General features: G+C 72.2%; 103 protein-coding genes (1 of these 103 running past the window's edge). 53 read left to right on the top strand and 50 right to left on the bottom strand.

Annotation, left to right across the window (positions count from 1 at the left end):
- Both ACZYRU_RS22235 and ACZYRU_RS22240 read right to left on the bottom strand, forming a co-directional pair.
- A protein-coding gene (locus ACZYRU_RS22235; RefSeq protein ID WP_488959274.1) for a lysophospholipid acyltransferase family protein crosses the window boundary here: on the bottom strand, positions 1 to 141 show its 5' end (the start). 627 nt of this gene lie to the left of the window's left edge; 141 of the gene's 768 nt are visible here — the first part of the coding sequence; it begins with the start codon at positions 139 to 141; the stop codon falls past the left edge of the window.
- A 44-nt stretch (positions 142 to 185) separates the two neighbouring features.
- On the bottom strand, positions 186 to 1,409 hold the full coding sequence (locus ACZYRU_RS22240) for a pyridoxal phosphate-dependent aminotransferase (protein WP_488959275.1): 1,224 nt from the start codon (positions 1,407 to 1,409) through the stop codon (positions 186 to 188).
- Positions 1,410 to 1,465: 56 nt separating this feature from the next.
- On the opposite strand from ACZYRU_RS22240, the gene ACZYRU_RS22245 reads away from it, so the two are divergent.
- On the top strand, positions 1,466 to 2,119 hold the full coding sequence (locus tag ACZYRU_RS22245) for a GNAT family N-acetyltransferase (protein WP_488959276.1): 654 nt from the start codon (positions 1,466 to 1,468) through the stop codon (positions 2,117 to 2,119).
- Here ACZYRU_RS22245 and ACZYRU_RS22250 read toward each other — a convergent pair.
- The 8 genes from ACZYRU_RS22250 to ACZYRU_RS22285 all read right to left on the bottom strand — a co-directional run bounded on the left by ACZYRU_RS22250 (position 2,106) and on the right by ACZYRU_RS22285 (position 11,944).
- Entirely contained in the window at positions 2,106 to 2,855 is a 750-nt protein-coding gene (locus ACZYRU_RS22250; RefSeq protein ID WP_488959277.1) for a hypothetical protein, read from the bottom strand. The two genes, ACZYRU_RS22245 and ACZYRU_RS22250, sit on opposite strands and share 14 nt — an antisense overlap.
- Positions 2,856 to 2,968: 113 nt before the next feature.
- Positions 2,969 to 3,298, bottom strand: coding sequence for a thioredoxin (trxA, locus tag ACZYRU_RS22255; RefSeq protein WP_141796533.1), 330 nt, complete (start codon positions 3,296 to 3,298; stop codon positions 2,969 to 2,971).
- 48 nt (positions 3,299 to 3,346) lie between these two features.
- Positions 3,347 to 4,330, bottom strand: a complete 984-nt coding sequence (gene trxB, locus ACZYRU_RS22260) for a thioredoxin-disulfide reductase (RefSeq protein ID WP_488959278.1) — start codon at positions 4,328 to 4,330, stop codon at positions 3,347 to 3,349.
- A 210-nt stretch (positions 4,331 to 4,540) separates the two neighbouring features.
- Entirely contained in the window at positions 4,541 to 5,323 is a 783-nt protein-coding gene (locus ACZYRU_RS22265; protein WP_488959279.1) for a hypothetical protein, read from the bottom strand.
- A 50-nt stretch (positions 5,324 to 5,373) separates the two neighbouring features.
- Positions 5,374 to 6,072: an RNA polymerase sigma factor SigM gene (gene sigM, locus ACZYRU_RS22270; protein WP_488959280.1), complete on the bottom strand. Its 699-nt coding sequence runs from the start codon at positions 6,070 to 6,072 to the stop codon at positions 5,374 to 5,376.
- Positions 6,062 to 7,954, bottom strand: a complete 1,893-nt coding sequence (locus ACZYRU_RS22275) for a protein kinase domain-containing protein (protein ID WP_488959281.1) — start codon at positions 7,952 to 7,954, stop codon at positions 6,062 to 6,064. Before ACZYRU_RS22275 ends, sigM begins: the two co-directional genes overlap by 11 nt.
- 64 nt (positions 7,955 to 8,018) lie before the next feature.
- A complete protein-coding gene (gene murJ, locus ACZYRU_RS22280; protein WP_488959282.1) occupies positions 8,019 to 9,716 on the bottom strand; it encodes a murein biosynthesis integral membrane protein MurJ in 1,698 nt (565 codons plus the stop codon).
- Positions 9,713 to 11,944: a DUF6049 family protein gene (locus tag ACZYRU_RS22285; RefSeq protein ID WP_488959283.1), complete on the bottom strand. Its 2,232-nt coding sequence runs from the start codon at positions 11,942 to 11,944 to the stop codon at positions 9,713 to 9,715. Before ACZYRU_RS22285 ends, murJ begins: the two co-directional genes overlap by 4 nt.
- A 91-nt stretch (positions 11,945 to 12,035) precedes the next feature.
- On the opposite strand from ACZYRU_RS22285, the gene ACZYRU_RS22290 reads away from it, so the two are divergent.
- Positions 12,036 to 13,475, top strand: coding sequence for a CCA tRNA nucleotidyltransferase (locus ACZYRU_RS22290; protein ID WP_488959375.1), 1,440 nt, complete (start codon positions 12,036 to 12,038; stop codon positions 13,473 to 13,475).
- A 7-nt stretch (positions 13,476 to 13,482) separates the two neighbouring features.
- Here ACZYRU_RS22290 and ACZYRU_RS22295 read toward each other — a convergent pair whose 3' ends face one another.
- Positions 13,483 to 14,238, bottom strand: coding sequence for an SDR family NAD(P)-dependent oxidoreductase (locus ACZYRU_RS22295; RefSeq protein WP_488959284.1), 756 nt, complete (start codon positions 14,236 to 14,238; stop codon positions 13,483 to 13,485).
- A gap of 140 nt (positions 14,239 to 14,378) precedes the next feature.
- Here ACZYRU_RS22295 and ACZYRU_RS22300 point away from each other — a divergent pair, with 140 nt between their 5' ends.
- Both ACZYRU_RS22300 and ACZYRU_RS22305 read left to right on the top strand, forming a co-directional pair.
- The gene (locus ACZYRU_RS22300) at positions 14,379 to 14,861 is read left to right on the top strand and encodes an SRPBCC family protein (RefSeq protein ID WP_488959285.1); all 483 of its coding nucleotides are present in this window, start codon (positions 14,379 to 14,381) and stop codon (positions 14,859 to 14,861) included.
- Between the two features lie 31 nt (positions 14,862 to 14,892).
- Complete coding sequence (locus tag ACZYRU_RS22305; protein WP_488959286.1) at positions 14,893 to 15,858, top strand: endonuclease/exonuclease/phosphatase family protein; 966 nt, start codon at positions 14,893 to 14,895, stop codon at positions 15,856 to 15,858.
- Positions 15,859 to 16,006: 148 nt separating this feature from the next.
- Here ACZYRU_RS22305 and ACZYRU_RS22310 read toward each other — a convergent pair whose 3' ends face one another.
- Both ACZYRU_RS22310 and ACZYRU_RS22315 read right to left on the bottom strand, forming a co-directional pair.
- Positions 16,007 to 17,092 carry an inositol-3-phosphate synthase gene (locus ACZYRU_RS22310; protein ID WP_488959287.1) on the bottom strand — a complete coding sequence of 362 codons (1,086 nt, stop codon included), beginning with the start codon at positions 17,090 to 17,092 and terminating at the stop codon, positions 16,007 to 16,009.
- Between the two features lie 74 nt (positions 17,093 to 17,166).
- The gene (locus ACZYRU_RS22315; protein ID WP_488959288.1) at positions 17,167 to 17,760 is read right to left on the bottom strand and encodes a PadR family transcriptional regulator; all 594 of its coding nucleotides are present in this window, start codon (positions 17,758 to 17,760) and stop codon (positions 17,167 to 17,169) included.
- 105 nt (positions 17,761 to 17,865) lie between these two features.
- Between ACZYRU_RS22315 and ACZYRU_RS22320 the strand changes: the two genes are divergently transcribed.
- The 4 genes from ACZYRU_RS22320 to ACZYRU_RS22335 are packed head-to-tail and all read left to right on the top strand — an operon-like array spanning position 17,866 to position 22,943.
- Positions 17,866 to 18,732, top strand: coding sequence for a hypothetical protein (locus ACZYRU_RS22320; RefSeq protein ID WP_488959289.1), 867 nt, complete (start codon positions 17,866 to 17,868; stop codon positions 18,730 to 18,732).
- Entirely contained in the window at positions 18,729 to 19,232 is a 504-nt protein-coding gene (locus ACZYRU_RS22325; protein ID WP_488959290.1) for a SigE family RNA polymerase sigma factor, read from the top strand. Before ACZYRU_RS22320 ends, ACZYRU_RS22325 begins: the two co-directional genes overlap by 4 nt.
- Positions 19,233 to 19,256: 24 nt before the next feature.
- Positions 19,257 to 21,494 (top strand): transglycosylase domain-containing protein, encoded by a 2,238-nt coding sequence (locus ACZYRU_RS22330; protein WP_488959291.1) that lies wholly within the window; start codon positions 19,257 to 19,259, stop codon positions 21,492 to 21,494.
- 3 nt (positions 21,495 to 21,497) lie between these two features.
- A complete protein-coding gene (locus tag ACZYRU_RS22335) occupies positions 21,498 to 22,943 on the top strand; it encodes a glycosyltransferase family 87 protein (RefSeq protein ID WP_488959292.1) in 1,446 nt (481 codons plus the stop codon).
- Here the strand turns inward: ACZYRU_RS22335 and ACZYRU_RS22340 are convergent.
- The 5 genes from ACZYRU_RS22340 to ACZYRU_RS22360 are packed head-to-tail and all read right to left on the bottom strand — an operon-like array spanning position 22,901 to position 27,008.
- The gene (locus ACZYRU_RS22340) at positions 22,901 to 23,998 is read right to left on the bottom strand and encodes an alanine racemase (protein WP_488959293.1); all 1,098 of its coding nucleotides are present in this window, start codon (positions 23,996 to 23,998) and stop codon (positions 22,901 to 22,903) included. The genes ACZYRU_RS22335 and ACZYRU_RS22340 overlap by 43 nt on opposite strands.
- The gene (locus ACZYRU_RS22345; protein WP_488959294.1) at positions 23,998 to 25,128 is read right to left on the bottom strand and encodes a lipid II:glycine glycyltransferase FemX; all 1,131 of its coding nucleotides are present in this window, start codon (positions 25,126 to 25,128) and stop codon (positions 23,998 to 24,000) included. The genes ACZYRU_RS22340 and ACZYRU_RS22345 overlap by 1 nt, the downstream gene beginning before the upstream one ends.
- Positions 25,129 to 25,157: 29 nt before the next feature.
- Complete coding sequence (locus tag ACZYRU_RS22350) at positions 25,158 to 25,646, bottom strand: group II truncated hemoglobin (protein ID WP_488959295.1); 489 nt, start codon at positions 25,644 to 25,646, stop codon at positions 25,158 to 25,160.
- On the bottom strand, positions 25,643 to 26,167 hold the full coding sequence (locus ACZYRU_RS22355) for a hypothetical protein (protein WP_488959296.1): 525 nt from the start codon (positions 26,165 to 26,167) through the stop codon (positions 25,643 to 25,645). Before ACZYRU_RS22355 ends, ACZYRU_RS22350 begins: the two co-directional genes overlap by 4 nt.
- 43 nt (positions 26,168 to 26,210) lie before the next feature.
- A complete protein-coding gene (locus ACZYRU_RS22360; protein ID WP_488959297.1) occupies positions 26,211 to 27,008 on the bottom strand; it encodes a deoxyribonuclease IV in 798 nt (265 codons plus the stop codon).
- Between the two features lie 124 nt (positions 27,009 to 27,132).
- Here ACZYRU_RS22360 and ACZYRU_RS22365 point away from each other — a divergent pair, with 124 nt between their 5' ends.
- The gene (locus tag ACZYRU_RS22365; protein ID WP_488959298.1) at positions 27,133 to 29,124 is read left to right on the top strand and encodes an FHA domain-containing protein; all 1,992 of its coding nucleotides are present in this window, start codon (positions 27,133 to 27,135) and stop codon (positions 29,122 to 29,124) included.
- Positions 29,125 to 29,137: 13 nt separating this feature from the next.
- Here ACZYRU_RS22365 and ACZYRU_RS22370 read toward each other — a convergent pair whose 3' ends face one another.
- A complete protein-coding gene (locus ACZYRU_RS22370) occupies positions 29,138 to 29,764 on the bottom strand; it encodes a TetR/AcrR family transcriptional regulator (protein WP_488959299.1) in 627 nt (208 codons plus the stop codon).
- An 82-nt stretch (positions 29,765 to 29,846) separates the two neighbouring features.
- Here ACZYRU_RS22370 and ACZYRU_RS22375 point away from each other — a divergent pair, with 82 nt between their 5' ends.
- From ACZYRU_RS22375 to ACZYRU_RS22400, 6 genes are all read left to right on the top strand, one after another.
- Complete coding sequence (locus ACZYRU_RS22375) at positions 29,847 to 30,248, top strand: hypothetical protein (protein ID WP_488959300.1); 402 nt, start codon at positions 29,847 to 29,849, stop codon at positions 30,246 to 30,248.
- A 121-nt stretch (positions 30,249 to 30,369) separates the two neighbouring features.
- Positions 30,370 to 30,657 (top strand): 30S ribosomal protein S6, encoded by a 288-nt coding sequence (gene rpsF / locus ACZYRU_RS22380; protein WP_056897082.1) that lies wholly within the window; start codon positions 30,370 to 30,372, stop codon positions 30,655 to 30,657.
- 123 nt (positions 30,658 to 30,780) lie between these two features.
- On the top strand, positions 30,781 to 31,353 hold the full coding sequence (locus ACZYRU_RS22385) for a single-stranded DNA-binding protein (protein WP_488959301.1): 573 nt from the start codon (positions 30,781 to 30,783) through the stop codon (positions 31,351 to 31,353).
- Positions 31,354 to 31,424: 71 nt separating this feature from the next.
- Positions 31,425 to 31,661 carry a 30S ribosomal protein S18 gene (rpsR, locus tag ACZYRU_RS22390; protein WP_141796553.1) on the top strand — a complete coding sequence of 79 codons (237 nt, stop codon included), beginning with the start codon at positions 31,425 to 31,427 and terminating at the stop codon, positions 31,659 to 31,661.
- Positions 31,662 to 31,689: 28 nt separating this feature from the next.
- The gene (gene rplI, locus ACZYRU_RS22395) at positions 31,690 to 32,136 is read left to right on the top strand and encodes a 50S ribosomal protein L9 (RefSeq protein ID WP_488959302.1); all 447 of its coding nucleotides are present in this window, start codon (positions 31,690 to 31,692) and stop codon (positions 32,134 to 32,136) included.
- Between the two features lie 143 nt (positions 32,137 to 32,279).
- Positions 32,280 to 32,921, top strand: a complete 642-nt coding sequence (locus ACZYRU_RS22400) for a DUF3558 domain-containing protein (RefSeq protein ID WP_488959303.1) — start codon at positions 32,280 to 32,282, stop codon at positions 32,919 to 32,921.
- Here the strand turns inward: ACZYRU_RS22400 and ACZYRU_RS22405 are convergent.
- From ACZYRU_RS22405 to ACZYRU_RS22430, 6 genes are all read right to left on the bottom strand, one after another.
- Positions 32,911 to 33,474, bottom strand: coding sequence for a hypothetical protein (locus ACZYRU_RS22405; protein WP_488959304.1), 564 nt, complete (start codon positions 33,472 to 33,474; stop codon positions 32,911 to 32,913). The two genes, ACZYRU_RS22400 and ACZYRU_RS22405, sit on opposite strands and share 11 nt — an antisense overlap.
- A gap of 64 nt (positions 33,475 to 33,538) precedes the next feature.
- Positions 33,539 to 34,453: an alpha/beta fold hydrolase gene (locus tag ACZYRU_RS22410; RefSeq protein ID WP_488959305.1), complete on the bottom strand. Its 915-nt coding sequence runs from the start codon at positions 34,451 to 34,453 to the stop codon at positions 33,539 to 33,541.
- 10 nt (positions 34,454 to 34,463) lie between these two features.
- Positions 34,464 to 35,648, bottom strand: a complete 1,185-nt coding sequence (locus ACZYRU_RS22415; protein WP_488959306.1) for an aromatic ring-hydroxylating oxygenase subunit alpha — start codon at positions 35,646 to 35,648, stop codon at positions 34,464 to 34,466.
- 19 nt (positions 35,649 to 35,667) lie between these two features.
- Positions 35,668 to 37,521 (bottom strand): dipeptide ABC transporter ATP-binding protein, encoded by a 1,854-nt coding sequence (locus ACZYRU_RS22420; protein ID WP_488959307.1) that lies wholly within the window; start codon positions 37,519 to 37,521, stop codon positions 35,668 to 35,670.
- The gene (locus tag ACZYRU_RS22425) at positions 37,521 to 38,387 is read right to left on the bottom strand and encodes an ABC transporter permease (protein ID WP_488959308.1); all 867 of its coding nucleotides are present in this window, start codon (positions 38,385 to 38,387) and stop codon (positions 37,521 to 37,523) included. Before ACZYRU_RS22425 ends, ACZYRU_RS22420 begins: the two co-directional genes overlap by 1 nt.
- Positions 38,388 to 38,396: 9 nt before the next feature.
- Positions 38,397 to 39,353 carry an ABC transporter permease gene (locus tag ACZYRU_RS22430; protein WP_488959309.1) on the bottom strand — a complete coding sequence of 319 codons (957 nt, stop codon included), beginning with the start codon at positions 39,351 to 39,353 and terminating at the stop codon, positions 38,397 to 38,399.
- 267 nt (positions 39,354 to 39,620) lie between these two features.
- On the opposite strand from ACZYRU_RS22430, the gene ACZYRU_RS22435 reads away from it, so the two are divergent.
- Positions 39,621 to 40,931, top strand: coding sequence for an NAD(P)/FAD-dependent oxidoreductase (locus tag ACZYRU_RS22435; RefSeq protein WP_488959310.1), 1,311 nt, complete (start codon positions 39,621 to 39,623; stop codon positions 40,929 to 40,931).
- Positions 40,932 to 40,940: 9 nt separating this feature from the next.
- Here the strand turns inward: ACZYRU_RS22435 and ACZYRU_RS22440 are convergent, their stop codons facing one another.
- From ACZYRU_RS22440 to ACZYRU_RS22460, 5 genes are read right to left on the bottom strand one after another with little or no spacing between them, the layout of a single operon-like run.
- Complete coding sequence (locus ACZYRU_RS22440; protein WP_488959311.1) at positions 40,941 to 42,206, bottom strand: PucR family transcriptional regulator; 1,266 nt, start codon at positions 42,204 to 42,206, stop codon at positions 40,941 to 40,943.
- Between the two features lie 48 nt (positions 42,207 to 42,254).
- A complete protein-coding gene (locus ACZYRU_RS22445) occupies positions 42,255 to 43,538 on the bottom strand; it encodes an NAD(P)/FAD-dependent oxidoreductase (protein ID WP_488959312.1) in 1,284 nt (427 codons plus the stop codon).
- 37 nt (positions 43,539 to 43,575) lie between these two features.
- Positions 43,576 to 45,519, bottom strand: coding sequence for a S9 family peptidase (locus ACZYRU_RS22450; RefSeq protein ID WP_488959313.1), 1,944 nt, complete (start codon positions 45,517 to 45,519; stop codon positions 43,576 to 43,578).
- Positions 45,512 to 46,411, bottom strand: a complete 900-nt coding sequence (locus ACZYRU_RS22455; protein ID WP_488959314.1) for an alpha/beta fold hydrolase — start codon at positions 46,409 to 46,411, stop codon at positions 45,512 to 45,514. Before ACZYRU_RS22455 ends, ACZYRU_RS22450 begins: the two co-directional genes overlap by 8 nt.
- Position 46,412: 1 nt before the next feature.
- Positions 46,413 to 47,666, bottom strand: a complete 1,254-nt coding sequence (locus tag ACZYRU_RS22460) for a M24 family metallopeptidase (RefSeq protein WP_488959315.1) — start codon at positions 47,664 to 47,666, stop codon at positions 46,413 to 46,415.
- Between the two features lie 241 nt (positions 47,667 to 47,907).
- On the opposite strand from ACZYRU_RS22460, the gene ACZYRU_RS22465 reads away from it, so the two are divergent.
- Positions 47,908 to 49,494, top strand: coding sequence for an ABC transporter substrate-binding protein (locus ACZYRU_RS22465; protein WP_488959316.1), 1,587 nt, complete (start codon positions 47,908 to 47,910; stop codon positions 49,492 to 49,494).
- Between the two features lie 24 nt (positions 49,495 to 49,518).
- Here the strand turns inward: ACZYRU_RS22465 and ACZYRU_RS22470 are convergent, their stop codons facing one another.
- On the bottom strand, positions 49,519 to 50,874 hold the full coding sequence (locus ACZYRU_RS22470; RefSeq protein WP_488959317.1) for an MATE family efflux transporter: 1,356 nt from the start codon (positions 50,872 to 50,874) through the stop codon (positions 49,519 to 49,521).
- Between the two features lie 591 nt (positions 50,875 to 51,465).
- Here ACZYRU_RS22470 and dnaB point away from each other — a divergent pair.
- From dnaB to ACZYRU_RS22500, 6 genes are all read left to right on the top strand, one after another.
- Positions 51,466 to 52,755 carry a replicative DNA helicase gene (dnaB, locus tag ACZYRU_RS22475; RefSeq protein WP_488959376.1) on the top strand — a complete coding sequence of 430 codons (1,290 nt, stop codon included), beginning with the start codon at positions 51,466 to 51,468 and terminating at the stop codon, positions 52,753 to 52,755.
- Positions 52,756 to 53,111: 356 nt separating this feature from the next.
- Positions 53,112 to 53,402 (top strand): DUF2188 domain-containing protein, encoded by a 291-nt coding sequence (locus ACZYRU_RS22480; protein ID WP_488959377.1) that lies wholly within the window; start codon positions 53,112 to 53,114, stop codon positions 53,400 to 53,402.
- Between the two features lie 8 nt (positions 53,403 to 53,410).
- On the top strand, positions 53,411 to 54,217 hold the full coding sequence (locus tag ACZYRU_RS22485; RefSeq protein WP_488959318.1) for an adenylate/guanylate cyclase domain-containing protein: 807 nt from the start codon (positions 53,411 to 53,413) through the stop codon (positions 54,215 to 54,217).
- Positions 54,218 to 54,227: 10 nt separating this feature from the next.
- Positions 54,228 to 54,836, top strand: coding sequence for a type II CBASS E2 protein (locus ACZYRU_RS22490; protein ID WP_488959319.1), 609 nt, complete (start codon positions 54,228 to 54,230; stop codon positions 54,834 to 54,836).
- Positions 54,837 to 54,864: 28 nt separating this feature from the next.
- The gene (locus tag ACZYRU_RS22495; RefSeq protein WP_488959320.1) at positions 54,865 to 55,341 is read left to right on the top strand and encodes a Pycsar system effector family protein; all 477 of its coding nucleotides are present in this window, start codon (positions 54,865 to 54,867) and stop codon (positions 55,339 to 55,341) included.
- Between the two features lie 292 nt (positions 55,342 to 55,633).
- Positions 55,634 to 55,798 carry a hypothetical protein gene (locus ACZYRU_RS22500; protein ID WP_488959321.1) on the top strand — a complete coding sequence of 55 codons (165 nt, stop codon included), beginning with the start codon at positions 55,634 to 55,636 and terminating at the stop codon, positions 55,796 to 55,798.
- Here the strand turns inward: ACZYRU_RS22500 and ACZYRU_RS22505 are convergent, their stop codons facing one another.
- Positions 55,799 to 56,245: a winged helix-turn-helix transcriptional regulator gene (locus ACZYRU_RS22505; protein ID WP_488959322.1), complete on the bottom strand. Its 447-nt coding sequence runs from the start codon at positions 56,243 to 56,245 to the stop codon at positions 55,799 to 55,801.
- Between the two features lie 131 nt (positions 56,246 to 56,376).
- Between ACZYRU_RS22505 and ACZYRU_RS22510 the strand changes: the two genes are divergently transcribed.
- The 3 genes from ACZYRU_RS22510 to ACZYRU_RS22520 all read left to right on the top strand — a co-directional run bounded on the left by ACZYRU_RS22510 (position 56,377) and on the right by ACZYRU_RS22520 (position 58,710).
- On the top strand, positions 56,377 to 57,300 hold the full coding sequence (locus ACZYRU_RS22510; RefSeq protein ID WP_488959323.1) for an NADP-dependent oxidoreductase: 924 nt from the start codon (positions 56,377 to 56,379) through the stop codon (positions 57,298 to 57,300).
- A 5-nt stretch (positions 57,301 to 57,305) separates the two neighbouring features.
- Positions 57,306 to 57,683: a DUF4267 domain-containing protein gene (locus ACZYRU_RS22515; RefSeq protein WP_488959324.1), complete on the top strand. Its 378-nt coding sequence runs from the start codon at positions 57,306 to 57,308 to the stop codon at positions 57,681 to 57,683.
- A gap of 313 nt (positions 57,684 to 57,996) precedes the next feature.
- Positions 57,997 to 58,710 (top strand): LuxR C-terminal-related transcriptional regulator, encoded by a 714-nt coding sequence (locus ACZYRU_RS22520; RefSeq protein ID WP_488959325.1) that lies wholly within the window; start codon positions 57,997 to 57,999, stop codon positions 58,708 to 58,710.
- Here the strand turns inward: ACZYRU_RS22520 and ACZYRU_RS22525 are convergent.
- A complete protein-coding gene (locus ACZYRU_RS22525; protein ID WP_488959326.1) occupies positions 58,704 to 60,164 on the bottom strand; it encodes an MFS transporter in 1,461 nt (486 codons plus the stop codon). The genes ACZYRU_RS22520 and ACZYRU_RS22525 overlap by 7 nt on opposite strands.
- Positions 60,165 to 60,261: 97 nt before the next feature.
- Between ACZYRU_RS22525 and ACZYRU_RS22530 the strand changes: the two genes are divergently transcribed.
- Positions 60,262 to 60,891, top strand: a complete 630-nt coding sequence (locus ACZYRU_RS22530) for a TetR/AcrR family transcriptional regulator (RefSeq protein WP_488959327.1) — start codon at positions 60,262 to 60,264, stop codon at positions 60,889 to 60,891.
- On the opposite strand, the gene ACZYRU_RS22535 is transcribed toward ACZYRU_RS22530, so the two are convergent.
- Positions 60,873 to 61,277, bottom strand: coding sequence for a VOC family protein (locus ACZYRU_RS22535; RefSeq protein ID WP_488959328.1), 405 nt, complete (start codon positions 61,275 to 61,277; stop codon positions 60,873 to 60,875). The two genes, ACZYRU_RS22530 and ACZYRU_RS22535, sit on opposite strands and share 19 nt — an antisense overlap.
- 69 nt (positions 61,278 to 61,346) lie before the next feature.
- On the opposite strand from ACZYRU_RS22535, the gene ACZYRU_RS22540 reads away from it, so the two are divergent.
- Positions 61,347 to 62,132: a TetR/AcrR family transcriptional regulator gene (locus tag ACZYRU_RS22540; RefSeq protein ID WP_488959329.1), complete on the top strand. Its 786-nt coding sequence runs from the start codon at positions 61,347 to 61,349 to the stop codon at positions 62,130 to 62,132.
- Here the strand turns inward: ACZYRU_RS22540 and ACZYRU_RS22545 are convergent.
- Positions 62,098 to 62,466, bottom strand: coding sequence for an MmcQ/YjbR family DNA-binding protein (locus tag ACZYRU_RS22545; RefSeq protein ID WP_488959330.1), 369 nt, complete (start codon positions 62,464 to 62,466; stop codon positions 62,098 to 62,100). The genes ACZYRU_RS22540 and ACZYRU_RS22545 overlap by 35 nt on opposite strands.
- Positions 62,467 to 62,589: 123 nt before the next feature.
- Here ACZYRU_RS22545 and ACZYRU_RS22550 point away from each other — a divergent pair, with 123 nt between their 5' ends.
- Both ACZYRU_RS22550 and ACZYRU_RS22555 read left to right on the top strand, forming a co-directional pair.
- Positions 62,590 to 62,886, top strand: coding sequence for a DUF4287 domain-containing protein (locus tag ACZYRU_RS22550; protein WP_488959331.1), 297 nt, complete (start codon positions 62,590 to 62,592; stop codon positions 62,884 to 62,886).
- Between the two features lie 34 nt (positions 62,887 to 62,920).
- Positions 62,921 to 63,436: a VOC family protein gene (locus ACZYRU_RS22555; protein ID WP_488959332.1), complete on the top strand. Its 516-nt coding sequence runs from the start codon at positions 62,921 to 62,923 to the stop codon at positions 63,434 to 63,436.
- On the opposite strand, the gene ACZYRU_RS22560 is transcribed toward ACZYRU_RS22555, so the two are convergent.
- From ACZYRU_RS22560 to ACZYRU_RS22575, 4 genes are read right to left on the bottom strand one after another with little or no spacing between them, the layout of a single operon-like run.
- Positions 63,405 to 63,923: a hypothetical protein gene (locus ACZYRU_RS22560; RefSeq protein ID WP_488959333.1), complete on the bottom strand. Its 519-nt coding sequence runs from the start codon at positions 63,921 to 63,923 to the stop codon at positions 63,405 to 63,407. The two genes, ACZYRU_RS22555 and ACZYRU_RS22560, sit on opposite strands and share 32 nt — an antisense overlap.
- Positions 63,924 to 63,948: 25 nt before the next feature.
- A complete protein-coding gene (locus ACZYRU_RS22565) occupies positions 63,949 to 64,716 on the bottom strand; it encodes a MerR family transcriptional regulator (RefSeq protein ID WP_488959334.1) in 768 nt (255 codons plus the stop codon).
- 22 nt (positions 64,717 to 64,738) lie between these two features.
- A complete protein-coding gene (locus tag ACZYRU_RS22570; protein ID WP_488959335.1) occupies positions 64,739 to 65,500 on the bottom strand; it encodes an ABC transporter permease in 762 nt (253 codons plus the stop codon).
- Between the two features lie 7 nt (positions 65,501 to 65,507).
- Positions 65,508 to 66,317 (bottom strand): ABC transporter ATP-binding protein, encoded by an 810-nt coding sequence (locus tag ACZYRU_RS22575; RefSeq protein WP_488959336.1) that lies wholly within the window; start codon positions 66,315 to 66,317, stop codon positions 65,508 to 65,510.
- A 120-nt stretch (positions 66,318 to 66,437) separates the two neighbouring features.
- On the opposite strand from ACZYRU_RS22575, the gene ACZYRU_RS22580 reads away from it, so the two are divergent.
- The 4 genes from ACZYRU_RS22580 to ACZYRU_RS22595 all read left to right on the top strand — a co-directional run bounded on the left by ACZYRU_RS22580 (position 66,438) and on the right by ACZYRU_RS22595 (position 68,092).
- A complete protein-coding gene (locus ACZYRU_RS22580; protein WP_488959337.1) occupies positions 66,438 to 66,662 on the top strand; it encodes a hypothetical protein in 225 nt (74 codons plus the stop codon).
- A gap of 24 nt (positions 66,663 to 66,686) precedes the next feature.
- Entirely contained in the window at positions 66,687 to 67,022 is a 336-nt protein-coding gene (locus ACZYRU_RS22585; RefSeq protein WP_488959338.1) for a YnfA family protein, read from the top strand.
- An 88-nt stretch (positions 67,023 to 67,110) separates the two neighbouring features.
- Positions 67,111 to 67,590 carry an RrF2 family transcriptional regulator gene (locus ACZYRU_RS22590; RefSeq protein ID WP_488959378.1) on the top strand — a complete coding sequence of 160 codons (480 nt, stop codon included), beginning with the start codon at positions 67,111 to 67,113 and terminating at the stop codon, positions 67,588 to 67,590.
- Positions 67,591 to 67,645: 55 nt separating this feature from the next.
- On the top strand, positions 67,646 to 68,092 hold the full coding sequence (locus ACZYRU_RS22595; protein WP_488959339.1) for a carboxymuconolactone decarboxylase family protein: 447 nt from the start codon (positions 67,646 to 67,648) through the stop codon (positions 68,090 to 68,092).
- A gap of 1 nt (position 68,093) precedes the next feature.
- On the opposite strand, the gene ACZYRU_RS22600 is transcribed toward ACZYRU_RS22595, so the two are convergent.
- Positions 68,094 to 68,714, bottom strand: a complete 621-nt coding sequence (locus ACZYRU_RS22600; RefSeq protein ID WP_488959340.1) for a hypothetical protein — start codon at positions 68,712 to 68,714, stop codon at positions 68,094 to 68,096.
- 33 nt (positions 68,715 to 68,747) lie between these two features.
- Between ACZYRU_RS22600 and ACZYRU_RS22605 the strand changes: the two genes are divergently transcribed.
- Positions 68,748 to 69,755 (top strand): enoyl-CoA hydratase/isomerase family protein, encoded by a 1,008-nt coding sequence (locus ACZYRU_RS22605; RefSeq protein WP_488959341.1) that lies wholly within the window; start codon positions 68,748 to 68,750, stop codon positions 69,753 to 69,755.
- On the opposite strand, the gene ACZYRU_RS22610 is transcribed toward ACZYRU_RS22605, so the two are convergent.
- Positions 69,752 to 70,150, bottom strand: coding sequence for an arsenate reductase ArsC (locus ACZYRU_RS22610; RefSeq protein WP_488959342.1), 399 nt, complete (start codon positions 70,148 to 70,150; stop codon positions 69,752 to 69,754). The genes ACZYRU_RS22605 and ACZYRU_RS22610 overlap by 4 nt on opposite strands.
- A complete protein-coding gene (locus tag ACZYRU_RS22615) occupies positions 70,147 to 70,830 on the bottom strand; it encodes an aquaporin (RefSeq protein ID WP_488959343.1) in 684 nt (227 codons plus the stop codon). Before ACZYRU_RS22615 ends, ACZYRU_RS22610 begins: the two co-directional genes overlap by 4 nt.
- Before the next feature lie 37 nt (positions 70,831 to 70,867).
- On the opposite strand from ACZYRU_RS22615, the gene ACZYRU_RS22620 reads away from it, so the two are divergent.
- Entirely contained in the window at positions 70,868 to 71,545 is a 678-nt protein-coding gene (locus ACZYRU_RS22620) for an arsenate reductase/protein-tyrosine-phosphatase family protein (RefSeq protein ID WP_488959344.1), read from the top strand.
- Between the two features lie 15 nt (positions 71,546 to 71,560).
- Here ACZYRU_RS22620 and ACZYRU_RS22625 read toward each other — a convergent pair whose 3' ends face one another.
- Together ACZYRU_RS22625 and ACZYRU_RS22630 are read right to left on the bottom strand one after the other, a co-directional pair.
- Positions 71,561 to 71,986, bottom strand: coding sequence for an OsmC family protein (locus ACZYRU_RS22625; RefSeq protein WP_488959345.1), 426 nt, complete (start codon positions 71,984 to 71,986; stop codon positions 71,561 to 71,563).
- Positions 71,987 to 72,039: 53 nt separating this feature from the next.
- On the bottom strand, positions 72,040 to 73,380 hold the full coding sequence (locus ACZYRU_RS22630) for an NAD(P)-binding domain-containing protein (RefSeq protein WP_488959346.1): 1,341 nt from the start codon (positions 73,378 to 73,380) through the stop codon (positions 72,040 to 72,042).
- Between the two features lie 103 nt (positions 73,381 to 73,483).
- On the opposite strand from ACZYRU_RS22630, the gene ACZYRU_RS22635 reads away from it, so the two are divergent.
- The 7 genes from ACZYRU_RS22635 to ACZYRU_RS22665 all read left to right on the top strand — a co-directional run bounded on the left by ACZYRU_RS22635 (position 73,484) and on the right by ACZYRU_RS22665 (position 79,257).
- Complete coding sequence (locus ACZYRU_RS22635) at positions 73,484 to 73,843, top strand: ArsR/SmtB family transcription factor (RefSeq protein ID WP_488959347.1); 360 nt, start codon at positions 73,484 to 73,486, stop codon at positions 73,841 to 73,843.
- A gap of 172 nt (positions 73,844 to 74,015) precedes the next feature.
- Entirely contained in the window at positions 74,016 to 74,855 is an 840-nt protein-coding gene (locus ACZYRU_RS22640) for an alkaline phosphatase family protein (protein ID WP_488959348.1), read from the top strand.
- 199 nt (positions 74,856 to 75,054) lie between these two features.
- A complete protein-coding gene (locus ACZYRU_RS22645; protein ID WP_488959349.1) occupies positions 75,055 to 75,633 on the top strand; it encodes a TMEM165/GDT1 family protein in 579 nt (192 codons plus the stop codon).
- A gap of 2 nt (positions 75,634 to 75,635) precedes the next feature.
- A complete protein-coding gene (locus ACZYRU_RS22650) occupies positions 75,636 to 76,883 on the top strand; it encodes an MFS transporter (protein ID WP_488959350.1) in 1,248 nt (415 codons plus the stop codon).
- 1 nt (position 76,884) lies between these two features.
- Complete coding sequence (locus tag ACZYRU_RS22655; RefSeq protein WP_488959351.1) at positions 76,885 to 77,376, top strand: GNAT family N-acetyltransferase; 492 nt, start codon at positions 76,885 to 76,887, stop codon at positions 77,374 to 77,376.
- The gene (locus ACZYRU_RS22660) at positions 77,376 to 78,797 is read left to right on the top strand and encodes a cytochrome P450 (protein ID WP_488959352.1); all 1,422 of its coding nucleotides are present in this window, start codon (positions 77,376 to 77,378) and stop codon (positions 78,795 to 78,797) included. Before ACZYRU_RS22655 ends, ACZYRU_RS22660 begins: the two co-directional genes overlap by 1 nt.
- A gap of 163 nt (positions 78,798 to 78,960) precedes the next feature.
- Positions 78,961 to 79,257: a VOC family protein gene (locus ACZYRU_RS22665; protein WP_488959353.1), complete on the top strand. Its 297-nt coding sequence runs from the start codon at positions 78,961 to 78,963 to the stop codon at positions 79,255 to 79,257.
- 9 nt (positions 79,258 to 79,266) lie between these two features.
- Here the strand turns inward: ACZYRU_RS22665 and ACZYRU_RS22670 are convergent, their stop codons facing one another.
- Together ACZYRU_RS22670 and ACZYRU_RS22675 are read right to left on the bottom strand one after the other, a co-directional pair.
- Positions 79,267 to 79,590 carry a branched-chain amino acid transporter permease gene (locus ACZYRU_RS22670; RefSeq protein ID WP_488959354.1) on the bottom strand — a complete coding sequence of 108 codons (324 nt, stop codon included), beginning with the start codon at positions 79,588 to 79,590 and terminating at the stop codon, positions 79,267 to 79,269.
- The gene (locus tag ACZYRU_RS22675) at positions 79,583 to 80,278 is read right to left on the bottom strand and encodes an AzlC family ABC transporter permease (RefSeq protein ID WP_488959355.1); all 696 of its coding nucleotides are present in this window, start codon (positions 80,276 to 80,278) and stop codon (positions 79,583 to 79,585) included. The genes ACZYRU_RS22670 and ACZYRU_RS22675 overlap by 8 nt, the downstream gene beginning before the upstream one ends.
- 80 nt (positions 80,279 to 80,358) lie before the next feature.
- Between ACZYRU_RS22675 and ACZYRU_RS22680 the strand changes: the two genes are divergently transcribed.
- On the top strand, positions 80,359 to 80,799 hold the full coding sequence (locus tag ACZYRU_RS22680) for an Lrp/AsnC family transcriptional regulator (protein ID WP_488959356.1): 441 nt from the start codon (positions 80,359 to 80,361) through the stop codon (positions 80,797 to 80,799).
- Positions 80,800 to 80,830: 31 nt separating this feature from the next.
- Complete coding sequence (locus ACZYRU_RS22685; protein ID WP_488959357.1) at positions 80,831 to 81,319, top strand: CAP domain-containing protein; 489 nt, start codon at positions 80,831 to 80,833, stop codon at positions 81,317 to 81,319.
- Positions 81,320 to 81,332: 13 nt separating this feature from the next.
- Here the strand turns inward: ACZYRU_RS22685 and ACZYRU_RS22690 are convergent, their stop codons facing one another.
- Complete coding sequence (locus ACZYRU_RS22690; RefSeq protein ID WP_488959358.1) at positions 81,333 to 81,710, bottom strand: DoxX family protein; 378 nt, start codon at positions 81,708 to 81,710, stop codon at positions 81,333 to 81,335.
- A 10-nt stretch (positions 81,711 to 81,720) separates the two neighbouring features.
- Entirely contained in the window at positions 81,721 to 82,113 is a 393-nt protein-coding gene (locus ACZYRU_RS22695; protein ID WP_488959359.1) for a hypothetical protein, read from the bottom strand.
- An 81-nt stretch (positions 82,114 to 82,194) separates the two neighbouring features.
- On the opposite strand from ACZYRU_RS22695, the gene ACZYRU_RS22700 reads away from it, so the two are divergent.
- Together ACZYRU_RS22700 and ACZYRU_RS22705 are read left to right on the top strand one after the other, a co-directional pair.
- Positions 82,195 to 82,446 (top strand): (4Fe-4S)-binding protein, encoded by a 252-nt coding sequence (locus ACZYRU_RS22700; protein WP_488959360.1) that lies wholly within the window; start codon positions 82,195 to 82,197, stop codon positions 82,444 to 82,446.
- 23 nt (positions 82,447 to 82,469) lie between these two features.
- The gene (locus tag ACZYRU_RS22705) at positions 82,470 to 83,027 is read left to right on the top strand and encodes an ester cyclase (protein ID WP_488959361.1); all 558 of its coding nucleotides are present in this window, start codon (positions 82,470 to 82,472) and stop codon (positions 83,025 to 83,027) included.
- A 13-nt stretch (positions 83,028 to 83,040) separates the two neighbouring features.
- Here ACZYRU_RS22705 and ACZYRU_RS22710 read toward each other — a convergent pair whose 3' ends face one another.
- On the bottom strand, positions 83,041 to 83,520 hold the full coding sequence (locus ACZYRU_RS22710) for a carboxymuconolactone decarboxylase family protein (RefSeq protein WP_488959362.1): 480 nt from the start codon (positions 83,518 to 83,520) through the stop codon (positions 83,041 to 83,043).
- Positions 83,521 to 83,684: 164 nt separating this feature from the next.
- On the opposite strand from ACZYRU_RS22710, the gene ACZYRU_RS22715 reads away from it, so the two are divergent.
- The 6 genes from ACZYRU_RS22715 to ACZYRU_RS22740 all read left to right on the top strand — a co-directional run bounded on the left by ACZYRU_RS22715 (position 83,685) and on the right by ACZYRU_RS22740 (position 91,192).
- Positions 83,685 to 84,566 carry a sigma-70 family RNA polymerase sigma factor gene (locus ACZYRU_RS22715; RefSeq protein ID WP_488959363.1) on the top strand — a complete coding sequence of 294 codons (882 nt, stop codon included), beginning with the start codon at positions 83,685 to 83,687 and terminating at the stop codon, positions 84,564 to 84,566.
- A 119-nt stretch (positions 84,567 to 84,685) separates the two neighbouring features.
- Positions 84,686 to 85,306 carry a superoxide dismutase gene (locus ACZYRU_RS22720; RefSeq protein WP_488959364.1) on the top strand — a complete coding sequence of 207 codons (621 nt, stop codon included), beginning with the start codon at positions 84,686 to 84,688 and terminating at the stop codon, positions 85,304 to 85,306.
- 90 nt (positions 85,307 to 85,396) lie between these two features.
- The gene (locus tag ACZYRU_RS22725) at positions 85,397 to 86,569 is read left to right on the top strand and encodes a DUF418 domain-containing protein (protein WP_488959365.1); all 1,173 of its coding nucleotides are present in this window, start codon (positions 85,397 to 85,399) and stop codon (positions 86,567 to 86,569) included.
- A gap of 55 nt (positions 86,570 to 86,624) precedes the next feature.
- On the top strand, positions 86,625 to 87,848 hold the full coding sequence (locus tag ACZYRU_RS22730; RefSeq protein ID WP_488959366.1) for an MFS transporter: 1,224 nt from the start codon (positions 86,625 to 86,627) through the stop codon (positions 87,846 to 87,848).
- An 87-nt stretch (positions 87,849 to 87,935) separates the two neighbouring features.
- The gene (locus ACZYRU_RS22735; protein ID WP_488959367.1) at positions 87,936 to 88,625 is read left to right on the top strand and encodes a response regulator; all 690 of its coding nucleotides are present in this window, start codon (positions 87,936 to 87,938) and stop codon (positions 88,623 to 88,625) included.
- Complete coding sequence (locus ACZYRU_RS22740; protein WP_488959368.1) at positions 88,622 to 91,192, top strand: DUF4153 domain-containing protein; 2,571 nt, start codon at positions 88,622 to 88,624, stop codon at positions 91,190 to 91,192. The genes ACZYRU_RS22735 and ACZYRU_RS22740 overlap by 4 nt, the downstream gene beginning before the upstream one ends.
- Here ACZYRU_RS22740 and ACZYRU_RS22745 read toward each other — a convergent pair.
- A partial coding sequence (locus ACZYRU_RS22745; protein ID WP_488959379.1) for an integrase core domain-containing protein occupies positions 91,189 to 91,320 on the bottom strand: 132 nt, incomplete at its 5' end. The genes ACZYRU_RS22740 and ACZYRU_RS22745 overlap by 4 nt on opposite strands.

Consider the following 91,320-nt stretch of genomic DNA (forward strand, 5'->3'; position numbering starts at 1 on the left):
GTAGCCGGTGTGGTTGATCGCCATCAGCGCGCCGCCCTTGCGGGGCACGTTCTCCGAGCCCGACACGACGACCTTCTGCCGCATCAGCTTGAAGAGCACCTTCGCGGTGACGATGACGGGCGGGTAGGTGATGTCGAGCATGACGAGATTCTGACAGGCGGCGGTGGCCCGGCCTAGGCAGCGTCCTATCGCCGGGCGGCGAGGAAGTCCGCGATCCGACCGATCGCCTCCTCGAGCACCTCGACGTCGGGCAGCGTGACCAGGCGGAAGTGGTCGGGGGCGAACCAGTTGAAGCCGGTGCCGTGGGTGACCAGGATCTTCTTGGCGCGCAGCAGCTCGATGACGAAGGCCTCGTCGTCCTCGATCGGGTAGATCTCGGGGTCGAGGCGCGGGAAGCAGTAGAGGGCGCCGCGAGGGCGGACCGACGAGACACCGGGGATCTCGTTGAGCAGCTTGTCGGCGAGCATCGCCTGCTCGTAGAACCGGCCGCCGGGGACGATCAGCTCGTTGATCGACTGGTAGCCACCGAGTGCGGTCTGGATGGCGTGCTGGGCGGGGACGTTGGCGCACATGCGCATGTTGGACAGCGTGGTGAGGCCCTCGAGGAAGTCCTCGGCGAGCTCCTTGGGGCCGGAGATCATCACCCAGCCGGCGCGGTAGCCGCAGACCCGGTAGGCCTTGGACAGGCCGCTGAAGGTGAGGCAGAGGACGTCGTTGCCGGCGGCCGCGGCGGCGTGGTGGTGCTCGGCATCGTCGAACAGGATCTTCTCGTAGATCTCGTCGGCGAAGACGACCAGGTCGTGGCGCCGGGCGATGTCGACCAGCTTGGCGACCATCTCCTTGCTGTAGACGGCACCCGTGGGGTTGTTGGGGTTGATGATCACCAGGCCGTGGGTGTTCTCGGTGATCTTCGACTCGATGTCCTCGAGGTCCGGCATCCAGCCGTTCTCCTCGTCGCACCGGTAGTGGACCGGCGTACCGCCGGACAGCGACACCGCGCCGGTCCACAGCGGGTAGTCGGGCGCCGGGACGAGGATCTCGTTGCCGTCGTCGAGGAAGGCCTGCAGGACCATCGAGATCATCTCGGAGACGCCGTTGCCGATGAAGACGTCGTCGACGGCGGTGTCCTTGAGGCCGCGCGACTGGTAGAACTGCGCGACCGCGGTGCGGGCGGAGTAGATGCCGCGCGAGTCGGAGTAGCCCTGGGCCTCGGGCAGGTTGTGCACCATGTCGGCCACGATCGCCTCGGGTGCCTCGAAGCCGAACGGTGCCGGGTTCCCGATGTTGAGCTTGAGGATCTTGTGACCCTCGGCCTCGAGGCGCTGTGCCTCGACGAGGATCGGTCCCCGGACGTCGTAGCGGACGTTGCGAAGCTTCTGGCTCTGGCGGATCTTGCGCACGAACCGCATTCTCTCAGGTCCGCGCCACCGGTTTCCGGCTCGTTCACCGACGTACCATCGAGGACGTGGCCCGGACCACGGTCCCCCTCACCCTCGACCTGCTCGACGCCCTGTTCCGTGACGCGGACGCGCCGTGTCGTACGTGCCTGTTCTGGGAGCGCGAGCCGGTGCACCGCCAGCGCCTGGACGCCGAGGAGCGGGCGGCCGAGAAGGAGGCCTGGGTCTCCGAGCTGCTGCGCGAGTGGGGGTCCTGCGGCCGGGTCGCGCTCGTCGACGGCCGGCCGGTGGGGTACGTCGTCTACGCGCCGGCCTCCTACGTGCCGGGTGCGGCCGCCTTCCCCACGGCCCCGGTGTCCGCGGACGCCGTGCTGCTGACCACGGTCTGGGTGCGCCCGGACCACACCCGCGGCGGGATCGGACGGCTGCTGGTCCAGGGCATGGCGCGCGACCTGGTCGGGCGCGACGGGATCCGGGCGGTGGAGGCCTTCGCCCGCACCGGGCGCCGTCTGCCGGGCCGGGTCCCCGAGTGCGTCGTGCCCGCGCAGTTCCTGGCCCGGGTCGGGTTCAAGACGCAGCGCGCGCACCCGGTCACGCCGCGGATGCGGATGGAGATGCGCTCGCTGGTCACCTGGCGTGGCGAGGTCGAGGCCGCGTGGGAGCGGCTCGTGGGCGTCGTACGACGGCCCAAGCACGCCCCGACGCCGGTCAGTCGGCGCTGACCGGCTCCAGCTCGGACACCTTCGCCCGCCAGGTCCCGCCGACCAGGGTCATCGCGACCCGGAGCCGCTGGTCGTCGGTGACGGCCAGCACGGTCGCCGTGGTGCGGTCGTACGACGCCACCCCGGCGGCGAGCACCTCCCCCGGCACCTCTCCCGACACCGCGTCCGTGGCCGCGGCGAGCAGGTCGACCCGCGCCCGGTCGGGCTCCTCGAGGTGGTCGACGGGAGCGTCGACCGGCGCCAGGTCGTCGACCCGCCAGCTGCCGCGGTCGCGGCGCAGGTGCAGCAGGAGGTTCTCCGGGTCGGCGTCGGCCCGGTCGACGAGGACCAGGACGTCGGCCTGCTCGCGGTCGATCCCGATCAGGCCGGTACCGACGACGGTGGCGGTCGTGACCGGGTCGGAGGCGTTGCCGACCGTGCGCCGGTAGACCCGCGCGTAGCGCGGGGTCATCAGCGCGTTCGGGTCGGCGACCTGCTCCACGACCTGCTCCGTCGCGGTCGCGGCGGCGCTCAGTACGGCCGCGCGCTCGTCGTCGTCGACCGTGAGGGGTACGGCGACCGGTGCCGTGCTGGCGGTGGGCAACGGCGCCGTGACCTCCGGTGGCGGTACGTCGCGGTCGGTGAGCAGCAGCCCGAGGACCACGGCGACGGCGACGACGAGGAGGACGGCGAGCACGCGGACGAGCACCTGCTTGAGGTCCGGTGGGCGCCGTCGTACGGCCGAGTGGTTCCCCATGAGTCCTCCGGTCTTCGGTCGGGAGCGAGGACATTCTGGGGGCTGCGCACCCACCCCGGTGGGGGAATGCGAAAGCCCCCGGCCAGATGACCGGGGGCTCTTGCGGGGGAACGTCAGGCGATGAAGTCGGCCAGCTCGTTGAGGATCGCGGCCTTCGGGCGGGCACCGACGATGGTCTTCACGACCTCGCCGCCCTGGTAGACGTTGATGGTCGGGATGCCGGTGACGCGGTACGACGCGGGGGTGACCGGGTTCTCGTCGACGTTCATCTTGAAGAACGTGATCTTGTCGCCGTGCGCGCCGGCGATCTCGTCGAGGATGGGGGCGACCTGGCGGCACGGACCGCACCACTCGGCCCAGAAGTCCACCAGGACGGGCTTGTCGGACTTGAGGACCTGCGCGTCGAACTCGGCGTCGGTCACGGCGGAGATGTTGTCGGCCACGGGGGCTCCTTCGGAACTTGGTTGAACGTAACGTCTGTGGACTTGAACCTACGCGTTGGCCGGGGCATTCCCGGCGGTCGCGGCGGCGTGGTCGAGCTCGGCGATGTAGCGCTCCGCGTCGAGGGCGGCCGAGCAGCCGGTGCCGGCGGCGGTGATCGCCTGGCGGTAGGTGTGGTCGACCAGGTCACCGGCGGCGAAGACGCCGCGGATGTTGGTGGCGGTCGAGCCCGGCTGGACCAGCACGTAGCCGTTGTCGTCGAGGTCGACCTGGCCCACCAGCAGCTCGGAGCGCGGCTCGTGGCCGATCGCGATGAACAGGCCGGTCGCGGGCAGCTCGGAGGTCTCGCCGGTGACGGTGTCCTTCAGGGTCAGCGACTCGAGGGAGTCCTCGCCGTTGATGGACTCGACGACGGAGTTCCACACGATCTCGAGCTTCGGGTCGGCGAAGGCGCGCTCCTGCATGATCTTCGAGGCGCGCAGCTCGTCGCGGCGCACGATCAGGGAGACCTTGGAGCCGAAGCGGGTGAGGAAGGTGGCCTCCTCGACGGCGGAGTCGCCGCCGCCCACGACCGCGATGTGCTGCTCGCGGAAGAAGAAGCCGTCGCAGGTCGCGCAGTAGGAGACACCGCGGCCCGACAGCTTCTCCTCGTTGGGGAGGTCGAGCTTGCGGTAGCCGGAGCCGGTGGACAGGATCACCGCGCGGGCGGTGTAGGTGTCGGTGGCGGTCTTGACGATCTTGATGTCACCGGTGAGGTCGACCTCGACCACGTCGTCGGCGATCAGCTCGGCGCCGAACCGCTCGGCCTGGGCGCGCATCTCGTCCATCAGCGCCGGACCCTGGATGCCGTCGCGGAAGCCGGGGAAGTTCTCGACCTCGGTGGTGTTCATCAGCGCACCGCCGGCGGTGACCGAGCCCTCGAAGACCAGCGGGTTCAGCTGCGCCCGCGCGGCGTAGATCGCGGCGGTGTAGCCGGACGGACCCGAGCCGATGACGATGACGTTGCGGGGCTCGGGCGTGGCGGACTCGGACATGGGACTCCCAACAGGATCTGGCCGGCGGGCCGAGGATCGGGTACGACGGACACTTCGACAACGAGATCGTAGGCCGCCAGATTCCCGCGCGCCCGTCCCGGTCCAGCGGGGGGTTTCGATACGCGCGTCGCGACCTCGTGCCTCGGTCGCGGCGCTACTCGACCTTCGCGCCTGCCCGCGGCCCTCGCAAGCTCGGTCCCGCGGGCGCTCTCAGCCGGTGGCGGCGAGCGAGGTGGAGTGCATCACGTCGCCGGTGCCGCAGGCGAGCACCTCGGCGACCTGGGTCGACCCGACGGGCGCACGGAAGGCGACCACGGCCGGCTTGCCGTCGTACTCGATGCCGACGAGGTACCCGGCGCCGAAGGCGGCCGGGTCGCACATGAAGTCGGCGGGCGCGGTGAGGGTGGTGCCGGAGTAGTCGGCGGCGCTGGGGTGCGGCAGCGCGACGTGCTGGAGGGCGACCAGGTCCTCGCGCAGGTGGGCGATCCGCACCTCGCGCAGAGGCTGGTCGGTCGGCACCCGCTGTGCCTCGACGAAGAGCCGCTCCTGGTCGGCACCGGGCACTGCCGCCGGCTCGGGAGCGTCCTTGAGGGCGCTGGCGCCGGAGCTGTCGGACGGGGCGCCGCGGGCGGAGTCGTCCTTGGCCGCCTCGCTGGCCGCGGTCAGGTCGTCCTGGCCCTGCTGGTCCGTCACGATCCCGACCCCGACCGCCACCACCGCGACGGCCGCCGCGGCGCCGAGGAGCATCCGGACCCGGCCGCGTCGGCGGCGTGCCGCCTCGTCCAGGGGTACGACGACCGCCTCGGGGTGCGACTCGTGCACTCCCCCGAGCGGACGGGTGCCGGAGGTGCGCTCGGCTGCGAGGCCGGCGATCACACCGTCGATCCGCGTGGCGACGTCCGCCGGCATCGGCACCGGACCACCAGCGTCCGCGAGGGCGCGTCGGACGGCGGCCTCCTCGGCGGGGGGCAACGGCTCGTGGGCGTCGTTCATGTGGGGGTTCCTGGCACAGGGGTGGGGTCCCGGGTGGGACGGGTGGGTGATCAGTCGACGGCGGTCCCGGCGGGTGGTCCGCGGGGCGTCACCGATCCGACGTCCGGGCTGCCGGACGGGTTCCCTGCGGCGTGCGGTGGGGGGTCCGCGTCGTCGTCGGTGAGGTCGAGCACGTCGGCCAGCAGCACGGCCAGCCGGGCGCGGCCGCGGGAGCAGCGGCTCTTGACCGTGCCCTCGGCGCAGTCGAGGATCCGGGCGACCTCGGCGACGGGGTAGCCCTCCATGTCGACGAGCACGATCGCGGCCCGCTGCTCCTCCGGCAGGGTCCGCAGCGCGGTCAGCACCCGTTCGCGCCGCTCGACCACGACGCCGTGCTCGGCCGGGTCGGTCGCAGCGCCGGCGGTCTCGCGGTGCCGGTGGCCGGCGTGGAGGTCGTCGAGGTCGTCGGGGAGCGGCTCGGCCCGGCGTACCTTGTCGGCGCGCAGGCGGTCGAGGCAGGCGTTGACGACGACCCGGTGCAACCAGGTCGTCACGGCGGCGTCGCCGCGGAAGGTGGCGGCGCGGCGGAACGCGGAGACCAGCCCGTCCTGCAGGGCGTCGGCAGCCGTCTCGGGGTGCCCGCAGGTGCGCAGCGCGACGGCCCACAGCCGGTCGCGGTGCCGCGCGACGAGGGTGCCGAAGGCCGTGGCGTCGCCCGCGACGTGCGCAGCGAGCAGCTCGTGATCGCTCAGCGCGTCGTCACTCACCACGGACCACCACCTCGGAGACCTCGGCCCGGAAGCCACCGGAGACCTCCGGCAGGGCCGTCCACCACAGGACAAGGTAGCGAGCCCTCACCGGGTCCGCGGGAGTCAGGGTGAGCCGGCCGCCGCCGTTCGCGGTGGCGACGGGAGTGCCGGTGGGTGCTTCTGCGGGAGCGGCGGCGCCGTCGACGGCGTACACACCGACGACGTCAGGGGTCATCACGCCCTCGTCGACCATGCGGACGTCGACCGAGGTCACTGCGCGCACCTGCCCCAGGTCGAGGACCAGCCCGACGCCGGTCTTCAGGCCGGTCGGACCGAGCTGGTCGAAGTAGGTGTCGGTGCGCCAGCTGGACCCCGGGTCGCCGTCGACCGCGTCGCCGGCCAGCGAGCCGTTCTCGTCGCCGTCGGTGCCGAGCGGGTCGAAGGCGGTGGCCTTCACCCCGTCGATGACCGCGGCCCGCCCGGCGGTGGTCTCGGCCGTCGTCGGCGTCTGCTTCGGCTCGCCGCCGAGGACGGTGCGGCCGCGGCCCAGGTTGAACGCGATCGCCACCGCCACCAGCAGCAGCACCGCCAGCGCGACCGCCATCGCCAGCCGCAGCCAGCTGCGGCCGGGCACGGTCTCCAGGCTGTCGGTCGAGTCCTGGTCGTCGTGGCCGGTGTCGGTGTCCCACGGCCAGAAGCCGGTCGGGGTGACCCCCGGGGGCGGTGCGCCGGGCTCGGGCTCGGACGGCACGGACGGCACCCGGCGTCGTACGCCGCCCGGCGGGTCGGGCGCGAACAGCGGCCGCTCCGGCAGGTCCTCGAACGGGGGCGGCGGGGGCGGCGGCGTGCTGCGGGTGCGCAGCCACGTGACGTCCTCGTCGTCGCCGAACACCGGCATCCCGGCCTCGGTCGGCAGCTCGGTCACCAGCGGGATGGGCGGCTCGTCCTCGGGCTCCGCGACGGGATCGGGCTCGGGATCGGGCTCCGGGGCCGGCGGTACGACGGGGATGTCGTCGCGCGACGCGTCGTGGGGCAGCGGGTCGGCGAGCGCGGGCAGCCAGACCGGGCGCAGCTCGTTGATCGGCGGGATCGCACGGGCCAGCCGGGTCGGGGCCCCGGCCGGGTCGCCCACGAAGGCGAGCAGCTCGCCGGCGATGCCAGCGGCGGAGGACACGTCGGGGTGCTCGGAGCTGCGGCGGCGCCAGCGGGGCTGGGCGCCGCGCTGGTCGAGCTCGCGCCACAGCACGTCGAGCGGCTGCGGCACGCCGGCCACGACCTGGCGCGGGCTCAGCGTGGTGTCGTTCTCGCGGGGCGCGGCCGGCACGATCGATCCGGACGGGCCCGGCCAGGTGCCGGTGAGGGCACAGTGCAGCAGGCCGCCGAGGTCCTCGAGGTCGCCCTGGACGTCGCCGGGCGAGAGGCCGTGCAGCGCGGCGTCGACGCACATGCCGATGATGCGTACGGCGCCGTACCGGTCGATGAGGACGTTCTCGGGGTTGAGCCGGCCGTGGGTGACCCCGGCGGCGTGCGCCCGGGAGAGGGCGTCGGCGACGTCGGCGACCAGCCAGGCGGCGTTGCGCGGGGTCAGCGGGCCGTCGTGGGTGACCAGGATGTCGAGGGAGATGCCGGTGCCCCACTCGTTGACCACGAAGCAGCGCCCGTCCTCCTCCTCGGCGTCGAGGACCCGCAGGATCCGCGGGTCGAGCACCTGGGCGGACGTGCGGGCGGCCTCGACCAGCTCGTGGGCGCGCGGGTCGTCCTGGGCGATGACGTGCAGCGCCACGAATCGCTCGAGGACCCGGTCGTGGGCACGCCAGAACCGTCCCCCGCCGCTCTCGCTGAGGAGGTCGATCAACCGGTAGCGGCCGGCGAGGACATCGCCCGACCGCGTCGACGTCGCCACCTCGATCCCCCTGCCGATCCGCCCTCGAGTCCCTCCGGTCACCTTAGTCCTGACCGGATCGGATCTAGCGGCGGCTCAGCCGCCGGCCGACGGTGTCGGCGACCGACGTCACGTCGTCGAGCCCGAGCGGGCGCGCGATGCCGAGCAGCGCGGCTCCGGCCCCGGCGCTCACGACGGCCACCTCGAGCGCCGCCCACAGCCAGTGCGGGTGCGCGCCGACCAGCTCGACCACGGTGTCGGTCACCACGATGTCGAGGAACCGGGCGACCACGAACACGACCACGCTCGCCGCCAGCAGCCGCACCAGGAAGCCGCGCCGGTGCCACACCGCACCCTTCGGCATGCCACCGCGCCGCAGCGTGCGCAGCAGCACGGCGGAGGAGAGGCTCGCGCCGACGGTGTACGCGCCGCCGTACGCCAGCACCAGCATCGGCGAGGTGTCCCACGGGTCGACCCGGCTGACGAACAGGACGGCGAGCCCGATGTTGGTGGCCGCGATCGCGCACTGCACGAAGAACACCAGCTTGTTGAGCTCGAGCGCGTAGAACCCGCGCAGCACCAGGTAGTGGACGGTGAACGCGACGACCGCGAAGCCGAAGAGCACCATCGACGACTCGAACCGGTGGACGTACGGCGCCGTCGCGCCGTGCCCCCACACGACCTGGGCCAGCGGGAGCGCGATCGAGGGCAGCAGCGCCGCGAACGGTACGACGACCGACAGGGCCGTGCGCAGCGTCGAGCCGAGGGTGGTGGCGAGCCGGCCCATGTCGCCGGCGGCCGCGGCAGCGGAGAGCCGCGGCAGGATCGCGGTCGCCAGGGAGACGGTGATGATCGAGTGCGGGACCATCGTCACCAGCATCACGTTCGAGTAGATCGTGATGCCGGTGCCGTCCTCGGCGGCGGCGGTTCCGCCCGACGCGAGGCGCACCACGACGACGTACGCGATCTGGTTGACGACGACGAAGAGCACCGTCCAGATCGCGAGGTGCAGGGTGTGGCCGAGCCCGACCCCGCGCCAGTCGAACCGGGGGCGCACCCGCACCCCGGCCGCACGCAGGTAGGGCAGCAGGATGAGCAGCTGCGCGGCGATGCCGACCGTCGAGCCGATGCCGAGCAGGGCCTCCTGACCGGACGTGAACGCGCCGCGCTGCTGGGCGGGCGTGGCCGGTCCGAACGCGACCAGGTAGGCCACCAGCACCGCCACCGAGATGACGTTGTTGGCGATCGGCGCCCACATCATCGGGCCGAACCGGCCGCGGGCGTTGAGCACCTGCCCGACCAGCACGAACATGCCGTAGAAGAAGACCTGCGGCAGGCAGAAGCGCGCGAAGTCGATCGCCGACTGGCGCTGCTCGGTCAGCTCCGGCGTGTTGTAGCTCGGCACCAGCACCTGCATCACCAACGGCGCCGCCACCACGAGCAGGATCGTCACCAGGCCCAGGAAGCAGGCGGCGAGGGTCATCACCCGGTTGACGTACGCCGCGCCGCCGTCGGGGTCGTTCTTCATCGACCGGACCAGCTGCGGCACCAGCACCGCGTTGAACACCCCGCCCGCGAGCAGGATGTAGAGCATGTTCGGCACCGTGTTGGCCACGGTGAAGATGTCGGCGTGCAGCGAGATGCCGAGCGCCGCGGCGAGCAGGGTCGAGCGGATGAAGCCGCTGAACCGGGACACGATCGTGCCGGCCGCCATCACCGCGGTGTTGGCGAGGATCTTCTTCTGCTCCCCGCCGGCCCCGGTCGCGCTGTCGGGCTCGCTCACGCAGTGGCTCCGTCGGTCGGCTCGGCGGCGTCGCTGCCCTGACCGCGGGAGCGGAACCGGCGGACCAGGCGGATGCCGATGGCGACGAACAGGATGCCGGCTCCGGTGCCGATGATCGCCCAGATCACCACCCCCACCTGGCCGGAACGGATCGGCAGCTCGTCCTCGGCACCGATCGGCGTACCGTCGGCGTCGGTGAGGCGGAGGCGGACGTTGTGGACGCCGGTGCCGTGCATGTCGGCGCTGATCGGGACCGACGAGCGGCTGTTGGCGGCCAGCACGATCGGGTTGGCGGCCTTGATGGTGGCGTCGGAGTCGGTGGCGGCCTCGATCCGCACCGTCACGGCGTGGTCGAGGGTGTTGGCGATCGCGACGTTGAAGCTGCCGGAGCTGCTCGACAGGGTCACGCCCTGCGGTGCGTCGAGGGTGACCATGTCGAGCTGGTCGGTGACCCAGTCGCGCGAGCGGCCCAGCCGTGGGGCGGCGTCGGAGTCGCCGCGCATGGCGTACGACGTCCCGGCCAGCGCCTCGCCCACGAGCGTGTCGCCGATCGCGTAGCCGTCGCCGAGGATGCTCTGCAGCGAGCGGCCGGCGCGGATGAGGGCGCCGGCCTCGCTGAACACGCTGCTGTCGAGCTGCGCGGAGACCTGGCCCTCGGGGTAGGTGAGGTCGTCGGGGTCGATCGGGTCGTGGGTCCCCGGGGCGTCGCTGTCGGCGATCGTCGGCAGCGAGACCAGGGACACCAGCGAGGGGTCCAGCTGGGACCAGAACTCGGAGGCGTCGGCCGCGTCGATGGTGGACGGGAGGACGTCGACGATCGGGGCCGGCGGGTCCTCCCCGGCGGCGAGGATCCGGACGGTCGCCTCGCTGAGCAGTCGCTGGCGCAGGGCGACCGGGGCCAGCGCGCGGTCGGGTCCCGGGCCGCCCTTGGCCGTGGCGGTGGCGGTGGGCACGATCGTCCGGCTGCCGACCCGGCCGCCGGCCGGCGGGCCGTCGGGGTAGTCCTCGGCGCCGAAGGCCTGCTCGCCCAGCAGCACGGTCGCGTCGTCGTCGACCTTCTCGATCGCGGCGGCGTCGAGGTAGCCGTTGCGGGACGCGACGACCGGGGTGCCCTCGACGCCCCACGCGCTCAGCGTCGGCGAGGCGTGCTTGCGGGCGGTGTCGTACAGGCTCGGCAGGTAGCGGGCCGCGGAGGCGAGGTCGGGGTCGCCGTACGGGAGCAGCGCGACGGTGTCGTCGGGCAGCACGGTGCCGGCCTTGTCGAGCCAGCTCTGCGCGGCCCGGACGAGCGTGCTGTCGGGCTGGAGGGTCGCGCCGCCGACGTCGGCCCCGTCGTCGCCACCGTCGCCTGCGTCGTCGCTCTCCGACTCGCTGGGCGAGGGGCTCTCGCTCCCGTCCGGCGGCTTGACGGGCGCGACCGGCGCGATCTCGCGGATCGGGTTGCCGGCGGCGAGCTGGCTCACCGCGTCGGGCAGCGCGGGGTCCACCAGCCAGGTCACCGGCCGGGTGTTGCTGGTCGCGCCGAAGGCGAGGGGGCCGCCGAGCGTGCCGTCGGGTGCCAGCGCCTCGTCCCACCAGCTGGTGCGGCCGAGCTCGCCGTCGGCCGAGTGCGCGACCCGGCCGCGCAGGGGCACCACGACGGCGGTCTCGACGGGACCGCCGGCGCCGGGGGCGACGTACGGGAGGAAGGTGCGGGCCCGGCCGTCGGCGATGTCGTCGCGGCCATCGGTGTTCTCGCCGAGCGCGTGCACGCCGAACCAGTAGACGCCGGTCGTGGGGTTCGGGAACTGCAGCCGGAGCACCCGCTGCGGGATCCGGATCGTGTAGTCGGCGGACTCGCCGGGGCCGAGGGACCCGGCCTCCGCGCGGACCGCGAGGTCCTGGGTGTAGCGCTCGCCGACCTGGGCCTCCGGGTCGGTGGCGACCGCATCGGTCAGCTCCTTCTCGGTGGTCATCGCCGGCGCGCTCGACCCGAACATCGGGTAGAGGTTGACCCGCTGCCAGGTCTCGAGGTCGACATTGGTCACCGTGCCGCTGATGACCAGCGGGCCCTTGGTCGGCAGCACCCCGGGGGTGAGCGCGTCGATGCTGACCTCGAGCGGCGGGTCGTACTCCGCGTGCTTCGGCGCCTTCTCGGGAGCCGCGTGCGCGGGCGCCGCGGGGGCGGCGACGCCGAACACGAGAGCGGTCGCCAAGCCTGCGAGCAGGCGAGAACGACGGCGGACCACGGACCGAGGGTAGTAGGGGGCCCTGTGCGGCTCGCGCCTAGACTCTCCGGTCGTGACGGACACGCCCGACCAGACACCGACCGGTGCCCCGATGAGACTGGTCGACGTGCAGGCCGCGGTCGCCGCCGAGCTGGACCGGATCGCCCCGGTGATCGACGAGCTCGGTGCGCTGTTCGCCGCCGCGGGCCACGAGCTGGCGCTCGTGGGCGGCCCGGTGCGCGACGCGATGCTCGGCCGTCGTTCCAACGACCTCGACTTCACGACCTCCGCCCGTCCCGAGCAGACCGACAAGATCCTCAAGGGCTGGGGCGACGCCTGGTGGGACATGGGCCGCGACTTCGGCACCATCGGCTGCCGCAAGGGCGACTGGGTGGTCGAGGTGACGACGTACCGCTCCGAGGCCTACGACCCCGACTCCCGCAAGCCCGAGGTGCAGTACGGCGACAACCTCGCCGGCGACCTCGGCCGGCGCGACTTCACCGTCAACGCGATGGCGGTGCGGCTGCCCAGCCGCGAGCTGGAGGACCCGTACGGCGGCGTGGTGGACCTCGCGCACCGCGTGATCCGCACCCCCGGCACCCCCGAGCAGTCCTTCTCCGACGACCCGCTGCGGATGATGCGGGCCGCCCGGTTCGCCGCCCAGCTCGGCTTCGCGGTCGACCCGTCGGTCGTCCGGGCGATGACCGAGATGGCCGACCGGATCCAGATCATCTCCGCCGAGCGGGTCCGCGACGAGCTGGTGAAGCTCGTCTGCGCCCCCCACCCCCGGCTCGGTCTGGAGCTCCTCGTCGAGACCGGCCTCGCCGACCGGGTGCTGCCGGAGCTGCCCGCGCTCAAGCTCGAGCGCGACGAGCACCACCGCCACAAGGACGTCTACGAGCACACCCTCACCGTGCTCGAGCAGGCGATCGACCTCGAGCCGCGCCTCAGCACCCGCGGCGACATCCCCGCACCCGACTTCGTCTCGCGCTTCGCCGCGCTGATGCACGACGTCGGCAAGCCGAGGACCCGGCGCTTCCAGGACGACGGCGTGGTCACCTTCCACCACCACGACGTCGTCGGCGCCAAGCTGACCCGCAAGCGGATGAAGGCGCTCAAGTTCAGCAACGAGCAGATGGACGCCGTCGGCGACCTGGTCGAGCTGCACCTGCGCTTCCACGGCTACGGCTCGGGCGAGTGGACCGACTCCGCCGTACGCCGCTACGTCCGCGACGCCGGCACCCAGATCGAGCGGCTGCACGTGCTGACCCGTGCCGACTGCACGACCCGCAACAAGAAGAAGGCCGACCGGCTGCGTCGTACCTATGACGACCTGGAGGCCCGGATCGACCGGCTCTCCGCCGAGGAGGAGCTGGCCTCGATCCGCCCGGACCTGGACGGCAACCAGATCATGACGATCCTGGGCATCGGTCCGGGCCGCGAGGTCGGCGAGGCGTACAAGTTCCTGCTCGAGCTGCGCCTCGACAACGGCCCGATGTCCGAGGAGGACGCCGCCGCCGCGCTGCGGGAGTGGTGGGCCGCGCGCGGCTGACGCGCTGCTACCAGGGCACCGGACCGGCGGCGTCGAAGAAGCTGCCCGACGGACCGGCGTCGTCCAGGAGCGCCGCCCGTGCCACGACCTCGGCCGCCTCGTCGGCCGACGTCGGCGCGGCCGCCCGGTTGTCGGGACCGCCGAGGTCGGTCTGCACCCAGCCCGGGTACACCGAGTTCACCTTGACCGGCGTGCCCGCCAGCTTCTTGGCCAGCGCGATCGTGAGCCCGTTGAGCGCCGCCTTCGACGACTGGTAGGCCGGCACCACCAGTGAGTGGTACGGCGACGCCGGGTCGAGCTGGTCGGTCAGCGAGCCCATCCGGCTCGACACGTTGACCACCCGACCCCGGTCGGAGTGCACGAGCAGCGGGAGCACGGCCGCCGTCACGGCCACGGCGCCGAGCACGTTGGTGCGGAAGGTGCGCAGGAAGAGGTCGGGATCGAGGGGATCGACCGCGTCGGTCGCGGTCGCCTCCGGCAGGATGCCGGCGTTGTTGACGAGGATGTCCAGTCGGCCGTGCTCGCGCCGGATCCGCTCGGCCGCGTCCCGCACGCTCGCGTCGTCGTCCACGTCCAGGGGCACGGCACTGGCCCACACCCCCGCCTCGCGCAGGTCGGTGACCGCGGCCCGGGAGCGGTCCGCGTCGCGCGCGCCGATCACCACCGTCACGCCCTCCCGTCCGAGGCGGTGGGCCGTCGCGAGGCCGAGGCCGCGGTTGCCGCCGGTGACCAGGGCGACCTTCTCGTTCGTCGTTGTCGTCATGCGTCCAGCCTCGCGGGACCGGACCGGCCGGGTCTGGCGGCATTCGGACGTCGCAGCGTGTGCTCGGCGTCACATACCGTCGGTCTGCTACCTGCGGGTAGGTTGCCCGGGACCGCCCTGTTCCCACGGAAGGCACCACCATGGCCGACACGTACGAGAAGCTGCTCGAGGACTCCATCGAGATCTCCGCCCCCACCGAGAAGGTGTGGTCGCTCGTCACCGACATCCCGGCCATGTCCAAGTGGAGCCCGCAGGTCGTGAAGTCGACCGTCCGTGGCGGCGTCGTCAAGCAGGGCGCGATCTTCAACAACCTCAACAAGCAGGGCATCAAGCGCTGGCCGACCGGCGGCAAGGTCGTCCGGTTCCAGCCGCCGAGCGCCTCGACGCCCGGTGACTTCGCGTTCCGGATCCGCGAGAACCGGACCATCTGGTCCTTCGAGCTCGCGCCGACCGCCGACGGCGGCACCCGGCTGACCGAGCGCCGCGAGACCCCCGACGGCATCTCCGGCCTGTCGATGATGCTGACCAAGGTCGTCCTCGGCGGCCAGAAGCCGTTCACCGACGAGCTGCGCCGCGGCATCCGGCAGACCCTCGAGCGGATCAAGGCCGAGGCCGAGGCCTGAGCCTCACCGCGCGTCTGGTCTGATGGGGCGCGTGACGGAGGGCAGCCGGGCGACGAAGGTCGCCACCGTGGCGGTCGCCGCGGTGGTCCTGGTCGCGGTCGTGGTCGTGCTCCTGCTGCAGGGTCCGACGCAGCAGCCGGGCAGTCGGCCTAGCGAGCCGGTCACCACGGTGCCCCCGCCGCCCTCCTCGGGCCCGACCCCCACCCGGACCGAGCCGCCCCCGCCGTCCCCGACGCCGCCCACGACGGTCCCGCCGACCTGCCCGACGCCTGCGCCGGTCCAGCTGACGGTGCTGACCTTCAACATCCACTTCGGCACCGCACACAACGGCCGGGTCGAGCTCGACCGGATCGCCGCGGAGATCCGCGGCTGGAAGCCGGACGTCGTCCTGCTCCAGGAGGTCGACAAGGGCCGCCCGGTCAGCGGCAACCTCGACCAGGCCGCGGTCCTCGGCACGAAGACCGGCCTGAACCACGTGTACGGCGGCAACTCCCGCAACACCGGCGCCGGCCCCCGCGGCAACGCGATCCTGACCCGGTTCCCGATCACGTCCGCGACCAACACGCACCTGCCGATGGCCGGCGGCAAGGAGCTGCGCGGGCTGCTGCACGCCCAGCTCGACGTGGCCGGCGTACCCGTCAGCATCTATGCCAGCCACTTCGACCACCGTGGCCGCAAGGCCCGCAGGGTCCAGGCGAGGACCGTCGTGCAGATGATGGCCGCCGACCCGCTGCCCAAGCTGTTCGGCGGCGACCTCAACACCGGCCCCGACTCCCGCCCGATCGCCATCCTCAAGGGCTCCGGCCTCGGCGACTCCTGGGCCGTCGGGTCCGGCAAGGGCGCGACCGTCCCCGCCGACCGCCCCGGCAGCCGGATCGACTTCATCCTCCACGACGGCTGGTTCTCGCCCGTCCAGGCCGAGGTGCTCTTCTCCGCCGTCTCCGACCACCGCGCCGTGTGGACCCGGATGCAGCTGCAGCCCCCGCCCGCCTGCTGACGCGAACCGGGTCGCGGGACCCGTCCGGGACCCCGACTTCGCCGACCCAGGGTCCGCCGTCCGGCGCCTGCGGCGCCCCGCCGGCTGAAATGCGCAACGGCCCGGCTCGCGAGTGCGAGCCGGGCCGGAGCCGGTGGAGCTGGGAGCGTCAGACGCCCTTGATGAAGGCCTCGAGCTGGGCGCGACCCTCGGTGTCCTCGATCTGCACCGGCGGGCTCTTCATGAGGTACGCCGACGCGGGGATGATCGGGCCGCCGACGCCGCGGTCCTTGGCGATCTTGGCGGCGCGGACGGCGTCGATGATGATGCCGGCCGAGTTCGGGGAGTCCCAGACCTCGAGCTTGTACTCGAGGTTGAGCGGGACGTCACCGAAGGCGCGACCCTCGAGGCGGACGTAGGCCCACTTGCGGTCGTCGAGCCACGCGACGTAGTCGGACGGGCCGATGTGGACGTTGCGGTCGTCGGCGCCGACGCCGGCCAGCGGGCCGTTGAGGTTCGACGTGACGGCCTGGGTCTTGGAGATCTTCTTGGACTCCAGGCGCTCGCGCTCGAGCATGTTCTTGAAGTCCATGTTGCCGCCGACGTTGAGCTGGTACGTGCGGTCCAGCACGACGCCGCGGTCCTCGAACAGCTTCGCCATCACGCGGTGGGTGATGGTGGCGCCGACCTGCGACTTGATGTCGTCACCGACGATCGGGACGCCGGCGTCCTCGAACTTCTTGGCCCAGACCGGGTCGGAGGCGATGAAGACGGGGAGGGCGTTGACGAAGGCCACGCCGGCGTCGATCGCGCACTGGGCGTAGAACTTGTCGGCCTCCTCGGAGCCCACCGGGAGGTAGGAGACGAGGACGTCGACCTCGGCGTCCTTGAGCGCCTGGACGACGTCGACCGCCTCGGCCGCGGACTCCTCGATGGTCATCCGGTAGTACTTGCCGAGACCGTCGAGCGTCGGGCCGCGCTGGACCTCGACACCGAGGGTCGGCACGTCGGCGATCTTGATGGTGTTGTTCTCCGAGGCGTTGATGGCCTCGGACAGGTCCTTGCCGACCTTCTTGTCGTCGACGTCGAACGCGGCGACGAACTGGACGTCGCTGACGTGGTAGTCGCCGAACTGGACGTGCATGAGCCCCGGGACGGTGCTCGCGGCATCGGCGCCCCGGTAGTACTGCACGCCCTGGATGAGGGACGTGGCGCAGTTGCCCACGCCGGCGATCGCTACTCGAACCGAACCCATGGGGTTTCCTTCCTTGGTACTCATGACATCTCGTGAATGATCAGGTGCTGACCTGAACCGTGGTGCGGTGCCGGTCAGGACGGCGTCGACGGTGCTGCTGGGGTCGGCGTCTCCGGTCCGGGTGGTGCCTGCTGGCCGCTGCGCTCGGCGTTGATGAGCTCCGAGAGCCACCGGACCTCACGCTCGACCGACTCCACCCCGTGACGCTGCAGCTCGGCGGCGTACCGGTCGGCCTCGGCCTGCGTCATGGCCAGCTCGCGCTGGACGCGGTCGAGCCGCTCCTGGAGCCGGGAACGGCGTCCTTCGAGGACGCGCAGCCGGATCTCCATGTCGGTGGAGGAGAAGAACCGGAACCGGATGTCGAAGTTGTCGTCCTCCCACGCGGCAGGACCCACCTCCGACATCAGGCGCGAGAACTCCTCGGTGCCCAGGTCGGTCACCTTGTAGACGATCCGCTGCCGGCGGGTCTGGGGACCCGAGGGCACGGTCTCCTCGATGAGGTTGCCGCGGAGCATCTTCTTCAGCGCGGGGTAGAGCGAGCCGTACGACAGCAGCCGGCCCCAGCCCAGCATCAGGTTGAGCCGCTTGCGCAGCTCGTAGCCGTGCATGGGTCCCTCGTGCAGCAGTCCGAGGACTGCGAGCTCGATGGTGTCCCCGCGCCGTGCCATGCGACCTATCGTAGCGATATATCCGCGGGACGTGAACTTCCGATGGATCGGGAGTGTCGTTCGGGGTCGGAGCAACCCTTCTCCGGCTCGCTACGTACAGGGAGCATGAGCACGGACGTGTGGGACGAGGTGGCGGCCGCCCTCGAGGCCGGGTACGGCGACGAGCCGCCCCCGCGCCCCGCGGCGGCGTACGTCGCGACCGGCCGGCGCCGGCAGCGCAACCGTCGGCTGCGGTACGGCGCGGCCGGGGCGCTCGTGGCGGCCGCGGCGATCAGCGTCGCCCTGCTCCCGGACGGGTCCGGGCCGCGCAGCACCCCGGACCCGACGCCGGTGGTCCAGCAGCCGTCGCCGACCCCGGTCGCCACGGCCACGGTGGAGCCCACCGAGAGGATCTCCGACGTGCTGAGTCCCGGCCAGCACGCCGGGTACGACGCCGGGGGCGCCGTCGTGCTCCGGCGCGGCTGGCGGATCGAGCGGGAGGTGCCGGACCCGCTGCACCGGGTCGCGCCCGACGCCTCGGTCGGGCTGGTCGTGACGAACGGCGAGGAGACCTACTGGTACCTCCTGGACCACACCGCCGACGGCGGCGGGGCGTCGTGGGACCCGGCCGGCACCATGCACGCCCGGTTCGACCAGTGGCTGGCCGACATGGTCGACCTGCAGACCGGGACCGAGCCGGCGGCGTACGTCACGTTCGCCGACGGGAGCGACGAGCTGGTGCCCGGGGTCGGCGTCCGGATCCTGCGGCAGTGGCCGGACCCGGACGTCCCCGGCTTCGCGGGGCCCGGCGACGACAGCGCGGTCGCGAAGGTGGTCCTCGACGGTCGGGTGTCGTTCGTGCTGGCGCGGCGCTCCCCCGGCGGCCCGACCGAGGCGATCCCGGTCGACGTCGGCGTGCTGCCCGAGCCGACGCTGACGGCCCTCCTCGCCTACGCCCGCGACCGCTACGCCTCCGGTGAGGGATTGCGGTGAGCGGTCGCCAGGAGCGGGACGCCGCGTTCACCGCGTTCGTCGAGACCCACCAGGTCCGGCTGCGCCGGATCGCGTACGCCGTGTGCGGCGGCGAGTGGGACCGGGCCGAGGACGTGCTGCAGACCGCGCTGGCCAAGCTCTACGTGAGCTGGCCGCGCCTGCACGCGGCCGGCACCGAGCTGGCGTACGTGCGCCGGATCATCGTCAACGCCGACCTCGACGAGCGGCGCCGGCCGTGGCGTCGCGAGCGGCCGGGGCTGGAGGGCCACGACCCCGCGGCCCGGCCCGGGCTGGGGGTCGACGAGCGCGCCGACCTGCTGGCCGCGGTGCGTTCCCTGCCACCGATGCAGCGCCGGGTGGTCGTGCTGCGGCACTGGCTCGGATTGTCGGTCGCCGAGACCGCCGCCGAGCTGCGGATCGCGGAGGGCACGGTCAAGAGCCAGTCGTCGCGCGCCCTGGCAGCGCTGCGTGGACAGATCTCCGGGAATCGGGTCGGCTGACACCCGCGCCGTACCCTGTCCTGCGTGGTTCAGGGAAAACGGAAGACCGGCGCGCCGACCAAGAAGTCGAAGGCGCGCTCGAAGGACCGCACGCCGCGGACCTGGAAGCAGCGGCTGAAGCGGTACACGATCTGGGGCCTCATCGCCTGCGTGGTGATGGCGCTGCTGGGTGCTGCCGGCTTCTTCGTCGCCTACCGGTCGATCGACATCCCGGACCCCAACGCGGAGTTCCTCACCGAGACCACGCAGGTCTACTACTCCGACGGCAAGAGCCAGCTCGGCCAGTTCGCGGTGCAGAAGCGTGACTCGATCGACTACGACGAGATGCCGCAGTTCGTGAAGGACGCGGTCGTCGCTGCCGAGAACCAGACGTTCTGGACCGACAACGGCCTCGACCCCAAGGGCATCCTGCGGGCGGCGTTCAGCAACGCCCAGGGCAACTCGACCCAGGGCGCGTCGACGATCACCCAGCAGTACGTCAAGATCCTGTACCTCACCCAGGAGCGCACCTGGAAGCGCAAGCTCAAGGAAGCGATCCTCTCGCTCAAGGTGAAGAACCAGCTGAGCAAGCAGGACGTGCTCGAGGGCTACCTGAACACCATCTACTTCGGTCGCGGCGCCTACGGCATCCAGGCCGCGGCGCAGGCCTACTTCGCGAAGGACGCCGCGGACCTCAACCTGAAGCAGTCCGCCGCCCTGGCCGCGATCCTCAACAACCCCAACGGGCTCGACCCCGCCGACGGCGACGACGTGGCCCAGCGCCTGCTCGGCCGCTACCAGTACGTGCTCGACTCGATGGGCAAGATGGGCACCGCCCCCGCCGGTGAGGTCTCCCAGGCGCGCGAGGCGCTGCCGAAGTTCCCGAAGATCAAGCAGAGCGAGCAGTACGGCGGCCAGCGCGGCCACGTGCTGACGATGGTCCGTAAGGAGCTCAGCAACCTCGGCTTCAGGGAGGAGGAGATCAACGGCGGCGGTCTCCAGGTCACCACCACCTTCACCAAGAAGGCGATGGCCGCGGCCGCCGAGGGGGTCGCCGAGCAGCGCCCGGAGGGCTTCGGTCCCAAGCAGCTGCACGTCGCGGTCGCCTCGGTCCAGCCGGGAACCGGAGCGGTGCGCGGCTTCTACGGCGGCCAGGACTACCTCGAGTCGCAGATCAACTGGGCGGTCGCGGGCGGCCAGGCCGGTTCGACGTTCAAGCCGTTCGCGCTCGCCTCGGCGATCGAGTCCGGCTTCGAGCTCAAGGACACCTTCGACGGCAACTCGCCGTACGACCTCCCGGGCGGCGGGCGCCCGATCGAGAACCAGGGCAACCACAGCTACGGCCGGGTCAACCTGATCAAGGCCACCGAGGACTCGATCAACACCGCCTACATCGACATGACGCTGTCGATGCCCGACGGCCCGAACCAGATCATCAGCACCGCCAATGCGATGGGCATCCCGCCGGCCGAGCCGGCCGACCCGGCGTACGGCATCCCGACCTCGAGCCCGGGCCTGCAGCCCAACACCGGCGTCTCGCTGGGCTCGCAGACGGTCAGCCCGATCAACATGGCCAACGGCTACGCGACCATCGCCAACCGCGGGGTCGCCGCCGACGCCTACATCATCGAGAAGGTCGTCGACCGTGACGGTGTCGTGCGCTACGACCACAAGGTCACCACGCACGACGCGGTCCCCGAGGGCATCGCCGACGACGTGGGCTACGCCCTGCAGCAGGTCGTCAAGTCCGGTTCCGGTACGGCGGCCCTGGGCCTGGACCGCCCGGCCGGCGGCAAGACCGGCACCGCCACCAACGGCAACGGCGAGGTCTCCTCGGCCTGGTTCGTCGGCTACACGCCGCAGCTGGCGACCGCGGTGATGTACGTGCGCGGCAAGGGCAACGAGGAGCTCAAGGACTGGCTGCCGTCGTACTTCGGCGGCGCCTATCCCGCCAAGACCTGGACCGCGGTCATGCTGCGTGCGCTCGACGGCACGGACGTCGAGGACCTGCCGCCGGCGGCGTACGTCAAGGGTGAGGCGCCCGACGACGGTCACGAGTACGTCCCGCCGCCGCCCCCGAAGCCGAAGAAGACCAAGAAGCCGAAGAAGACGAAGACGACGGAGGCTCCCCCGACGGAGCTGCCGCCGCCTCCGCCGCCGACGACTGAGATCCCGCCGACGACGGAGCCGACGACGGCACCGCCGACCACAACGCCGCCCACCCAGGGCGGACCGATCCTCGGCGGCCCGGGCGGCGGCAACAAGCCACGGGTCCGGCCCTGAGCCGTGACGCACGTCCACCCCACCCGTGACGACGCGGTCGTCACGGCGCTGAGCGAGGTCGTCGGCGGCCCGATGGGCGACCACGCGCGGCCGCACCGGTGGTGGACGCCGGCGCGGGTCCTGCTGCTGCTCACCGCCGTGGTGTTCGCGGCGGGGCTGGTGCAGAAGGCCCCGTGCTCGCTCGCGGAGGGACGCGACCAGAACTGGGTCTACTCCCACATGTGCTACACGGACCTCAAGCCGCTGTACGTGCCGCGCGGGATGGCCGAGCACACCTGGCCGTACTCCGACGACGCCCAGACCCGGGCGCGCTACGAGGTGATGGAGTACCCCGTCGGCATCTCCTACTGGGCGTGGGGCACCGCGTGGGTCACGCACTGGCTCAACGGGTCGCCGGACGTCGCGGCCCGCTACAAGGCGCCCGTCTCCGACCTGTACGCCGACCCGGAGGTCCACGACGAGGAGAACATCTTCCTCCTCGTCAACGCCGTCGGCTTCGCCGCGCTCGCGCTGCTGGCGACCTGGCTGCTGGCCGGGGTGAACCGGTCCCGGCCGTGGGACGCGGCGGCCTTCGCCGCCTCCCCCGCGCTGCTGCTGACCGGGCTGATCAACTGGGACCTGCTCGCGGTCACCCTGGTGGCCGGCGCGCTGTGGGCCTGGTCGCGCGAGAAGCCGGTGCTCACGGGCGTGCTGATCGGCCTCGGCACCGCCGCCAAGCTCTACCCGCTGTTCCTGCTCGGCGGGCTGCTGGTCATCTGCCTGCGCCAGCGCCGCGTCGGGCGCTTCGCCGTCGCCGCGCTGTGGGCGGTGGTCGCGTGGGTGGTGGCGAACGCGCCGGCGTACCTCACCGGTCCGGACCAGTGGAAGGTGTTCTGGTCGTTCAACGCCGAGCGGAAGGCGGACCTCGGGTCGCTGTGGCTGCTCGTCGACCAGGCCGGTGACCTCGGCATCTCGGCGCACACGATCAACGTGTGGTCGTGGGCGCTGTTCGGGGCCTGGTGCGTCGGGGTGTTCGCGATCGGGATGACCGCGGGCCGTCGGGGGCCGGTGGCGATGGTCCCGCGCCTCGCGCAGCTGGGCTACCTGATCGTGGTCGGCTTCCTGCTGGTCAACAAGGTCTACTCGCCGCAGTACGTCCTGTGGCTGCTCCCCCTCGCCGTGCTGGCCCGGCCGCGCTGGCGCGACCAGATCGTGTGGCAGGCCAGCGAGGTCTTCTACTTCTGCACGGTCTGGTGGTATCTCGGCGGCTACCTCGCCCCGGCCGGTGGCGGCGACGCCGGGTTCTACTGGGTCGGCATCGTGGTCCGGGTGCTCGGCGAGCTCTACCTCGCCGCGGTGATCGTGCGCGACCTCTACCGGCCGGCCCACGACCCGGTCGCGCTCGAGCGGGTCGAGCCGGGCCGGGCTCAGTCGGTGACGACGACCCGGTCGAACGAGGTGGCGGTGTAGCGGACCCGGACGTCGACGTCCTCGCCGACCTCGGGCACCCGCGCGCCGTGCGGGACGAACAGCATCGAGGCCTGCATGTGCGGCGGCTCGGCGAAGAGCCGCTGCTTCCCGTCGATGGCGTACGGCGAGCGCACGAACCCGACCGCGTCGAGGCCGCCGCGGGCCAGGGTCGCCGCGCGCGCCTTGATCGACTGCTCCCCGGTGGGCGCCTCGAGGCCGATGCCGTGGGCGGTGCCGCCGCTGACCACGAGCACGTGGCCGGACTTCGGGGCGGTGCGGCCGCGGTAGCCGAACGCGTCGCCGCGCTCGACCGGGTGCACGTCGAGGACGGTCGCGGTGACCCGCAGGGCGCCGCGGTCGCCGAGCCAGAGGCCGGTGCCGATCCGGGGGCGGAGCGTGAAGTCGCCGTACTGGCTGCGCAGCGTGGTCAGCTCGGCGTCGGTGAGGTGGCTGACCCAGACCTCCGGGGTGCCGCGGGTGGGGACCTCGGCGGCGACGAAGTCGTTGACCAGCCGGGTCACCTCGCCGAGGTGGGTGCCCTGCCCGAGCGGCAGGTGCAGGGCGAGGCCCTCGACCCGGGCGCCGGGGTGCTTGCGGAGCAGGTCGCCGGCCTCCCACAGCTCGCGGGCGGCCATGCCGTGACGGCGCATCGAGGTCATCCGCTCGAGCACGATCCGCGCCGTCGGTTCGGCGTGCAGCAGGTCGCGCAGGTCGCTGAGCCGGCTGACGGTGTGGACCAGGCGCCGGCTCGTCGCGGCGTCGGGCAGCGGCACCCACGGGCGCCACGGGGTGAGCACCAACAGGTCACCGTGCCAGCGCTGGGCGACCTCGGGCAGCTCGTCGTACGTGCCGACGGCGAGGGTGCGCACGTCGTGGCCGCGCTCGGCCAGCCACTGCGCCTTGCGGGCCAGCCGGCCCAGCGTGAAGCCGTAGCCGTTGCCCTTGGCGACGGGGACGATGCCGGGCTGCGCGTCGGCGACCGCCTCGAGGTGGGCCCGCCAGCGCGGGCCGTCGACGGTGAGGGTCAGTCCGCCGGCCGAGCCTGTCGAGACCATCAGCCCCTCCGCTGCAGGTAGACCTGGAACGCCTTGTAGAGCGCCCGGTTGATCGGCAGGTCCCACTCGCCGGCGTACTCGACCGCCTCGCCGCCGGTGCCGACCTTGAACTGGATCAGGCCCACGTGCGCGTCGTCGGCGTCGAGGGTCTCGGTGATGCCGCGCAGGTCGTAGACGGCAGCGCCGGCGGCGACGGCGTCGCGGATCATCGCCCACTGGATCGCGTTGGAGCCGCGGACCTCGCGCTTCTCGGTGGACGAGGCGCCGTAGGAGTACCAGGCGTGCTCGCCGACCCGGATCGCGATCGTCGAGGCCACCAGGTCGCCGTCGTGGCGGGCCAGCCAGAGCGTGAACCGCTCGTCGCTGTCGGCCTGCAGGGCGTCGTGCATCGTCTCGAAGTAGCGCAGCGGCCGCGGCGTGAAGTGGTCGCGCTGGGCGGTGTGGACGTAGAGCTCGTGGAACGCCTTCAGGTCCTCGCGGGTGCCGCGGGTGACCTCGACGCCCTCCTTGGCGGCCTTCTTGATGTTGCGGCGCCAGAGCTGGTTCATGCCCTTGAGGACTTCGTCCTCGCTCAGCTGGGTGCCGTCGGTGGAGCGGAGCGGGATCTGGAAGACGAACTGCGGCTGCCCGGCGGCGAAGCCGCCCTCGACCCCCTGGTGGCGCCAACCGAGCTCGTGGAGCTGGGCGACCACCCGGGCACCCGCGGGGGTGCGCTCGGCGGGCGGGATCTCGCCGAGGAGGCGGACCGCCGGGTCGGCGATGCCGTCCTTGACCTGTGCGGTGGTCCAGCGTCGGGTGACGACCGGCGGCCCGATGCGTACGGCGAACGCGCCCTGCTTCTTGAGGTGCCGCACCATCGGGTCGAGCCAGGAGCCGAGGTCGTCGGAGCTCCAGTCGATGACCGGCCCCTCGGGCAGGTAGGCGAGGTAGCGGTTGAGCTTCGGCAGCTTCCGGTACAGCACCAGCGCGACGCCGACCTGCTTCCCCGCGTCGTCGAACCACCCCAGCGACTCGCTGCGCCACTCGCCCTTGACCTGCGCCCAGCCGGGCGTCTGCAGGAAGCTGGCGGACGGCAGCGTGGCGAGGTGGTCGCGGTGCTCGGTCGGGCTGATCGGGCGCACGCTGGGCATGGGACCAACCTATCGGGAGGTGGGGCAGCTCAGACGGTCGGCCGATCCGGCTGCCAGGGCGGGGTCTGCCCCCACTGCCACACCGGGACGTCGGCGGCGTCGATGGCCGGCGGGTCCTCGCCGGAGTAGACGAGCGCCATCCGGGTGCCCCACTCCAGGTAGTAGACGAACACCGCCCGGAACTCCGGGTCGGTCGGCAGCCCGACCTCGTCCGCCGCGTCGAGCAGCAGCTGCACCCACCGCCGTCGCTGCTGCTCGGTGATGCCGCGGCCGAGGTGCTGCCGTGCCATGTGCGGGTGGCCGCCGCGGTGCGCGGTGTAGCCGGCCGGGCCGCCGAAGACCTCGGCCAGCCACACGGCGACGTGCTCGGGGTGCTCGGCGTCCATGCTCGCGAACACCGGCGCCAGCACCGGGTCGTCCGGCACCCGTGCGTAGAACACGGTGGTGAGGCGGCGCAGGGCGTCCATGCCGCCGGCCCACTCGTAGATGCTCGGCGTCGCCGGGTCCGGCTGGCTCACCGGGCGTCCGGCCCCTGGGCGCGCACCTGCTGGACGTGCTCGAGCGAGTCGCGCAGCTCGGCCAGCCAGTCGTCGGCGTGCTGCTGGACGAGTCGGACGCACCAGGCCAGGGCCTCGCTGCGGCTGCGGGCGACGCCGCCGGCGATGAGGGTGTCGAGGACGGCGCGCTCGGGCTGGCGCAACCGGGTCATCGCCGGCACCGCGAGGTGGGTGAACAGGGCCCGGGTGCCGTCGCACTCGACACCCCAGGCGACCTTCTGGTCGTACTGGCGCTCGGCCTCGCGGGCGATGGCGATGCGGGTGTCGCGGGTGCGCTCGCGGAACTCCTGGATGCGGCCCTGGGCGGCGGCCTCGCGCTCGGTCGCCGAGACGTCCTCGGCGAGCTTCGGGGCCGCGATGCGGCCGATGACGGTGATCTCCTCGCGGTCGACGGTGACCTCGACCAGGGACTCGAAGAGGTCCTCCGGCAGTCGGCCCACGAACCAGCCGCGGATCTGGTCGCGCTGCTCTGTCGTAATCATGTAATCGAGATTACGCCGGATCCGCCGGTGCGCAAGAGGCTCGTCAGAGCCGCTCGCGCAGCCAGGCGAAGTCGGCGACGTGCTGCTCGGCGCCGCCCGGCGTCTCGCACACCACCGGCGCACCAGCGTCGCGGACCACCTGGGCGAGCAGGTCGGGGTCGATCTGGCCGGCGCCGAAGTTGGCGTGCCGGTCGGCCCCGGAGTCGAAGGCGTCGCGGCTGTCGTTGGCGTGGACCAGGTCGATCCGGCCGGTGATCGCGAGGACGTCGTCGACGATCGTCTCCAGCGCGTTGCCGCCGGCGTGGGCGTGGCAGGTGTCGAGGCAGAAGCCGACCATGTCGGCACCCTCGGCGGACGCGATCGCGTCCCAGGTGCCCTTGATCCGCTCGAGGTAGCGGGTCATCGCGTTGGTGCCGCCGGCGGTGTTCTCGATCAGCAGCGGGATCTTGATGTCCGTCGCCTCGACCGCCTTGCGCCAGTTGTCGAAGCCCTTCGCCGGATCGTCGTCGTCGGTGACGTGACCGCCGTGCACGATCAGGCCCTTGGCGCCGAGCTCGGCCGCGGCGTCCATGTGCTGTTGCAGCAGCTTGCGGCTGGGGATGCGCTGGCGGTTGTTGGTCGTGGCGACGTTGATCAGGTACGGCGCGTGCACGTACAGGTCGACGCCGGCCTCCTCGGCCGCAGCGCGGAGGGCCGCCGGGCCGCCGTCGTACGACAGGACGGGTCCCTTGTAGGACTGCGGGTTGCCGAGGAAGAACTGCACGAGCGGGGCGTTGCGGGCCGCCGCCTCGGCGATCGGGTCGGTCTGGTCGACGTGGGCTCCGATGCGCAGCTCGCTCATGGGAGCCACGGTATCGACCGGGAGGGACACCGCTGTCCCGGCATGTCCCCTCCTTGTCCCGTGGCTGTCCCCACTTGGCCCGGAATGCTCGTCGTGCGCGCGCGAGGGCACTAACGTCCCTCGCGTGACCACCCTCCATGTCTCCGCGGGCGGCCGGACCTGGTCGTTCGAGGAGCCGCGCGTCGTCAGCATCGGACGCGACACCGGCTCCGACATCGTCCTCACGGCGCCGTCCGCCTCCCGCCAGCACGCCCAGCTGCGCTCGGACGGCTCCGGCTGGGTGCTCGTCGACACCGGCTCGAGCGGCGGCACGTTCCTCAACGGCAACCGCGTGACCGAGGTGCGGCTCTCCGGCGCGACCACCGTCCGCTTCGGTGGGGTCAACGGCGAGGAGGTCGTGCTCACGCCGGCCACCGCGGCCCGGCCCGCGGCCCCCGACCCGGCGACGCTGCCACCCGCCGGTCTCGCCCAGACCATGCTGCCCGGCGTCGGCCCGGCCGGTCCCGGCTACGTCAGCGGCCCGGGGCTGCTGGTGCGCGTCGGCGGTACGTCGAAGCGGTTCCCCCCGGGGGTCGTGGTCCGGATCGGCCGCGACCCGGGCAGCGAGGTCGTCGTGGACGACCCGTCGGTCTCGCGGCTGCACGGCGTGGTCGAGGGCCGTCCCGACGGCTGGTGGTACGTCGACCGGTCGACCGCCGGCACCTTCCTCGAGGAGGACCGGGTCACCCAGCGCAAGCTCGAGGACCCGACCACCCTGATGCTCGGCCACCCCACCGCGGGCGCCGAGGTCGAGGTCGTCCCGATCGTCGCGACGGGCGTCGCGCAGAAGTCGATCGCCAAGAAGAAGCGCAAGCGCACCGCCGCCCTCGTCGGCGGGATCGTCGCGGCACTGGTGCTGGTCGGCGGTGGCGTCGCGGCGGCCGTGCTGCTGGGCGGCGACGACTCGGGCAAGGGCGACGGCCCCACCGAGGCGGCCGGCCTCAGCACCAAGGCGCTCGACCGCGCCAAGCTCGCGAGCGTGCTCATCATCGCCGTCGACGACAGCGGCGAGCCGATCTACACCGGCTCCGGCACGATCATCAGCGAGGACGGGCTGATCCTCACCAACGCCCACGTCGGCAAGCCGAGTGCGCCCGGCCAGCAGGGCGGCGAGGAGGACCCGGCCGGGCTCCTGGTGGCCCTCACCTCCGCCGAGGACGACAAGCCGGCTGCGCCGTCGTACTCCGCCGAGGCGATCGTCGCCGACGGGGTCCTCGACCTCGCGGTCCTCAAGATCACCGCGGACGCCGACGGCAAGAAGATCGACGACAAGGACCTGGACCTGCCGCCGCCGGTCCCGGTCGGCGACAGCGACGACCTGCGCACCGGTGACGAGCTCACCGCCCTCGGGTTCCCGGCGGTCGCCCACGTCGCGTCCGACGACGGCCTCGACCGGGCCCTGACCGTCACCCGCGGCGTCGTGTCCACCTTCCTCAAGGAGGCCGCGGTCCCCGGCAACCGGGCCTGGATCGACAGCGACATCCGGATCGGCTCCGGGAACTCCGGCGGTGCCTCGATCAACGACGACGGCGAGCTGGTCGGCATCAACAGCGCGGTCGTCACCGAGTCCACCGTCGGCGACAGCGGCGAGGGCGGCGCGTTCACCGGCGGCTCCGCGCGGATCCGGCCGGTCAACCTGAGCTCGGACATCGTCGAGATCGCCAAGAAGGGCGGCGACCCGGACTACGTGTCGCCGTACCTCGACGACGTGCCGGAGCCCCCGGCCGACCCGATGGGCCAGGCCACCGCCTCCCCCGCGGGCTGGTCCGTCGACGGCAACAGCGACTGCTCGACCACCAGCACGCTCGACGACCCGCAGGTGCTCAGCGGCGTGACCCTCCCGGCCACCCTGTATGCGCACTTCGCCGTCACCGGGCTGCCCGACGGGACGCCGTTCACGATCGAGCTCTACAACCCCCAGGGTGAGCTGCTCGGCTCCCTCGACGGCTCGTGGGACCTCGGCTCGGACGACGTCTGCGCGTCGGTGTCGCTCGACGTGCCCGAGGGCCTGGCCGGCGCGATCGCGGTGCTCGTCATCGACAAGACCCAGGTCCAGGACCCGGTGCTGTTCGGGTAGCTCCCGCGAGCTCTCAGCGGGCGGTCCGGCGCAGCTTGCGCCGGACCGCTGCGCGTTCCAGGGGGCCGAGGTCCTCGACCAGGGTGAGGACGGCGGCGAGCTGCTCGAGCGCGGCGAAGGCGTCCGCGGCGCCGCGGGGATCGACGCCGTCGTACAGCTCGAGCCCGACGAACGAGGCACCGACCGCCCGCGCCAGACCGGGTACGTCGACCAGGTCGGCCAGACCCGTCCGCTCGGTCACGCGGCGCAGGACGCCCTCGACCTCCACGATCCACAGGTCGAGCCCGCGTCGGGTGGCGTCCGCCAGTGCCGGGTGCGACGAGGCGCCCGCCAGCAGCTGGCCGAGGAGCCCGACGTTCCCGGCCGCCTGCTCGATGGCGTGCACGGTGCGCGCGACCGCGACCAGCTCGGCGAACCCGGTGACCCGCTCGAGGGCTTCCCGGTGGGCGGCGACCCGCCGCTCCGCACCGTGCACGCAGGCCGCCGCGAGCAGCTCGTCGACCGAGCCGAAGTGGTAGAAGACCAGCGCCTGGTTGACCCCTGCCTCGGTGGCGATGGAGCGCGCCGAGGCCTTCGCGATCCCCTGCTCGCCGACGACGCGCAGGGTCGCGTCCAGCAGCTTGTCGCGGGTCGTGGTCACGGGCCGATCCTGCCGGGTCTTGAGCGTCCGCTCAATCCGTGCCATGTTTTGAGCGAGTGCTCAACTGGGAGGAGGTCAGCGGATGAACACACCGGGACTCGGTGGGTACGTGATCGCCTGGCTGGTCAGCGCGGCACTCTTCCCGCTCGGCCTGATCGTCGGGGTGCCGGAGAACTCGCCCCTCCAGGCCCTCGCCGGATGGGTGCTCTACTTCCCCTTCGTCGTGGTGATCTCCGTGCCCTTCGCCGCTGTGGGGATCCTGGTGGTGCATCTCGCGTGTCGGCGGATCCCTCACCAGTGGGTCCACGTCCTTGCGGCGGGGCTCGCCGGTGCCGCGGTCGTGCTGATGATCCGTACTCCGGGGGGCGACCTGTTCGCGCCGGTCGTCGTCCTGCCCCTGTCCACGGCTGCGGGACGGCTGTGCGTGGTGCCGCTCGTCCGGCGCCGCCGTCGCGATTCGGCCCACTCCCCCGTGCGCTGTTAACCTCTCCTGTCCGGTGCCACTGGCGCCGTACCGTCTGCTGGGCCGAACCAGCCAGACAAGCAAGGCCCTCCTGCCGTGGAAAGTCCACGGCCGCCTGAGTCCAGAGGAGGTGGAGACCGCTTTGCGCAACTATGAAGTCGTGGTCATCCTCGACCCGAGCCTCGACGAGCGGACGGTCCAGCCGTCGCTCGACAAGTACCTGAACGTCGTCCGCAATGACGGCGGCACCGTCGACAACGTCGACGTGTGGGGCAAGCGTCGCCTGGCGTACGAGATCAAGAAGAACGCCGAGGGCATCTACGCGATCATCAAGCTGACCGCCGCTCCGGCGACCGTCGACGAGCTCGACCGCCAGCTGACCCTCAACGAGTCCGTCCTGCGGACGAAGGTCCTGCGACCCACCGTCTGAGGTAGCAAGGACCCCCTGCCTGTGGATGCCGGCTGTTCAATGTCGGCACCACCGGACACCATGGGGTCCGTTGCCCGGGACTGACCCGGGCGGGCCACTCGAACCCACGCACAGGAGACCACCATGGCTGGCGACACCGTCATCACCGTCATCGGCAACCTCACCGACGACCCGGAGCTTCGCTTCACCCCGTCGGGCGCGGCTGTCGCCAACTTCACGGTGGCCTCGACGCCGCGTTCCTTCGACCGTCAGAGCAACGAGTGGAAGGACGGGGACACCCTGTTCCTCCGCTGCTCGGTCTGGCGCCAGGTCGCGGAGAACGTCGCCGAGTCCCTCCAGAAGGGCATGCGCGTCGTCGTGCAGGGCCGTCTGGTGTCGCGCTCCTACGAGACCCGCGAGGGCGAGAAGCGCACCGTCAACGAGCTGCAGGTCGACGAGATCGGCCCGTCGCTCACCTGGGCGACCGCCAAGGTCACCCGTGCGAGCCGCTCCGGCGGTGGCGGCGGGTACGGCGGCGGCCAGGGTGGCGGCAACCAGGGTGGCGGCGGCGGCCGTCCCGCGGGTCAGGACCCGTGGGGCAGCGCCCCGTCCGGTGGCGGCAACCAGGGTGGCGGTTCCAACTACGGGGGCGGCGCCCCGGCCAACGACCCGTGGGCCGCGCCGGGTGTCTCGTCCAACGACGAGCCCCCGTTCTGACCAGCATCACAAACCAACCATTCCGGCCGCTTTCTGACTGACGCGGCCGGGCTCTGAGGAGGAGCACCACAATGGCGAAGGCAGTCGTCCGCAAGCCTAAGAAGAAGGTTTGCCAGTTCTGCAAGGAGAAGGCCACCGGTGTCGACTACAAGGACACCGCCCTTCTGAAGAAGTTCATCTCCGACCGCGGCAAGATCCGCGCCCGTCGGGTGACCGGCAACTGCGTCCAGCATCAGCGGGACGTCGCGATCGCGGTGAAGAACGCCCGCGAGGTCGCGCTGCTGCCCTACACCTCCGCCGGTCGCTGAGCAGAGTCAGAGAAGGAGAGCTGAACTCATGAAGATCATCCTGACCCAGGAGGTCGAGAACCTCGGCGCTGCCGGTGACGTGGTCGAGGTCAAGGACGGCTACGGCCGCAACTACCTCATCCCCCGCGGCTTCGGCATCCGGTGGACCCGGGGCGCCCAGGCGCAGGCCGACTCGATCAAGGCCGCTCGCTCGGCCCGTGCCGTCCGCGACGAGGCCCACGCTGCTGAGCTGAAGGCCAAGCTCGAGGGCTCGCCCGTCGACGTCAAGGTCAAGGCCGGCCAGGGCGGCCGTCTGTTCGGTGCGGTCACCCCCGCCGACATCGCCGCCGCGCTCGGCGAGGCCGCCGGCGAGGCGATCGACAAGCGGACCATCGTCCTCGGCAACCCGATCAAGTCGCTGGGCAACCACGCGGTGTCGGTCAAGCTGCACGACGAGGTGTCCGCCGCGGTGGCCCTCAACGTCATCCCGGCCTGACGCAGCGTCTCGATACGCAGATCGTTCGTTCCTCACGATCTGCACTCGACGACCAACAACGGCGTGGCCGGTCCCCTCGGGACCGGCCACGCCGTTAGTTTTGGGGCCACTCCTTCCTTCCCCGAGACCCAGGAGCTTCCCCCATGCGTGTACGACGGCTGGCGCCTGCCGCCCTCCTGCTGCTGAGCCCGGTCCTCGCGGCCTGCGGCGACGACGAGCCCGACGCGACCGACACCCCCACCGACGCGTCCAGCGCGACCGGGGCGTCGACGCCCACCGAGGCGACCAGCGCCCCCACCACGGCGCCGACCGCGCCGTCGAGCACCGCGGCTGCCGGCCTGCCGATGGCCTGCGACGTGGTCACCGCCGACGACCTGGCCGAGGCGTACGGCATGTCCTTCGGCACCGCCGAGGTCGGCGGTGGCGGCACCAGCGAGGGCAACCTCGAGTGGTCCAGCGACAACTGCTCCTTCGAGGCCGCGGGCCTCGCCGAGGTGACGGTCAAGGTGACCGGCCCCGAGGACTTCACCAAGGGCGCCTTCGGCTGCCCCCAGCCGCGCGACAACGACGGCGTGGTCGACCCGGCCGACGACATCGCCGGAGCCACCCAGGGCTGGTGGAAGGTGAGCAACCCGCCGGACTTCGAGGGCGAGCTGCGTGCCTGCACGCCCACCGTGCTGCTGCAGATCGACCTCGACTACGAGGACGGCGTCGAGTACGAGGGTGACCCGCTCAACCAGTCGGTCGGGCTGGCCGAGAAGGTGCTGGCCGCGATCAAGGGCTGACGTCCTCGTCGGAGGGCGTGGGCACCGGCACGCCGGCCCACGCCCGGGCGCCGTACACCAGGCACAGCACGAACATCGACAGCTGCGCGAGGGCGTTGACGGCGACCGCGGGCGTCTCGAGCCAGTCCAGGCCACCGCCGATGACGAGCACCGGCGCGATCGCGCTGGCGAAGAAGCCGAGGCCGGTCCACTGCAGCACGCCGGTGGGCGTGCTGTAGCTGTCGGCGCGCGCCAGCCGGGAGAGCTCCAGGCAGACCAGGCCGCAGTAGAGCATCGCCGGCAGTCCGACGGCCCACTGCACCGCGTCCTCGGCATCGGCGGCCCAGTCGGCCCCGGCCGGCACCCAGGTCAGCGCGGCGGCCGCGATCGTGACGAGGCCGAGGACCCACAGCAGTCCGATGCGCTCCAGGTCGGTACGCCGACCGATCACGTGGACGGCGAGCAGGGTGAGCAGCCAGCCGAGCGGGCCGGGGAGCAGGTCCCAGCCGTCGCTCATCAGGTTGAGGGCGACCAGGACGAGGCCGAACGCGAAGACGTGCAGCGGCTTGTTCATCGCGACCCGCTCCTGTGCAGCACGAAGGGGAGCGTAGCCGCTGGGCGTGGTCTCGGGAGGCCGGCTACGTCGACAGGCGCGCGGGGCCGGGATCGTCGGAGACCAGCCAGCGCAGGACGTCGACCTCGTAGTCGCGCAGCAGGTGTCCGGCTGCGGGGATCTTGACCAGCCGTCCGTGCCCCAGCGCGCGCCGGTACGCGTCACCGTGAGTGGCGGGAACCTGGACGTCGTCGAGCCCGTAGAGCAGCAGGGTCTCGGCAGTCACCGCACCGAGGTCGAAGTCCCAGGCGTGGTGGAAGAGCGCCAGGTCGTCGCGGATCCAGCCCTCGGTGCCCTGCCGGGTCGACTCGCGGTGGCGGGCCTGGTCCTCGGCGCGGACGTCACCGCGGCCGAGCACCTCGACGTCCGACGGTGCGAGCAGGTCGACGCCGTCGACGGTGGACGGCGTGTCAGCGAGCACGTCGTCGAGGAAGCCGCGGAGCGACGTCTCCCCGGCGCGGGCGCAGGCGATCTCGTGGCGGGTGGTGGCGTGCATGCCGGCGGCGGGGTCGAAACCGGGCAGCTCGTCGGGGCCGATGCCGGAGGTGAGGCACAGGCGGCGTACGCGCTCGCCGAGCAGCGCCGCGGCGGCCGCCGCGTGTGGTGCGCCGCCGGATCGTCCCAGCAGCGCGAAGGTGTCGAGGCCGAGCTGGTCGGCCACGCCGCGCGTCCACGCTGCGGCGTCGACGACCCGCCGTCCGGCGGACCCGATCGAGCGTCCGTAGCCGGGGCGCTCGATGGTGACGACCCGGATCCCGAGGGCCTGCGGCGCGTCCCACCCGCCGGGCACGGACAGTCCGGAGCCGGGGGTCTCGTGGTGGAACACCACGACGTCGCCGTCGAGGGGACCCCACTCGCGGACCCGAAGCAGGTTCCCGGCGCCGTCGTCGAGGTCGTGCTGCCGCGTCACGGGGACGTGCGGCTGATCGGTGACTGTCATCGCTGGATGCCTAGAGACCGGCCGACCCCAGCATGCGGGCATACGAGTAGTAGAAGCCGGCGACGGAGGTCTCGTCGAGGCTCAGCGGCCCCGGCTCGAAGCCGGTGGACTGCACGCCTCGCTGCACCGATCGGCACAGCTCCCAGTCCTGCCGGTTGGTCTGGTCCCAGACGCGCAGCAGGTCGTCGAGCTCGTAGTCGACACCGGCTTCGGCATCCGGGTGCACCAGCCACTGCACCCGCACCTGGGTGGTCCGCACGTCTACTGGCACGTCCGTGACCACGACGCCGTAGTCGGGGGAGAAGACGGCGGCGAAGCCCGGCTTCAGGTGCACCGATGCGGTGTACGGCGAGGCGCCGTCCGCGAACGCGCCGAGGGGACGGCGGCTCGCCGGCTGTCCGGTCATCGTCAGCGAGACGGCACCCTCCTTGAGCGGGAAGCGACCGCACTGCATGCGGCGGTCGTCGGCGAAGGCGCGCTCGGGGACCAGCGTGGTGGAGGTGAAGCTCGCGTTGTCGAAGGTCCGGATGAACTCGGGGTGGTTCGCGTTGCAGTGGTAGCACTCCTGTGAGTTCTCCCAGACCAGCTTCCAGTTCGCGGCGACGTCGTAGGTCTCGGTGTGCGCGATCCTCGCGGCAGCGATGTCGTACGGCTGCATCAGCTCGAACGGTTCGTCGAGCAGGTTCGCGAGGTCCTCGGTCGGACCGGCGCTGAAGTTCACGAACACGAGGCCGTGCCACACCGCCGTGTGCAGTCGCTTCAGCGGGTAGGCGGCCTTGTCGAAGTCCTCGGGCATCCGCGGTGCTCCCCGCAGCGTGCCGTCGTGGTCGTAGGACCACTGGTGGTACGGGCACACCAGCTTGCGGCGATTGCCGCAGGGCTCGTCGACGAGACGGGCCCCGCGGTGGCGACACACGTTGAGCAGACCGTTGATCTCGCCGTTGCGGCCCCGGACGACGATGCCGGACTCGTCGCCGACCTCGACGGTGATGAAGTCCCCGGCCGCGGGGAGCTGCGAGACGTGCCCTGCATAGAGCCACTGCCGTCCGAAGATCCCGGCCATCTCCCCGGCGAACAGGTCGTCGTCCGTGTACAGGTCGCCCGGGAGGGCGAGTCCACGGTCGAGGTGGCTCACGACGCGCTCGCTGACCGACTGCGTCGTGCTCGCCGGGCCGCTCGTCTGGAGGTTCGACATGCTGGGTTCCTTCCGTTGCTCAGGTGGTCGGCAGCACCGGACGACGCGCCGCGCGGCCGTCCTGGTGCTGCCCGGGGATCGAGGCGATCAGGGAGCGTGTGTAGTCGTCGCCCGGCTCGTCGAGGACCTGGTCCGTCGGCCCGGCCTCGACCATCCGGCCGTGGTTGAGCACGATGACCCGCTCGGTCATCTGGCGGACCACGGCGAGGTCGTGGGTGATGAAGAGCATCGCCATGCCGAGCTCGGTGCGGATCGAGCGCAGCAGCTCGAGCACCTGGGCCTGGACCGAGACGTCGAGCGCGGCGACGGGCTCGTCGCAGATCAGCAGCCGGGGCCGCAGGCAGATCGCCCGGGCGATCGAGACGCGTTGCCGCTCGCCCCCGGACATGCCGGCCGGCAGCCGGGTCGCGTACGACGCCGGCAGGTTGACGGTGTCGAGGGCGTGGGTGATCTCGGCGTCGACGTCGGTGGCGTCGCCGCGGACCTCGATCGCCTCCCGCAGCGTGCGGCCGACGGTGAGCGACGGGTTCAGCGACGCGTACGGGTCCTGGAAGACCACCTGGACGGTCCGCCGGACGGCCCGCGCCTGGCCGCGGCTCAGCCGCCGGTAGTCGGTGATGTCGATGCCGTCGAGGTGGACGGTGCCGCGGTCGGGGCGGACCAACCCGAGCACGGAGCGTGCGATCGTCGTCTTGCCCGAGCCGGACTCACCGACGAGGCCGACGGACTCGCCGGGAGCGACCTCCAGGTCGACCCCGGCCAACGCGACGTGGGTGTGCGCGGGGCCGACCAGGGCGGCGGTGCGGAAGGTCTTCTCCAGGCCTCGGACCGCCAGCAGCGGCGTGTCCGGGATCGCCCGATCCGGACGTCGCTGCTCGGACCGGTCGTCGGCCAGCTTCCGGGCGATGTCGGTCCCGATGACCTCGATCCGGCGGCACCGGGTCGCCCGCGGTCCGGTCTGGACCAGGGGAGGGGGCCCGTCGTCGCACACCGGGGAGGCCCAGGCACAGCGTGCGCTGAAGGCGCACTGGTGAGCAACTGCGTCCGGGGCCGGTACGGCGCCCGGGAGTGCGCTCAGGTCGGGCGTCCAGTGCGCGACCGACGGTTCCGCGGCCATCAGCCCGGCGGTGTAGGGGTGCCGGGGCTCGTCGCGCAGCTCGGCTGCGGGACCGCGTTCGACGATCGAGCCGGCGTACATCACCATCACGGTGTCGCAGGTGTCGAACGCGACCCGGAGGTCGTGGGTGATCAGGATCAGCGACATCGACCGTTGCTCGCGCAGCCGGCCGAGGAGATCCAGCACCTCGGCCTGGGTGCGCACGTCGAGCGCGGTGGTGGGCTCGTCGGCGATCAGCAGGTCGGGATTGGCGGCGAGTGCGGCGGCGATGGCGACCCGCTGCCGCATCCCGCCCGAGAGCTGGAAGGGGTGCTTGTGCGCGATCGTGGGGTCGATGCCGACCTCGCTCAGCCGCCGCTCGACCTCGACGCGTACCTGGGGACGGCGTAGGCGGCCGGGCGGCCGCAGGCTCTCCGCGATGGTGGCGCCGACGGTCTGCAGCGGGTTCAGCATCGTGAACGGGTCCTGGAGCAGCAGCGCCACCTCGGCTCCGCGCAGGCGACGCAGCTCCCGCTCGCCGAGGCCGTCGATCCGACGGCCGTCGAGCTCGACCTCGCCCTCGGTCCGGGTGCCGCGGGGGAGCAGTCCGAGCAGCGCCTTCATCAGCATCGACTTGCCGCTGCCGGACTCGCCGACGACCCCGAGCGTCTCGCCGCGGGCGAGGGCGAAGTCGACGTCGCGGACGAGCGACCTCGCCGTCGTACCGCTGCCGGCGGCGACGCTGACGCCGCGCGCGGCGAGGAGGGGCGATCCCATCAGCTCTCCTTGATCGTGACGCGGTCGAAGAGCCAGTCGCCGACGAGCGTGGCGCTCGCGGCGACTGCCACGAGCAGCACGGCCGGCGCCATCGACATGGCCGGGTTGACCAGCAGCAGGTTCTGGCCGTCGGCGAGGATCGTCCCCCAGTCGGCGGCGCCGTCGTCGACGCCGATCCCCAGGAACGCGAGGGCGGAGAACCCGACCAGGGACGCGGCGAAGTCGAGCAGGAAGGTGCTGACCAGGGTCGGCCGGATGTTCGGCAGGACGTGGCGGGTCAGCACCGTGAAGGTGGAGAGCCCGAGGGTGCGGGCGGCGTCGACGTACGGCAGCCGGGCCTGGACGATGGTCACACTGCGGTAGATGCGGACGTCGCCGGGGAACGACAGGAACGCCAGGACCAGGATCGTCATCGCGTAGCTCGAGCTGACCAGCCCGACGACGACGATGGCGATGAGCAGGGCCGGCAGGCTGTAGAGCAGGTCGGCGGTGCGTGCGATCGCGCTGTCCACCCGCCCGCCGAGGTAGCCGGCGGCCATCCCGAGCGCCAGCCCGACGACGGTGACGATCAGTGCGACCGCGAGCGGCCCGACCAGGGCGCTGCGGGCGCCGACCACGAGCCGGGAGGCGATGTCGCGGCCGAGCTGGTCGGTGCCGAGGAGGTGGCCACCGCCCGGCGGCTGCGAGCTCAGCAGCGGGTCCTGTGCGTTCGGGTCGTGCGGCGCGACGGCGCCGCCGAGGACGGCGGTGAGGACGACCACGGCAAGCACTGCGACAGCGAGGATGACGAGGAACGTCGGCCGCCGGGCCGACCTCGCCCGCGGAGGTGCTCCGAGGAGGACCGGATCGCTGGGTTGGGTGTCCACGGACCTCTCCTAGCTCTCGGACGGGTAGAGGGTGCGGGGATCGATCCACATCGCGAGCAGGTCGACGACGAGCGTCACCGCCACGACGAAGAGCGCGAACAGGAGCGTGATGCCCTGGACCATCGGGACGTCGGTGTCCTCGACGGCGGAGACCATGAGCTGCCCCAGGCCCTCGATCGAGAAGACGCTCTCGACGAGGATCGTGCCGCCGATCAGGTAGATCAGGAGCAGGCCGGAGATCGTCACGATGGGCACCGACACGTTGCGGAGCGCGTAGCCGACCAGGATGCGGCGGGAGGACAGGCCGCGCGCCCGGGCGAAGGTGACGAAGTCCTGGTCCATGATCTCCAACGTCACCGCGCGGGTCTGTCGTACGACGATCGCCGCCATGGTCGCGGCGAGCGCGACAGCGGGCAGGGCGAGGTGGCGAAGCCGGTCGAGGACGCCGCTGCCGCCGGCGCCGAAGGCGGGGAACCAGCCGAGGTAGACCCCGAAGACGTAGAGCAGGAAGATGCCGGTCGCGAAGACCGGCGCACTGAGCCCGACCACGGACGTGGTCGTGATCGCGCGGTCGAGCACGGAGCCACGCCGGATCCCGGCGAGCATGCCGAGCGGGATGCCGATCACGAGGACCAGCAGCATCGCCAGGAAGGTGAGCTCGAGTGTGACCGGCAGCCGATCGGCGATGGCTCCGGCGACCGACGCATCGGTCTTGATCGAGCGGCCGAAGTCGAGGTGGAGGGCGTTCTCCAGCCATGCCCAGTAGCGCACCAGCAGCGGGTCGTCGAGGTGGTACGTCTCGCGGACCTGCTGGACCTGGGCCTCGGTCGCGGGGCGCCCGCCGAGCACGGTGGCGACGAACGATCCCTTGGAGAGCGACTGGAGGCTGAACACCAGGAAGCTGACCGTCAGGAGCAGGAAGGCGGAGAACGCCAGACGCTTCCCGAGGAACACCAGACCCTGCACGGCCGTCCCCTCCCCTCGTCGTCGAGGCCACCGGTGTGGCCGCCGTCACGCCATCGTAGGAACGGGTCCGGGAGCTGCGCGAAGGACGAACGTTGGGAATGCGGAGCGTCAGCCTGCGACATGTGTCGGACGGGCTCGCCCCTGGCCGCGGCAGGTTGCACGAATGACGGAGAGGGGCCGGCGATTTCTGCGTGGTTGTCGATCCCGCTGGGTCGATGGGGGCGATCAGGGTGGACTCCTCACCCCTTCACGAGGCAGGAGCCCATCGTGCACATCCAGGCGGATGCCGTCGTCATCGGTGCGGGCGTCGTCGGTGCGTCCATCGCGCTCGAGCTCCAGCGCGCCGGGAGCGAGGTCGTGGTCGTCGACAAGGCCGGCGGCATCGGCCACGGCTCGACCAGCTCGTCGAGCGGCGTCGTGCGGTTCCACTACTCCACCCACGCGGGCGTCGCCACGTCCTGGGAAGCCGTGCACGGCTGGCTCGACTGGGCCGGTCACCTGGGGTACGTCGACCCGGCCGGCCTCGCCCGGTTCCAGCGGACCGGGATGCTGGTCCTGGAGGTCGTGCCCGGCGACTCGCGCGGGACGACCGAGCTCTTCGACACGGTCGGCGTGCCCTGGGAACGGTGGGACACGGCTGCGATCGTGGAGCACCTGCCCGACGTCGACCCCGGTGCGTTCGGTCCACCGGCCCGACCGGGGAGCGATGAGTTCTTCCGGGACGCGCACGGGACCCTCAGCGGGACCTTCACACCGGACGCCGGGTACGTCTCCGACCCCCAGCTCGCCGCGCAGAACCTGGGAGTTGCTGCCCGGCACCACGGTGCCCGGTTCCTGTTGCGCAACACCGTCGAGCGGATCGAGGCAACCGGGCCGCGGCGCTGGCAGGTCACCACGTCGGAGGGCCGGGTCATCGCGGCGGACGTCGTGGTCAACGCGGGCGGCCCGTGGTCGAGCAGGCTGAACGCACTGGCCGGCGTCGGCGGCGACTTCTCGGTCGTCTCCCGTCCCCTGCGCCAGGAGGTCCACCAGGTGCCGGCGCCGCCCGGCCTGCGCCAGCGCAACGGGGCGCCGCCCGTCTCCATCGCCGATCCCGACCTCGGCATCTACCTGCGCAGTGCGGGAGCGGAAGGCCTCCTGGTCGGCGGGATGGAGCCGGAGTGCGACCCCCTCGAGTGGATCGACGACCCCGACCAGGCCGACCTGCGGGCGACACCCTCGGCCTTCGAGGCACAGGTGATGCGGGCGGCCCGCCGGCTGCCCGAGCTGACCGTGCCGAACCGGCCGTCCGGCCTGGCAGGCGTGTACGACGCCACCGACGACTGGACCCCCATCTACGACAAGACCGACGTTCCGGGCTTCTACGTCGCGATGGGCACCAGCGGCAACCAGTTCAAGAACGCACCGGTCGTCGGGCACCTGATGGCCGAGCTGATCCGGGCCGTCGAGGGCGGTGCCCCCCACGACGAGGCTCCGGTCCAGGTGCGGATGCCCCGCACGGGCAGCGTGATCGACCTGGCGGCGTACTCACGCCTGCGCGAGGTGGACCCGGACGCGCCTGCCACCGTGATGGGGTGACGGGTCCGGTCAGAGCGTCGCGGCGTCGCCCGCGTCCCCGGCCGGGGAGCTGGCGTGCCAGGTCGCCTGACCGGTCAGGTGCGCCAGCTTCAGCCCGAGGTGCAGGGCGAGCCGGTCCTCGCCGTCGGACAGCGACATCCCGCTGATCTCCTCGATCCGCGACAGCCGGTAGTACAGGGTCGCGCGGTGGATCTGCAGTCGCCGGGCACTCTCCTGGACGTTGCCGGCGGCGCCGAGGTACGTCTCGAGGGTCTGCACCAGCCACTGGTCGGTGGCGACCTCGAACAGTGCCCGGAGGCCCGGCGGGATCCCGATCTCGCCGATGTCCTCGACCGGCAGCTGGTGCAGGAGGCCGTAGATGCCGAGCCGCTCCCAGGAGGCCACCGGCCCGTAGCCGTCGATCTTGCGGCACACGGTGACCACGCCGAGCGCCTTCTCGAAGGACCGCTTCGCCTCGCGCACGTGCGACGCGACCGGACCGATGCCGACGACGACCTGCGCCTCGGCGCCGGGCTGGTCCGCGCTGAGCTGGCGGTGGATCTCCTCGCCGAGCTCGGTGATCCGGGCGACCGGGTCGTCGTGGGGGCGGAAGGCGACCAGCAGGTAGGCCCGGCCGGGAGGACGTACGGCGACCAGGGCCCGGACCTGCTTCATCCTGCGGGCGGCGCGGCGCACCGTGGTCTCGAACGCGAGCTCGTCGGCGTCGGTGTCGACGTCGGCCTGCGTGAAGGGAGAGGTGACGACCACGACCCGGCAGGCGAGCGGGCCGGTGAGGCCGACCGCATCGAGGTCGGCCTGGGTGACCGGCCGGTCGGCAGGGTCCTCGCCGACCAGGTCGAGGACGATCTGCTGCTCGCGGGCACGGCCGAGGTCGTCGAGCAGCCGGCTCTGGTACAGGATCTCGCCGGCGGCGGCGGCCGCCTCGACGCTGGCCTCGATCTCCTCCGCGGTGAGCGACTCGTCGTCGTCGATGAGCCAGAGGTAGCCCAGCAGCAGACCCTGCCAGCGGATCGGGACGCACAACCGACCGAGCATCCTCAGGTCGGCGCGTCCGGGCACCCGCAGCGGCGAGGTCGCCGTGCGCAGGCCGAGGCTGAAGACGTAGTCGGCGATCTCCTGGCCCGCCCGCAGGGTCATGATCGAGTGCACGCGGTGCTCGTCGACCTGCTCGTCGTGCGCGGTGTGCGCGAGCAGGCGGATGGCGGGATCGTCGATCGCCACGGCACGGTTCAGCTGCTCGGCCAGCCCCTCGATCACCGTCTGCAGTTCACGCACCGTGCACTCCCGGTCGTCGCGCCAGGATCCCAGCCTATCGCCGGGTCCTCAGGCCTGCATGGCGTCGGCGATGAAGCCTTCGCCGGCGGCGACGAACTCCTGCCCGACCGCCTCGGCGTCGGGGTAGTCGTCGGGCGCGAACCGGTCGAGGCGGTAGGCAGACGGGTCGCACAGCGGTTCGTCGCTCCCGGTGACGAGGTCGGCGACCAGCCGGCCCAGACCGGGGGCGTGCGACACCCCCGACTCGTTGTCACCGCCCACTGCCCACAGACCTGCGCAGGTCGGGACCGGGCCGAGGAAGAACTGGCGGTCGACGGTGTAGACCGGCATGCCCTGGATCGTCCGGATCACCTTCGCACCGGCGAGCGCGGGGAAGACCTCTGCAACCCGGCTCACGTCGGCGGTCATCTCGGTGACGAGCTGCTCGTAGCCGCGCTCCCCGGGCCGGTGGGACAGCCACCGGTCGCCGAGCCGGTGCGCGGGCGCGCCACCGGGCGTCGTACCCCAGGTGAAGCCGCCCTCCGACTCCCGGATCCACAACGGGAAGTCCTTGCCCTGCAGCGTGGGCATCGTGGGGGCCAGTCCGACGTCCTCGGTGACGAACCGGGTGGCGACGAACGGCAGCAGCGGTAGGCGCCAGTCCACCTGCGCGAGCAGGTCGTTGAGCCAGGCGCCGACCGCGAGCACGGCGCAGTCGGTCTCGAGGACGCTCGTCGACGTCCCTCCGTCCGGCACCTCGGCCTCCAGCTCCACCCCTTCGAGCCGCCCGCCGACGTGGCGCAGCGACGTGACCCGCGTGCGGGTGCGGATCTCGATGCCCGCCTCGGCTGCCCGTCCGGCGAGGTGCTCGAGGAGCAGGCGGGTCTCGAGCTGGATGCCCTGCGGCATGAAGACGCCGCCGGCGATCCGGTCAGGGTCGACGGCTCCCGAGGTCATCTCGGCGATCTCGGCCGGGGACACGATGCGGGTGTCGGCAGCAGCCTGCGGGTGGCCGAGCATGACGGGTACGGCGGCGTCGTACGACGCGGTCGTGCTGAAGAAGACGATGTTGCCGTTGTTGCGGTACCTGATCTCGGCGCCGGTGCGGGCGATCGCGTTGTAGAAGTCCAGGGAGTGCCGGCCGATGGCCCGACCGCCCGCACCGAGGTGCGGCAGCACCGCGGACCAGTTCGCGACGAAGCCCGCGCCGGCCGGCGTGGTGCCGTCGCCGACCTCTCCGGCGTCGACGACGACGACCGGGCGGTCGGTGGCCGCGCGCAGGTGGAGCGCGGTGCACAGGCCGATGACGCCCGCACCGACCACGACGATCGGGCTCTGCGTGTCCGTGTTCAAGGGTTCCTCCGAAGGGGTGGGTGAGGAGCCGGCAGGCTCAGAGATGGGTGTCGAACCAGGCGATCATGCGGGCCAGCTGGTCGACGAGGGCACGTTCTCCGCGCACGCCGTGACCCTCCTCCGGATAGATCGCCAGCGCTGTCGGTACCCCGGCCCGCCGCAGCGCGGAGTGGAGCAGCTGGGCCTGGAAGGCCGGTGTCGCCAGGTCGAGCGCGCCGGCCGTCAGGAGCACGGGCGTCCGGATCCGCTCGGCATGGGCGACAGGGTTGCGGCGCGCGTAGTTCGAGTCGGGGTCGAACGGGTCTCCGCCGACGAAGTCCAGGTCGAACTCCGGCAGGTTGCTGGTGAGGTGCTGGGAGACGAAGTCGGTGACCGGCGACCTGGCGACGGAGGCGCGGAAGACGTCCGTGCACGCCGGGGCCCAGGCGGCCATGAACCCGCCGTAGCTGTTCCCGGTGATCCCGACCCGGCCCGGATCGACCACTCCCTCGGCCACCAGTGCCTCGACGGCGGTGGTGAGGTCGTCGACGTCACGGCCGCCCATGTCGCCGACGACGGCCTCGATGAACGCCTGACCACGACCGGTGCTGCCGCGCGGGTTGGGCCGCAGCACCGCGTAGCCGCGAGCGACCAGCAGGGCCGTGTGCAGGTCACGTGCCAGCCAGCCGTCGTGCCACGCCGCGACCGGGCCACCGTGCACGTGCACGACGAGCGGGAACGGCCCCGGACCCTCCGGAAGGGTGAGCAGGCCGCCGATCTCCCAGCCGTCCCTCGAGGTCCACCGGTACGGCGCCGTGTGGCCCGTGATCGCCCGCAGGTGGCCGGTGCCCGTGCTCTCGGTCGTCAGCACCCGCGTCGTCGTGCCGTCGACCGTCGTCGCCACCGCAGGGGGGAGGTCGTGGCTCTCGAGGACGGTCACCAGCACCCCGCCCGCGGTGAGCCCACCGAGCTCCGGCTGGTGACGGCCCGAGGTCGCGCCCGTGGCGAGCAGCTCGGTCCAGGTCGGCTCGCCGTCGTCGGCCGTGCCCTGCAGGTCGAGGACTGCGAACACGGTCTGCTGCCCACGGGTCCCCGCGCACAGGAGCCGGTCGTCGTCGATCCAGCGCAGGTCGGTGACGTCGGTTCCTCCGGTGGCGCAGCGGACCGGGCCGGCCGGCGTACCGACGAGGAGGTCGCCGGCCAGCAGACCGCGGTCGCTGGCCCGGCCGGTCAGGACCGCCCAACGACGCCCACCGGGGGATCCGGCCGGGCGGGCGACCTGGCGGTGGGGTCGATGGAGGTCGGTCGAGGTGCCGTCGGGGGCGACGGCGACCAGGCGGGCGCCGTACCAGGCGCCCTCGCCGGGCGCCTCGCTGACGACGGCGATCACGGTGTCGCCGTACCAGTCCGCCTCCCAGGCGTTGAGCTCCGGCGCGAGCGCGACGGTCTCGGCGGTGTCGATCCGCCAGGTGTGCAGCACGCGGCGGCCCTGGTCGGGTGCGGGGAGCACGCGTGGACGCCAGGAGTCGTCGGTGTCTCCGGCGCTCACGGTGCCGGACCCGTGGACGTCGGACAGCTCCGCGCCGAACCGGGCGACCACGAGCAGCAACCGTCTCCCGTCACGCGACCAGGCCACCGACTCGACCGCACCGCCCACGAACGGCGAGGTCGCGACCAGCTCGAGTCGCCGGCCTGTCCCCGACCGACCGACCCGGAAGACCTGCGCGGCCGGCACGCCGCCCCGGTCCACCACGACGGCGAGGTGCTCGCCGGACGGTGACCACCGCGGACCCGACACGGGCGGGTCGTCGGGATCGAGGACCTCGAGGTCCGGCAGCCGGCCCAGCACTAACCGCGCCGCGGTGGGACCGGTTGCGTCGGCTCGGACCTGAGCCAGGCAGGCGACCTGGTCGCTGGCCGGGTGGACGTCGAGCGCGGAGAGGTCGACCAGGCCGGCCTGGCGGATCCGCGCGAGGTGGTCGGCGACCCAGGCCTCAGTCACCCGGCACCTGCTCGGTCCGGGCGGCGAGCCACGCGAGCGCAGCGCGCTCGCTGTCACGCAGCCAATGGCCTTTCCCCGGCAGGACCACGAGGCGCCCGTGCCCGATGGCATCCAGGTACGCCGACCCGTGGTGGGCGGGGACGAGGACGTCGGCGCCGCCGTACAGCAGGAGCACGTCGGCGGAGATGTCGGACAGTCGGATGCCCCAGGGGCGGGCGAAGAACGCGAGGTCGTCCTCGAGCCAGCCCTCGATGCCGCCGCCGGCGACCTCGGCCGCCTCGAGGGCCTCCTCTGCCTGGACGTCGGGCCGGGACAGGACCTCGGCGTCGGAGGGTGGGAGGCGGTCGATCCAGGCGCCGAGCGGGTCCTCCTGCCCGAGAAGCGTCTCGACGAAGGCGCGCAGGTCGGCGTACCCGGCCCGGGCGTGGCCGACCTCCTCGACCGTCTCGGGCACCATCTCGTGGAGCTCGTCGAAGCCGGGGTGGCCCACGGGTCCGAGGCCCACGTCGATGCACACCCGGGTCACCCGGTCACCGAGCACTGCGGCGGTCGCTGCGGCGTGCGGTCCGCCGCCGGACGTGCCCGTCACGGCGAACCGGTCGATGCCCAGGGCGTCCGCGATCGCGGCACACCAGCCCGCGGCGTCGCTGACCGTGCGGCCGGGCTGGTTGCCGGACCGGCCGTAGCCGGGCCGGTCGAAGGAGACCAGGCGGATGTCGTCGGGCAGGCCCGCCCAACCGCCCGGCAGTGCGACGTGGGAGCTGGGGGTGCCGTGGTGGAAGAGCACGGCTGGTGCGTCGGGCGGTCCGAAGGCACGGACGAAGACCCGCACGCCGGGGGCCACCTCGACCCGGTGCTCGGTGTGCGGGGGCAGCGTGGTCGACGACGTCACCTCAGGCTCCGACCACGTGCAGGGTCTGCGGGACCTGGGACAGCACGCGGGGGCCGGCCTCCTCGAACACGACGAGGTCGACGAGCGCCACCACGTTCCACGACTCGAAGTTCGTCACTGCACCCGCCTGGATGACGTCCTCGAGATCGCGGTCGGCCACGGAGTACACGAACTCGTTGACCCAGTCGGCCGGCGGCACGGTGATGCCCATCTCGTAGCCCGCGGCACCGCCCTCGACGCCCGTCGCCGCGTAGTAGTCGCGCAGCGCGTCGACCAGCCGCTGCCACGGCGTACCGACCCGGCCGACCTCGCGGAGCACCTCGTAGGCCCCGGCGGCGACAGCGGTGAGGGCGTGCAGCTCCTCGGGGGCCGAGCCGATGACGTACGGGCGAGTGGCCCGGGCGTGGTAGCCGAGGTACGAGCACGCCGCGTCCGCGTGGAAAACCTCGCCCGCGTTGAGCGGGCGGCGCGAGCTCAGCCGGTGGAGGTTCGGCATCAGCGGCCCCGCCGCGACGGTCTCGTGGAGCGCCGCGGGCTCGCCGCCCGCCGCGACCACGGCCGACATGTAGACGGACCACGCCTCGAGCTCGGTCATGCCCGCTCGCACGTGGTCGGCGATGGCCAGCAACCCGGCGTCGCAGGCGGCCTGCGCCTTCTCCATCGCGGCGACCTCGGCGGCGCTCTTGACGTGCCGCAGGCGCCGCACGGGCAGGGTGATGTCGACGACGCGGTGCCCCGCCGCCTCGAGAGCAGCCTGGATCCGCTGGACGACGGCCGGGCTGGGCAGGCAGCTCCACAGCTCGAGGCCGACCGTGGTCCCGCTGCTGCTGGTGGTGGCGAGCTGGGCGACGAGGAAGGCGACGTAGCCGTCCAGGTCCTCCTCGCTGTAGATGTCGTTGGGGAGCGCGCGGACGTCGGTGACCATCGAGGAGGACCGGACCAGGTCCGCGTGGTAGCCGGAGTCGATGACGAAGAGCTCGTCCGACGCGCCGACGACCGTGCACTGGCCCGGGGGCATCCGCGTCGATGTGTGCTGGCGGTACCAACGCGAGCGGTAGCCGTGCAGCCAGGCCTGGGTGTCGGGCGCGGAGATGACGGCGATCGCGACGTCCGCGTCCGCCATCGCGGCCCGGAAGCGGACCTGGCGGGCGGCGTACTCCGCGGTGGGGAACGCACGCTCGACGTACGGCGCCCCGCAGTGCTCGCGCTCGTAGACCTCGACGAACCGGTTCAGGTCCTGTGCCGACAACGCCATCGTCCGTCCTCTCGTGGTGGGGTTCGGCACGAGTCTGGCGAGGAGACCGCCGGCGGTGACAGCACGAATCGTAGGAAGCCGCCCCCGCGGCGGTGCGACATATGGCGAGGTGCTCGAGAACCACCCGTCCGTCACATGTTCAGGCCGACCGCCCGCCACTTGCGACGTTCGACTCTGCCGCGTGCCCGCGAGCGAGGTGGACGATCATCGGGATCTCACGGCACCGATCCCAGGAGGGACCATGCACCGTCCGTCGCGCACCGTGCACCTGGCACTGCTCACGACGCTCGTCCTCGCCGGCGCCGCCTGCTCGCCCGCGGCAGACTCGAAGGACGACAAGGCGACCACCAGCACGATCCCCAGCTTCGTCTACGGGGTGGAGGCGATCGCCGGGACGCTGGACGTCGCCGGCAACTACAACTCGGCGGACATGGCGATCATGGGCCTGGTCACCGAGCCGCTGGAGATCCCCAACCTGGACGGGACCTTCACCCCGGTGCTCGCCGAGTCCGTCGAGCAGCCGGACACCACGACGACGGTGTACCACCTCAAGGACGGCATCAGCTTCTCCGACGGCTCGCCCCTCACCTCGGCCGACGTCGTGTGGACGATCGACCACCTCCGCGGCGACACCACGCAGACCGGCTCCGAGTTCACCGACATCGCCGACGTCGTGGCCACCGACGAGCACACCGTGACCGTCACCTACAAGGTGCCCAACAACGCCGCCCGCGGCTCCCTCGCCCTGGTGTCCTTCATCCAGCAGGACGAGTACGCCGCCGCCCAGGGCGACAAGTTCGGCACCAGCGAGGCACCGCCGATCGGGACCGGCCCGTACACGATCGACACCTACACCTCGAGCGAGATCACCCTGGACCGCAACCCCGGGTACGCCGGCGACAAGCCGGCACCCGACGCGATCAAGGTCGTGCCGATCAAGGACGACACCACCGCACAGCTGGCGATGCGCTCGGGCGAGCTGGACAGCTTCGCCCTGCTCGACGTGAAGACATCGAAGACCTGGAAGTCGGTGCCGGGCGCGCGGCTCTACTCCTCGCCGACCCTCTACCTCGACTACGTCGCCATGGACACCTCGACGGGGCCGTTCTCCGACCTCCACGTCCGCCGTGCCGTCGCCTACGCCACCGACGTGAAGGGCCTGCTCGAGGCCAACTACGGCGACCAGGCGCAGCCGGCGAAGGCGCTGACGCCCTCCCAGATCATCGACCGGATGGCACCGGACGGTGCGGCCGCCGACGATCTCGCGGCCGGCCTCGGCGCCTTCACCCTGGACCTCGACAAGGCCAGGGCCGAGCTGGCCCGGTCGGCGTACCCGGACGGATTCACGACGGAGTACGAGTACTACTCCCCACCGGGGAAGATCGTCGGGCTGAGCCTGGCTCAGAACCTGGCGAAGATCGGCATCACGCTCAAGCTCAAGTCCCGGCGGCTCAACGACTACATCGGCGACCTCTTCGTCGGGAAGGTGCCCGCCATCGGGTTCACCAGCATCGCGGCGATCGTGCCCGACCCGAGCTCCTGGTACCTGTACCTGCTGGGCAAGGACAACCCCTACAACGCGGCGCGGTTCTCCACCCCGGCGACCGAGGAGGCGCTCCAGGTGATCGACGCGAGCGACGACCCGACCGCCCGGTGGGAGGCGATGAGGACGGTCGTGTCGACCATGGCGGACGACCTGCCGTACGTGCAGCTCGCCCAGCCGAGCTTCGTCCTCGCCGTCGCCGACGGCGCCACCTTCGTCACCGAGCCCGACTTCATCCAGATGACCAGCGGCGCGTGGGTGCACGCGTTGAGGTCGACGAAGTAGTCGGCGCGTTCGGCTCGGCTCGGCTCAGGCCGAGGTCGGGGTGGTTCCGGTGACCAGCCAGGCGTCCCCGCGCGAGCGGTGGACGAGGGTGAGCAGCCGGCCACCCATGAAGACGGCGCAGAACACGGCCCAGAGCCAGGGGAGCCCGGCGCCCAGCGCACTCGTCAGCAGCACGAGCGGAGCGTAGCCCGCGAGGACGATCACACCCGCGCGGGCCAGGTAGCGGCCATCGCCCGCGCCGATCAGCACCCCGTCGAGGACGAACACCACGCCGGCGACCGGCTGGGCGAGGGCGGCGACGAGCAGCACCGGGACCAGGGCGTCCCGCACGCCTTCGTCCGGGGTGAACAGGGCGCCGAGCCACGGACTGGTGGCGGCGAGCAGCAGGCCGGTGACGACCCCGCTGACGATCCCCCACCCGACCATCCGGCTGGTGACCGCGCGCGTCGCGCCGACGTCGCCGGCGCCGAGGAAGCGTCCGGTGATCGCCTGGGCGGCGATCGCGACGGCGTCCAGCACGAAGGCCAGGAAGCCCCACAGGGTCATCGCCAGCTGGTGGGCGGCGACGGGGACGGCGGTGCTGCTCGTCCCGCTGGCGGTCAGCACCACGGCGTACGTCGTCACCAGGAGCGAGGCGCGCAGGGTCAGGGTCCGCACGATGAGCGGTACGCCGGCCCGCGCCGCCGCCCGCACGCCGGGCAGGTGCGGGCGCAGCGTGGCGCCCTCGGCGCGTGCCGACCGGACCACGACCAGCACCAGCGCGACCGCCATCGCGGTCTGGGCGAGCACCGACCCCAGGGCCGAGCCGGCGATGCCGAGGCGCGGGGCCGGGCCGGCGCCGTACACCAGGGCGATGTTCAGCGCGAGGTTGGCGAGGTTGCCGGCGACGGCGACGACGAGCGGTGTACGCGTGTCCTGGAGGCCGCGCAGCACCCCGGTACCGGCCAGGATCAGCAGCAGTGGGGCGAGGCCGAGGGCGGCGACGCGGAGGTACGTCGTGGCCGGTTCGACCACGTCCGGCGACGCGCCGAACACGGCGACGAGCGGGTCGGCGGCCAGCGCGGTGACCAGCGTGGCGGGCAGGCCGATGAGCACGGCGAGCCACAGTCCGTCGAGGCCCTGGGCGAGCGCGGCGTCGCGGTGGCCGGCGCCGATCTGGCGGGCGACCCCGGCGGTGGTGCCGTACGCCAGGAAGATGCACAGGCCCACGACCGTGGTGACGACGGTGCCCGCGATGCCGAGGCCGGCCAGTTCCGGGGTGCCGAGGTGGCCGACGACGGCCGCGTCGCCGAGCAGGAAGAGCGGCTCCGCGACCAGGGCGAGGAAGGCCGGGAACGCAAGCCGGGCGATCTCGCGGTCGAGGGCGCGAGGGCTGCTCACCGCACGCTTCCCGCGGCAGCCTCGTGGGGCGCCTCACTCACCGGTGGATAAGTGGGGTCCCGCTGTGGAAACACGGGTCCCGGCGTGGTAGTCGGGAGCGGCACCGTGGCAGACCCGTTCCGACCGACCGGTGGCCAGAAGGTGAACGGGATCACACCCGAGTTTTTTGTCCTCCACAACCCGCGAAAGGAGTCTGCGCAGGTCAGAGGCCTGTTGGGTCGGGCCGACCGCACCTTCTCCACAGCTTCCTCCCCACCCCGTGCACATGATGTCCGCGTGTCGTCCACGGCCGACCCCGAGTTATCCCCAACCCTTGTGGACAGGCCACTTCCGGCGCCCCCCGTCGGCCCCGTAGGTTGCCGCACCGGTGGTCCTCGCGGGCCACCGCCCGACGATTGTGTCGGACCCGGTCGGCACGCTGGGCACCGGACGACCCGCGCAGACTCGATCACCAGGAAGGGGGCCAGGACCGTGAGCCTCACGGACGACCCCCCGGCCTGGACCGCCGAGCCGCCGGAGGCGTACGGAGACGGCCCCGCGCCCTACCAGCCCGGAGAGGCCCCGACCGGCGGCCGCACGCCTCCGCAGGACATGGCGGCCGAGCAGTCCGTGCTCGGCGCGATGCTGATCTCCAAGGACGCCATCGCCGACGTCGTCGAGGTCATCCGCGGGGTCGACTACTACCGTCCGGCCCACGAGGAGATCCACGAGGCGATCCTCGACCTCTACAGCCGCGGCGAGCCCGCCGACATGGTGACCGTCGCCGGCGAGCTGCAGCGGCGCGGCCAGCTGCAGAAGATCGGCGGCGCGCCGTACCTCCACACCCTCGCGGCCAACGTGCCGATCGCCGCCAACGCCGGCTTCTACGCCGAGATCGTCTACGAGAAGGCGATCCTGCGGCGCCTGGTCAACGCCGGCACCAAGATCGTCCAGATCAGCTATGCGGGCGAGGGCGAGGTCGAGGGCATCGTCAACGAGGCCCAGTCCGAGATCTACAAGGTCACCGACCGCAACAAGTCGGAGGACTACGCGCCGCTGTCCGACATCATGGACGGCGTCCTCGACGAGATCGAGGCGATGGAGAACCGCGAGGCCGGCATCTACGGCGTGCCGACCGGCTTCGCCGACTTCGACGAGCTCACCAACGGCTTCCACGCCGGCCAGATGATCGTCGTCGCGGCCCGACCCGCGATGGGCAAGTCCACGCTGGCGCTCGACTTCTGCCGCGCGGCCGCCATCCACAACAACCTCACCGCCTGCTTCTTCAGCCTCGAGATGACGCGCGGCGAGATCGTGATGCGCCTGCTCTCGGCCGAGGCTCGGATCCCGCTCAACCACATCCGCAACGGCAAGATGTCGCCCGAGGAGTGGGACCGCCTGGCCCGCCACGTCGCCAAGGTCTCCGCCGCGCCGATGTTCATCGACGACTCCCCCAACATGACGATGACCGAGATCCGCGCCAAGGCCCGCCGGCTCAAGCAGAAGCACGACCTCAAGCTGATGGTCATCGACTACCTCCAGCTGATGAGCTCGGGCAAGAAGGTCGAGTCCCGCCAGCTCGAGGTCTCGGAGTTCTCCCGCCAGATCAAGCTGATCGCCAAGGAGCTCGAGATCCCGGTCATCGCGCTCTCCCAGCTCAACCGTGGCCCCGAGCAGCGCGCCGACAAGCGCCCCGCCGTCAGCGACCTGCGCGAGTCCGGCTCGATCGAGCAGGACGCCGACATGGTCGTCCTGCTCCACCGCGACGACGTCTACGAGAAGGAGTCGACCCGCCCCGGCGAGGCCGACCTGATCGTCGCCAAGCACCGCAACGGCGCGACCCGCGACATCGTGGTGGCCTTCCAGGGTCACTACAGCCGGTTCGTCGACATGGCGCACTGACGCTGCGAATGTCGATGACAGATGAGATCTCGCCGCTTCGTTTCAATTCGCTGCGCCTTGTGATGCGTGCGTTGCACGTGAGGTCACTGTGACCGCGATGGCGAATGCCTGCAGCCCGCAAGTCGGCGGTGTGGGTGATCCCGCCGGCCGCACGCAGACATTTGGGGAGGGCTTGGGGAGAACGCGGGGTGTGTCACCCAATTCGTCAGCCCTGCGTGAGATACTCGGACACATGTTCGAAAGGGGCGACTCCGCTGGAACGGAGCCGCCCCTCGAGCCGGGGTCTAGGACCACCAGTTGCCAAGTTGGGACAAGGCTGCGGGTGAGAATAGTCGGGTTTGCCAGTCGTGCAAAAGATGCGCGGCGCCCTCTCCGGTTCGGAACCGGAAGAGGAGGTAGAAGTGGCGAGTCCAAACCGAAGGGATGTCGTTCCCAACCCGAACGGTGGATGGGACGTCAAGGCGCCGGGTGCGAAGAAGGCCAGCGCTCACACTGACACCCAGAAGCAGGCACAGGACCGTGCTCGACAGATCGTCGAGCGTGCCGGTGGTGGCGAGGTCACCACGCACGGTCGCGACGGCAGGATCCGCGACTCCGACACGGTTGCGCCGGGAAACGACCCGCTCCCGCCCCGCGACGAGAAGTGAGCGCGACGATGAGTTACTCGTACGCCCAGTTCAAGAACACCATCGCCGGTGACTACGACCGTCGTCGCGGACAGGTCTTCGCTGAGTCCGCGTTGAGTGCGAGCAGCGGAGTTCCGGAGACGCGAGCCCTGGGGCATCCGCGCTTCGAAGGACTCAGGGTGGGGCAGAGAGAGAATGTCACTCTCGCTGTCGCATTCCTCGACCTCACGGCCTTCACCCGGCGTTCCTTCTGGGACGGTGCCGATCAGGTTGCTGATCTCGCCCACGCCATCTTGACCGGGTTCGTAGAGGTCGTCGGACAGTTCGGGGGCCACGCGTTGGGGCTCCGTGGCGATGGCGTCTTCGCGGGCTTCGGCCCGGGCCCCTCAGGGACGCTGGACGCCACGATGGCTCTCGGGGCGTGTGCATTCGCGCTCAACGGCGTCAAGGAGGAGGTGAACCCATGGCTGACGTCGCGTGGGATCGAGCCGGTCTTGGCACGTGCCGGCGTCGACTATGGAGACATCACCTTCGTTCGCACAGGAAGCGCCTCGGCCAACGAAGTGAACCCGATCGGGTTCGCCGCCAACTTTGCTGCCAAGTGTGAGAAGCAGGCCAACTCGTGGGAGATCGTTGTCGGGGAGGGTGCCGTCGCCGGGTTGGGTGATGCGCTTCTCTGCATCGAGCACGCCGAGTCGCCTAAGGAGTACCGGCGGGGCGACGAACGGCGGTACTACCGATTCTACGACTACCGATGGCGCCAAACGCTTCCTGCGCTGCCCGGGGTCGTCCGTGAGCTGGGCGGAATGCCCGTCACGTCGGTCAAGAGCGCCTGAGGAGCCGCACATGTCGATCGCACAGCTACTCAGCATCAACGGCGCACGCCGCCCCCGCTACATCACCGTGGCCGGCCGCACTGTGTTCGGCGGTGTCACCGTGACCACAGCGGGACACATCCACCCGGAGCACGGCCTCGTCACCCCGGTGGCAAGGCACACGTTTCACGACGGCCCCGGACCAGAAGACACCGGAACTGCTCGATGGTGGAAAACTCCAGAGAACCTAGCTCGACACGTCGAGGACATGTCGCGAGCATTCCCCGGCTTTGAACTCGTGCCGGGAACTGACTCCACGCCGCCCGCGTTTGTCGGCAACATCGACACTGGACGCGGAACCTTCACGATCGGCGTCTACCTACGGCGAGACCAAGGTCTTCCCACGATCGCGGTCCTCAGCGGTCAACGACTCGGTCGCAACGCCGGCCGGCGACCGCTGCGCGCCCCACACCTCTACGACAGTGGACACCTCTGCGTCGCCGACGAATCTGACTGGGATGTCCATGCGCACACAGCCGCCACGGCAACCGCCTGGGCGGCCCACTGGCTCGCCGCCTTCACGGAATGGCGAATCACGCTCAAATGGCCAATCGAGGGATACCAACCTGATGTCGCCTGACCAGCAAGACGACGGCGCACTAGTGGCTATGGACCAGATCGGACAATGGGTCCGCTATGCCGATGCCAAGGCAGGGCTGGTCGCAGCGGCAGCTGCGGCCGTCCTGGCCTTGGCCGCAGGGAACGCCACCGAGATCGCAACGACGTGGGAACGTGGCGGTGGATGGCGCGCGGCCATCAGCACGCTGCTCATTGGCGCCGCCATTGCTGGCATGATCACGTTCTGGGCCATTGTCCAAGCACTGGCACCTCGTCCTACGAGCAGTCGCCCCATCCCGAACCGATTTTCCTGGCCGAGCCTGTCCGCACTGACCGACGATCAACTCGAGTCACACCTCAGCACCAGCACTGCGCAACACGACGCGTGGCTGCAGGCCCGTGCCCTCGCCTGCATCGCCAAAACCAAGTTCGGCTGGTGCAGGATCGCATTGGTCGCGTTCATCTTCATGGGAGCGCTCAGCCTCGCAGCGACGTTCCTAGCGGCAGTCGGTGTACCGCCTCTATGAGTCCTAGCGACAACGGGATCTGAGCCCCAACGGGCTCGCCGACGACCACGGCACTCTCGTGCCGTTCACTGCTCAAACCCGTATCACCGGATCCCGGGCCTCTCCGTCATCGCCCTGAGGTTTCCCTGCGCGGCGACGCCCCTTCGAGACTTCGTTGCTCCGCTGCGACGAAGCCGGGAAGAAGTTTCACTTGACCGGTCACCACAACCGCACGATGCTCGACGTGGGGGGTCGACCGGACTGCACTGTCCAGCTCTCGGGACCTTGGCAACATGGGGAAGGTGGCCAACCGATGGACCCGCAACGCGTACTGACCGTGCCCAAGCGACTACCGGTCGCGACGCTCGACTCCGTCCTGAGCGCCGTCGAGGAGGCGCTGCTCGGCACGGGCGCGCGGCGCATCTGGATCGAGTCGGAGGACGCCGAGCTCTGCGTGGTGGCGGAGTTCGACCGTTAGCTACTCCACGACCGGCTGCCGGTCGTGCTCGTCGCGGTTGACCATCACCTCGTCCATGTGGCTCTCGGCCCAGACCTTGATGTCGCGCATGACGGCCTGGAGCGACAGGCCGAGGTCGGTCAGCTCGTAGGTGACCGTCACCGGGACGGTGGCGGTGACGGTGCGGGTCAGCAGGCCGTCGCGCTCGAGCGAGCGGAGGGTCTGGGTGAGCATCTTCTGGCTCACTCCTGAGATACGGCGGGCGAGGTCGGAGTAGCGCAGCGGCTGCGGGCCGTCGTGGGTCGAGGAGCCGGGGCGGGGACCGTCGCCTCCGAGGGCGGCCAGCACCAGGGCGACCCACTTGTCCGAGATGCGGGCGAGGAGCTGGCGGCTGGGGCACATCGCGAGGAAGGCGTCGTACTCGCGCTTCGCCTGGGCCCGGCGCTCGCCGGCGGTCATGGTCGGCATGATGGCTCCTCCTCGGTGACTTACGCACTTTCAGGTGCCTACTTCCCCTGGGGAAGCGACTTCTCCATGGTGGTGCTGACCGACCGGGAGCGCAAGGGCGTTCCGGTCACGATCCCCGAAGGAGCATCACGATGACCCCCACCACCTCCCGCCGCGCCGTGGTCCGCGTCCCGCGCGGACCCGAGGCGATCGAGCTCATCGACGTCCCCGTCGCCGAGCCCGGACCCGGTCAGGTCCGGGTCCGGGTCGCCGCTGCAGCGGTGAACCCGGTCGACCTGGGTGTCGCCGCCGGCCGCTTCCACGACCTCGGCCTGGTGCACCAGCCGGACCACACCGGCCTGGGCTGGGACTTCGCCGGCACCGTCGAGGCGATCGGGCCCGGTGTCGCTCTGGCGGCCGGCACGCGCGTCGCCGGGTTCATCGACGGCTTCGACCGCGACCACGGCTCCCACGCCGAGCACCTCGTCGTCGGGGCGGGCCAACTCGCCGTCGTACCCGACGGGGTGGACCTGGTCGCCGCCGCCACGGTGCCGCTCAACGCGACGGCGGCGGCCCAGCTCGTCGACCTCCTCGGCGACGCACCCGAAGGCGGCGACCGGCTGTTGGTGACCGGCGCGGCCGGCGCCGTCGGTGCGTACGTCGTCCTCCTGGCCCGCGACCGTGGCTGGCAGGTGACCGGGTCGGCCCGGGCGGCCGACGAGGCGTTCGTGCGCGGGCTCGGGGCGGACTTCACCCCCGACCCCGGCGCGGGCTGGGACGTCGTCGTCGATGCCGCTGCCCAGCAGGAGGCGGCGCTGCGCCGGGTCCGGGACGGGGGCCGCTTCATCGGGGTCCAGCCGGCGGCGCGGCCGGCCGGGGAACGGGGCATCGCCGTCGACGCGGTGGTCGCCCACCCCGACGGCCCGCTCCTCGCGCGGCTGCTCGACCGGGTGGCGACGGGAGAGCTCCCGGCGCGGGTCCACGACCTACGCCCGCTCGACGAGATCGGTGACGCCTACCGGCAGCAGGCCAAGGGCGGCGTCCGTGGCCGGATCGTCCTCTCCATGGAGGGCTGATCGCCGTGCTCACCACCACCGCACAGGTCCTCACCGCCCTCATCGGCGCCGGCGTCGTCCTCATGGGGGCGCGCGGGTTCCTGGCCCCCCAGGCCACGGTCGGGTTCGGCATCCCCGACACCCCCGCCGACGACCCGACCCTCCTGGCCTGGCTGCAGGTCAAGGCCGCCCGCGACATCGGCTGCGGACTGGTCCTGCTCGCCGTGCTGCTCGGGGGCACCACCGCGCTGGCCGGCTGGTGCCTGATCGCCGCCGCGGCGATCCCGGCGGCCGACGCCCTGGTGGTCCTCAGGTCGGGCGGGCCACGCGGGATCGGCTACGGCGTGCACGCCGCCACGGCGGCGGCGATGGTCGCGGTCGGTGGGCTCGCGCTGGCCGCCTGACGGTGCGCGCCGGGACCGTCGGCGGGGCGGGTGGGTCCTCGGTCCCGGTGGGCCTGGTACCAACGGACCGGGCGGGGCGAGCGCCGCGGCCCGTGTTCGAGGTTCGAAGCGGAAATCTCGCTCGGTTCACCAAAAGTCGGCGCCCGACGACGTACCGTGGACAGCGATCCGGTAGTAGGGGAGCCGGCGCCGGGAGCACCGTCGAGTGCACTCCGGCCAGGCAAGAGGCGGAGCCGGGTCCGTGCCGCTGAGAGTTGACGAGAGGGCTCCGGATCGGAGCCCAGCACTTGGCTGACTCCAGGAGGTGGTCCGGATGGTCCCCACTACGCAGAAGATCACGGTGCTCGCGGGACACGAGATGTTCGCCGAGGCCTTGCACCTGGCCCTGACGGGCGCAGGTCACCAGGTGCACCACCTGTCGCCGCCGGAACCGGCGGTGCCGTCCGCGCGCCTGGTCGAGGCGGTGGCAAGCACGCGCCCTCGGGTGCTCCTGGTCGACCCGGACCTCGGCGACAACGACGCCGCCGAGGTGATCCGGGCGCTGAGCCGGTACGGCGTGATCGTGGTCGTCCTGACCGCGGAGATCGACCGCGCGCGGTGGGGCGGCTGGCTCTTCCTCGGTGCGCACGCCGTCTTGTCGAAGTCGGTCTCGCTCGGTGACCTGCTCGCTGCGCTCCGTGCCATCGGCGAGGGACGCGAGGTGCTCGCTCGGGAGGAGTGCCACCGCCTCGTCGAGCTCTACCACCAGGAGCGGAACCAGGTCCGCGACTGCCGAGCGCGGCTCCAGGCCCTGACCCAGCGCGAGCGGCAGGTGCTGGCCCACCTGGTCCACGGCGACGCCGTGAGCGACATCGCTGCGGTGCACGTCGTCTCCGAGGCCACCGTGCGTACGCAGGTGAAGTCGATCCTCGCCAAGCTCGGCGTCACGTCCCAGCTGGGTGCGGTGAGCGTGGCCTTCCGCGCGCGGTGGCGGCCGACGCTCCCGAGCCGGGCGGCCGTCGCCGCGGCACCGAGCCGGGGTCAGTGAGCGACGTGGTGCCTGCGGACACCGAACGCCGCCGACAGCGCCGCCAGGACGAACGCGACCGCGCCGAGGGCGAACACGGTGTTGTACGCCGCCTCGGTGGGGATCGTGACGGTGCCGACCGGTGTCGTGTGGGCTCGTGCGGAGGACGCGAGGATGGTCACCACGATGGCTGAACCGATGGCGCCACCGACGGTGCGCATCACCGCGTTGACCGAGTTGGCGATGCCGGTGTCCTGGGGAGTGACGTGCTGGTTCAGCAGGGCCGGCATGGCGGCGTACGCGATGGAGATGGCGGCGTTGACCGCGACCACGGCGACGATGAACTCCGCTGCGTGGGCGTGGAACAGGGCCAGGGCCGCCATGGACACGATCCCCAGCACGGTGGCGCCGACCAGCACCTTTCGGGGACCGTGCGTCCCGACGAAGCGTCCCGCGAGCGGGCCGAGCGGGATGGCCAGCAGCGTCCCGGGCAGCATGAACTCGACCGACGTGCGGAGCACGGAGGCGTCGAAGCCGTAACCGGTCAACGCGGACGGGGCCTGCACGAAGAACGTGGCGCCGAGGAACACCGAGAACATGCCGTACCCGACGAACAGGGAGGCGGCGTTGGTGAACGCGACGTCACGATGGGCGAGCAGGCGCAGTGACATCAGCGGCTGCGCCACCTTGCCCTGGAGGACGGCGAACCCGGCGAGGACGACGGCCGCGGCGACCAGGAGGCCGATGGTGCGTGCCGAGGTCCAGCCCCATTCGTGGCCTTGCGAGATGGGGAGCAGGAGCGACACGAGTCCTGCGCCGAGGACGCCAGCGCCCAGGTAGTCGACCTTGCCGCCGCGACCGGGGCGCTTGGGGAGCGCCCTGGACGACAGGGCGAGCATGGCGACCGACAGCGCGACCGTGAGCCAGAAGATGCGGCGGTAGTCACCGTCGTGGTTCGTCAGGACACCGGTCGCGACCAGCGCGAAACCGGAACCGACGCCCAGGGCCGTCGCGGCGATGGACATGCCGTGGTGCAGCTTGTGCAGCGGCAGCTCCTGGCGCAGCACGCTGATGGCGAGCGGGAACAGGCCGAACGAGGCGCCCTGCAGCACGCGCGCCGCGATGAGGAGCTCGATGCTGTGCGTCGTCGCCGCCAGCACCGAACCCGCGAGCGTGAGGGTGAGCGCGACCAGGATGACGCGGCGGCTGCCGAACACGTCACCGAGGCGACCGAACAGGGGCGTCGTGGCGGACGCGGTGAGCATGGTGGCCGTCGCCAGCCAGCCGACCGTCGTGGCGGAGGTGTGCAGCTGCTGACCGATGAGCGGCAGCGCCGGCACGACGATGGTCTGGACGACGGCGAGGAGGAAGACGTTGGCTGCCATGGCGGGCAGGACGAGTCGTGAGTACGTCGTCGGGCCGGGCGCCGAGGGCTGCCCGCCGACGGACGCCGACGTGTCGAGGGTGCTGGTCATGCAACCAAGGTGACATGGAATTGACGCAGTGTCGAGAATGCGTGACGTGCTGTCAATCACGTTCGACGACCTGTCGACCTGGCGTATCCTCGAGGCCATGAGCACCGAGACGGCCACGACCGCCCCGGTCCGTCGTCGAGGCGGTCCCAGCAAGGGCGACCAGCGCGAGGCGGCGATCGTCGACGCCACGCGACGGCTGCTGGCGACGAAGTCGGTCAACGAGCTCACCGTCGACGCGATCGCCAAGGCGGCCGGCGTCTCCCGGACCGCCTTCTACTTCTACTTCCCGACGAAGCAGGCCGTCGTCGCGGACCTCCTGGACGGTCTGTGGGACCGGTTCGGCGGCAGCTACGGCTGGCTGGACACGACGGGCTCGGACCGTGCCGCCCTGCTGGAGCACCACCGCCTGGTCGCCGACGTGTGGCGCGAGCACGCCTCGATCCTGTCCTGCACGACCGGCCCCAGCCTCGACTACCAGCCGCTGCTGGAGTGGGCTGACCGGGCACGCGCCAGGTTCGTGGACGGACTGACGGCGAAGATCGTGCGTGACCGGACCGCAGGCGTCGCACCCGACGGCGTCGATGCACGCGCGCTGGCGCAGATGGTGTTCGACCTGCGCGACGCGCGGATGCGTGTCGTCGCGACCGTGGGCGAAGCCGACGTCGCGCAGGCACTGGCCGACCTGACCGAAGGTGTCCTCCGCCTTCTCTACGGCGCGGTCGGCTGAGAGGTCGTGGGCGCGACCCACTGCACGAGCTGGTAGATCACTCCGTTCGGGTCGGCCATCTGGAAGTACCGCTCGCCCCACGGCTCGGTCTCGATCGGCGTCACGACCTCGACCCCGGCGGTCCGCAGCCGGGCGTACTCGGCGTCGATGTCGTCGACGGTGAACACGACGAGCAGGCCGTCGACGTGCCCGGCGGCGGAGGCCGGCTTGAAGCTCGAGAGCCCGGTGCGCAGGTAGATCAGGTTCATCCCGGACTGCGGGTGCTCGAGCGAGCAGAACCCGTCGGCGGCCATCGCCTCGGTGAAGCCGAGGTGGCGCTGGGCCCAGGCGGCGGACGCCTCGACGTCGGCGACGTTCAGGGAGACGGCGGTGGCGGTGATGGTCATGGTCCTCCTCAGGATCCTTCTCTGTACGTTGTACATCGTACAACGTATGCATGTGCGAAACTGTTCCCCGTGAGCGGGACGAGCACCGGGGCCGGTGAGCCGAGCCGCACCCTGGCGCTGCTGTGGGGCGACCCGTCGGCCGGTCCGCGGCGCAAGGGACCCGGCCGCTCGGTCAGCGTGGAGCAGCTGGTCACGGCCGCCCTCGCGCTCGCCGACGAGCACGGTCTGGCCGCCGTCACCACGCGCGCCGTGGCCGAGAAGGTCGGCATCTCGGCGATGTCCGTCTACACCTACGTCCCGGGCAAGCCCGAGCTGCTCGACCTGATGGTCGACGCGGTCTACCTCGCGATGCCGCGTCCCGCCTGGCGCGCGCGATCGTGGCGTTCCCGGCTCACCCGGGTCGCCGAGTCGAACCGCGACCTGCTGCGCGCCCACCCCTGGTTGACCGAGGTCGCGGCGCTGAGCCGACCGCCGTTGGGGCCGGGCGTGATGGCGAAGTACGAGCACGAGCTGGCGGCGTACGACGGCACGGGGCTCGGCGACGTCGAGACCGATGCCGCGCTGACCTACCTGCTCGGCTTCGTCCACGCGCACTGCCGCGCCGCCCACGACGCCGCTCGCGCGACGACCGACAGCGCGATCAGCGACGCCGAGTGGTGGGCGGCCAACCAGCCCGTCCTGGCGCGCGCGTTCGACCCGGAGACCTACCCGCGGGCGGTCCGCATCGGAGCCGCTGCCGGCGAGGCGCAGGGGAGTGCCTGGGACGCCGAGCGGGCCTGGACGTTCGGGTTGGCCCGCACCCTCGACGGCCTGGCGGCGCTCATCGACCGTCCCCCGGACCCTCGGGGTGCGTGAGGTCGTAGGCCCGCGACAGCTTCTGCGGCACGACCATCCGCCACGCGTCGACGACCAGCTCGCGCGCCTCGGCCGGGTCGAGGGACGCCAGCTCGGCGTGCACCCAGTTGAACCGGAGGTCCGACTCCGCGGGCAGCCGGAACTTGTGCGGCTCACCGGCGACGAGGGCGGCGCGCTCCTCCTTCGGGAAGCCGAAGCCCATGATCGTCTCGTCGAGCGAGAACGCGGCGTAGACGATCTGGCCGACACGGAACTTCAACCGACGGCGGACGTAGACCGGGTAGGACCGCTCCAGCTCGTCGGCCAGGGGCCGGACGTCGTCGAGGCTCGCCATGCAGGGATGGACCGGCATGACGGCGCGGACTCATCGCAGGAATTCGATCGCGACCCGATGTCGAGGTCCGGGACCATCGTTCGACGTACGGGCAACTGATCAGCACCACGAGAGGAACCCACCATGTCCTTCCAGGCCTACCTCGACAACATCGAGAAGAAGACCGGGCAGACGCCGCGCCAGCTCATCGGGCGGGCCGAGGAGCGCGGGCTGGCCGGCCCCGCCGTCAAGGCGAACGACGTCATCGCCTGGCTGAAGGAGGACTACGACCTCGGCCGCGGCCACGCCATGGCCCTGGTCCACGTCCTGAAGAACGGCGCCACCATCAGCTCGCAACACGTCGGATCCACGGGCAGCCACCGCGACGAGTCGGACACCCTGTGGCTCGACGGCATCGCCACCCGGCCGACCACCGACTGAGGTCCTAGTCTGGGCGCGACCGAGAGGAGTGCCCATGACGTCGACGAGTGCCGGGTACGGCCCCGTGACCCAGCTGGCCTGGGTCACCGACGACCTCGACGCCACCGAGCAGGTGCTCGGGGCGAGCTTCGGCGCCGTCGGGTGGACCCGGATGCCGGGCGTCCACTTCGGCCCCGACGCGTGCACGCTGCGTGGCGAACCGGCCGACTTCACCGCCGACATCTCGCTCAGCTACGCAGGCGACCTGCAGCTCGAGCTGATCCGCCCGGTGACCGGGGACTCGATCTACACCGAGTTCCTCGCCGAGCGCGGGTCCGGGCTGCACCACGTGTGCTGCGAGGTCCCCTCGATGGACGAGGCGCTCGCGCGGGCCGAGCGCGACGGGTTCACGGTCGTCCAGGCCGGCACCATGGCGGGCGGGCTGATGAGGTTCGCCTACCTCGACACGTCGGCCGCGGGGGCGTCGTACGTCGAGCTGGCGGAGATCTCGCCCGACCTGCAGGCGATGTTCGCCGACATCAGGGCGCGGTCGGGCCGGGCTCCTCGCTGAGGTGGTCGAGCAGGTCGTCGAGGCCCTCGAAGGTGACGGACTCGACGCCCTCGATCTCGACCTCGAGGTCCTCGAAGCGGTGGTCCGCGTCGAGCTGGACCCGGATGGTCGCGTCGGGCAGCTGCAGCGGCGCCACGAACGAGAGCAGCACCGCGTCGACGAAGACGACCGACGAGGTCAGCGCGAGGTCGTCGCGCAGCGAGGTGCGCTCGACGACCGGCTGGTCGCCGACGGCGTCCTCGATCTCCGCCACGACCTGGTCCACGACGGCCGCCCACTGCTCGGGCGTGAGCGCGAGGAAGGCTGCGACCCGCTCGACGAGGGCGTCGACCTCGACGTCGTCGCGGTCCTCGGTCTCGGGGTCGACGTTGACCATCACGTCGGTGCCCGCGGCCGGCAGGTCGGCCATGCCGTAGGCGAAGTCGCCCTCGGCCACGGGGTCGCGCAACAGCGGCGCGAGCGCCTCGACGAGTCGCTGGATGTCCATGCGAACGAGGCTACCGAGCCACGGCTCAGGCGCGTGCGACGCGGGTCCAGCCGGCCCAGCCGCGCTCGGCCAGCAGCTCGCGCAACCGGGTGACCATGGGGTGTCCCTCGGCCATCGAGTCGAGCAGCTGCACGAACGCGGAGTCGTCCATCATCTCGTCCTGCTGCTCGAGCTGGCCGGCAGCGGCCGCCTCCTCGAAGAGCTCGACGAGCAGGTCGGCCATCTCCTGCACGAGCGCCTCGTCGCCGGTCCCGTCGCTGCGCAGCAGCTCGCCGATGAGCCGGTAGAACCGGACCGTCCGCTCGTCCTCCAGCTGGGCGCGCTTGTCGGCCATGAACGCGGGGATCTGGTCCGGATAGCGCGCGGCCACGAGGATCCACGCGTCCCGCTCGGCCTCCAGCATCTCCTCCGGCGCCCCGGTCGCCCGCACCATCTCGAGGTACGCCGAGACCTCCTCCGGCACCGCCAGGGTGTCGCCCGAGCTGAGCTGGGCGATCCGCTTCCGGTGCTGCTGCAGCTCGCGGATCTCGGCCCGCAGCCGCCGGTCGATGTCCTCGACCGCGCCGCTGAAGGTGTCCGGGTCGGCGTCGAGCAGCTCCTGCACCCGGGCCAGGGGTACGCCGGCGTCGGCCAGGGTGCGGATCCGGATCAGCCGCACGACCGCGCGGGCGTCGTACGACCGGTAGCCGGAGCGGTCCCGCTCCGGCTCCGGCAGCAGCCCGACCTGGTGGTAGTGGCGCACGGTCCGGACGGTCACCCCGGCGTACGTCGCCAGCTGTCCGATCGTCAGCACGGCCCCAGCCTGCCCTGTCCGCTCACGCGAACCGGCGACGGTAGGCACGCATCGCGAGGGCGTAGGCCAGCACGAGCAGCCCGAGGCACCAGGCGAGCGCGATCCACACGTCGTTGCCGACGGGCTGCTCGCCGAGCAGGCTGCGCAGCGTGTTCACGATCGAGGTGACCGGCTGGTTCTCCGCGAACCAGCGCACCGGACCCGGCATCCCGTCGGTCGGCACGAAGGCCGAGCTGATGAACGGCAGGAAGATGATCGGGTAGGCGAACCCGCCCGCGCCGTCCGGCGACTTGGCGGCCAGGCCGGCGATCACCGCGAGCCAGGTCAGAGCCAGGGTGAACAGGACCAGGATGCCGGCCACGCCGAGCCAGGCGAGGATCCCGGCGCCTGACCGGAAGCCCATCAGCAGCGCGACCAGCACGACCAGCACGACGGAGATCGCGTTGGCCACGAGCGAGGTCAGCACGTGGCCCCACAACGCCGCGGAGCGGGCGATCGGCATCGACAGGAAGCGCTCGAAGATGCCGCCCTGCAGGTCCAGGAACAGCCGGTACGACGTGTAGGCGATCCCCGAGGCGACGGTGATCAGCAGGATCCCGGGCAGCAGGTAGTTCACGTACTTCCCGTCGCCGCTGTCGATCGCCGCGCCGAAGACGTAGACGAACAGCAGCAGCATCGCGATCGGCGTGATCGCGGTGGTGATGATGGTGTCCGGGCTGCGCAGGATGTGGCGCAGCGACCGGCCGAGCAGAGTGCGGGTGTCGCTCACGACATGGGTGCTCATGGGGTCCTCACTTGTCCGTGGTGACGGGGCTGGTGGCGGCGGTGTCGCCGACGAGCGCGAGGAAGATCTCCTCGAGCGTCGGCTGCTTCTCGACGTACTCGACCTTGGCCGGGGGCAGCAGCTGCTTGAGCTCGGCGAGGGTGCCCTCGACGATGATCCGGCCCCGGTGCAGGATCGCGATCCGGTCGGCCAGCTCCTCGGCCTCGTCGAGGTACTGCGTGGTGAGCAGCACCGTGGTGCCGCCGGCGGCGAGGTCGCGCACCGCCTGCCAGACCTCGATCCGGGCCTGCGGGTCCAGCCCGGTGGTCGGCTCGTCGAGGAAGACGACCGGCGGGTCACCGATCAGGCTCATCGCGATGTCGAGACGCCGGCGCATGCCGCCGGAGTAGGTGCCGGCACGGCGGTCGCCGGCCTCGGTCAGTGAGAACCGGGCGAGCAGGTCGTCGGCGATCCTCCCGGGGTCGGGGAGGTGGCGCAGCCGGCCCACCAGCACGAGGTTCTCGCGGCCGGTCAGGATCTCGTCGACGGCGGCGAACTGGCCGGTCAGGCTGAAGGACTCGCGCACTCGGTCGGCCTGGGTCGCGACGTCGTGGCCCTGCACGCTCGCGGTCCCGGCGTCCGCCTTCAGCAGCGTCGCGAGGATCCGGATCAGCGTCGTCTTGCCGGCGCCGTTGGAGCCCAGCAGCGCGAAGATGCTGCCCGGCGCGACCTCGAGGTCGACGCCCTGGAGCACCGCGAGGTCACCGAAGGCCTTCTCCACACCGGCGACCCGGATGGCCGCCGTGAGGCGTTCCCTGGGGGTGGTTTCGTTGGTCATGAAAGAAGCGTGCAGGGTTGACGTTGCGTCAAGGTCAACCCCGATGTCGAAGAACTTTCTGGTGAGCCGTCGAACGACGCTCGGTGACGGTCCGGAGCGGACCGGAGGTACCGTGCTGCCATGACTCGGGGCTACGGCGACGCGGTGCGAACCTTCACGGTGCGGGAGCTGGTGGCCTACGGCCGACTGATCGTGAACCGCGAGCGGGTCGACCCCGAGCGCGTCGTCCACGAGTTCATCCGGGCGAACCCGCACGTCGACCTGGACGCGCGCAGCACCATCATCGACTGGCAGGACGGCTACCGTCCCGGCGACACCGCCGAGCGCCCGCGCGGCTACTTCTGAGTCGCGACTGCGAGGATCGGGCGCATGGACGTGGCGCGCTCGATCCCGCTCTTCGTGCTCGCCGCCGTCGCCGAGATCGGCGGTGCCTGGCTGGTGTGGCAGGGCGTGCGCGAGCACCGCGGCTGGCTGTGGATCGGTGCCGGCGTGATCGCGCTCGGCCTCTACGGGTTCGTCGCGACCCTCCAGCCGGACGCCCACTTCGGCCGGATCCTCGCGGCGTACGGCGGGGTGTTCGTCGCCGGCTCGCTCCTGTGGGCGATGGCGCTCGACGGCTTCCGGCCCGACCGGTACGACGTCGCCGGGGCGCTCGTGTGCCTGCTCGGCGTCGCGATCATCATGTACGCGCCGCGCTCGAGCTGAGCTCCCGGCTCGAGGTGCGCCGCCGGTTGCCCTGTCGACTCTTACGTGGATATTCTGTGTCCAGATAAGAGGAGGCAGGGTCGTGCGGATGAACGAGGGCGTCGAGTGGGCGGCCCACGTCTGCGTGCTCCTGCACTGGCTCCAGGAGGACCAGGGCAGCGCTGCGCCGGTCCCGGTGGCGCGGCTGGCAGAGGCCTACGAGCTGCCGGCGCCGTACCTCGTCAAGCAGGTGCAGGCCCTGACCCGCGCCGGGATCACCGAGTCGGTGCCCGGCAAGAACGGCGGGGTCCGGCTGGCCCGGCCCGCCGACCGGATCACGCTGATGGACGTGGTCGCGGCGATCGAGGGCCCCGACGACGCCTTCGCGTGCACCGAGATCCGGCAGCGCGGGATGAACCAGGACCGCCCGGCCCGCGAGTTCATCAAGCCCTGCGGCATCGCGCACGCCATGCGCGGCGCCGAGCTCGCGTGGCGGCGCGAGCTGGCCGCCACCTCGGTCCTCGACCTCGCGGCCGCCACGCCGCGCAGCATCGCCGCCGACGCCCGGAGACACTTCGCCCGCGCCTGAGGGCTCTCCGCTCCGATCTAAAACTGGACAATCAATATCCATGAAAGGAATCGCCATGACCCGCACCCGCACCCACGAGGCGTCTCCCGAGACCTACCAGGCGCTCATCGCCCTCGACAACCGGATGAAGAAGTCGTTGGGCCCGGTGCTCTACGACCTGGTCAAGCTGCGCGCCTCGCAGCTCAACGGCTGCGCGTACTGCGTCGACATGCACGCCACCGACCTGGAGCGCCGCGGTACGCCGAGCCGCAAGCTGCACGGCGTCGCCGCCTGGCAGGAGAGCCCGTTCTTCGACGAGACCGAGCGGGTGGCCCTCGCCTTCACCGAGCGCCTCACCGGCGGCATCGACGCGGTCGACGACGCGCTGTGGGACGAGGCCGGGCGACTGCTCGGTGAGGAGCGTCGGGCCGACCTGATCGTCGCCGTCGGCACCATCAACACCTGGAACATGACCGGCATCACCACCCACCTCCAGCCGGAGGGATCGCTCGTCCCCGCGTGAGTCAGCGGGTGGCGCGCTCGGCGAGCCGGACGGCGGCGTGGCGCACGATCGCGACCTCGTCGTCGTCCCGCGCCGCCTCGTGGGGGACCTGGCCGCCGAGCAGCCCGGCGGGCTGGGTGAGCCAGGCCCACACCTGCCACGCGTCCATCGTCGAGGCCAGCAGCGGCTCGAGGACGGCCGCCAGCTCGGGGCGCAGCTCGCCGTCGTCGGCCAGCTGGAAGGCCGGCACCAGCACCCCGCCGTCGTGGGGGACGACGAGCAGGGCGTTGCGCTCGGCCGCCTTGTGCACCGCGAACCGGGCGGCGTTCTCCGACACCCCGCGCACCTCGGCGAGGCTCGCGTAGGTGTGGGTCGGCGAGGCGAGCAGGCCGGCGCGGACCTGGGCCTGGCGGCGCAGCTGCACCAGCGCCAGCGGTACGGCGTGCGTCGGGTCGTCGCCGTCCTGGTGGAGCACCCGGTCGAGGTCGGCGAGCTGGTCGTCGCCGAGCGCCGTACCGGTCGCCGGATCGCGCCAGCGCACGACGCCGCCGAGGTCGCGCTCGAAGGTCGGCAGCCCGGCCGCGGCCAGGTGGTCGGCGAGGCCGAGGCCCTCGAGCCAGTCCGCCAGCTGCTCCCCGTTCACGGGGTCCAGCCTCCCACTGGGACACTCGACGACGTGCAGCAGGTCGACACTGACGACGTACGCATCGAACGCCTCGGCCCGGTGGGCCGGATCGTGCTGGACCGCCCGCGGGCGCTCAACGCGATCACCCTCGGGATGGTCGAGCGGATCCACGCCGCGCTCGAGGAGTGGCGCGACGCCGGACTGCGTGCGGTGGTCGTGGAGAGCGCGTCGGACCGGGCGTTCTGCGCCGGTGGCGACATCCGCCGGGTCCGCGAGAACTCGCTGGCCGAGCGGCACGACGAGAGCATGCGGTTCTTCGAGACGGAGTACGCCGTCAACGCGCTGCTCGGCAGCTACCCGGTCCCCGTCGTCGCGCTGGTCGGCGGGATCTGCATGGGCGGCGGGATGGGCCTGTCGGTGCACGGCACGTTCGTCGTGGTCTCGCCGGAGGCCTCCTTCGCGATGCCGGAGACGAAGATCGGCTTCTTCCCCGACGTCGGCGGCTCGCACTTCCTGCCCCGCCTGCCCGGCCACACCGGCCGCTACCTCGGCCTGACCGGCGCCCGGATCGGCGCTGCCGACGCGCTTGCGCTCGGCCTCGCCACCCACGCCTGCTCGGCCGCCGACCTGGCCCGCCTGCCCGACCTGATCGCCGGGTACGACGGCCCGCTCGAGCAGCTGCTCCGCGAGCTCGCGCCCTCCTCGCCCGGTTCGGCAGGCGACCTCGCCCCGGTGCGGCCCGAGCTGGAGTGGGTGTTCAGCTCGCCCGACCTCGCCGGCATCTCCGAGCGGCTGGCGCGGCTGGTCGCCGACGCCGGTCCGGCGTCGGCCTGGGCGGCGGAGACGCTCGCGGCGCTGGAGTCCGCGTCGCCGTACAGCCTCGCGACGACCGACCGCCTGCTCGTCGAAGGCCGCGGCCGCTCGCTCGAGGAGTGCCTGCAGGCCGAGCTCGGGAGCGCGGCGGAGATGATCCGCAGCGCCGACTTCGTCGAGGGCGTGCGGTCCGTGCTGGTCGACAAGGACCACGCGCCGACCTGGTCGACGCCGGTCCCGGTCTAGCTCGTCAGCTCGGCGACGAGGCTCTCGACCCGGCGGCGGATCTCGTCGCGGATCGGGCGGACGGCGTCGATGCCCTGGCCGGCCGGGTCGTCGAGGACCCAGTCCTCGTAGCGCTTGCCGGGGAAGAACGGGCACTCGTCGCCACAGCCCATCGTGATCACGACGTCGGCCTCGCGGACCGCCGACTCGGTGAGCACCTTCGGCTGCTCGGCGGCGATGTCGATGCCCTCCTCCGCCATGGCCGCGACCGCGACCGGGTTGACCTGGTCGGCCGGCTGCGAGCCGGCGGAGAGGACCTCGACCCGGTCGCCGGCGAGGTGCTGCAGGAAGCCGGCGGCCATCTGCGAGCGGCCGGCGTTGTGGACGCAGACGAACAGGACGGTCGGCCGGGTCATGGCTGCTCCTGGACGGTGGGGTGGAGGAAGCGGACGGCGAGCGCGGCGAGCGCGCCGCCGACGAGCTGGAGCACGACGAACGCCGCGACCGAGGACGGCGCGATCCCGGCGAACGTGTCGGAGAGGGTCCGCGCGATGGTCACGGCCGGGTTGGCGAAGCTGGTCGAGCTGGTGAACCAGTACGCCGCGGCGATGTAGCCGCCGACGGCGTACGCGACCGTCTCGATCCGGTCCGAGCGCAGCGCCCCGAACACCACGAGGACCAGGCCGAAGGTCGCCACCGCCTCGCCGAGCAGCACCCCGCCGCCGTCGCGGGTGTGCCCGGACACGACGACGGCGTCGAGGCCGAACATCAGGTTGGCGGCGACCGCGCCGAGGCAGCCGCCGACGACCTGGGCGACGACGAACGCCAGTGCCTCGGTGGTGCCGATCCGGCCGAGCGCGCGCTCGACGAGGGTCACGACCGGGTTGAACGAGGCGGACACCGGCTGGAACGCGATGATCAGCGCGACCAGGGCGGCGCCGGTGGCGAGGCTGTTCTCGAGCAGTTGCAGGCCGGTGTCGCCGGGGGAGAGCCGGCTGGCGGCGATCCCGGAGCCGATGACGGCGGCGACCAGGAACGCGGTGCCGAGGAGCTCGGCCAGCAGGCGGCGGGACAGCGAGGTGCTCACGGCGCCCATCTTGACCGGCCGATATTGCTCAGTCAAACTTGAGGCAATGAACGTTGAGCAAACTGCCACCATCGAGCGCCGGGTCGAGGTCCATGCGGCGCTCGCGGACGCCACCCGGCTGAGCGTGGTGGACCTGCTGACGGTCGGTGACGCCGCGTCCTCGGAGCTCTCGGCCCGCCTGGACGTCCCGTCGAACCTGCTCGCCCACCACCTGAAGGTTCTCGAGGGGGCGGGGGTCGTCGCGCGACACCGCTCCGAGGGCGACGGTCGGCGCAGCTACTGGCGCCTGGTGACAGGTCTGGCGCTGACGGGCGGACCGTCGCTCGCGACGCCCGGCCGGGTGGTCTTCGTCTGCACGGCCAACACGGCCCGCTCCCACCTGGCGGCCGCCCTGTGGCGTGCGGCGAGCACGATCCCGGCTGCCTCGGCCGGCACCCACCCGGCCGACCGGGTGGCCGCCGGTGCTCGTGCGGTCGCGCGCCGGCGGCACCTCGACCTGCCGGACGTCGCCCCCCAGCACCTCGACGACGTCGGTCCGGCCGGGGACGACCTCCTCGTCACGGTGTGCGATCTCGCCCACGAGGAGCTCGGGGCGGCATCGCGCGTGCACTGGTCGATCCCCGACCCGGTCGCTGCCGGCACCCGAGCCGCCTTCGACCGGGCGTACGACGAGCTCGCCACCCGGGTCCGTCTCCTGGCCCCCCGCCTCGAGCGGGCCTCGTGACGAACGGACCCACCTTCACCCGGTCGGCGGGACCGCCTCAACGGTGCCCCGGACCTCGCACACCGTGGCCAGGGTGTTGAAGACCGTGCCGAACTTGCGCAGGTTCTGGTGCGCGAGGTCCACCCGGCGTGCCGGCTCCGTGGTCCTCACCCGCAGTGCGTAGGTGATCTCCACGAACCGTGGTGGCGCGTCCTGGCGGCGAGCGGTGACCGTGACCTCGGCATCGTCGTAGTCGAATCCGATCAGCTCGCGGCATCGGGCCAGGTTCTTCAGCAGACAGGCCGCGAAGGCGCCGGCGAGCAGATCGGCCGGGCCGGGCGAGCCTGACGGCCCGTCTCCCCACGCGGCGTCGATCGGCAGCGTCGTGCCGCCGGCGGTCAGGGTTGCGTCGTCGCCTGGGCGGGCCGTGGCGTTGACCTCGTAGGTGGTGGGTGCGGGCACAGCGCGATCATCCGGCCCGCGGCGTCGCCAGGGACAGGGACCTTCGGCACCGTTCAGGCGTGCTCTTCGGCCCCGACGAGCCCGATCTGCAGCAGCTCGATCCCGTCGCTCGATCGCGGTGCGGGTGCGCAGCAACCGCCGCCCGCTGCCTCCGGGTCGTCGAAGACCCCGGCGCCACCGCACACCCCGGTGTCGGGCAGCACCAGCTCGACACGGGCGGCCGCCTCGTGGTCGCCGGCGATCGCGGCGACGACGCTGCGGACCTGCTCGTAGCCGGTGAGGGCGAGGAAGGTCGGGGCGCGGCCGTACGACTTCATGCCGACCAGGTAGAGGTCCGGCTCGGGCTGGGCCAGGTCGGCGGCGCCGGTCGCCTGCACCGATCCGCAGGAGTGGATGTTCGGGTCGATCTCCGTCGCGATCCGGCGCGGCGCCTCGAGGGTGGGGTCGAGGTCCAGGCGCAGCTCGGACAGGAAGGACAGGTCGGGACGGAAGCCGGTGAGCACCACGACCGCATCGGCCGGCGGGAGGGCGCGGCCGTCCTCGCCGACGAGGATCGCCCGCTCCTCCTGCAGCCTGATCTCGGCGGTCCGGAACCCGGTCACCAGGTCGACCGCCCCGGACTCGACGGCGCGTCGCGCCCGCTGGCCGAGGGCGCCGCGCTCGGGGAGCTGGTCCGCCGCGCCGCCCCCGAAGGTGCCCTCGCCGACGACGCGCCGGATCGCCCAGGTGATCCGGGTCCCCGGGTGGTCGCCCGCGATCCGGACCAGCTCGTGGATCGCGTTGAACGCGGAGTCGCCGGACCCGACGACGACGGTGTGCCGGCCGGCGTAGCGCTCCGGACGGGTGCGGTCCGGCACCTGGGAGGTGAGCAGCTCTGCGGCGGAGCGCTCGCCCAGGGCCGGGAGGCCGTCAGCGCCGGCGGGGTTCGGTCGCCGCCAGGTGCCGGAAGCGTCGATCACGGCGCGGGCCTCGACCCGGGTCTCGCGGCCCGCGGCGTCGCTGAGGTGGACGGTGAACGGCTGGGCGGCCCGGTCGGCGTCGACGAGGCGGTCGCGACCCTTGCGCGACACCCCGGTCACGCGGGCGTCGTACTGCACCCGGTTGCCGAGTGCCGCCGCGAGCGGAGCCAGGTAGCCCTCGATCCACTGCGCGCCGGTGGGGTAGCCGCTGGCCGGAGCGGTCCAGCCGGTGGGCTCGAGCAGCCGGACCGCGGCGGCGTCGACCAGCTCGGGCCACGCCGAGAAGAGCCGCACGTGACCCCACTCGGCGACCGCGGCGGCCGGGCCTCTGCCCGACTCCAGCACCAGCGGTTCCAGTCCGCGCTCCAGCAGGTGGGCCGCGGCGGCGAGGCCCTGGGGGCCGGCGCCGATCACCACGACGGGCAGGTCGTCCATCAGCGTGCTCCTCGACTCGGGTCCAGAACGTATCGACGTTCTTCGATGGAGCAACCTTGGCCAACGCATCGACAGATGTCAATGGGTTGGGCACAATGGATCCATGCCTTCTTCCTTGCCGGTGATCCAGCCCGACGACCTCGCGGCCTGCTGCTCGCCGGTCACCGGTGGCCTGGTCAGCGACGAGGCCGCCGAGACCCTCGCCCGGATGTTCAAGGCGCTCGGCGACCCCACCCGGGTCAAGCTGCTGTCCCTGATCGCGGCGGCGCCCGAGGGCGAGGCCTGCATCTGCGACATGACCGAGCCGGTCGGCCTCAGCCAGCCGACCGTCTCCCACCACATGAAGCTGCTCGTCGACGCCGGACTGGCCACGCGCGAGCAGCGCGGACGCTGGGCCTACTACCGCGTGGCACCCGACGGCCTGCGCGCGCTGGCCGGTGCCCTGGCGCCGATCGGGGCCTGACGCCGTGCGGCGCGTCGGAGCTGCCATCGCCTGCTCCGCGGCACTCCTGCTGGGGGCGTGCGGCGGCGGGTCGGACGGGCCGGCGGCGCCCCCGTCGACCGGGGCCGACGCCGGCGCGACGGTGACTCCCACCCCCACCCCCACGCCCACTTCGACGCCCACGCCCACTCCCGTGCCGACCGCCACCCCGACGCCCACCGCCGCGGCCCACCAGGTCGACAAGATCCTGGTGCTCGTCGTCGAGAACCACTCGCTCGACCAGATGCGCGGCGGCATGCCGTGGACCTACGACCTGGCGACCCGCTACGGCCACGCGACCGACTACCACGCGATGACGCACCCGTCGCTGCCCAACTACCTCGCCATCGCGGGTGGTGACACGTTCGGGATCGCCGACGACCGGACCCCGGCCGCACACCGGCTGGACGGGCCGAGCGTGTTCGGGCAGGCGGTGGCGGCGGGCCGCACGGCGGGGGTGTACGCCGAGGGGATGCCGTCGCGGTGCTCGGGCGCCGACCACGACCGGTACGCCGTGCGGCACAACCCGTGGACCTACTTCGTCGACGAGCGGACCGCCTGCTCGTCGTACGACGTCCCACTGACCGACCTCGACCGGGACGTCGCCGCCGGTCGGTTGCCAGCGGTGGGGATGGCGGTGCCGGACCTGTGCAACGACGCCCACGACTGCGGGCTGGACGCGGCCGACCAGTGGATGCGCGACGTCGTCGGCCGGGTGCTCGCCGGGCCGGACTGGAAGTCGGGGCGGCTGGCGGTGGTGATCACGGCCGACGAGGACGACAAGCACCACGACAACCTGGTCCTCACCGCGGTGCTGCACCCCTCGCTCGACCACGTCGTCGTGGGCGACCGGCTCGACCACTACGCGCTGTCCCGTGCGCTCTCGGAGGTCGGCGGCGGCCCGCCCTTGCGCAACGCGGCCGACGCCCCGTCGCTGCTCGCCGCGTTCGGGCTGGTCGCGGGCGATTCGTCGCCGGGTGGTGGACACCCGTAGGCTGGAGGCACGAAGGGGAGTAGTCCTCAACGGCTGCGTCGACACACTGGACCGCTTGCGGGCCCGGCGCAGCAGGCCACTGCGAGGTGGCGGACGAGACTTTCGACCAGTTGTGCGACCTGTTTTGTGACGGACGTGCCTGGTCGAAGGCACGTCATCGCGACGGGTTCCTCGGCCGGGTGCCGGAGAGGAAACCCTGATGTACGCGTTCTTGTTGAGCACCGCGGTCATCTTCGTGGCCGAGCTCGGCGACAAGAGCCAGCTCATGGCGATGACCTTCGCCACCCGCTACCGCGCCCGCGACGTGCTGATCGGCCTGACCGCCGCGACCGCCGTCGTGCACCTGGTGTCGGTGGGCATCGGCTACGCGATCGGCGACGCGTTCGCCGACTACCAGGGCACGATCGAGGTGTGCGCGGGCATCGCGTTCCTCGGCTTCGCGCTGTGGACGCTGCGCGGTGACGAGCTGACCGAGGACGACGAGCGCAAGGCCACCAGCGCCACCGGCCGCGCGGTGCTCGTGGTCGCCCTGTTCTTCTTCCTTGCCGAGCTGGGTGACAAGACCATGCTGGCGACGATCACCCTGGCCACCCGGGAGGGCTGGTTCGGCACCTGGCTCGGCTCGACGCTCGGCATGGTCGCCGCGGACGCGCTGGCCATCGGTGTCGGTGCGGTCCTCGGCAAGCAGCTGCCCGAGAAGGTCATCAAGTACGGCGCCGCCGCGCTCTTCGCGCTCTTCGGCCTCGCGCTGATCGCCAGTGGGGCTGGTTGGATCTGAGGGTGACCTCCTCCGACCGGGCAGCGCCGGCTCGCCCGGTCTGGACGCCGTGGCGCACGGTCTTCGCGTTCGGCCTGGTCAGCCTCGCGGCCGACATGGTCTACGAGGGCATGCGGGCGATGGCCGGCCCGTTCCTCGGCAGCCTCGGCGCGTCGGCGCTGACGGTCGGCCTGGTCACCGGTGCGGGCGAGGCGGTGGCGCTGATGTTCCGCCTGGTCACCGGGCCGTGGGCCGACCACAGCAACCGCCACTGGCGGCTGACCGTCGTCGGCTACGCGATGACGGCCGTGTGCGTGCCGCTGCTCGCGGTCACGCCGTTCCTCGGCAGCGCCGGACTCGCGGTCGCCGCGACGCTGATCGTGCTCGAGCGCACCGGGAAGGCGGTCCGCAGCCCGGCGAAGTCCGCGCTGCTGGCGCGGATGGCGACCTCGACCGGCCGGGGCAAGGGGTTCGCGGTCCACAAGGCGCTCGACCAGGTCGGCGCGTTCACCGGACCGCTGCTGCTGGCCGGGATCGCCGCGCTGACCGGGCTGCTGTGGCCGGGTTTCGCGGTGCTCGCGATCCCCGGTGCGCTGGCGATGCTGCTGCTCGCCCAGCTGCGTCGCCGGGCACCGATCGCGACCCGGGCCGAGCCGGACCTCGACGCGCCCGCCACCGACCGGCCCCCTCGCAGCGCCTGGGCCGAGGTCCGCGCGGCCGCGGTCGGCGCCGACCTGCCGCGCACCTTCCACCTGTTCTCGCTGTCCGCGGCGCTCACCACCGCCGGCCTGATGACCTTCGGCGTGATGTCCTACCGCTTCGTCGAGGCCGGCCTGGTCGCGGCGGCCGCGGTGCCGCTCGTCTACGCGCTCGCGATGGGGGTCGAGGCGCTGGCCGCGCTGGCGACCGGCGGGATGTTCGACCGCTGGGGCGGGCGGGTGCTGCTCGTCGTACCCCTCCTCGTCGCGGTCGTCCCGCTCTGCGTCTTCACCGACCGGCTGGTGCTCGTGCTCGCCGGCGTCGTGGTCTGGGGCGCGGCGACGGGCGTGCAGGACTCGACGGTGAAGGCGTACGTCGCCGATCTGGTCCCGGCCGGGCGCCGGGCCACGGCGTACGGTGTGTTCGCCGCCGTGCAGGGCATCGGTGCCCTCGTCGGCGGCGCCGTCGCGGGCGCGCTCGTCGACCACCACGTGACGCTGCTCGCGGTGGTGATCGGCGTGCTGCAGGTGGCCGCGGCAGCGCTGCTGTGGCGGACGACCCGGAGGGGATGAGATGGACGTCGTGCTCCGGCCCGTCGTGGCCGAGGACCTGCCGCTGCTGGCGGTCGGCGATGCGCCGTACGACGACTTCGGGCCGCGGGTGCCGCGCACCGAGCCCTACTCCCCGGTGCTGCGCGAGCACGGCGGGATGGCGGTCTGCGACACCGACGGCCTGCTGCTCGGCAGCGTGAGCTGGATCTGGCAGCAGTGGGGGCCGATGCCGGAGTCGCGCAACCCGATGATCGGCATCGGGCTGCGCCCGGAGGCGCGCGGCCGTGGGGCGGGCACGGCGGCCCAGCGGGCGCTGGTCGACCTGTTCTTCCGGCACACCAACGTCAACCGGGTCGAGGCCTGTACCGACGTCGAGAACGTCGCCGAGCAGCGGGCCCTGGAGAAGGCCGGCTTCACCCGCGAGGGCACGGTCCGCGGTGCCCAGTGGCGCGACGGCGCCTACCGCGACTGCTGTTCCTACAGCATCCTGCGCGCGGACTGGTCGGTCTCCTGATGCGCCGCGGCCGTCCGGATCCCTGGTACGCGCGGCCCTCGACCGGTGCCGCGCTCGACCCGGTCCTCCCGGAGCCGTCGGCCGCGGGACCGCTCGAGCCCGGCAGCACCGGCGCGGCCGCGCCGGCCACCGGGCACCCGAACCGGCTGCGGCAGAGCCTGCGGATCACCGCCGACCTCGGCGGGGAGTTCTTCGCCGGCGCGCGACGGGGCGAGTCGTTCTCGTTCGCCAGCCTGCTCGACCCGAAGCCGGTCGTGGTGACCCGGCACCCCGAGCACGTCCGTTCGCTGTTCGCCGCCCACCCCGACGTGGCGCCCTCGCTCGCGGGTGAGTCGCCGGTGCGTCCGATCCTCGGGCTGTCCGTGCTCACCGCCGTCGGCGACCAGCACCGGCGCCGCCGCAAGCTGATGATGCCGTCCTTCCACGGCGACGCGATCGCCCGCTACCGCGCGGAGATCGAGACCGCGACCCGGCGCCACCTCGACCGCTGGACCACGGGCACGCCGTTCCCGCTGGCCGCCACCACGCAGGCGATCACGCTCGACGTGATCATGAGCGGCGTCTTCGGCATCGACCACCGGGCGGCGCCGCAGGAGGCGCGCCTGCGGCACGTCGTACGCCAGACGCTGCGGCTCTCGGTCGGCCCGCTCGCCCAGCTCGCCGAGCTGCTCAACCTCGACCGCGAGGAGTCGGTCGGTCCGCAGAAGTGGATCGTCGCGCGTCTCGACACGGCGATGTACGACGTGATCGCGGCGCGTCGGGCGGCCCACGAGCCGGGTGCCCGGCACGACATCCTCAGCCTGCTGCTGGACGTCCGCGACGAGGACGGTGCGCCGCTGAGTGACCTCGAGCTGCGCAACGAGCTGCTGACCCTCGTCCTGGCCGGTCACGAGACGACGGCGAACTCGATCGCGTGGACCTTCGAGCGGTTGCTGCGCACGCCGGCCGCGGACGACCGGCTGCGCGACGTGGTGCGCTCGGGCGAGGACCCGGACGGGTACCTCGAGGCGACGATCACCGAGTCGATGCGGGTGCGGCCCGTCGTCCCTCTCATCGGGCGTCGGGTGCAGGTGCCGTGGCAGCTCGGCGACGTCGTCGTGCCGCCCGACAGCCGCCTGTTGGTCGGGATCCTGCTGCTCCACCACCGCGACGACCTCTACCCGGACCCGTTCCGGTTCGCGCCCGAGCGCTTCCTCGGCCGCAAGCCGGGTGCCCACGAGTGGCTGCCGTTCGGTGGCGGGACACGCCGCTGCCTGGGGGCTGCGCTGGCGATGGAGGAGCTGCGGATCGTCGTACCCGAGATCGTGCGGCGCGCCGACCTCGTCGTCGACGATCCCGCGCCGGAGCGGCCGATCCACCGCAACGTGACGATGATCCCCGGCCGTGGCGGACGGGTCCGGGCGGTCTCCCTGCGTCGTTGACCGTCGTTGACGTGCGAGCGGCAGGGCCGCACCGAGCTGCATCACCCCGACCACTCAGGGGACGCCCCATGAGGATCGACCTGACCAGCATCTTCGTCGACGACCAGAGCGCCGTAGCGACCTTTCCTCCACCGAGGTCCTCGGCTTCCAGGTCCGCCACGACATGCCGCTCGGCGACGCCGCCTGGCTCACCGTCGTCTCGCCCGATGCGCCCGACGGCCCCGAGCTGCTGCTCGAGCCGGCCGGCCACCCGGCGGTGAAGCCGTACCGTGACGCGCTCGTCGCCGACGGCATCCCGCTGGCCCAGTTCGCCGTCGACGACGTGCAGGCCGAGCACGCCCGGCTCACTGCGCTGGGCGTCACCTTCACCCAGCCGCCGACCGACATCGGCGACGCGTACGTCGCCGTGCTCGACGACACCTGCGGCAACCTGGTCCAGATCATCGCGATGAAGTCCTGAGCCTCGATCTCAGAGCAGGCTGCTCACCGCCACGCACGCCGCGGTCCCGAGCACGACGCTGAGCAGCACGTCGCGCCGCCACAGGTGCATGGCCACGGTGACGACCAGCCCGGCCAGCGGGCCTGCGCCGTGGCCGGGCCCGCCGAGGTCGATGAGGGACAGGCAGTAGACCGCGAGCACGGTGACCGCCCCGAGTGGCATCCATCGGCCGAGGTCGGCGAGCAGCCGTGACTCCCGGATCGCCGCCCGCGCGACGAACGGAAGGGCGCGCAGCGCGAAGGTCACCGCGACCGCCGCGGCGAGCGCCGCGACGACGTACCCGGGGTCAGCCACGGCGCACCTCCCGACGGTGCCGGACGACGAGCGCCGCGGTGTAGCAGCACAACGCCACGAGCAGCAGCGAGCCGGGCGCGACCAGCCAGGCGAAGCCGGCCGACGCGAGCGCGGTGAGCAGCGCGAGCCGGTCGGGGCAGGCGCGGTAGGCGTCGAGGGCGAGCACCACGAACAGCGCCGTGAGCACGAAGTCCAGGCCCTCGAGCCCGCCGAGCAGGGCCGAGCCGGCGACCGCGCCGGTCAGCGAGCCGGCGGCCCACGCCAGGTGCAGGCCGGCTTGCGTCCACAGCACCCGGGCGCTGGTGAGCTCGCGGTCCTCGCGCGCCGTGAGCAGGGCGTAGGCCTCGTCGGTGAGCGCGAAGACGCTGTAGCCGCGCGCCCACCGGCCCTCGACCCGGTGCAGCGGGAAGGACAGCCCGTAGAACAGGTGGCGGCAGTTGACCAGGAAGGTCGTCACCGCGATCGCCGCGACGGGCGCTGTCGCTGCGAGCATCCCGGCGAGCAGGAACTCGGCCGAGCCGGCGAGCACCACCGTCGAGATGACGGGTGCCAGCCACCACGGCAGGCCGTGCTCGGTGACGAGCACGCCGAACCCGATGCCCAGCGCGAACAGGCCGGCCCACACGGCGCCGGCGTCGCGGGCCGCGGTCGCGAGTGGCGTCTCGGTCGTCGTACGGGTGGCGGGCATGGGTGCGACGCTAGGCGATTTCGCGAGCACTTTGATTGCGAACATTGCCCGGACTGAGGGCAATGGCGCGCGATACTTGCGTGGATTCCATTGATCGCGCCATCATCGCTCTCCTGGAGCGCGAGGGCCGGCTGACCAACCAGGAGCTGGCCGACCGGGTCGGCCTGACGCCCGCGCCCTGCCTGCGCCGGGTGCGGCGGCTGGAGGCCGACGGGATCATCACCGGGTACGCCGCCACCGTCGACCACGCAGCGCTCGGCCGCGGGTTCGAGGTGCTCATCCACGCCGAGATCGTCGCGAAGGACCGGGCCACGGTGGAGGCCTTCGAGGAGCGCACCGCCGCGATGGACGAGGTCGTCGAGCTGCGCCGCATGTTCGGGCTGCCCGACTACTTCATCCGGGTGCGCACCCGCGACCTCGAGGCGTACGAGCAGTGGATCACCACCCGGCTGATGAGCGATCCCGCCATCGCGCGCGTGGACTCACGGTTGACGATGAAGTCGATCAAGCACCAGCGTTGAGGGATTCACACCGACTCGGAGGTGTCCCCCCATGCATGCCCTGGTCCGCGCGGTCCTCGCGCTGCTCGCGGTCACGAGCGCGCTCGCGGTGGCCGGCCCCGCCGGGATCGCCGCGTCCGCGCCGGAGCGGATCGTCCATCCGATGGGTGACGACTACGAGACGGCCGTGCTGCAGGCGATCGAACGGCGCCGGGAGCGCCGCGGCCTGTCCGGGCTGACCGCCTCGGCCTGCGTCGACGAGGTCGCCGAGGCCCGGTCGCACCGGATGGCCGTGCGCGACGAGATGGTCCACTACCCCGGACTGAGCAAGGTCTTCGACCACTGCGGCGGGCGACGGGCCGGCGAGATCATCGCCCGCGGCAGGGGCTTCCGCGACCCGGCCGTCGTGGTGCGCGCCTGGATGGCCTCGCCCTCGCACCACGAGATCATCGTGCGGCCGTCGTACCGCCAGGCCGCTGTCGGCGCCTGGCGCGACGACGACGGCATGGTGTTCGTGAGCGTGATCTTCCGGGCGCCGTAGCCGGGGAGCCGTGTCAGAAGGCCTGCGGGCCGATCCGCTCGACGGCGACGAAGACGGCGAGGGCGAGCAGGACGACGTTGAACACCGCGGTCTGCGCCTCGCTGCGGCGCAGGTGGGTGACGACGGCGAGCGCCATGATCACGGCGAGGCCGATCGCGGCCGCCGGGACGAGGGCGGTGGCGATCTCGAGGGCGCCGGGCAGCACGAGGCCGAGCGCGCCGAGCACCTCGCTCGCGCCGATCAGCTTGATCAGGCCGGGCGGCATCGTCTCGGCCCAGCCCAACCGCGGGTCGGCGAGGATCTGCTCCTTCGACTTGGCCAGCTTCATCGAGCCGGACATCAGGAACAGGGCGGCCAGCAGGCCGGTGACGATCCACACGACGAGGTTCACGGGGGCGAGCCTAGGAGTCGGGGTTCGCCTCGAACGCGGGCGGCCCGGATGTGGGGTCGGGCGATGCCGACGGACGCCACTCGCCCCAGCCGAACGACGTCTCGCTCACCCACTCCGACAGGCGGTCGCCGAAGGCGGCCAGGAACACGCGCCAGTCCATGGGAGGCTGCCAGGCGCCGTACCACCACTCCTCGTCGTCGGCGCTCACCTCGATCCACAACGCAGGTTCGCTCTCGTCCGTCCCGCCGTCTTGTCCGTGCGATGCGGCGGGCCGGCCGGCGCCGTCGAGCCACCACACGCCCCAGGCGTCCAGCTCGTGCGGCCGGATCACGCTCGCGATGACCGCGGCGACGTCCTGCGCGTCGGCATCGTCCACTCGTCGTCGCGGTGCAGGGAGGCTCACGTGCCCAACCTGCACGAGTGGCCGCCGGAGCGCACGGCATTTTGCGATGGCCGGTGCCGCGTCCCGGCGTACCCTGTCGGCGTGGAGCCCCGCGAGACCATCCGCGAGTACGCCGGCGACGGGATCGTCGTGACCTGGGAGCCGGGCCGCTGCCGGCACGCCACCGAGTGCGTCCGGGGGTTGCCGGCGGTCTTCGACCGCGATGCCCGGCCGTGGATCGAACCGAGCCGCGCGAGCGCGGACGAGATCGTCGAGGTCGTGGACCGGTGCCCGAGCTTCGCGCTGGGCTACCGGACCGACGACGGCCGGGTGCGCACGGCGCCGGCCGAATGACGACCGATCGCCATGAGTCGCCGATGTCCCGCTTCACGCTGCCGCCCGTCGAGGTCCTCCGGGCTCGCGAGAAGCTGGTGCTCGACCACTTCCACGACGAGGTTCGCCAGGACTGGGACGCGACGCTGTCGACCTTCCCGCACCCGCACTACGAGCTGGTCGCGTCGATGACGGTGCACGACGGCGACGACGAGGTGCGCGGCTACTACCACGACACGCGGGTCGCGTTCCCGGACCAGGACCACGAGATCATTGCGTTCCGGCACTCCCACGACGCGGTGGTCGTGGAGTTCTGGTTGACCGGGACGCACCTCGGACCGCTCGGGAAGATGCCGCCGACCGGGGCGGCGCACCGGACCCGGATGACGGCGTACTTCGTCTTCGACGAGGACGAGAACCTCGTGGCGGAGCGGATCTACTTCGACCAGCTCACCATCCTCAAGCAGCTGGTCGCCGGTCTCGACAAGCGCAAGCCGGCGGACCTGCTCACCCTCGGTCGGGTGGTGGCGGGGGCGCTGGGCATGGCGTCGGGCGACCCCGATCCCCGGCTCACGGAGACGACGCCGCCCGACCTCGGCTGAGCCCGAGACGAGATCAGCCGGCCTGCTTCCAGCTCGGCGCGTCCGCCCGCTCGCGGACCGCGACGTTGACCCGGTTGAACAGGTTGAGCGTCGCGATCTGCAGCAGCAGCGCGGCGACCTGCTTCTCGTCGTAGTGCTTGGTGACCTCGCGCCACAGCTCGTCCGGCACCGGGTCGTGGCTGTCGGCGAGCCGGGTGAGCGCGTCGGTGAGGGCGAGGGCGGCGCGCTCGGCCTCGTCGAAGTACGGCGACTCGCCCCACGCCGCGACCCCGACGATGCGGTCCACGGACTCGCCGGCGCCCTGCAGTGCCTCGAGGTGGCCCTGGACGCAGGCGCTGCAGCCGTTGAGCTGGCTGGCGCGCAGGGCGACCAGCTCGAGGGTGGTGGTGGGGACGCCGCCCTTGGCGACGGCGGTCAGCAGGCTGCCGATGCCCTTGAAGGCGTCGGGCAGGACCTGGGCGGGGTTGGCCATGCGGGGCTCGATGGTGGTCATCGTGTTCTCCTCGGTTGATCGGGGTGGGGGGTGTTCGACCTCCCTGACCCGCGGGCGCGCCGGAGTGTGACCGGATCTGCGAAGAAATCTGCGAAAGGATCGGGACCTGTCACATCGGGGGCCCGCTCGGGGTCAGACAGACGACCCCGAGGAGAGGACCACTCGTGAACGACGACGTCACCCTGGCTGCGGCCTTCGAGCAGCACCGCCGCCACCTGCACACGGTCGCGTACCGCGTGCTCGGCTCGGCCACCGAGGCCGAGGACGCGGTCCAGGAGGCCTGGCTGCGGCTGCACCGCACCGACGCCGCCGAGATCGACAACCTCGGCGGCTGGCTCACCACCGTCGTCGGCCGGATCGCGCTCAACACCCTCCGCTCCCGCGCGACCCGGCGCGAGGACTCGCTCGAGGAGCGGGTCGAGCGGTTGCCGGATCCCGTCGTGACGCCGTACGACGGCGCGCTGCCCGAGGAGCAGGCGCTGCTCGCCGACTCGGTCGGCCTGGCGCTGCTGGTCGTGCTGGACCAGCTGGCCCCGGCGGAGCGGATCGCGTTCGTGCTGCACGACCTGTTCGGCGTCCAGTTCGAGGAGATCGCGCCGATCGTCGAGCGCACCCCCGCCGCGACCCGCCAGCTCGCGAGCCGGGCCCGGCGCCGGGTCCGCGGCACCGACGCCGTCCGCCCCGACAGCCCGACCCGCCAGCGCGAGGTTGTCGACGCGTTCTTCGCGGCGGCCCACGCCGGCGACTTCGAGCGGCTGGTCGCCGTCCTCGCTCCCGACGTGGTGCTGCACTCCGACCTGGGCGCGCTGCGCGGCGGCGTCGTGACCTACGAGGGCGCCGAGACGATCGCGCGCAACGCGCTGATGTTCGCCCACCCCGACCGGATCGTGCACCCGGTGCTCGTCAACGGGCAGGCAGGCGTGGTCATCACGCTGCACGACGAGACGTTCAGCGTCATGGCGTTCACGGTCGCCGACGGCCGGATCGTCGGCGTGGACACGTGGACCGACCCGGACGTGCTCGCCCTGGTGGAGCGGCCGGCCTGAGGGTGTGGGCCGCCCCCACGCGCACGCTCCCGCCGAGCTCGCGCTGGGGACGACCCGCTGGGGTAGCAAGTCCCGGACCCATTGTTGCAAATCATTTGCAATAACGAAAGGCTTGCATCATGACCCCCTACGCCCTGCCCGAGCTCCCTTACGACTACGCCGCCCTGGAGCCGTACATCTCCGGCGAGATCATGGAGCTGCACCACGGCAAGCACCACAACGCCTACGTCACCGGCATCAACACCGCCGTCGAGCAGCTCGCCGAGGCCCGCGACAAGGAGTCCTTCGGCAGTCTCTCGACGCTGGAGAAGAACCTCGCCTTCCACCTCGGCGGGCACGTCAACCACTCGGTGTTCTGGCCGAACATGTCGCCCGACGGCGGCGACAAGCCGACCGGTGAGCTGGCCCAGGCGATCGACGAGCACTTCGGCGGCTTCGACAAGTTCCGCGCCCACTTCCAGGCCAACGCCCTCGGTGTCCAGGGCTCCGGCTGGTCGGTGCTGACCTGGGACACGCTGGCCCAGCGGCCGTACATCATCCAGCACTTCGACCACCAGGGGAACGTCCCGATCTGCATGGTCCCGCTGCTGATGCTCGACATGTGGGAGCACACCTACTACCTGCAGTACCGCAACGACAAGGCCACCTTCGTGCAGCAGTGGTGGAACGTCGTCAACTGGGCCGACGTCCAGCGCCGCTTCGAGGCTGCCGTCGCCCGGACGCCCGGCCTGATCGCGTGATCGACCCGGGAGCCGGGCCCCGACCGAAGTAGGGGGCGGCGCCGACCGCGGTCCGATGTGGCCGCGCGCCGGTGTGGCTTGACTGGCGCGGTGAGCAGCACGACCAGCACCGGCCCCGTCGCCCTGTCCGCGCGGGCCCTCGGGCCGGACCTGGCCCGCGGCTGCATGCTGCTGTTCATCGCGCTCGCCAACTCCCACTACTTCCTGACCGGTACGACGGCCGGTGCCGAGATCCGCGGCGGCTTCCCGCTCGACGGCTCGGCGCTCGACCGCGCGGTCACCTGGCTGATCGCGACCTTCGTCGACGGCCGGGCGTTCCCGATGTTCGGGTTCCTGTTCGGGTACGGCGTCGCGCTCATCGTGCGCCGTCAGGTCACCGCGGGCGCCACCCCGCGCGCGGTGCGCCACCTGCTGTGGCGACGGGCCGGCGTACTGCTCGCGGTCGGCGTGGTCCACGGGCTGTTCCTGTTCGCGGGCGACATCCTCGCGATGTACGGCGTGCTGCTGCTCGTCGGTGCCTGGGCGGTGCGCTGGTCGGACCGGTGGCTGCTGGTCGTCGCTGCCCTGTTCCTGGTGCTGACCGCCCTGCCGTCGCCGGACTCGCTGTCGGTCAGCACCGACCCGCCGGGGGCCGCGATGCTGCCGCCCGACCTCGCGACCCAGCTCGCCGACCGCCCGCCGGTGCTGGCGTTCATCGCGCTGCTCGGGCCGATCGGGTTCGCCTGCCCCTACCTGCTCGGTCTCTGGGCCGGTCGTCGCCGGGTGCTCGAGCAGCCCGAGCGCTACCGTCGCCTGCTCGTCACGGTCGGGGTCGTCGGCACCACGGTCGCGGTGCTCGGTGCGCAGCCGGTCGCGCTGGTGCTGGCCGGCATCACCCCGGTCCCGTCGACCGGCGTGCTCGACGTGATCGGACCCCTCCACGACGCGGCGGGCGTCCTCGGCGGGCTGGGGTACGCCGCCCTGGTCACGCTCGCCGCGCGCCGGCTCGAGAGCGTGGTCGAGGGCCGCCCCGGCAGGCTGGTCGACGCCCTCGCCGCGACCGGGCAGCGCTCGATGACCTGCTACCTCCTGCAGTCGGTGGTCTGGGCGGTCGTGTTCACGCCCTACCTGCTCGGTCTCGCCGGCACCCTCACCGTCACCGCGACGACCCTGCTCGCCATCGCTACCTGGGTGGGCTCCGTCGTCCTCGCGGACCTGCTGGCGCGGCACGGGCGGCGGGGTCCGTTCGAGGTGCTGGTCCGGCGGGCGACGTACCGCACCTGAGGCCGGGGCCGAGCCCGGCGGAATGGACATCGGATGTCTGGTGTTGCATGGCTCCGTGACAGCCACCACCGACGACGTCGCCCAGGACACCCGCCTCCAGCGCCTGCTCGTCGTCCTCGGGATCGTGGTCCTGGCGTTCAACCTGCGCCCGGCCGCGTCCAGCGTCGGCCCGCTGCTGGAGGAGATCCGGACGGGCGTCCCGCTCGGCGACGCCGAGGCCGGGCTGCTCACCACGCTGCCGGTGCTGTGCTTCGCGGCCGTGGGCGGCATCGCCCCCCGCCTGGCGTCCTGGCTGGGGCTGCACCGGGTCACGCTGCTCGGGCTGCTGCTGCTCACCGGCTGCCTGTGGGCGCGCGGTGAGGTCCACCAGGGCTGGCTGTTCCTGGTCCTGTCCTTCACGGCGCTCTCGGGCGCCGCGGCTGCCAACGTGCTGATGCCGTCGCTGATCAAGCTGCACTTCCCCGGGCGGGTCGGACAGCTCACCGCGATCTACACCACCTCGATGGCGCTCGGCCTCACCGCGTCCTCCGCGCTCAGCGTGCCGATCGCGACCGACGGGGGCGACCAGGTCGACTACACGCGCGGCCTGGTCGCGTGGTCGGTCACCGCGGGGATCGCGGTGCTGCCGTGGATCGGGCTGATCCGGCACGACCTCCACGAGGGTCGTCGTACTCGTTCGCTCGGGGTGAGTGCCATCGCCCGCACCCGGCTCGGGTGGGCGATGGCGGGCGCGTTCGGCCTGCAGTCGTTGCAGGCCTACGCGATCTTCGGCTGGTTCGCGCAGATGTGCCGCGACGCCGGCTACTCGGCCGAGACGTCGGGCGTGCTGCTCGGCGTCGTCACCGGTGCCAGCATCCCGCTGTCGTTGATCATCCCGGTCCTCGCGGGACGGATGCGCGACCAGCGCTGGCTGCTGACCGCGCTCATCGCCTGCTACCCGATCGGCTACCTCGGCTTCCTCGCCGACCCCCGCCCGCTCGGCTGGCTGTGGGCCCTGGCGATCGGCTGCGGCACGAGCACGTTCCCGCTCGTCCTCACCATGATCGGCCTGCGCAGCCGCACCCCCGAGGGCACCGCCGCGCTGTCCGGCTTCACCCAGTCCGCCGGCTACCTCATCGCCGCGGCCGGCCCGTTCGGCGTCGGCGTCCTGCACGCCGCGACGGGCGGCTGGACCGTCCCGACCCTGGGCCTGCTCGCGCTGTGCCTGCCGCTCTACCTGTGCGGGCTCTACGCCACCGGTGACCGGTACGTCGAGGACGAGCTCGACGCGCGCGGCTGACCTGCGGGACGGATCTGCCCCGATCTGCACAGAACCTGCACACGTCGTCCCCGCTTTCCACCCCTCCGCGCTCGTAGCCTCGGAGGCATGGAGAGCGCGCGCCGCCTGGTCCTCGTCGTCGAGGACGACCCGGTCATCAACCAGGCGGTCGCGGACCGTCTCCAGGCCGAGGGGTACGACGTCGTGCGGGCCTTCGACGGCCCCGGTGCGGTGGCGGCACACGCCGAGCACGCCCCGGACCTGGTGCTGCTCGACGTGATGCTGCCCGGGTACGACGGTCACGAGGTGTGTCGCCGGATCCAGGCCGACCGACCGGTGCCGGTGCTCATGCTCACCGCCCGCGCGGACGAGGCCGACGTGCTGGTCGGCCTCGGGATCGGGGCGGACGACTACCTGACCAAGCCGTTCCGGATGCGCGAGCTGGTCGCCCGGGTGGCGGCGCTGCTGCGCCGTGTCGACCGGGCGACCGAGCTGGCCGGGCGGAAGGCGCTCGATCTCGGCGACCTCCGCGTGGACGCCCCGGCCCGGCGGGTGTGGCGCGGGGAGGAGGAGGTGCGGCTGACGCCGACCGAGTTCGACCTGCTGCTGTGCCTCGCCGCGACGCCCGGGGCGGTCGTCACCCGCGAGAAGCTGCTCGCCGAGGTCTGGGGCTGGGACGGCGCGACCGGGACCCGCACCGTCGACAGCCACGTGAAGGGGCTGCGCGCCAAGGTCGGCGCCGACCTGGTCCGCACCGCGCACGGCGTGGGCTACGCGCTGGAGGTGCCGTCGCCGTGACGCCCCAACCCCTGGTCGGCGTCCGCTCGATCAAGGTCAAGCTCGGCCTGCTCGTCGCGGCCAGTGCCACCGTCGCCGCGCTGGTCGCCGCGCTCGGCCGCTCGGACGGCGTCCCCACGTGGTTGACCATCCCGGTCACCATCGGCCTCGCGCTCGCCCTCACCCAGCTGCTCGCGGTCGGGATGACCTCGCCGTTGCGGCAGATGACCGACGCCGCGCGGCGGATGGCCACCGGTGACTACGCCGTCCGGGTCCCCGACACCGCGCGCGACGAGGTCGGCGAGCTGGCGCGCGCGTTCAACACGATGGCCCGCGACCTCGCCGGCGTCGACCGGCAGCGCCGCGAGCTGGTCGCCAACGTCAGCCACGAGCTGCGCACCCCACTCGCCGGGCTGCGGGCGGTGCTCGAGAACGTCGTCGACGGCGTCGTCCCCGACGACCCGGCGGTGCTCGCGACCGCGCTGGCCCAGGCCGAGCGGATGAGTGGACTGGTCGAGGACCTGCTCGACCTCGCCCGCGTCGACGCCGGCCAGGCCCCGCTCGCGGCTCGTGCCGTGCCGCTCGCCTCGCTGCTGACCGATGCGGTGGCCGAGGCGGAGGCGCTCGGCCGCGGCGTGACGTACGACGTGCGCGTGGCTCCGCCCGAGCTCGTCGTCACCGCCGACCCGGCGCGCCTGCACCAGCTCGTCGCCAACCTGCTCGACAACGCCTCGCGGCACAGCCCTTCCGGCGGCACCGTCGTCGTGCGGGCCGAGGTCGCGGGGGAGCGGTACCGGATCGAGGTCCGCGACTCCGGGCCCGGGGTTCCCGCGGCCGACCGGGAGCGCGTCTTCGAGCCGTTCGGCACCCTCGCCGCGTCCGCCGGCACCGGTGGCACCGGGCTGGGCCTCGCCATCGCCCGGTGGGTCACCGACCTGCACGGCGGCACCATCGGCTTCCTCGACCCGGCCGACGGGAGCAGCGGTGCCCGCGTCCGGGTCGAGCTGCCCCGCGAACCCGCGGCCCGCCCGGCCGTCGTACCCGTCCCGTCGACGCCCTCGACCCAGGAGGCACCCGTGTCCGTTCCGATCGCACCCCCACCTCCGCCGGCGCCGGTCTCCCCGCCGCCGTCGATCACCGACGACCTGCTCGGCGGCTTCTGGCCCGAGCGCGGCGTCCCGGCCCGTCCGGCCCTGCTGCTCGGTGCCCTCGGAGCCGGAGTGCTCGGCGGCCTGGTCCTGCCCGAGCGGGCCCTGGGCATCGGCACCTTCCTGGTCCTGCTCGCCGCCGGAGCCGTGGTGCTCGGTGCGAGCCGTGAGCGACGCGACCCGTTCACGCTGGCCTGCGCGGGGCTCTGCGTGCTGCTCGCCGCGACGGCCGTCGTCCGCGATGCGGAGTGGGTGGTCGTGCTCTGCCTGCTCGCCGGCGCCGGCCTGTGCGTGATCGGCGTGACCCGGGGCCGCAGCCTCGGCGGATTCCTGCTGTCCGGGCTGATGTGGCCGGTCGCGGGACTGCGCGGGATGCCGTGGCTGGGGCGGACCATCGCCGCGATCCCGGTCGTCGGCCATGGCGCCGCCGCGCTCCGCACCCTGGTCTGGTCGGTGCTCGGACTGGTCGTCTTCGGCGCCCTGTTCGCCTCCGCCGACGCGCTCGTCGCGGAGTGGGTCGACGCGCTGCTGCCGGACCTCACCATCGACACCTTCGTGCTGCGGGCCTTCGTCACCGTGGCCGTCGGTGGCACGGTGCTCGCCGCGGCGTACCTCTCCCTCAACCCGCCGCGCGTCGACCGTGTGTCCGTGGCCTCCCGTTCGGTGGCGCGCCGGTACGAGTGGCTCGCCCCCGTCCTCGTCGTGGTCGGGGTCTTCGCGGTCTTCCTCGTCGCGCAGGCGACGGTGGTGTTCGGCGGGCACGCCTACCTGCAGCGGACGACCGGCCTGACGTACGCCGAGTACGTCCACGAGGGCTTCGCCCAGCTCACCGTCGCGACCGCCCTGACCCTGCTGGTGATCGCCGTCGCCGCCCGCAAGGCCCCGCGCGAGACCGCGTCCGACCGGCTCTGGCTGCGGGTCGCCCTCGGCGCGCTGTGCGCGGAGACGCTGGTCGTCGTCGCGTCCGCCCTGTACCGGATGGACGTCTACCAGGAGGCCTACGGCTTCACCCGCCTGCGGCTGCTCGTCGACGTCTTCGAGGGCTGGCTCGGCGTCCTGGTCCTCGCCGTCGTCGTCAGCGGCATCGGGCTCCGCGGTGCCTGGTTGGCGCGGTTCGCCCTGATCAGCGGCGTCGTCGGCCTGCTCGGCCTGGCCCTGGCCAACCCGGACGCGTGGATCGCCCGGCACAACCTGGCGCGGTACGACGACACCGGCCGCGTCGACTGGTTCTACCTGCGCGGGCTGTCCGACGACGCCGTCCCCGCACTGGCCGAGCTCACCGGCAACGACCGCGTGTGTGCGCTCGCGGGTCGGGAGGTCGGCGGCGACGACTGGCTGGAGTGGAACCTGGGGCGCTCGCGGGCGGCCGACGCGCTGCAGGGCGCCGGGGAGGTTCCCCTCAGCGCGACGGCTGACTGCGTCGGGCTCGGGGGCGACTAGGTGTGATGTCCGGGGAGGTTGGTCAGCCGGGTGACCGGTGGGCGGCCTCCAATGGCGGAGTGGGCGCGGTGGTGATTGTAGAAGTGGAGCCAGGCGGGCAGCGCGGCGTTGCGTTGCTCGGTTGACTC

This window comes from Nocardioides sp. F233, from assembly GCF_057813895.1.

Excerpts from the sequence above, each read along its gene's own strand:
- ACZYRU_RS22240 (WP_488959275.1), bottom strand. The coding sequence starts at position 1,409 with ATGCGGTTCGTGCGCAAGATCCGCCAGAGCCAGAAGCTTCGCAACGTC.
- ACZYRU_RS22250 (WP_488959277.1), bottom strand. The coding sequence starts at position 2,855 with ATGGGGAACCACTCGGCCGTACGACGGCGCCCACCGGACCTCAAGCAG.
- trxB (WP_488959278.1), bottom strand. The coding sequence starts at position 4,330 with ATGTCCGAGTCCGCCACGCCCGAGCCCCGCAACGTCATCGTCATCGGC.
- ACZYRU_RS22265 (WP_488959279.1), bottom strand. The coding sequence starts at position 5,323 with ATGAACGACGCCCACGAGCCGTTGCCCCCCGCCGAGGAGGCCGCCGTC.
- ACZYRU_RS22290 (WP_488959375.1), top strand. The coding sequence starts at position 12,036 with ATGAGACTGGTCGACGTGCAGGCCGCGGTCGCCGCCGAGCTGGACCGG.
- ACZYRU_RS22295 (WP_488959284.1), bottom strand. The coding sequence starts at position 14,238 with ATGACGACAACGACGAACGAGAAGGTCGCCCTGGTCACCGGCGGCAAC.
- ACZYRU_RS22300 (WP_488959285.1), top strand. The coding sequence starts at position 14,379 with ATGGCCGACACGTACGAGAAGCTGCTCGAGGACTCCATCGAGATCTCC.
- ACZYRU_RS22310 (WP_488959287.1), bottom strand. The coding sequence starts at position 17,092 with ATGGGTTCGGTTCGAGTAGCGATCGCCGGCGTGGGCAACTGCGCCACG.
- ACZYRU_RS22315 (WP_488959288.1), bottom strand. The coding sequence starts at position 17,760 with ATGGCACGGCGCGGGGACACCATCGAGCTCGCAGTCCTCGGACTGCTG.
- ACZYRU_RS22320 (WP_488959289.1), top strand. The coding sequence starts at position 17,866 with ATGAGCACGGACGTGTGGGACGAGGTGGCGGCCGCCCTCGAGGCCGGG.
- ACZYRU_RS22340 (WP_488959293.1), bottom strand. The coding sequence starts at position 23,998 with ATGGTCTCGACAGGCTCGGCCGGCGGACTGACCCTCACCGTCGACGGC.
- ACZYRU_RS22345 (WP_488959294.1), bottom strand. The coding sequence starts at position 25,128 with ATGCCCAGCGTGCGCCCGATCAGCCCGACCGAGCACCGCGACCACCTC.
- ACZYRU_RS22355 (WP_488959296.1), bottom strand. The coding sequence starts at position 26,167 with ATGATTACGACAGAGCAGCGCGACCAGATCCGCGGCTGGTTCGTGGGC.
- ACZYRU_RS22360 (WP_488959297.1), bottom strand. The coding sequence starts at position 27,008 with ATGAGCGAGCTGCGCATCGGAGCCCACGTCGACCAGACCGACCCGATC.
- ACZYRU_RS22375 (WP_488959300.1), top strand. The coding sequence starts at position 29,847 with ATGAACACACCGGGACTCGGTGGGTACGTGATCGCCTGGCTGGTCAGC.
- ACZYRU_RS22385 (WP_488959301.1), top strand. The coding sequence starts at position 30,781 with ATGGCTGGCGACACCGTCATCACCGTCATCGGCAACCTCACCGACGAC.
- rpsR (WP_141796553.1), top strand. The coding sequence starts at position 31,425 with ATGGCGAAGGCAGTCGTCCGCAAGCCTAAGAAGAAGGTTTGCCAGTTC.
- rplI (WP_488959302.1), top strand. The coding sequence starts at position 31,690 with ATGAAGATCATCCTGACCCAGGAGGTCGAGAACCTCGGCGCTGCCGGT.
- ACZYRU_RS22400 (WP_488959303.1), top strand. The coding sequence starts at position 32,280 with ATGCGTGTACGACGGCTGGCGCCTGCCGCCCTCCTGCTGCTGAGCCCG.
- ACZYRU_RS22405 (WP_488959304.1), bottom strand. The coding sequence starts at position 33,474 with ATGAACAAGCCGCTGCACGTCTTCGCGTTCGGCCTCGTCCTGGTCGCC.
- ACZYRU_RS22410 (WP_488959305.1), bottom strand. The coding sequence starts at position 34,453 with ATGACAGTCACCGATCAGCCGCACGTCCCCGTGACGCGGCAGCACGAC.
- ACZYRU_RS22415 (WP_488959306.1), bottom strand. The coding sequence starts at position 35,648 with ATGTCGAACCTCCAGACGAGCGGCCCGGCGAGCACGACGCAGTCGGTC.
- ACZYRU_RS22420 (WP_488959307.1), bottom strand. The coding sequence starts at position 37,521 with ATGGGATCGCCCCTCCTCGCCGCGCGCGGCGTCAGCGTCGCCGCCGGC.
- ACZYRU_RS22460 (WP_488959315.1), bottom strand. The coding sequence starts at position 47,666 with ATGGCGTTGTCGGCACAGGACCTGAACCGGTTCGTCGAGGTCTACGAG.
- ACZYRU_RS22465 (WP_488959316.1), top strand. The coding sequence starts at position 47,908 with ATGCACCGTCCGTCGCGCACCGTGCACCTGGCACTGCTCACGACGCTC.
- dnaB (WP_488959376.1), top strand. The coding sequence starts at position 51,466 with ATGGCGGCCGAGCAGTCCGTGCTCGGCGCGATGCTGATCTCCAAGGAC.
- ACZYRU_RS22480 (WP_488959377.1), top strand. The coding sequence starts at position 53,112 with ATGCGCGGCGCCCTCTCCGGTTCGGAACCGGAAGAGGAGGTAGAAGTG.
- ACZYRU_RS22485 (WP_488959318.1), top strand. The coding sequence starts at position 53,411 with ATGAGTTACTCGTACGCCCAGTTCAAGAACACCATCGCCGGTGACTAC.
- ACZYRU_RS22490 (WP_488959319.1), top strand. The coding sequence starts at position 54,228 with ATGTCGATCGCACAGCTACTCAGCATCAACGGCGCACGCCGCCCCCGC.
- ACZYRU_RS22495 (WP_488959320.1), top strand. The coding sequence starts at position 54,865 with ATGGACCAGATCGGACAATGGGTCCGCTATGCCGATGCCAAGGCAGGG.
- ACZYRU_RS22500 (WP_488959321.1), top strand. The coding sequence starts at position 55,634 with ATGGACCCGCAACGCGTACTGACCGTGCCCAAGCGACTACCGGTCGCG.
- ACZYRU_RS22505 (WP_488959322.1), bottom strand. The coding sequence starts at position 56,245 with ATGCCGACCATGACCGCCGGCGAGCGCCGGGCCCAGGCGAAGCGCGAG.
- ACZYRU_RS22510 (WP_488959323.1), top strand. The coding sequence starts at position 56,377 with ATGACCCCCACCACCTCCCGCCGCGCCGTGGTCCGCGTCCCGCGCGGA.
- ACZYRU_RS22520 (WP_488959325.1), top strand. The coding sequence starts at position 57,997 with ATGGTCCCCACTACGCAGAAGATCACGGTGCTCGCGGGACACGAGATG.
- ACZYRU_RS22525 (WP_488959326.1), bottom strand. The coding sequence starts at position 60,164 with ATGACCAGCACCCTCGACACGTCGGCGTCCGTCGGCGGGCAGCCCTCG.
- ACZYRU_RS22530 (WP_488959327.1), top strand. The coding sequence starts at position 60,262 with ATGAGCACCGAGACGGCCACGACCGCCCCGGTCCGTCGTCGAGGCGGT.
- ACZYRU_RS22535 (WP_488959328.1), bottom strand. The coding sequence starts at position 61,277 with ATGACCATCACCGCCACCGCCGTCTCCCTGAACGTCGCCGACGTCGAG.
- ACZYRU_RS22545 (WP_488959330.1), bottom strand. The coding sequence starts at position 62,466 with ATGGCGAGCCTCGACGACGTCCGGCCCCTGGCCGACGAGCTGGAGCGG.
- ACZYRU_RS22550 (WP_488959331.1), top strand. The coding sequence starts at position 62,590 with ATGTCCTTCCAGGCCTACCTCGACAACATCGAGAAGAAGACCGGGCAG.
- ACZYRU_RS22555 (WP_488959332.1), top strand. The coding sequence starts at position 62,921 with ATGACGTCGACGAGTGCCGGGTACGGCCCCGTGACCCAGCTGGCCTGG.
- ACZYRU_RS22560 (WP_488959333.1), bottom strand. The coding sequence starts at position 63,923 with ATGGACATCCAGCGACTCGTCGAGGCGCTCGCGCCGCTGTTGCGCGAC.
- ACZYRU_RS22570 (WP_488959335.1), bottom strand. The coding sequence starts at position 65,500 with ATGAGCACCCATGTCGTGAGCGACACCCGCACTCTGCTCGGCCGGTCG.
- ACZYRU_RS22575 (WP_488959336.1), bottom strand. The coding sequence starts at position 66,317 with ATGACCAACGAAACCACCCCCAGGGAACGCCTCACGGCGGCCATCCGG.
- ACZYRU_RS22580 (WP_488959337.1), top strand. The coding sequence starts at position 66,438 with ATGACTCGGGGCTACGGCGACGCGGTGCGAACCTTCACGGTGCGGGAG.
- ACZYRU_RS22585 (WP_488959338.1), top strand. The coding sequence starts at position 66,687 with ATGGACGTGGCGCGCTCGATCCCGCTCTTCGTGCTCGCCGCCGTCGCC.
- ACZYRU_RS22590 (WP_488959378.1), top strand. The coding sequence starts at position 67,111 with ATGAACGAGGGCGTCGAGTGGGCGGCCCACGTCTGCGTGCTCCTGCAC.
- ACZYRU_RS22595 (WP_488959339.1), top strand. The coding sequence starts at position 67,646 with ATGACCCGCACCCGCACCCACGAGGCGTCTCCCGAGACCTACCAGGCG.
- ACZYRU_RS22610 (WP_488959342.1), bottom strand. The coding sequence starts at position 70,150 with ATGACCCGGCCGACCGTCCTGTTCGTCTGCGTCCACAACGCCGGCCGC.
- ACZYRU_RS22615 (WP_488959343.1), bottom strand. The coding sequence starts at position 70,830 with ATGGGCGCCGTGAGCACCTCGCTGTCCCGCCGCCTGCTGGCCGAGCTC.
- ACZYRU_RS22620 (WP_488959344.1), top strand. The coding sequence starts at position 70,868 with ATGAACGTTGAGCAAACTGCCACCATCGAGCGCCGGGTCGAGGTCCAT.
- ACZYRU_RS22630 (WP_488959346.1), bottom strand. The coding sequence starts at position 73,380 with ATGGACGACCTGCCCGTCGTGGTGATCGGCGCCGGCCCCCAGGGCCTC.
- ACZYRU_RS22635 (WP_488959347.1), top strand. The coding sequence starts at position 73,484 with ATGCCTTCTTCCTTGCCGGTGATCCAGCCCGACGACCTCGCGGCCTGC.
- ACZYRU_RS22645 (WP_488959349.1), top strand. The coding sequence starts at position 75,055 with ATGTACGCGTTCTTGTTGAGCACCGCGGTCATCTTCGTGGCCGAGCTC.
- ACZYRU_RS22655 (WP_488959351.1), top strand. The coding sequence starts at position 76,885 with ATGGACGTCGTGCTCCGGCCCGTCGTGGCCGAGGACCTGCCGCTGCTG.
- ACZYRU_RS22660 (WP_488959352.1), top strand. The coding sequence starts at position 77,376 with ATGCGCCGCGGCCGTCCGGATCCCTGGTACGCGCGGCCCTCGACCGGT.
- ACZYRU_RS22665 (WP_488959353.1), top strand. The coding sequence starts at position 78,961 with ATGCCGCTCGGCGACGCCGCCTGGCTCACCGTCGTCTCGCCCGATGCG.
- ACZYRU_RS22675 (WP_488959355.1), bottom strand. The coding sequence starts at position 80,278 with ATGCCCGCCACCCGTACGACGACCGAGACGCCACTCGCGACCGCGGCC.
- ACZYRU_RS22685 (WP_488959357.1), top strand. The coding sequence starts at position 80,831 with ATGCATGCCCTGGTCCGCGCGGTCCTCGCGCTGCTCGCGGTCACGAGC.
- ACZYRU_RS22705 (WP_488959361.1), top strand. The coding sequence starts at position 82,470 with ATGTCCCGCTTCACGCTGCCGCCCGTCGAGGTCCTCCGGGCTCGCGAG.
- ACZYRU_RS22710 (WP_488959362.1), bottom strand. The coding sequence starts at position 83,520 with ATGACCACCATCGAGCCCCGCATGGCCAACCCCGCCCAGGTCCTGCCC.
- ACZYRU_RS22720 (WP_488959364.1), top strand. The coding sequence starts at position 84,686 with ATGACCCCCTACGCCCTGCCCGAGCTCCCTTACGACTACGCCGCCCTG.
- ACZYRU_RS22735 (WP_488959367.1), top strand. The coding sequence starts at position 87,936 with ATGGAGAGCGCGCGCCGCCTGGTCCTCGTCGTCGAGGACGACCCGGTC.